The sequence below is a fragment of the Burkholderia sp. BCC1988 genome (assembly GCF_905339895.1).
Classification (GTDB): Bacteria; Pseudomonadota; Gammaproteobacteria; order Burkholderiales; family Burkholderiaceae; genus Burkholderia.
This window is the reverse complement of the sequence record NZ_CAJPHA010000006.1, coordinates 112,346-225,311: the sequence shown is the minus strand read 5'-3', so window position 1 is coordinate 225,311 and position 112,966 is coordinate 112,346. Positions and strand designations below refer to the sequence as shown.

The window sequence follows — 112,966 nt, the reverse complement described above, 5'->3', positions numbered from 1 at the left end:
GGGATCTTGAACGGCTCGACGATGAACGAACGCACGACGAACACGGCCAGGATCACCGGGAAGAAGCTCGCGGTGTACTCGAGCCACCACGGCTGGCGCAGCTTTTCGTCGCGCAGCTTCGAACGCGTCTGCCCCGCGTTTTCGTCCGCGAAACGCTTGTCGATACGCGACTGCTGACGATCGAACTCCTCGATCGCCGCGTCGGCCGCCTTGCGCCGCTGCGGCAGGAACACCAGTTTGTCCAACACCCACGCTACGCCCGTCACGACGACGAGCACAAAAAGAATCAGCGCAAAATTCATAAAAGGATCAGTCCTGTTATTTGTCTTCGACGCGCAAGATCGCGAGGAACGCCTCCTGCGGGATCTCGACCGAACCCACCTGCTTCATGCGTTTCTTACCTTCTTTCTGCTTCTCGAGCAGTTTCTTCTTTCGCGTGATGTCGCCGCCGTAGCACTTCGCGAGCACGTTCTTGCGCAGTGCCTTGATGTTCTCGCGTGCGACGATGTGCGCGCCGATCGCGGCCTGGATCGCCACGTCGTACATCTGGCGCGGAATGATCTCGCGCATCTTCGCGGCGACCTCGCGACCGCGGTATTGCGACTGCGACCGGTGCACGATGATCGACAGCGCGTCGACCTTGTCGCCGTTGATCAGCATGTCGACCTTCACGACGTCCGACGAACGGTATTCCTTGAACTCGTAGTCCATCGACGCGTAGCCGCGCGACACCGACTTCAGGCGATCGAAGAAGTCGAGCACGATCTCGGCCATTGGGATTTCGTATGTGAGTTGCACCTGGCGGCCGTGATACTGCATGTTGATCTGCGAGCCGCGCTTCTGCTCGCACAGCGTGATCACGGAACCGACGTAGTCCTGCGGCATGTACAGGTTCACGGTGACGATCGGCTCGCGCACTTCGGCGATGCGGCCGGGCTCCGGCATCTTCGCCGGGTTCTCGACCATGATCGTCGAGCCGTCGCTCTGCACGACCTCGTAGACGACCGTCGGTGCGGTCGTGATGAGGTCCATGTCGAACTCGCGCTCGAGTCGCTCCTGCACGATTTCCATGTGCAGCAGCCCGAGGAAGCCGCAGCGGAAACCGAAGCCGAGTGCCTGCGACACTTCCGGCTCGTACTGCAGCGATGCATCGTTGAGCTTCAGCTTCTCGAGCGATTCGCGCAGCGCGTCGTACTGGTTCGCCTCGACCGGATACAGCCCCGCGAACACCTGCGGCTTCACTTCCTTGAAGCCCGGCAGCGGCTCGGCGGCCGGCTTGGTCGCGTGCGTGACGGTGTCGCCGACCTTCGCGGCCGTCAGTTCCTTGATGCCGGCGATGATGAAACCCACCTGCCCCGCCGACAGCGAGTCGAGATTGCGCGACTTCGGCGTGAACACGCCGACGTGCTCGACCGGATACTGCGCGCCGGTCGCCATCATCTTGATCTTGTCCTTCGGACGCAGCGTGCCGTTGACGATCCGCACGAGCATCACGACGCCGACGTAGTTGTCGAACCACGAGTCGATGATCAGCGCCTGCAGCGGCGCGGCCGGATCGCCCTTCGGCGGCGGCACCTTCGCGATCAGCGCTTCGAGCACGTCCTCGACGCCGAGACCCGTCTTCGCGCTGCAGCGCGTCGCGTCGGTCGCGTCGATGCCGATCACGTCCTCGATCTCCTCGATCGCGTTCTCGGGGTTCGCGGCCGGCAGGTCGATCTTGTTCAGCACCGGCACGACCTCGACGCCGAGCTCGATCGCCGTGTAGCAGTTCGCAACCGTCTGCGCCTCGACGCCCTGGCTCGCGTCGACCACGAGCAGCGCACCTTCGCACGCGGACAGCGAACGGCTGACTTCGTACGAGAAGTCGACGTGCCCCGGCGTATCGATCAGGTTGAGGTTGTAGACCTTGCCGTCGCGGGCGCGATAGCTCAGTGCAGCCGTCTGCGCCTTGATCGTGATGCCGCGCTCGCGCTCGATATCCATCGAGTCGAGCACCTGCGCTTCCATTTCACGGTCGGCGAGGCCGCCGCATACCTGGATGATGCGATCCGCGAGCGTCGACTTGCCATGGTCGATGTGCGCGATGATCGAGAAATTGCGAATATGATCCATTCAGTGCCGATCAAGCGAAAAAGGCGCGCTCGACGACTGCGGAGCACGCCTTGTAAGTCGGTGAAAAAACGGCTTATTTTAGCCGAAAAGGCCTTTGCCGGGCGGTAATTTGGGGTGGCCGGTCAGGGACGCCCCACCGGAGGCCCTGGCCGGCGCGTCCGCCGCCGGAAGCCCCGCGCAACGCGCGGCCGGCCGGCAGCGGAGCCGGGTTCAGCGCCGGGCCGCGAGCGCGCCGCGCACCCTCGCCTCGTCGAACCGGTGGCGGCACACTTCCGTGCCGTCCAGCAACAGCACCGGCACGTCCTCGTCGTAACGCGCAACGAGTGCCGGATCCGCATCGATGTCGACGTAGTCGACCGCGATGCCGAATTCGGCCGCCACCGGCGCCAGCGCATCGCGCAGGTCGTCGCACAGATGGCACCAGCCGCGGCCGTAGAGCGTAAACATCGGCGCGTTACTTCTGAACCGCGCGCGGGCGCACCGGCACGAACTGCGTGTTGTCGCCGCGCCGCACCAGCACCGCGACCGCCTTCTGCGGATCGAGCTGCGCGGTCACGTCGGCGAACTGCTTCGCGCTCGTGATGTCGGTGTCGCCGACGCGCAGCACGATGTCGCCGCGCTGCAGCCCCGCTCGGGCCGCCGGGCCGTCGACGCCGTCGATCTGCACGCCGTTCTTCAGCTTCAGCGACTTCAGCTGATCCGCGGAAAGGTCGCTGACCGTCAAGCCGAGCGAATTCGCCTGGCGCGGCTTCTGCGGCGCGCTCTTGCGCTGCTCGGCCTTCGCCGTCGTCTCGGCCGGCGTCTCGGCGATCGTGATCGGCAGATCGCGCGCCTGACCCTTGCGCCACACGCTGACGGTCGCCTTGGTGCCCGGCTTCGTGTCGCCGACCATGCGCGGCAGATCCGACGCCGTATCGACCGGCCGGCCGTTGAACTTCAGGATGATGTCGCCCGGCTGGATACCGGCCTTGTCGGCCGGACCGCCCGGTTCGACGCTGCTGACGAGCGCACCTTCCGCCTTCGGCAGCCCGATCGAGTCGGCCACGTCCTTCGTCACCTCGCCGATCGCCACCGCGATGCGGCCGCGCGTGACCTTGCCGGTCGCCTTCAGCTGGTCGGCCACGCGCATCGCCTCGTCGATCGGGATCGCGAACGAAATGCCCATGAAACCGCCGGTGCGGCTGTAGATCTGCGAGTTGATGCCGATCACCTCGCCCTGCATGTTGATCAGCGGGCCGCCCGAGTTGCCGGGGTTCACCGCGACGTCGGTCTGGATGAACGGCAGGTAATCGCCCGTGTTGCGGCTCTTCGAACTCACGATACCGGCCGTCACGGTGTTGTCGAGGCCGAACGGCGAACCGATCGCGACGACCCACTCGCCGACGCGCACCTTGTTCGAATCGCCGATCGCGACGACCGGCAGGTTCGACGCCTGGATCTTGACGACCGCGACGTCCGTGCGGTCGTCGACGCCGATCAGCTTCGCCTTGAATTCGCGCTTGTCGGTCAGCGTCACGTAGATGGTGTCCGCGTCGTCGACGACGTGCGCGTTGGTCATCACGTAGCCGTCAGCCGACACGATGAAGCCCGAACCGACACCGCGGTTCTGCTCGGTGTCGGGCGGGTTGTCCGGCGCCGGCGCGTTCTTCGGATTGCCATTGCCGCCGCCACCACCGTTGCCGGGCGCCTGCGGCAGCGGAATGCCGAAGAAGCGCCGGAAGAATTCCGACATGTCGCCATTATCGAAGCCTGGCGGGAGCACGCCGCGCGGGCCGGGCGTCGGCACGTTCGCGGTGGTCCGGATGTTCACGACAGCCGGCCCGACCTTTTCGACCAGATCGGCGAAATCGGGAAGGCTGGCAGCGGGAGGCGTGACCGCGGCCGCGGTATGCGGGGCGAGCGGCAGGCAGGCACACAGCACCGCCGCCGCGAACACTTTGCGCAGCGTGAGTTTCGTCATGTCGGAAGCCGTAGCGTTACTTGGAAGCCTTGTATTCTATGGCAGACGCGAACTGCTGCAACGTGGCCGGCGGCACTTCGCCGAGCACGGTGATCCAGTAGTCGCCGCGACGCTTCACGAGCACGTGGGTCGCGCCGGTGCTGCCCGCGCCTTCCTTGCGCGTATTCTTTTCGGCCGGCTCGATGAAGACCGAGATCGTCGCGAGGCCGTCCGTGAAGACGGCCTGGTCGACCGGAATCGGCGGATCGCCGGCGTCGCGCGCGGCCATCGGCCGGCGCACCTCGCGAATCTTCCGGAAGCCGGCGATGGTCGGCGCGATCTGCCAGCCCTGCGCCTCCATGTCGACCGCCGCGACCGGCGGGCGGACCACCGTCCAGCCGCTCAGGTTGCGCATGCCGGCCGCGATCGCGGATTTGTCACCGGTCGCGCCGCCCGTCTGCAGCTGCGAAAACGCGACCTGCTCGAGCACGTGATCGCTCGCATCGAGCGTCTGCGAACGCAGCAGCAGCCCGGTGCGGGCGTCGGCCCACAGCTTGTAGGTGAAGCGGTACGCGTCCTTCGGCACGAGCTCGACCACCTGCGCGTCGATCCCGGCCACACGGTCCTTGCCGAGCAGCTTCGCGTCGTAGACGGACATTACGTGCTCGCCGCCGGCACCGAGCAGCGCGGGGAACGAGTCGCGCGTCTGGCGGCGCTCGACCACGCACAGCTTGCGCTCGGGCACGAACGTGTAAAGCTCGTCGTTATGCCGCAGCACCTTGCGCGGCTTGCCGTCGAGCGACTCGATGCGCTCGAACTCGCCGTCGCGGGACGCCACGTGCGCGATGCGCGACGACTGGACATACCCGCCGCGCTGGTAGACGAACGTACCCTCGTAGCTCTGCTGCTGCGCCGCCTGCTGGATGCGGTCGAGCCAGTCCGCCGCACCCTTGCGGGTCGCGACGGGATCGTCCGGTTGCTGGGCGCTGGCAGGCAGGGATTGAACGGACAACAGGGCGGCTGCGCAAAGCAGGAGAGCCGGCAGCCGCTTCCATCCGGAGATGGCGTGATTCAACTGCAATGTCCGCATCGGGTTTATTGGCCTGGCGTGGTGGTCACGGCAGCGCGGATCAGCGGCATCGAGCCCGTGACGACGGGCTGCTGCGCGAATTGCTGATGCGCTTCAAGGTATTGGTCGAGACTTGCGTCGCGGATGATGTTGACGTCCTGCAGGCCCGGCTGCGCGGATGCCTGTGCAACCGTCACGCGCTGCAGGTTGCCGCCTTGCGGCGCGCCTGCCGATGCGACCTGGACGGCGCCCGGCACACCGGCCGTCTGCATCTGCGGGACGACGATCCACGTCAGCGTGGCTGCCGCGGCGGCCACCGCGAACGCGGGCACGACACGCCGGCGCAGCGACAGCAGCTTGCGCGCGACCGGCGCGGCGGCCGGCGCGAGCAGGTGCGGCTCGCTTTCGAGCGCGGCGGACATGCGCGCGGTGAACGCGACGCTCAGCGCGGGCGACAGCGCGAGCTCGTCCGAGCGCAGCGCGTCGCCGATCAGGTGGTAATGGGCCCACGCAGCGCGATCCGCGCGGTCGAGCTCAGCCAGAAACTGCCCGTGATCCGGGCCGTCGAACAGTTCACCGTCGACCAGAGCGGAAAGGCGCTCGCTGCGCGAGCACGCTTGCGACTGCGTATTGACCGACCCCATGATGCTCCCCATCTTGCACACACCCCGTCGTGATTTCACGACTCTATCCGTAATAGACCCCGACCCGCGTCGTTGCGCCCGTCGCGCTTACCAGCGCTTGCCTTCGGGCGTATCGAGCAGCGGACGCAATTTCGCAGCGATTGCCTCGCGCGCCCGGAAGATCCGCGACCGGACCGTCCCGATCGGACAATCCATCATTTCCGCGATCTCTTCGTAGCTCAAGCCCTCGATCTCGCGCAGCGTAATCGCCTGGCGCAGCTCTTCGGGCAGGACGGCCATTGCAGCGTTGACCGTCTCGGCAATCTGCTTGCTCATCAACATCGACTCAGGCGTGTTGATATCCCTTAGTTGGTCTGCGTCGGAGAAAGTTTCCGCTTCCTCGGCATCGGCCTCGGTGGAGGTCGGTGCCCGCCGGCCCTGCGTCGCAAGGTAGTTCTTCGCCGTATTGACGGCAATCCGGTACAACCACGTGTAGAACGCCGACTCGCCGCGAAATTGGGGCAGCGCACGATACGCCTTGATGAACGCGTCCTGGGCCACATCCTCGACCTCGGCGGGATCCCGCACGAGGCGCGAGATCAGCCGAATGATCTTGCGGTGGTATTTGGAGACCAGGAGTTCGAACGCTGCCTTGTCGCCTTTCTGTACGCGCTCGACCAGAGCCTGATCGATTTCTTTTTCACTCACCTGACAAATCCGTTAACTAGGGATGCAACGCGGAGCGTTATTGTAGCGTTCCGGCGCCGGCCGCTGGTTACGGCTGGTAACCGTGCCGCCGTCATGCCCGCCCCGCCGTGCCCGCGGTACGCGCCAGCACGGACAGCGCGCTGAACGACGCGGCGTCGAGCGCATCGGCCGGGATCAGCAACGGCCGCGCGCGCCGGGCGCCCTGCCCGACCGACAGCACGAGCAGCAGGCTGCTCCAGTGTGCATGGCCCGTCACGCGGCCCCGGGCCAGCAAGCGCCCGGTGCGGCCAAACGCCGCAATCTCCCCGAATGCATCGATCCGCAACTCGGCCGGCAGCCGGCGGGCACAGGCCCGCGCGGCGCACACGGCAAGCAGTGCGGCCGTCGCCGCCGACACCCACGCGCCGGCAGCGGCACCGGCCCGCGGCGCCCAGAACAGGTACGCGGAGGCGGCCGCCGCCGCGACGAACGCGGCCAGCACCACATACGACACGGCCGAGGCCCGCAATGCAAAGCATTGCGGACGCCCGGCCGGAGCATCGAATGGACTCGTCAAGCGATTTCAGCGTCAGACGCGCTTGAACACCAGCGTGCCGTTGGTACCGCCGAAGCCGAAGTTGTTCTTCACGGCCACGTCGATCTTCATGTCACGCGCGGTGTTCGCGCAGTAGTCGAGATCGCACTCGGGGTCCTGGTTGAAGATGTTGATGGTCGGCGGCGACACGTTGTTGTGCAGCGCCAGCACCGTGAACACCGACTCGAGGCCGCCCGCGCCACCCAGCAGGTGACCCGTCATCGACTTCGTCGAGTTCACCACGAGCTTGTACGCGTGCTCGCCGAATGCCGCCTTCACCGCATCGGACTCGTTCTTGTCGCCGAGCTGCGTCGACGTGCCGTGCGCGTTCAGGTACTGGACCTCGTCCGCGTTCACGCCGGCGTCGCGCAGTGCCGCGACCATGCAGCGGCGCGGACCGTCCATGTTCGGCGCGGTCATGTGGTACGCATCGCCCGTCATGCCGAAGCCCGAGACTTCCGCATAGATCTTCGCGCCGCGTGCCTTCGCCGCCTCGTATTCCTCGAGCACCATCACGCCTGCACCCTCGCCCAGCACGAAGCCGTCGCGGTCCTTGTCCCACGGACGGGACGCGGTGGCCGGATCGTCGTTGCGGGTCGACAGCGCGCGCGCGGCCGCGAAACCGCCGATGCCCAGCGGCGACACCGTCGATTCGGCGCCGCCCGCGACCATCACGTCGGCGTCGCCGGCCTGGATCAGGCGCGCCGCGAGGCCGATGCTGTGCAGACCGGTCGTGCAGGCCGTCACGGCCGCGAGGTTCGGGCCCTTCAGGCCGAACATGATGCTCAGGTGACCCGAGATCATGTTGATGATCGAACCCGGCACGAAGAACGGCGAAATCCGGCGCGGGCCGCGATCGACGTAGGTCTGGTGCGTGTCTTCGATCATCGGCAGGCCGCCGATACCGGAGCCGACCAGCACGCCGATGCGTTCCGCATTGGCTTCGTTCACTTCGAGGCCGCTGTCCCGGATCGCCTGGACGCCGGCTGCGATGCCGTAATGGATAAACGTATCCATGTTGCGGGCTTCCTTCGCCGGGATGTACTCCTCGGCGCTGAAACCCTTCACTTCGCCCGCGAAATGGCAGGCGAGGTTCGACGCATCGAACTTCGTGACGGTGGCGATACCGGACTTGCCGGCGACGAGATTGGCCCAGCCGTCGGCAACATTATTGCCAACAGGCGAAATCAGCCCCAGGCCTGTAACAACAACACGACGGCGGCTCACGGTAACCTCTTTTCCATTATTGGATGACAAAAACAAAAGCCACAGTGGCCACAGGAACCAGCCCTGCGAGCCCTGTGGCTGTTAGTCCGTCCGGCACGAAGCCGGCAGGATGGCGCGTCAATCGCGAAGATCGCGGCGACGTGGCGGACAAGCGCGAAAGGCGCTTACGCCTTGACGTTTGCGCGAGCGTAGTCGATCGCTTGCTGAACGGTCGTGATCTTCTCTGCTTCTTCGTCCGGGATTTCCATGCCGAACTCGTCTTCCAGAGCCATCACCAGTTCGACCGTGTCGAGCGAATCCGCGCCCAGATCGTTCACGAACGATGCTTCGTTCTTGATCTCGGCTTCCGCGACGCCCAGTTGCTCAGCGACGATCTTCTTGACACGTTGTTCGATGTTATCCATTACCCCTCCGAGGGAAAGTTCAGATTTACAAGTGCGCGCATTTTATCAGGTTTGCTGACGGCAAAACGCGCGTTGGCTTGATGGTCGATCAAGCACCGATCCGCCTGAAAAACGGGATACGGCGCGGATGGTAAACGAAAACCGTTACGACATGTACATGCCGCCGTTCACGTGCAGCGTCGTGCCGGTGATATAACCGGCCTGCGGCGATGCGAGGAACGCGACGGCATGGGCGATGTCTGCCGGGCTGCCGAGGCGGCCGAGCGGAATCTGGGTCTTGAGCGCGGCCTGCTGTTCTTCCGGCAGCGTCTTCGTCATGTCGGTGTCGATGAAGCCCGGCGCGACGCAGTTCACCGTGATGCCACGGCTGCCGATTTCACGTGCCAGCGCACGCGTCATGCCCGCGACGCCGGCCTTCGCGGCCGCGTAGTTGACCTGGCCCGGGTTGCCGGCCGAGCCGACCACCGACGTGATGTTGATGATGCGGCCGCCGCGGGCCTTCATCATCGGGCGCAGCACCGCGCGCGACAGGCGGAACACCGACTTCAGGTTGGTGTCGATCACCGCGTCCCAGTCCTCGTCCTTCATCCGCATCGCGAGCTGGTCCTGCGTGATCCCCGCGTTGTTGACGAGCACGTGGAGCGCGCCGAATTCCTTCACGGTCGCGTCGATCAGCGCTTCGGCCGCCGCCGCGTCGTTGACGTTCAGCACCGCGCCGCGGCCCGTCACGCCCGCTTCCGCGAACCCGGCGGTAATCGCGGCGGCGCCCGATTCGCTCGTCGCCGTGCCGATCACCGTCGCGCCCAGGCGCGCGAGTTCGAGCGCGATCGCCCGGCCGATGCCGCGCGATGCGCCGGTCACGATCGCGACCTGTTTATCGAGAGTCTTTTCCATGAATCGAATATCCGTCTCTTGAGGAAAGGCGCCGCGTCAGGCGGTCGCCAGCTTCAGTGCTTCGTCGAGCGAAGCCGGATCGAACACCGATGCGCCGACCAGGTTGCCGTCGATGCGCTTCGTCAGGCCTGCCAGCACCTTGCCCGGACCGCATTCGATCACGTGCGTGACGCCCGTGCCCGCGATGTGCTGCACGCATTCGACCCAGCGCACCGGGCCTGCGGCCTGGCGCACCAGCGCGTCCTTGATTGCGGCCGGATCGCTGACCACCGCGACGTCGATGTTGTTGACGACCGGAATCTGCGGCGCCTTCACGTCGACGTTTGCCAGATAGTCGCGCAACTGGTCCGATGCCGGCTTGAGCAGCGACGAATGGAACGGCGCCGATACCGGCAGCGGCAGCGCGCGTTTCGCGCCCTTCGCCTTCGCGATCTCGCAGGCCTTCTCCACGGCCGCCTTCGCGCCCGCGATCACGACCTGCGCCGGCGCGTTGAAGTTCACCGCTTCGACGATGCCCGCTTCCGCGGCTTCGGCGCACACCGCGCGCACCGTGTCGTCATCGAGACCCAGGATCGCCGCCATGCCGCCCTGGCCGACCGGCACGGCCGTCTGCATCGCCTGCGCGCGGAAGCGCACGAGCGGCACCGCGTCCTTGAACGCGATCGCGCCCGCGGCGACGAGCGCCGTGTATTCGCCGAGGCTGTGGCCCGCGACGATCGACGGTGCCGGACCGCCGGCCTGCTGCCATGCGCGATAGCACGCGTAGGCGGCCGTCAGCATCACAGGCTGCGTGTTGGTGGTCAGATTCAGCTCTTCGGCCGGACCTTCGGCGATCAGCTTGCCGAGATCCAGATTGAGTGCATCGGATGCTTCCTGGAGCGTCTCGCGCACGACGGCGAGATCGGCGAATGCGTTGAGCATGCCGACCGACTGCGAGCCCTGCCCCGGAAAAACGAATGCGAATTTCATATCGTCCCCAATTGAATCGATTCGGACGGCGCGCACGAACGGCGCGCCGGTTCGGGATCCGCGCGCAGCAATTGCGCGCCGCGGATCAGTAGCGGAAGACGGACGCGCCCCACGTGAAGCCGCCGCCGACGCCTTCGATCAGCACGTGCTGACCGCGCTGGATGCGGCCGTCGCGCACCGCGGCGTCGAGCGCCAGCGGGATCGACGCAGCCGACGTGTTGCCGTGCTGGTCGACCGTCACGACCATGCGCTCCTGCGGCAGGCCGAGCTTGCGGCAGGTGCTGGTCATGATGCGGATGTTGGCCTGGTGCGGAATCAGCCAGTCGACCTGCTCGGGCGCGAGATTCGCCTTGGCGAGCGCCTCGATCGCGACCTTTTCGAGTACGTTGACCGCGAGCTTGAACACGGCCTGCCCATCCATGTACAGGAACGCGCTGCCGTCGATCACACCGCGATTGACGTTGCCCGGCGTGCAGAGGATGTTCGAATAGCTGCCGTCCGCGTGCAGCGCGCTGCCGAGCACGCCCGGCTCTTCCGATGCGGACAGGATCACCGCGCCCGCGCCGTCGCCGAACAGCACGCAGGTCGTGCGGTCCTTGAAATCGAGAATGCGCGAGAACGTCTCCGCGCCGACGATGAGCGCCGTGCGGTGCTGGCCGCTGCGGATGAAGCTGTCGGCCGTCGCCATCGCATAGGCGAAGCCCGAGCACACGGCCTGCACGTCGAATGCCGCGCCGCCGTTCTTGATGCCGAGCTTGTTCTGCAGCAGGCAAGCCGTGCTGGGGAACACGAAATCGGGGGTCGAAGTCGCGACGATGATCAGGTCGATCGACTGCGGATCGATATCGGCCGCCTCGATCGCACGGCGCGCCGCTTCAAGCGCGAGATCGCTCGTCGTGACGTCCGGTGCGGCGAAATGGCGCGCATGGATGCCCGTGCGCGCAACGATCCACTCATCGCTCGTCTCGATGCCTTCCTTCGCGAGACGGTCGGCGAGCTGCTGGTTCGTGACCCGGTCGGGCGGCAGGTAGCTGCCCGTGCCGAGCACGCGGGAATAGAGAGTCGATTGGGCCATTTATGCTTTAGAGGATTGCGCAGCGGAAGGTTCGGCGTGGTGGCCTGCGGCCGGGCTCGTCGGGCCTGCGCCGCCCGCGTCGTGTTCGCCGTCGCCGAGCGACACCGAATTGTCCGCCATCGCACGCGTGAGGCGCTCCAGCACGCCGTTTTTGACGGCATCATAACCCCGTTTGATCGCCCACTCAAACGCGTAGGCGTCGGCCGAACCGTGGCTTTTGATCACGAGGCTCTTCAGCCCCAGCAGCGCCGCGCCGTTGTACTGGCGGTGATCGACGCGCTTCTTGAAGCGCATCAGCACCGGCAGCGCGAGCAGCGCCATCAGCTTTGACATCAGCGAACGGCCGAACTCCTCGCGGATGATGTCGGACAGCATCTGCGCGAGCCCTTCGGACGTCTTCAGCGCGACGTTGCCGACGAAGCCGTCGCAGACGATCACGTCGACCGTGCCTCTGTAGATGTCGTTGCCTTCGACGTTGCCACGGAAATTCAGCGTGCTGGCGCGCAGCAGTTCGCCGGCGCGCTTGATGGTCTCGTTGCCCTTGATGACCTCTTCGCCGATGTTCAGCAGGCCGATCGTCGGACGCTCCTTGCCTTCGAGCGCGGCGACGAGCGCGTGCCCCATCTCCGCGAACTGCAGCAGGTGCTGCGGCTCGCAGTCGACGTTCGCGCCGAGGTCCAGCATCATCGTGTAGCCGGTCGGGTTCGGCAGCGCGAACGCGATCGCGGGCCGCTCGATGCCGGGCAGCGTCTTGAGCACATAACGGGAAACGGCCATCAGCGCGCCGGTGTTGCCGGCGGAAATACAGGCCTGGGCCGCGCCTTCCTTGACGTGGTTGAGCGCGACACGCATCGAAGAATCCTTCTTCTTGCGCAGCGCCACTTCGACAGGGTCGTCCATCGCCACGACTTCGGTGGCGGGCACGATGGTCAGCGCGGGATCGTCGAGGGCTTTCAGCTTTTTCAGCTGCGCGCGGATCGCGCTTTCGATGCCGACGAGCATCAGGTGCGCATCGGGATGCGCGCGGACGAACTTGACTGCCGCGGGAACGGTCACGGACGGGCCGTGGTCGCCTCCCATGCAATCGATTGTGAGCTTTACGGTCATGGAATGCGACGAATTTCAGGCACAAAAAAGCGGCAGTTGAATGCCGCCTTTTTGTTGCGCCAGGAAAGTGTCAAGCGAACCAGTTGTCACGCGAACGGCGATCGTAGCGCGCAACGCGTGACTTGACGCTTAGTCGTTCTTCGTCTTGACGACTTTCTTGCCGCGATAGTAGCCGTTCGGGCTGACGTGGTGACGCAGGTGCACTTCACCCGTGCTCGGCTCGACTGCCAGCGGCGCTGCCGTCAGGAAATCGTGCGAACGATGCATGCCGCGCTTCGACGGCGACTTCTTGTTTTGCTGGACTGCCATGACTAACTCCTAAATAATTTTCCGGATTCTAACACAGCCCGATCCGGCGCTTAACTACCCTGGCCCAAAGCCCTTACGCCTTCCCGCGCCACAACTGCTTAGTGTTTCTTGCTGCCGTCCCCGTCCTTCTTCAGCGCTTCCAGCGCTGCGAACGGATTCGGCCGTTTGCCTTCGTCCTCGTCTTCGGCGGACTCGTCGTCCGCGTCTTCCGAAGGACCGCTCGCACCCGACACGAGGCTTTCGTGAACTGCCGGGCAAACCTCGTGCTTGGGCACGAGCGGCAACGAAAGCAGCAATTCCTCTTCGATCAAGTCGACGAGATCGAACTGGCGTGAGCCCACGATCACATCGGCTTCATCGTCGTCGAGCGGAAATTCTTCAGCTTCTTCTTCGGTCGCAACGACCCGGTACGTCATGTCGACGTCGAACGTCTGGTCGTACGGGGTCATGCAGCGCTGACACGTGAGCCACGCATGGCCGTGCACCGCGAGGCGCAGATACGGCTGCTGCCCATCGGCGCCGTCGTCCTGCAACTCCTTCTGGGTGAACCCTTCGGCCTGCCACGTGAAGACCGTGTCGCGATCGGGCGCGTCCGCCGGCACTTCGTTCAGCATGCGCGGCAGTTGCGACAGGCGCACGGCACCCGCTGCCTGCCGCCCGCTGCGGGCGAATTCGAACAGGTCGACCGCGTGCGGATCAAGCGCTGCCGCAGGCTTGCCAGAAGAAGTGTTCATGTTGCGCTCCTGCCTACAGGCTGACTTGCGGGATCCGGCTTGCTGGCGCTGCTCACCTGGCGCCGCACACGTGCGCGATCTACGCCGCGTACGCCTCGCACGATTACGTACTTTACTTCCGAAGACCCGGCAGGCGCCACCACTGCGGAAAGCCTGCCGACGAAAAGCGGGAAAGCATACCTGTTTTACCTTTTGCGGTCAATCACTTATGCTTGCGCCCTTGCAACACCGCGCCACACCCGACGACTCACCGACCCAACCGACCATGCCGGATACCGTTTGCCGCCCGCCGCGGCTGATTCTCGCCTCCAGTTCTCGCTACCGCCGCGCGCTCCTCGAGCGCCTCGGCCTGCCGTTCGACGTCGTGTCGCCCGACCTCGACGAAACTCCGCTCGCGGGCGAAGCGCCGGCCGCGACCGCGCTGCGCCTCGCCGGTGCGAAGGCGCGCGCGGTCGCCGCGACGATCGACGCACCGGACGGCGTGCTCGTGATCGGGTCGGACCAGGTCGCGACGTTCGACGGCCACCAGATCGGCAAGCCCGGCACGCACGAGCGCGCGCTCGCGCAGCTGCTGTCGATGCAGGGCCGCGACGTCGAATTCCACAGCGCGCTCAGCCTGTACGACAGCCGCACCGGCGAAACGCAGAGCGAGGACGTCGTCACGCACGTGCGCTTTCGCTCGCTGCCCGAGGCCGAACTCGATGCGTACCTGCGCGCGGAAACGCCGTACGACGTCGCCGGCAGCGCGAAGTCCGAAGGGCTCGGCATCGCGCTGCTGGATGCCATCGACTCCGACGACCCGACGGCGCTCGTCGGCCTGCCGCTGATCGCGCTCACGCGGATGCTGCGCGCCGTCGGTTATCCGCTGTTCGCCGCACCCCAAGGAGACCGCGCATGACCGCCGGCACGCTCTATCTCGTCCCGAACACGCTCGGCGAGGGCGACGCATCGATGCTCGCCGCCGTGCTGCCCGCCGCCGTGCAGGCGCGCGCCGGCACACTCGGCTATTACATCGGCGAAAACGCGAAAACGACCCGCGCGTTCCTGAAGAAGATCGGCACGACGCGGCCGATCCAGGAAATCGAGATCAGCGAACTGAACGTCAATACGCCGGCCGGCGCCATCGACCGGCTGCTCGCGCCCATACTGGCCGGCGCGGACGCCGGCCTCGTGTCGGAGGCCGGCTGCCCGGCCGTCGCCGATCCGGGCGCGCTGCTGGTGCGCCGCGCGCACGAGCGCGGCGTGAAGGTCGTGCCGCTCGTCGGGCCGAGTTCGATCCTGCTCGCGTTGATGGCGTCGGGCCTGAACGGCCAGAGTTTCGCGTTCAACGGCTACCTGCCGGTCGATGCGGCCGCGCGTGCGAAGCGCTTGCGCGAACTTGAGCAACTGTCACGCAAGGCGCGCCAGACGCAGATCTTCATCGAGACGCCGTACCGGAACCAGGCGATGCTGGATACGCTGATCGCGACCTGCGCGCCGTCGACGCAGATCTGCGTCGCGGCCGACCTGACCCTCGAGACCGAGACGATCGCCAGCCGCTCCGTGGCGGACTGGAAAAAGACGCCTGCGCCGAATCTGCAGAAGCGCCCCGCCATCTTCCTGCTGCTCGCGAACTGAAGCCGGCGGCCGCGCGACCCGGGGCGCCCTGCCCCGTTCGCCGCGGCGCCGGCTGGCCGCCGCTCAGCGCAGGCTGAACGACGTGCCGCCCGCGGTGAGCGCCTTCATCGCGGCACCGCCGACCGCCGCGCCGAACTTGCGCGCGACGCGGTTCGTCAGGCTTTCCTTCACCGTATAGTCGACGAGATCCGGCGCCTTCAGCACGTCGCGCGCGACCGTGTCGGTCGTGCCGTAGCCGTCGGCGAGCCCGAGCTCGACGCTCTTTTCGCCGGTCCAGAACAAGCCCGAGAACATGTCGGGCGTTTCGTGCAGCCGCTTGCCGCGGCCGTCCTTCACGGCCTTGATGAACTGCGCATGGACCTGGTCGAGCAGCGCCTGCGCGTGGGCATCCATCTTCGGCGTCTCGGGCGAGAACGGGTCGTAGAAGCCCTTGTTTTCGCCCGACGTATGCAGGCGGCGATCGACGCCGAGCTTGCCCATCAGGCCCGTGAAGCCGAACCCGTCCATCAGCACGCCGATCGAGCCGACGATGCTCGCCTTGTCGACGAAGATCTTGTCGGCGGCGGACGCAATGTAATAACCGCCCGATGCGCACATGTCGGTCACGACGACGTACAACGGCTTGTCCGGATACTTCTTGCGCAGCCGGCGGATCTCGTCGTAGACCATCCCGGCCTGCACCGGGCTGCCGCCCGGGCTGTTGATCCGCAGCACGACGCCGGCCGTGCCGCTGTCGTCGAAAGCAGTATCCAGCGCCGTGTTGATGTCGTCGGCGTTCGCGTTGGTGCCCGCCGCGATCTCGCCGTCGATCGTCACGAGCGCCGTGTGGCGCCCGCTCGCCGAGAATTTCGAGTCGCTCGAGAAATCGATCAGCGCGAACGCGAGCAGCACGAACACGCCGAGGAACGCGAAGCGGAAGAAGATCTTCCAGCGCCGCGCGGCGCGCTGTTCCTTGACGGCCGCAAGCGCGATCCGCTCGAGCGCCGCGCGCTCCCAGTTCGGTTCGCGGCTGTCGGGACGGGACGAGGAATCAGGAAGGTTCGGTTGGTCGGCCATGCAGTGGTGTCGTCAGTCGGTCGTGGCGGGAGGGGGTGGAGCGGCGGGACCCAGGTCAGCATCCGGTACCCAGAATACCGCACGCCCGTCCGGCGTGTCGCGCTCGTCGACCTCGACCGGCCGCAGGCGGCCGCCACGGCACGGGCCGCCGACGCACTTGCCGGTATCCGGCGCGTAGATCGCGCCGTGCGTCGCGCACATCAGGTACAGGCCCGACGACTCGAAGAACTGCCCTTCGGCCCAGTCGAGCTCCATCGGCACGTGCGCACAGCGGTTCAGGTAGCCGTATGCACGGCCTTCGTAGCGCACGAAGAACACGACCGCCTGCTCGCCGCGCAGCGTCGCATCGACGCGCACGCCGGCACCGCCGTCGGCCAGCGCGTCCGATGCGCACACGCGCACGGCATCCGGCGCCGCGCTCATGCGTGCTCCCGCAGCCACGCGGCCAGTGCGCCGACGTCCGGCGCGACGAAGCGCGGTGTCAGCGCGGCCAGCGCATCGGCCGTGTGCGCGCCGTACGCGACGCCGATGCCGGCCGCCCCCGCACTCGCGGCCATCTGCAGGTCGTGCGTGGTGTCGCCGATCATCACGGTACGCGCGAGATCCTGCCCCAATTCACGGGTCAGTTCGTGCAGCATTGCCGGATGCGGCTTCGAGAACGTTTCGTCGGCGCAGCGCGTCGCATCGAACAGGCTCGTGAGCTTCGACTGGTCGAGCACGCGGTTCAGCCCGACCCTGCCCTTGCCGGTCGCGACCGCGAGCAGGTAGCCGGTATCGCGCAATTCCGCGAGCAGTTCGCGCACGCCGGCGAACAGCTCAATGCGCTGATCGTCCAGCAGGTAGTGATAGCGGTAGCGTTCGGCCAGCCGCGGATAGTCGGACGGATCGAGGGTCGGAGCAGTAATCTGCAGTGCATCGCGCAGGCCGAGGCCGATGACGTAGCGGGACGCCTCGTCCGACGGCGCGGGCAGGCCGAGATCACGGCAGGCGGCCTGGATGCTGTGCGCGATGTGCGCAGTCGAATCCATCAGCGTGCCGTCCCAGTCGAAGACGATCAGATCAAATTGCTGTCGGGCCATGCGAGTCAGGCGGTATCGCGCAGAGCGCTGAGTTGATCGAGGAAGCGCCGGCATTCGTCCGGCAGCGGCGCATCGAACTGCAACGCCTCGCCGGTCAGCGGATGCGCGAGCTTGAGCCGGTGCGCATGCAGGAACATCCGCTTGAGCGACGGTTGCGCGTTCGCGCGCGCCAGCGCCTTGTTCAGTGCGAAATCGCCATACTTGGCGTCGCCGGCGATCGGCAGGCCGAGATGCGCGAGGTGCACCCGGATCTGATGGGTCCGACCTGTTTTGAGTTCCGCTTCAACCAGCGCGTAGTCCGGCCAGCGCTCGATCAGGTTGAACACCGTGTGCGACGGCAGGCCATCGTCCTGCACGCGCACGCGCCGCTCCCCTTCCGGGGTCGAATACTTGAACAGCGGGGCCTTCACCACGCGACGGCGGCCCCAGTCGGGCTGCCATTCGCCGTGTCCGCACGCGAAGTAGCGCTTGTCCATCCGGTTCTCGCGGATCTGCTCGTGCAGGCCGACGAGCGCCGTGCGCTTCTTCGCGAGCATCAGGATCCCGGAGGTCTCGCGGTCGAGCCGGTGCACGAGTTCGAGGAATTTCGCGCGCGGGCGGGCCTGGCGCATCTGCTCGATCACGCCGAACGCGACGCCGCTGCCGCCGTGCACGGCGACGCCGGCCGGCTTGTTGATGACGAGCAGCGCGTCGTCTTCGTACAGCACCTCGAACTGCGCGGGAGGCACGATCGGCGTGTCGGCACGCGCGAGGTCGGCCGCCGCCACCCGCACGGGCGGCACGCGGACGAGGTCGCCGAACGCGAGACGGTACTGGGCGTCGACCCGACCCTTGTTCACGCGGACTTCGCCGCTGCGCAGGATCCGGTAAATATGGCTTTTGGGCACGCCTTTACAGACGCGCAACAGGAAGTTGTCGATCCGCTGACCGGCCGAGTTTTCGTCGATCTGGATCATCGATACCTGGCCGCTTGCGACTGAATTCTGGGATATTTTGCCTAACTCATTCATACTGAATATAATTTTGCCCAGCCTGACGTTGAGGGTGGCCTGACAGGCCGGTCCCGACGGAATCGGGCAAGGCGCAAGCGCAAACCGTTATTTTACTTGCGCCGGGGGTCTGCTGCTCGCCCCTAATCAAAGAGATGCAGCAAGTTGCACGCACGGCGCCGGCCGTCGGCAAGGATCGCGCCCACAGGCGGATTCGGTCGACCAGGCGCCGCGGTAACGGAAAGTTGGTTGAAAAGAATTTGATCGGCAGCCCGACGGCGCGAGGTGCGTCCGCAGGCTGCCGGTTGCGAAAATTACGGCGTTGCGCCCGATTTGGCCCCGCGAAGCGTGCGGGGCTTGGCGACGTCAAACCAGGGAAGTACACCCCAGGCGGGAAAGTCGGGCTGGATTCGATACTCCCCGCTGCGGCCCAAGCCGCAGCATCTGCCGCCCGTCGGCGCGCGCGACGCATTGCGCGTGCCCCGTGGCAGTGCCCCGGTCTCAGGCTTAGCGCGCTTTCGCAGCGTGCGGTGTGTGGACGCCGTGCTTTGAAGCCGTGTTCGCAGGTGCCCTATGGCCGCCGGCCCCGTCTTTCGGGCCCAAGCGCCTCTTCAGGCAATTCTCCCCGCCATCCTTCCCGCTCCAGCGTGCTTGTGACAACACAACAAGGCGCGGCCTGCCGTCGTTCCCGCCCTCGCGACTGACAACCGCGAGGCGCCGGCAGCAGAGCCGCCTGGAGTCGTTCATGAAACGCATGCTGTTCAATGCGACGCAGCAGGAGGAGCTGCGCGTCGCCATCGTCGATGGGCAAAAGCTCATCGACATCGACATCGAGACAGCCGGGCGCGAACAGCGCAAAGGCAATATCTACAAAGGTGTCATCACGCGCATCGAGCCGTCGCTCGAAGCGTGCTTCGTCAACTACGGCGAAGACCGCCACGGCTTCCTGCCGTTCAAGGAAGTCGCCCGCCAGTACTTCAAGGAAGGCATCGACATGCGCTCCGCGCGCATCCAGGATGCCCTGCGCGAAGGTCAGGAGCTGATCGTCCAGGTCGAGAAGGAAGAGCGCGGCAACAAGGGCGCCGCCCTCACGACCTTCATCTCGCTCGCCGGCCGCTACCTCGTGCTGATGCCGAACAATCCGCGCGGCGGCGGCGTGTCGCGCCGGATCGAAGGCGACGAGCGTCAGGAACTGCGCGAAACCATGGCGCAGCTGCAGATTCCGGACGGCATGAGCATGATCGCCCGCACTGCGGGCATCGGCCGCAGCGCCGAGGAACTGCAGTGGGACCTGAACTACCTGCTGCAGCTGTGGCGCGCGATCGAAGCGGCGTCGCAAAGCGGCAATGCCGGCCAGCCGATGCTGATCTATCTGGAATCGAGCCTCGTGATCCGCGCGATCCGGGACTATTTCCAGCCCGATATCGGCGAAATCCTGATCGACACGACCGAGATCTACGATCAGGCCCGTGCGTTCATGGACATCGTGATGCCGGACAACGTGTCGAAGGTGAAGCGCTACCACGACGACGTGCCGCTCTTCTCCCGCTTCCAGATCGAGCACCAGATCGAGACCGCGTACTCGCGCACGGTGCCGCTGCCGTCGGGAGGCGCGATCGTGATCGACCACACCGAGGCGCTCGTCGCGATCGACGTGAACTCGGCGCGTGCGACCAAGGGCGCGGACATCGAGGAAACGGCGACCCGCACGAACCTCGAAGCGGCCGATGAAGTGGCCCGCCAGCTGCGCCTGCGCGACCTCGGCGGCCTGATCGTGATCGACTTCATCGACATGGAGTCGGCGAAGAGCCAGCGCGAAGTCGAGCAACGCCTGAAGGACGCGCTCAAGCACGACCGTGCGCGCGTGCAGATGGGCAAGATCTCCCGCTTCGGCCTGATGGAACTGTCGCGCCAGCGCCTGCGTCCGGCCCTGTCGGAAGGCAGCCACGTGACGTGCCCGCGCTGTAACGGCACGGGCCACATCCGCGATACCGAATCGTCCGCGCTGCAAGTCCTGCGGATCATTCAGGAAGAAGCGATGAAGGAAAACACCGCGGCGATCCATTGCCAGGTGCCGGTCGAGGTGACCGCCTTCCTGCTCAACGAAAAGCGTCAGGAAATCAACAAGATCGAGTCGCGCTTCAAGGTCGGCATCGTGCTGATCCCGAACAAGCACCTCGATACGCCGCACTACAAGCTCGAGCGCCTGCGCCATGACGACGCGCGCCTCGACGATCCGCGCGCGTCCTGGAAGATGGCCGAGGAAGCCGCCCGCGAACTGGAGTCGGAAACCGGCTACAGCAAGCGCGCGGCCGACGTGAAGCCGAAGCAGGAAGCGGCGGTCAAGGGCATCACGCCCGAGCGTCCGGCGCCGAGCCCGGCACCGCAGCGCCCGGTCGAGCCGGTTGCGGCACCCGCACCGGTCGCCGCGGCGAGCGGCGGCTTCATCGGCTGGCTGAAGGGTCTGTTCGGCATGTCGCCGGCTCCGGCGCCCGCGCCGGTCGCACCGGCACCGGCCAAGGAACAGGCTGCCCGTCCGGCCCGCGAGCGGACCGAGAAGACCGAGCAGCGCGGCGGCGATCGCAACCGCAATCGTCGTGGCGGCGCCCAGCAGGCTCAGGGTGGTCGCGACCAGGCAGCGGCAGGCCGTGGCCAGTCGCAACGCCAGGAGCGCGAAGGCAAGGAAGCGCGCGAGCCGCGTGAACCGCGCGAGGGTCGCGAACCGCGTGAAGGCCGTGAAGGTCGTGAAGGTCGTGAAGGTCGTGAAGGTCGTGAAGGTCGTGAAGGTCGTGAAGGTCGTGAGGGCCGCGAAGGTCGCGAGGGCCGTGGCCCGCGCGAAGGCCGCGAACCGCGCGAGCCGCGTGAAAGCCGTGAGCCGCGCGAACCGCGCGAGAACCGCGAACCGCGCGAGCGCACCGAGCAGCCGGAAGCCGTCGAGGCAGCCGGCCGCGGCGAGCGCCAGGAACGCGGCGAACGTCGCGAGCGCGGTGAGCGCCGCAAGCCGACGCAACACGCGGCTACGCTCGAGACCGTCACCCGTGGCGAGAACCATCCGGAAGCGGAAGCCGACCAGGCCGCAGCCGTCGCCCTGCCGGGCGCCGATGTCGCAGCCGACGCGGAAGCCGGCGCACGTGACGGCGAGGAACGTCGTCGCCGCCGCCGCGGTCGCCGCGGCGGTCGTCGCGAGCGCGAGGACGAAGGCGCAGTCGTCGACCACGCCGAGCAAGGCGCGGACGGCGAAGCCGTGCAAGCTGTGACGACGGAAGCCCCGCGCGCGGTCGAGCCGGCCCATACGGCCGCACCGGTCGCCGTGGCAGCGGTCGCCTCAGCGGGCGCCGTGGTAGCCGAGGCCGCAGTCGAACAGCGCGCCGAAGCGGTCGAGCCGGCCGCGGTCGAGCCGCAACCGGCACCGGTTCGCGTCGAAGCGACGCCGGTCGCGCCGATCGAGCCCGCCCCGGTCGCACCGGTCGCCGAATCGGTACCGGTCGCGCCGGCCGCTGCTCCGGAAGCCGGCCCGGCACCGGTCGCGGTGTCGCCGACCGATGCGTTCGAAGTGCCGGCTGTCGTCGAAGCGCCGCAGTCCGCGCCCGTCGAGCAAGCCGCACCGGCACCGGTCGCCGCGGTTGAAGTCGCTCCGGCACCGGTCGCGCCGGCAGCCGTCGAACCGGCTCAGGTCGAACCGGCCCCGGTCGAAGCCGTTGCCGCGCCCGCGCCGGCGCCGGTTGAACCGGCCGCTGCGCCCGCTTCGGCGAGCCTCGACGTCGTGCTGGAACAAGCCGGCCTCGTGTGGGTGAACACGGATGCCGACAAGTTCCGCGCTGCCCAGGAAGCCGCGTCGCGCCTGCCGCGTCCGGCCCGCGTGCCGCGCGAGCGCAAGGCGCTGCCGCCGGTCGATACGACCCCGATGCAGCAGGTCGAGACGTCGCACCATTAAGCGGCGCATCGCCCGACCAGGAAAAGCCCGCCTCCGGCGGGCTTTTTCATGTCCGCGCTGCGGGTTTCCGCCCACCGGCCCGGCCGGCCGCTTGCGGCTAAAATAGAAGACTGGCTCGCGCTTCTTTCAACATGTCCCGACGCATCATTCCCCTCGCCGACGTCAGCGGGATGCCGGATATCTCCGGCGTCGCGCATACCCCTGACGGCGCCCTGGCCGACACGTTCGCCAGGCCGCTGCGCGACCTGCGCATCTCGGTGACGGATCGCTGCAACTTCCGTTGCGTGTACTGCATGCCGCGGGACGTGTTCGACAAGGACTACCCGTTCCTGCCGCACAGCGCCCTGCTCACGCACGAAGAGATCGAGCGCGTGGCACGGCTGTTCGTCGCACACGGCGTCGAAAAGATCCGGATCACCGGCGGCGAGCCGCTGCTGCGCAAGAACCTCGAATTCCTGATCGAGCGCCTCGCGCGCCTGACGACCCACGACGGCCGCCCGCTCGACCTGACGCTGACCACCAACGGCTCACTGCTCGCGCGCAAGGCGCGCGCGCTGAAGGATGCCGGCCTCACACGCGTGACGGTCAGCCTCGACGCGCTCGACGACACGCTGTTCAAGCGCATGAACGATGCCGACTTCGCGAGCGCCGACGTGCTCGACGGCATCTTCGCCGCGCAGGCCGCGGGCCTCGCGCCGGTCAAAGTCAACATGGTCGTGAAGCGCGGCACCAACGACGGCGAGATCCTGCCGATGGCCGAGCGCTTCCGCGGCACCGGCGTGATCCTGCGCTTCATCGAATACATGGACGTCGGCACGTCGAACGGCTGGAACATGACCGAAGTGTTGCCGTCCGCGGACGTCGTCGCACGGATCGCCGAGCAGTTCCCGCTCGTGCCGCTCGAGCCGCACACGGCGGCGGAAACCGCGCAGCGCTGGGGCTACGCGGACGGCAGCGGCGAAATCGGCGTGATCTCGAGCGTGACGCAGGCATTCTGCGGCGACTGCACGCGCGCGCGGCTGTCGACCGAAGGCAAGCTGTACCTGTGCCTGTTCGCGTCGACCGGCCATGACCTGCGCGCACTGGTGCGCGGCGGCGCGAGCGACGCCGAGATCGCGACCGCGATCGCCCGGATCTGGCAGGCCCGCACCGACCGCTACTCGCAGCTGCGCGGCAGCGCGGCCGCCGAGGCCGCGCCCGACGGCGCCGGCAAGCGCGTCGAAATGTCGTACATCGGCGGCTGACGCGCGCCGCCCGCCCCGCTTTCCCGCGATGTCCGCTTCCGCCTCGCCTTCCATCACCGGCCTGCTGCTCGCGGGCGGGCGCGCGACGCGCATGGACGGCGCAGACAAGGGCCTGCAGCTGCTCGACGGTACGCCGCTCGCGCTGCACGTGCTGCGCCGGCTCGCGCCGCAGGTCGACGAGACGCTGATCAGCGCGAATCGCAACGCCGCGCGCTACGCCGAACTCGGTGCGCCGTTCGATGCGCGCATCGTGCCGGACGAAACCCCCGATTTCCCCGGCCCGCTCGCGGGCCTGCTCGCCGGCATGCGCGCGGCGCGCGCACCGCTCGTCGTGTGCTCGCCGTGCGATACGCCCTATTTGCCGGCCGACCTCGTCGCGCGGCTGCACGCGGCGCTCGACGCGCAGCAGGCCGACATCGCGATGGCGGTGACCGTCGACGCGCACCACGCGCGTTCGCCGCAGCCGACCTTCGCGCTGCTGCGCGCGTCGCTCGCCGACGATCTCGCGGCCAGGCTCATGGCCGGCGAGCGCAAGGTGCGTGCGTGGTACGCACGCCACAAGACGGTCGAAGTCGAGTTTCACGACGAGCGTGCGTTTTACAATGCCAATTCCTGGCAGGAACTTGCCGCGCTTGCACGCCGCTGACGGCACCGGCATCCGTTCCCGCCCGCCGCATGCGCCTTCGCGCTTCGGCGCCCTCCGCGCGCCACCGGCCACGAACCCGATACGCCTTGCGGCGCAGTCCGACTGATGATCACGCAATCCTCGCCCGCCTCCCGAACCGCACCCGATTCCGCGGCCCCGCTGTCGCTCGCCGATGCGCAGGCGCTCGCGTGCCGGTTCGCGGTGCCGGTCGACGCGTGCGAAACGGTGCCGCTGCATGACGCCCTCGACCGCGTGCTCGCGGCCGACGTGAATGCGCCGTTCGACATTCCCGCATACGACAACTCGGCGATGGACGGCTACGCATTCGACGGCAGCGCACTCGCGCTGGCAGCGGCCGCCGACATCGCGCTGACGGTCGCCGGCACGGCGCTCGCCGGCCATCCGTTCGATGGGGCCGTGGTGCCCGGCACGTGCATCCGCATCATGACCGGCGCGGCGATGCCGGCCGGATGCGACACGGTCATTCCGCAGGAACGCGTGCGCGTCGACGGCGACGTCATCCGCTTCGCCGCACACGAGGTCGCGCGCGGCGCAAACTGCCGCCGGGCCGGCGAGGATCTCGCGCGCGGCGCCTGCGCGCTTGCCGCCGGCCGCATCCTGTGCCCGTCCGATCTCGGCCTGCTCGCATCGTTCGGATTGCGCGAAGTCACGGTGCGCCGCCGCGTGCGCGTCGCCGTGTTCTCGACCGGCGACGAACTGCGCGAACCCGGCGAGCCGCTCGGCCGCGGCACGCTGTACGACAGCAATCGCGGGATGCTGGTCGCGATGCTCGAAAGGCTGCACATCGACGCACTCGATCTCGGGATCGTCCGCGACGATCCCGCCGCGCTCGAACGCGCATTGCGCGATGCGGTCGCCGCACAGGCCGACGCGGTGATCACGTCCGGCGGCGTGTCGGTCGGCGAAGCCGATTTCACGCGCGACGTGATGGCGCGGCTCGGCGACGTGACCTTCGCGAGCCTCGCGCTGCGGCCCGGCCGGCCGCTCGCGTGCGGCACGCTCGCGCGCACGGGCGACGGCCATGTGCTGTTCTTCGGGTTGCCCGGCAATCCGGTCGCTTCCGCCGTGACGTTCTACGCAATCGTGCGCCCCGCGCTGCTGACGCTGGCGGGCGCGCACACGCCGCCGCCGGCGATGTACACGGCACGCAGCACGCAGGCGCTGAAAAAGCGTCCGGGCCGTACCGAATACCTGCGTGCGATCGCGACGCGCGCCGCCGACGGCCAGTGGGACGTCGCGCCGGCCGGTTCGCAGAGTTCCGCATCGCTGAGCGGCCTTGCGGCCGCCAACTGTTTCATCGTCCTGGGCCACGATTCCGCGGCAGTCGACGCGGGCGCCCCGGTCGACATCCTGCCGCTCGACGGCCTGATCTGAATTCCAATCGGTATATTTCTACGGGGGCAATCCGCACATGAAGAAACAAATCTCGTCGATCGCCGCGGGGCAGACCGCGAAGGCGCTGATCCTCGTCTACCTGACGTTCAGCGTGCCGATCGTGCTGCTCGGCATCCTGGTCGCGTACATCCGTTACGGGATGGTCGAACTGAGCACGATCCTGAGCGCGCTGCTGCTGAACGCGATCCTCGGTTTCGTGCTGCTGTGGATCGCCTGCCACGCGTACAACTGGGTCGCGTCGCGCTTCGGCGGCATCGAGATCGTGCTGTCCGATCCGCCGGAGGAAGCGTGAGCGGCGCACCGCTGATCCGCGCGGCCGAAACGCGCGACGTCGGCGCGATCCTCGCGCTGATGCGCGAGCTGGCCGAGTTCGAGAAGCTCACGCACCTGTTCGTCGCGAGCGACGCCGACCTGGCCGACGCGCTGTTCGGCGAACGCCCCGCCGCCGAAGCGCTGGTGGCCGAGCGCGACGGCGCGATCGTCGCGTATGCGCTGTTCTTCCATAACTACTCGACGTTCCTCGGCCGTCGCGGCCTGTATCTCGAGGATCTGTACGTGCAGCCGTCACAGCGCGGCACGGGCCTCGGCACCGCGATGCTGCAGCACCTCGCGGCACGCGCCGTCGAGCGCCGCTGCGCTCGCTTTGAATGGTCGGTGCTCGACTGGAACCAGCCGGCGATCGACTTCTACGAGAAGATGGGCGCGACCGTGCTGCCGGAGTGGCGCATCGTACGCGTCACCGGCGACGCACTGGACGCGCTCGCCGCACGCTGAACGCGCGCCGGCTACGCCGGTCGCCGTGTCAAAGGAAAACGGGCGCCGCGGCGCCCGTCTTCGTTCCAGCCGGTTTCGGCTGCGTGCATCATGCGGGATGCGTCATGCGTCGTCCGCATCGGCGCCGTCGGCGGCTTCCGCGCCGAGCAGCCCGGCCGCCGTCTCGCCCGGCAACGCCTCGACCTGTTTCAGCTTGCGGTTCATCACGCGGGTGCGCTGCTCGGCGGCCTCGATCGAACGCGTGACCGTCTCGAGCTGCGCCTTCGTGCGTGCGAGCACGTCGCCGAACTTGCCGAATTCGGTCTTCACCGCACCGAGCACCTGCCACACCTCGCTCGAGCGCTGCTCGATCGCGAGCGTGCGAAAGCCCATCTGCAGGCTGTTCAGCAACGCGGTCAGTGTGGTCGGCCCGGCCACCGTCACGCGATAGTCGCGCTGCAGCAGGTCGGTCAGCCCCGGGCGGCGCAGGATCTCCGCATAAAGCCCCTCGGTCGGCAGGAACAGCAGCGCGAAATCGGTCGTATGCGGGGGCGCGACGTACTTCTCGGCGATCGTGCGCGCCTCCATCCGCACGCGCGCCTCGAGCGCACGGGCCGCCTCCTCGACCGCCACCGAATCGGCGCGCTCCTGCGCATCGATCAGCCGCTCGTAGTCCTCACGCGGAAACTTCGCGTCGATCGGCAGCCACACCGGCGGCGCGTCGCGCGTGCCGGCTTCGCGGCCCGGCAGCCGGATCGCGAATTCGACGCGTTCGCTGCTCTTCGGCACCGTCGCGACGTTCTTCGCATACTGGTCGGGCGTGAGCATCTGTTCGAGCAACGCTTCGAGCTGCACCTCGCCCCAGGTGCCGCGCGTCTTCACGTTGGTCAGCACCTTCTTCAGGTCGCCGACGCCGGCCGCGAGCGTCTGCATCTCGCCGAGCCCGCGGTGCACCTGCTCGAGCCGGTCCGACACGAGCTTGAACGATTCGCCGAGCCGCTGCTCCAGCGTCGCATGCAGCTTCTCGTCGACGGTGCGGCGCATCTCCTCGAGCTTCGCCGCGTTGTTCGTCTCGATTTCCTTCAATCGCTGTTCGAGCGTCGCGCGCACTTCGCCAATCCGGCGATCGTTGGCCTCGGTCAGCTGTGTGAGCTGCCGGTTCAGCGTATCGCCGAACAGCCGCAGCGCGACCGTCTGCTCTTCGCGCGCCTGCTGCGCCTGGCGCTGCACGCTCTCGCGCATCGCGTCGAACTGCTGCGCGTTGCCCGCGACCAGCTTGCCGAGCTGTTGCGCGAAACCGTCGATCTGGTTGTTCTGCACGGTCGCGATGCTCGTCAGCTGCGTCGCGAGCGTCTGCTGAAGCTGCGAGAAACTGCCGGCCAGCTCGGTGCGCGAACCGCGCGCGTTCTCGACGATCTCGCCGCGCAGCTCGCGTTCGAGCCGCTCGACCGCAAGCGCCTGCGCGTGCGCGGCGTCCTCGATCTGGTCGCCGAGCACGGCCGCGTCGTCATGGCGGCCGCCGCCGCGCACGATCGCGACGATCGCCACCGCCAGCGCGACGGCCAGCACGACGACCGCCGCCAGCAACAACATCGTCGTCATGCGCGCGGCTTCCCGATCACGTCAGGGTTGATCGGATTCGGCGGCTGCCCCGCGCGCGGCCCTTCGCCCAGCGCGGCGATCAGGTTGTCGGCCGCGAGGTTCGCCATCGCGCGGCGCGTCTTTTCGGTCGCGCTCGCGATATGCGGCGTCAGCACGACGTTCGGCACCTCGAGCAGCGCCGGGTGCACGCTCGGCTCGCCTTCGAACACGTCGAGGCCGGCCGCGGCGATCGTCCCGTCGCGCAGCGCGACGGCCAGCGCCGCATCATCGACGATGCCGCCGCGCGCGATGTTGGTCAGCGTCGCAGTGGGCTTCATCTTCGCGAGCTCGGCCGCGCCGATCGTGTGATGGTTCTCCTTCGTGTACGGCAGCACCAGCACGACGTGATCGGCGCGCGCCAGCAGCGCATCCTTCGACACGTATTCGGCGTTCAGCTCGGCCTCGATCTCGGGCGCGACCCGCGACCGGTTGTGATAGATCACCTGCATCCCGAAGCCGCGCGCGCGGCGTGCGAGCGCCTGGCCGATGCGCCCCATGCCGATGACGCCCAGCGTCGAGCCGTAAATGTCGCCGCCGAGGAAACCGTCGTACGCCCACTTCTGCCAGTGCCCGGCGCGCAGCCAGTGCTCGGATTCGGCGATCCGGCGCGCGGCGGCCATCATCAGCGCCCAGCCGAAATCCGCGGTCGACTCGTTCAGCACGTCGGGCGTGTTGGTGCCGAGCACGTTCGCCGCGTTGAACGCGGCCATGTCGAAGTTGTTGTAGCCGACCGCCATGTTCGACACGACGCGCAGGCGCGGCGCCGCCGCGAGCGCCGCCGCGCCGACCGGGTCGCCCGCCGTCAGCGCGCCGTCCTTGTCCGCGAGACGCGCGGCGAGCGCATCGGGGGCGAGCGCGTCGCCGTTGTTCCAGTCGACTTCGAAATACTGCTCGAGCCGTTCGATCACGTCCGGAAAGATCGGACGTGCGACCAGGATCTTCTGCATCGCCATCTCCGCATGCCGCGGCCGGAACGCGGCGCATCGTGCGCCGCCGGAACCGTCCGCGCTTGGTTGAAAATCGTCAGCCTACGCCGGGAAGAAGATCCACGACGTCAGCAGGAATACGGGTACCAGGATCACGAGCGCCCAGCCGAGATACGCGAAGAAGCTCGGCATCTTCACGCCGCGCGATTCCGCGATCGCCTTCACCATGAAGTTCGGCGCGTTGCCGATGTAGCTGTTCGCGCCCATGAACACGGCCCCCGCGGAGATCGCGGCGAGCGTCGTCGCGCCCGCCGTCATCAGCGCTTGCGCGTCGCCGCCCGCGAGGTTGAAGAACACGAGGTAGGTCGGCGCGTTGTCGAGGAACGACGACAACAGGCCGGTGGCCCAGAAGTACATCGCATCGATCGGCTTGCCGTCCGACCCCGTCACGAGATGGACGATCTGCGCGAACGCACCGTCCGCCCCCGCGCGCAGGATCACGATCACCGGCGCGATCGTCACGAAGATCCCCGCGAACAGCTTCGCGACCTCCTCGATCGGCGCCCAGTTGAACGCGTTGCCTTCGCGCGCGGAGCGCGGCGTCAGCGCGAGCGACGCGAGTGCCACGACAACCAGCGCGACGTCGCGCACGAGATTCTGCAGCGCGACGTGCGTGCCCCACACGTCGAACGCGATGCCCGGCTTCCAGATGCCGCTCATCAGCACGAGGCCGATCACGGCCGCGAGCAGCACGAAGTTGACCTTGCCGTCGATCGACAGCGCGCCATCGTCGGGTGTCGGGTCGAGCACGACCGGCCGCTCCTCGCCGCCCTTCCGGTAGAAGTACGTATCGAGCACGAAGAACAGCGTCAGCAGCACCGCGCAGATGAACAGCATCGGCAGCGCGAGATGCGTGGTCGTCCAGAAGAAGCTCACGCCGTTCAGGAAGCCGAGGAACAGCGGCGGATCGCCGAGCGGCGACAGCGAGCCGCCCGCGTTCGCGACGAGGAAGATGAAGAAGATCACGACGTGCACGACGTGCTTGCGATTGTCGTTCGCGCGCAGCAGCGGCCGGATCAGCAGCATCGCGGCGCCCGTCGTGCCCATCACGCTCGCGAGCAGCGTACCGAGCGCGAGGATCGCGGTGTTCAGCTTCGGCGTGCCGTGCAGATTGCCGTTGACGCAAATGCCGCCGGCGACCGTATACAGCGCGGTCAGCAGCACGATGAACGGGATGTACTCCTCGAGCAGCGCGTGCACCAGCGTTCCGAACGCCGTGCCCGCGCCGAACGCGACCGCGAACGGGACCAGAAACGCGATCGCCCACGCCGCGGCGATCTTGCCGAAGTGGTGATGCCAGAACACCGGCGCGACGAGCGGGAACACCGCGATGGACAGCAGGACCCCGGCGAACGGAATGCCCCAGAGTGCGGACAGCGTGGCACCGTCGAGCGTGGCGGCCGATGCGAGCGCGGGAACGGCGCCAAGCGCGGCTCCCGACGCCATGCCCGCCCAGGCGGCATGTCGTTTCATGCAGAACTTCCTTGTGCGAGTGAGTCGAGTGAGGATCGATCGGACGCGATCGTCATGCACCGCGCACGACGATCGCGTGAACGCGGTACGGGCCGTGTGCGCCGAGCACGATGGTCTGCTCGATATCGCCGGTGCGCGACGGGCCCGATACGAAATTGACCGCGCGCGGCAATTCGCCGCGCTCCGCGCGAATCAGCGCGAATGCGTCTTCATGGCCCGCGACGATCCGCGACGCCGGCACGATCGCGATGTGGGTTTCCGGCAGCAGCCCGGCCGATGCATAGGTGTCGGGGCCGGACAGCAGCACCAGCGAGCCCGTTTCGGCGGTGGCGCAAAAGCAGCCGGTGAGGCCGACGAGGTCGCCGTCGCGCGGCTTGCGGCATTCGACCGACAGGCCGGCGCCGGCCCAGTCGAGCTCGGCCAGCGTGCGCCACGCGACGGCCTGCATCGGCAAGCCGTGAGCGGAAAGATAGCGGGCAACGGCGGCGGGCGCGTCGGCCAGCGTCGCGACTTCGTCGACCGTCGTCGACAGGCGCGCCGCTTCATCGACGAATGCGGCGACGAGGTCGGCCGGCATCGGCGGGCGCGGCCCCTCGGGATGGCGGGCGAGATAGTCGGCGACGCCGTCGCGCTCCGCTGCATCGGGCTCGGGCGCACGTCCTTGCGCCGCGCGAATGCGTGCGAGGATCTGGCGACGGGCAGCGGAAGTGTCCATGAACGGTCCTCGTGACGTTGGCGTGCGATACCGTCGGATTATACCGGCCGCCCCCGCCGCGACGCACCTGGCCGCATGGCCGACGCTTACTGCGATGCGTCGTCGGCCGGCTGCGCGATGCCGAACACCTGGCGCAGGTACGCGAGATACGCCTTGTCGTCGCACATGCTCTTGCCCGGCGTATCCGACAGCTTCGCGACCGGCTGGCCGTTGCAGCGGACCATCTTGATCACGATCTGCAGCGGCACGTAGCCGAGATCGTTCGTGAGGTTGGTGCCGACGCCGAACGCGAGCTTGCAGCGGCCGCGGAACCGTTCGTACAGCTGCATGACCCTCGGGATGTCGAGCGCGTCCGAGAACACGAGCACCTTGGTACGCGGATCGCAGCGGTTCGCCTCGTAGTGGCGCAGCATGCGCTCGCCCCACTCGAACGGGTCGCCCGAATCGTGGCGCGCACCATCGAACAGCTTGCAGAAGTACATGTCGAAGTCGTTCAGGAACGCATCCATCCCGTAGACGTCCGACAGCGCGATCCCGAGGTCGCCGCGATACTCCTTTGCCCACATCTCGAAACCGTAGGTCTGCGAATCGCGCAGCCGCGGGCCGAGCGCCTGGCAGGCCTGCAGGTATTCGTGCGCCATCGTGCCGAGCGGCGTCAGGCCGTGCTTCATCGCGTAGAACACGTTGCTCGTGCCCGCGAACTGCGGTCCGAGCCCGTCGCGCAGCGTCAGCGCGACCTCTTCGTGCCAGACCTTCGAGAAGCGCCGGCGCGTGCCGTAGTCGGCGATCTTGCAGTCGGCGAACTCGGGCTTCGCGCCGAGCAGCTTGATCTTCTCGCCCAGCCGCTCGCGGCCTTCGCGATAGTCGGGCTCGCGCTGCGTGTTGCGGAAATAGACCTCGTTGACGATCGCGAGCACCGGGATCTCGAACAGGATCGTGTGCAGCCACGGCCCTTCGATCACGATGTCGATCTCGCCGTTGCCCTTCGGCGAAGGCGTGATCGAGATGTACTTCTCGTTCAGGTGGAACAGCGCGAGGAAGTCGACGAAGTCGCTCTTGATGAAGCGCATGCGCCGCAGGTAGTCGAGTTCGTTGTCGGTGAAGCGCAGCGCACACAGGCCGCGCACCTCGTCGCGGATCTCGTCGATGTACGGCACGAGATCGACGCCGGGCGTGCGACACCGGAACCGGTACTCGACGTTTGCGGCAGGAAAGTGATGCAGGACGACCTGCATCATCGTGAACTTGTAGAGATCCGTGTCGAGCAGCGAAGTGATGATCATGTTTGCGGCACCGCCAATATCGTGACAGGCCCGGCGCACCGCGCGCCGCCCGGTCTGTCGGCCATGTTACCCGAATGCGGGCCCGACCATCGTGAAACCGCCCTGCCCGACGCGCCGGGCGCGCGGCCGCACGCGCCGCGCCCGCCGCCAGCCCCATAAACTAATCACGAAACGATATAAGCCGGAAAGCCGACCACGCCATGCGGGTTTTGCGCTTCAGTTACAATGCCGCTTTTGGCGCACACGCCACCCCATATATACCGCCAAGCAGGAGCGTTTTAATGACTCACGTTGTGACCGAAGGCTGCATCAAGTGCAAATACACGGATTGCGTGGATGTGTGCCCGGTGGATTGCTTCCGTGAAGGTCCCAACTTTCTCGCCATCGATCCGGACGAGTGCATCGACTGCGCCGTGTGCGTCGCCGAGTGCCCGACCAATGCGATCTATGCCGAAGAAGACGTTCCGGGCGACCAGCAGCAGTTCACCGCGCTGAACGCCGAGCTGGCGAAGGACTGGCCGTCGATCACGAAGACCAAGCCGGCACCGGCCGACGCGGACGAGTGGAAGGACGTGCAGGACAAGCTGCACCTGCTCGAGCGCTGATCGCGCAGCGGCGCTGCAAAAATTTTTTGGTGCGCCGCCGCTCAAAAGTGTTGACAGGTTAGCGAACACTCCATACAATCTCGTTTCTCTGCTGTTGTTGTTTGTTCCCCGATAGCTCAGTCGGTAGAGCGCCGGACTGTTAATCCGTAGGTCCCTGGTTCGAGCCCAGGTCGGGGAGCCAAAAAAACAAAGGCCCGTTGAAAGTGGACGGGTTTTTTGTTGGTTACCGAACACGCAAGCAGATGTACCGATTTATTCCCCGATAGCTCAGTCGGTAGAGCGCCGGACTGTTAATCCGTAGGTCCCTGGTTCGAGCCCAGGTCGGGGAGCCAGACAGCGAAAGGCCCGTCATTCGACGGGCCTTTTGTTTTTCCGGCGCCCGCCGGTCACCGCCGCGCATGCTAGAGTTTCTATCCCGCATTCGCATCCGGTTCCGTCGATGAAACACCGCCTCCTTTCCGCCGCGTCGCTCGCCCTTCTGCTCTCCGCCTTTGCCACCGCGCCGCTCGCGCACGCGGAGGAAGTCGGCAGCGTCAACACCCATTTCCGCGTGACGGGCTCCGACCGCGTGGTCGTCGAAGCGTACGACGATCCGATCGTGACGGGCGTCACCTGCTACGTGTCGCGGGCGCGCACCGGCGGGATCAAGGGCACGCTCGGCGTCGCCGAGGATCCGAGCGAAGCGTCGATCGCGTGCCGGCAAGTCGGCCCGCTCAGCTTCAAGGAGCCGCTCAAGCAGCAGACCGACGTGTTCAGCGAACGGATGTCGTTCATCTTCAAGACGCTGCACGTCGTGCGCGTGGTGGACAAGAAGCGCAACACGCTCGTCTATCTGACCTACAGCGACCGCATCGTCAGCGGCAGCCCGAAGAACGCCGTGACCGCCGTGCCGATGCCGGCCGGCACGACGATTCCGGTCAAGTAAGCCCGCGCCGGCCGGGCGCGCGAGCGCTACACTGTCGATTCGACCGCCCTCGCCCGACCATGTCCGCCCCCCGCCTTCTTCCGGACTCCGCACGTTACTGGCGCACGCCGCTGCTGCCGGACGCGGATCTGCTCACCGCCACCTATCGCGACCATACATTCGCGCCGCACTGGCACGACGCGTACACGATCCCCGTGATCCTCGAGGGGGCGGAGCGCTACACCTGTCGCGGCAGCGGCCATGTCGCCGAAACGGGCACCGTGCCCGTGATCAATCCCGGCGAAGTGCACACCGGCTCGCGCGCGACCGACGAAGGCTGGTGCTATCGCGTGAGCTACGTGCCGGTCGACTACATTCGCGCGCTCGCGAGCGCGATCGCGGGGCGGCCGCAGGATGCGCCATGGTTCCCGTCCGACGTGATCCGCGACACCGATCTCGCGGCACGGCTCGCGCTGGCCCACCGGATGATGGAGGCCGGCAGCGAACGCATGCCGCCGTTCCACCCCCACGAGCAGCCGGCCGCCAATGATCCGGCCGCCGCGGCACCGCGCGTCTACGATCCGCTCGCCGCCGAAACGGCGATGCTCGATGCGCTGTCGACACTGATCGCGCGCCATGCCGACGCGCGGCTGCAACCGGCGGCGCTCGCGGCCGACGAACCGCGCGTCGACGCGATGCGCGAGCGGCTCGCCGCCGATCTCACGGGCACGGTCACGCTCGACGACGTCGCGCAGGCCGCCGGCCTGTCGCCGTTTCACGCGGCGCGCCTGTTCACGCGCACGACCGGGATGCCGCCGCATGCGTGGCGCAACCAGCTGCGGCTGCAGCGCGCGCTTGCGCCGTTGCGCGCGGGCGTGCCGATCGCCGATGTCGCCGCGGCCAGCGGCTTCGTCGACCAGAGTCACTTCACGCGGCATTTCAAACGAATGTTCGGCGTGCCGCCCGGACGCTGGCAGGCGCGCTGACGCCCTTCCCTGCATTCGACGACGGACCGCAACCCGCACGCACGCAGCGCCATCGGCACCCGCGCGGGCGCAAGAACATACAAGCCGCCGCTGCATCACCCCGCTATCCTCCATTTCATGGAGACGCGCCCCTTGAACCCCACACCCACACCGACGCCCCCGCCTCGCCGCCCGCTCAACGAGTGGCTCGACGGCGCACGCGACACGATCCCGATGATGATCGGCGCGGCACCGTTCGGCGTGATCTTCGGCACGCTCGTCGGCGGCGGCCCGCTCGCCGCATGGCACGGCGCGCTGATGTCGCTCGCGGTGTTCGCGGGCTCCGCGCAATTCATCGCGCTCGGCCTGATCGCGGGCAGCGCGAGCTTCGTCGTCGTGCTCGCGACGACGCTGATCGTGAACCTGCGTCACCTGCTGTACAGCGCGACGCTCGCGCCGTACGTCGCGCACCTGCCGCTGCGCTGGCGCGCGACGCTCGGCGCGCTGATGACCGACGAGGTGTTCGCGGTCGCCTACGCGCACTACCGCCACTTCCCGCCCGGCGCGATCGGCCCGCACTACTTCTTCGGCTCGGGCCTCGCGATGTACCTGAACTGGCAGGTCTGGACGCTCGCGGGCATCGGCTTCGGCGCGGCCTTTCCGGGCCTCCAGTCGCTCGGCCTCGATTTCGCGATGGCGGCCACCTTCATCGCGATCGTCGTCCCGCAGCTCGGCACGCTGCGCTATCTGGCGGCCGCCGCGACAGCCGGCACGCTCGCGTACTTCTGGCAGGGCTGGCCGTACAAGCTCGGGCTGCTGGGCGCGGTCGCCGCCGGCGTCGTGGTCGGCGTCGCGCTCACGCTGCTGCACGAGCGTTCGCGCACCGCTTCACGCACGGAGGCCGCATCGTGAGCTACGCGCTGCTGATCCTCGGGATGGCCGTGATCACCTATGCGATCCGGACGACGCTGTTCCTGTTCGGCGAGCGGCTGACCTTCCCGCCGCTCGTGCGAACCGCGCTCGGCTTCGTGCCCGTCACCGTGCTGACCGCGATCATCGTGCCGATGACCGTCTCGCCGCACGGCGGCACGGCCGAGCTGACCTGGCGCAATCCGCAGCTGGTCGGCGCGCTCGCCGCCGTGCTCGTGTCGGCGACGACACGCCGGCCGCTCGTGACGATCGCGGTCGGGCTCGCGGTGTTCTTCTTCTGGCAAGGGGTCGTGATGCCGCACTGGCTGCCGGCCTGAGCGGACCGCGCCGACCGCGCTCAAGTTTCCGTCCGGCGCGCCGATATAAGAAGTGAAGACCCGCCATCGGCCTCGGCGCGAACCGGTCCGTCGACGCCGCGCCCGCACCGGTGCGCGATGTCGGCCGCCGGCCCGCGCGGGCCGCCATCGAGACGATTCATGGGCCAGATCACCCTTTCCCTCAAGGACGACACGCTTGCGTCCCTGCGCAAGGACTACGACGCGTTCGTGCGCGTGTCGCTGAAACTCGACCCGCAGTTCGCGACGCCGTCGTTCGAGGATTTCCTGCGCGCCAAGCTGCTCGACAACATGGTGCCGCTGACCGAGCACGCCGTGCAGCGGATGCTCGAGGGCGGCCAGTACGCGTGGGCGAAGCGCACGCTCGACAAGGAATTCCCGGACGTCGTCGCGATCCTGATGCGGCAGGCCGGCGAATTCGGCTTCGGCTTCGCGTCGCGCTCCGAATGGACGCCCGACGAGCTAGCGAAGGCGTGCCGCGACTGGGCCAAGGCGATCGTCGCCGAAGCGCAGGGCGATGCGTCGCTGGTCGATCCGCTCGCGGCGCAGATCAAGAGCGCGGTCCACGACATCCAGGCGCTCGAGGAATCGATGCAGACGCCCGCGTGGCGGCTCGCGGAATCGCTGCGCCAGCGCATCTACGAGGCGAAGCTCGCGTGCGAGATGAGCGTCGGCAGCGCCGCGCGCGACAAGCTCGGCGAACTGCGCGGCCTGCTGCGGCTCGGGCTCGCGCACGGCTCGTTCCAGAAACAGGAAGCGCAGCAGATCATGGAATATCTGCGGCTGCTGAAGCCCGAGATCTTCGTCGACGAGCCATACGACGTATTCACGCGGCTCGCCGCGTGGCTGCGCAGCGTATTTACCCCGTCCGCGGCACGACCGGCGCACGGACCGGGGCCGGAGCAGCGCCGGCCGTGACGGCCCGCGTCCACGCATGAAGAACGGCCCGGTTCGCGCGAAGCAAACCGGGCCGCCGGTCGATCGCCGTCACGACGCGCCGTCCGGGGCGAGCGTCGTGCGACGTCGGGGTGCCGCTTACTGCGCGGCGCCCGAGGCCGATGCACCGCCCTGCACGCCGGCCGACGCACTGCCTTCGACCGCTTCGTCGCCCACCTTCGACTTCGCCGAGCCGGCGTGATGCTTGGCCGACTTCGCCGCATGCTTCGCGTGCTTCTTGGTCGAGTGGACCGACGACGCCGCCGTATCCTTCGCGCCGTCGGCTGCCGCGCCAACCGCATCGGTTGCGCCGCCGACCGCGTTGCCCGACGCATTCGCGCCGGCACCACCCTGCATACCCGCGTCTGCGCCTGCCCCCGCTGCCGGCGCCTGCGTCTGCACGCCGGCGCCTGCGGCGCCCTGCGCCGCGACGCCGGTCTGCGCGAATGCGGCCGAAGTGGCGAACGCCGTCAGCGCGGCACCGATCAGCATCGTACGAATCTTGGACATGACAATCCTCCTCAAGAAGTTGTGGGCGCGGAGCGCATCGATACGCTCCGTCGCGTCCCCTGCCGCGACACGCAGCAGGTACGATGAAAGACCCGCGGGCGGCACGGCCGGTTCTCGAATCTCTCAGACTGTTACCCACCGTTTCATTTGCTGACGAATCGCTCACAGTCCTTAACAGCTACGGGGCGCAAACATGCGCGCGCGGCCGCACTCGCGCGCGGGCCCGCGGTGCCGTATGATGCGGGGCGATTCCTCCCGCGCCTCGCGCGCCTCCTTCGTCATGCCCAACCTGGATTTCACGCTGACCGGCGAATACGTCGAGCTGCACAACCTTCTCAAGATCACCGGCCTCGCCGACAGTGGCGGCACCGCGAAGATGTTCGTCGCGTCCGGCGCGGTGAAAGTCGACGGCGTGGTCGAACTGCGCAAGACCTGCAAGATCCGCGCGGGCCAGGTCGTGCTGTTCGGCGATACGCGGATCGCGGTTCACGACGCATAGCGGTTCCCCCTGACCGTGACATGGCCATCGGCGCGCGCGTTCGACACCGTTCGAATAAAGCCGTAAGCTAGCCGTCTCTCAAAATAAATACAGACAGCGCGGGCCCGCACCCGCGCGAGCGCCCATTCCATGTCGCATTCCGGTCTTACGCGGACGGCCGCCGCGCCGCCGTCGCTGTCCAGTCATGCCGCCGAAACCGCGCGCCTCGCCGCGCCGCTCGCGATCGCACAACTCTCGCAAATGGCGATGAGCGTCACCGACACGGTGCTGCTCGGCTCGCTCGGCCCCGATTCGCTCGCGGCCGGCGGCCTCGGCGCGAACTTCTTCTTCGTCATCGTGACCGTGCTGCAGGGTGTGCTGTCGTCGGTCAGCGTGAGCGTCGCGCATGCGCGCGGCGCACAGGCGGAACACCGCGTGCCGCACATCTACTGGACCGGCTTCGTGCTGTCCGTGCTGCTCGCGATTCCGGCGATCGTCGCGCTATCGCTGTCCGAACCGATCCTGCTGATGTTCCACGAGCCGCCCACGCTGGCGCGTCACGTCGGCGAGTACACCGGCATCCTGCGGTTCGCGGCGCTCGGCAGCCTGATCGGCGTCGGGCTGATGCGCGCCTTCCTGCCGGCGATCGGCGCCGCACGGCGGCTGCTGTGGGTGTCGATCGGCGGCGTCGGCGTGAACGGCGTGCTGAACTACGGGCTGATCCACGGCGCCTTCGGCTTGCCGCGGCTCGGCTTCCTCGGCTCGGCGGTCGCGACGACCATCACCATCTGGCTCACCGCGCTCGCGCTGATCTGGCTGCTGCACGGCCGCCAGCGGTTCCGCCATTTCGTGACCGCCGCCCGCCCGAAACTGCCGATGATGGGCGAGCTGATCGGCATCGGCTGGCCGGTGGCGATCACGTACGGGGTCGAATCGACGCTGTTTCTCGCCACGGGCCTGACCATCGGCGTGCTCGGCGCGACGTCGCTTGCCGCGCACCAGATCGCGCTGAACGTCGCGTCGGTGGCGTTCATGGTGCCGCTCGCGATCGGCCAGGCCGCCAACGTGCGGGTCGGCTACTGGGTCGGCGCCGGCCAGCCGGTCGCCGCGCGGCATGCGGGCTTCGTCGCGCTCGGCCTCGGCGTCGCGTTCATGTCGCTGTCGGGGCTCGTGCTGATCGTCGTGCCGCATGCGATCGTCGGCCTGTACCTCCAGCTCGACGATCCGGCCAACGCGGCGACCGTGTCGCTGGCCGCGTCGCTCCTCGGCATTGCCGCGGTGTTCCAGATCGTCGACGGCATGCAGACCGTCGGCTCGGGCGCGCTGCGCGGACTGCGCGATACGCGCATCCCGATGCTCGCGGCGACCCTCGGCTACTGGGGCATCGGCTTCCCGACCGGTTACTGGCTGGCATTCCATGCCGGCCTCGGCGCACGCGGCCTGTGGTGGGGGCTCGCGGCCGGCCTCGCGAGCGTCGCCGCGCTGATGGCCTGGCGCTTCCATCTGAAGAGCGCATCGCTCGTCGCATCGAGCCGCTGAGCGCGACGACACGACGCAAAATCGCGGCCGGCGCTATGCTTGTCGGTTGAAGACCCAACACGTCGCGCCAGCGGCGCGACTGCCTCACGATACGCCAGACGCCGCGCGACGCGCGGCCTTTCCCCTTCCCAAGAGGAGTGCATCATGAACGAAGCAGTTCGGATGGAACGCGACACGTTCGGCGAGATCGCCGTGCCGGCCAACCGGCTCTGGGGCGCGCAGACGGAACGCTCGCTGCAAAATTTCCGGATCTCGACGGAGAAGCAGTCGCCCGAGCTGATCCACGCGCTCGCGATCGTCAAGCGCGCCGCGGCCGCCGTGAACCAGTCGCTCGGCGTGCTGGCCGACGACAAGGCGCGCGCGATCATCGACGCGGCCGACGAGATCATCGCGGGCAAGCATCCGCGCGAATTCCCGCTCGCGGTGTGGCAGACGGGCTCCGGCACGCAGACCAACATGAACCTCAACGAGGTGATCGCGAACCGGGCGAGCGAACTGCTCGGCGGCGAGCGCGGCGAAGCACGCAAGGTCCACCCGAACGACGACGTGAACCGCGGCCAGTCGTCGAACGACGTGTTCCCGACCGCGATGCACGTCGCGGCCGCGTACGCGATCGTCAACCATCTGCTGCCCGCGCTGCGCACGCTGCGCGCGACGCTCGACGCGAAGTCGAAGGCCTTCGCCGATATCGTGAAGATCGGCCGCACGCACCTGCAGGACGCGACGCCGCTCACGCTCGGGCAGGAATTTTCCGGTTACGTCGCGCAGCTCGACCAGGGCATTCGGCACGTCGAATCGGCGCTGCCGCACCTGTACGAACTCGCGCTCGGCGGTACCGCCGTCGGCACCGGGCTGAACGCGCATCCGGAGTTCGCGGTGCGCGTCGCCGACGAGATCGGCCGGCTGACGACGCTGCCGTTCGTGACCGCGCCGAGCAAGTTCGAGGTGATGGCGGCCGCCGACGCGCTGGTGTTCGCGCACGGCGCGCTGAAGACGGTCGCGGCCGGCCTGATGAAGATCGCCAACGACGTCCGCTGGCTCGCGAGCGGGCCGCGCTGCGGGCTCGGCGAACTGTCGATTCCGGAAAACGAGCCGGGCAGCTCGATCATGCCGGGCAAGGTGAACCCGACGCAGTCGGAAGCCGTGACGATGCTGTGCTGCCAGGTGTTCGGCAACGACGTCGCGGTGAACGTCGGCGGCGCGAGCGGCAATTTCGAGCTGAACGTGTTCCGGCCGATGATCGCGCACAACGTGCTGCAATCGGTGCGGCTGCTCGCCGACGGCGCGCAGAGCTTCAACGACCACTGCGCGGCGGGCATCGAGCCGAACCGCGCGCGCATCGATCTGCTGCTGAACGAATCGCTGATGCTCGTGACGGCGCTCAACCCGCATATCGGCTACGACAAGGCCGCGCAGATCGCGAAGAAGGCGCACAAGGAAGGCACGACGCTGAAGGCCGCCGCGCTTGCGCTCGGCTACCTGACCGAGGCGGAATTCGACGCGTGGGTGCGCCCCGAGGAAATGATCGGATCGCGGTAATCGCGGGGGCGACGCGATGATGCGACGGGCGCGGCGCGAACGCCGCGCCCGTTGTCGTCAGACGGTGCCCTTCGCCACTTCCTCGGGCTTCATCTCGACGATCTTGTCGAGCGCGGCGCGCACGTCGGCCGCATACTTCGCGAGCACCTTCTGCTCGTCGGTCTCGGGCACGAACGGCGGCACCGGCACCGGGTTGCCGTTCTCGTCGACCGCGACGAACACGACGAGGCAGTCGGTCGTCTGGCGCAGCACGCCGCCCTTCGGATCGCCGGCGTGCACGGACACATGGATGTGCATGCTGGTGCGGCCCGTCGCGACGACGCGCGCCTTCAGCTCGACCAGGTTGCCGACGAGGATCGGACGCTGGAAGCGGATGTTGCCGACGCTGACCGTCACGCAATAGCGGCTCGACCAGACCGCCGCGCACGCATACGCGACCTCGTCGATCCACTTCATCAGCGCGCCGCCATGCACCTTGCCGCCGAAGTTCACGGACGACGGCTCGGCGAGGAAGCGGAATACGGTTTCGGTGCGGTCGAGGGCGGCCGGTACGGGGGATGGTTGGGACATCGTGGTAGCTCCAGGCGGCGGGGGGTACGGCAATCGGCGCATTATACGTTGCACTGCGGCAACACGTCGCAGCGCCCGCCGCAGGGCCGGCCGCGGCCGTGCGCCGAACCGGCATCGGCACCGGCGATCGACGTCCGTCAGCGGCGCACCGTGATGCCCTGATCGATCGTCCCGTACATCTCGAGGCTGCCGCCCCGCTCGCCGGCGGCGCCCGCACCGCCCTGCGCACAGGCCGCGCAAAGGAACGCGGCGGCCAACAGGCAGAAAATCGTCTTCATCGTTGCATCGTGTCGCATCCGGCGGCCCACTGCCGCCGCGTCCGGCCATTCTACGCGTGCGCGGCCGGCGACCGCGGTTCGCGCACCGCCCCGCCGCATCCGACATTTCACCCGAACCCGAAACATCGAATGTGCGCAGCACCTACACTGCAGTCATTCCGCCTGACGAGACACGACGATGACCGATCAAGACGACCACCACTTTCCGGGCCTGAGCCGAATCGGCGCACTGATCGCCGATCCGGGGCGCGCCGCGATGCTGTGGGTGCTGATGGACGGCAGCGCGCGGCCGGCCGGCGAACTGACGATGATCGCTGGGCTGTCGCCGTCCGCGGCGAGCGCGCACCTCGCGCGCCTGACCGAAGGCGGCCTGCTCGCGCTCGACGTGCGCGGCCGGCACCGCTACTACCGGCTCGCGTCGGCCGACATCGCGGCGTCGCTCGAGGCGCTCGCGAACGTGGCCCGCGCGGCCGCGCCGAACCGTCCGGTGCCGCCGCCGTCGCGCGCGGTGCCGGCCGAACTGCGCTACGCGCGCACCTGCTACGACCACATGGCCGGCGAACTCGCGGTCCGCATCTTCGACGGGCTCACCGCACGCGGCTGGCTGCAGGCGGACGGCGACGCGATCGAAGCCACCGAACTCGGCACCCAGGCGCTCGCGCGCTGGGGCATCGACGTCGCGCAGCAGCGCACGCGCCGCCGCCGCTTCGCATGCGGCTGCCTCGACTGGAGCGAGCGCCGCCCCCATCTCGGCGGCGCGCTCGGCGCGGCACTGCTCGACAGCTTCTGCGCCCACGGCTGGATCGAGCGCACCGCACGGCCGCGCGTGCTGCGCGTCACCGTGCCCGGACAGCAGGTTTTCGACGACTGGCTTACGTCCGCTTGACGCGTACATTGCGACGGGACGACAACGGCGCGCGATGGACAGGTTTTGTTACATCGCGTGCCATCCGACTTACAAAACACCGAGCACTGAAACAGGCCGAGCGGATATCGTGAATTCAACGGCACGAATCGACGCGCCGCGATAACGACGAAGACGCTCACCATGGCTTCCCTGTTCACGCTCAAGCGAACCGCCCGCTGCACGCTGCTCGCGTTCGCCGCGCTGGCGACCGTGCCCACCGCATTCGCGCAAACGACCGAGGCCGCCGCGTATGCGGCCGCCGCCCGGCAACCGGGCGGCGATCCGCCGAGCCGCGTCGCCCGGCTCAACTACAAGTCGGGTGCCGTGACGACGGAGCCCGCCGGCACCGATACGTGGTCGTACGCCGCCGTGAACCGGCCGCTGACCACCGGCGACCAGTTGTGGAACGATGCCGGCGCGCGCTCGGAACTGCACATCGGCTCGACCGCGGTGCGACTCGGCGAATCGACGAGCCTGTCGGTGCTGAACCTCGACGACACCGCGACGCAGCTGAAGGTCGGGCTCGGCACCGTATCGACGCACGTGCGCGATCTGCCGTCCGGCGGGTCGTACGAAATCGACACGCCCAATCTCGCGCTCGGCATCTCGGGCCCGGGCGACTATCGCGTCGACGTCGCACCGAACGGCGCGAGCACGACGGTCACCGTGCGCAGCGGCAGCGCGACCGTCTACGGCAGCAACGGGCAGTATCCGCTGTCGCCCGGACAGCAGGTCGTGTTCACCGGCACCGACCTGCAGGTCGCGCAGCAATCGGCCGCGCCGGCCCCCGATGCGCTCGACCAGTGGGCCGCCGGCCGCGATGCGGCCGAGCAGCGCTCGGTGTCAGCCCGCTACGTATCGCGCGACGTGCCCGGCTATCAGGATCTCGACGCGAACGGCACGTGGCGCGAAACCCCGAATTACGGCGAGGTCTGGGTGCCGAACGACACGCCCGCCGACTGGGCGCCGTATCACGACGGTCACTGGATCTGGCAGGCGCCGTGGGGCTGGACCTGGGTCGACGATGCGCCGTGGGGCTTCGCGCCGTATCACTACGGCCGCTGGGCCTATGTCGACGACAGCTGGGCGTGGGTGCCCGGCCCGATGGTCGTCAGCCAGCCGCCCGTCTACGCGCCGGCGCTCGTCGCTTTCGTGGGCGGCGGCGGCGGTCCCGACTGGAGCGTCGCGCTGACGGTCGGCGGCGTCGCGGCAGCCGGCTGCGCATGGTTCGCACTCGGCCCGGGCGAACCCTGGCATCCCGGCTGGGGCCGCTGGAGCCCGCATTACTACGATCGCGTGAACCGGAACATCGTGGTCAACAACGTGACGGTCAACAAGACCGTGAACGTGACGAACATCACCAACATCACGAACATCAACAAGACGTACGTGAACTTCCGCGCGCCGCATGCGATCACGGCCGTGCCGGCGTCCGCGTTCGTGCACGGCCAGCCCGTCGCGCACTTCTCGCAACGCGTCGATCCGCAGCAGTGGCGCAACGCGCACGTGATGCCGGGCACGCCCGGCATTGCGCCGGTACGCCAGAGCTTGACCGGCGCACTGCGCACGGCCAGCTACCGTCCGCCGGCGGCGCTCGGACAGCACACGTTCGTCGCGACGCGCAATCCGGCCGTGCCGGCCGCCTATCGTGACCAGGCGGCCGCGCATCTCGCACGGCAGGGCCAGCTCGTGCCGGGCGCAGGCGCACCGGTCGCGAGGGCGAGCGTGCCGGCCGACTATCGGGCTCGCCCGGTCCGCGTTGCGGGCAACCCGAACGCCGGTGCGTGGGCGATGCGCAACGTGCAGCTCGTGAATCCGCACGGTCCCGTCGTGCAACCGGCGCACGCACCACGCGACGGCCAGCCGGCACCGGCCCAGGCCGCACGGCCTGGTGCGCCGATGCCGGTCGTGGCGAACGGCGCACGACCCACGAACGGCGAAGCCCCCAATGCGCCGCGCTTCGCCAACGGGGCGATGCCCCAGGCGCCGGGCAATCCGGCTCCGCATCAGGCGTTGAGTCCCGAAAATGGCGTCCCGCATCCGCCGGCGGCCGCCAACGAGCCGGCCGGGCGCGACAACACGCATGCGGCCGCGGCGCCCGCGTGGATGCAGCCGCACACGCCGATGGAGCGTCAGCGCCCGACGCCGCCGACGGCACTCCACGCAGCCGGACAGAACGCGCTGCCGCCCGTGCGCAGCGCGGCGCCCGTCCCGCATCCGGAAGCCACGCCCGGTGCGCAGCCCGCCCGTCGGCAGGAAACGCCGCGCGCGTTGCCGCAGCCGCGACTCGACATGACCGCGCAGATTCCGCAGCAGCGTCCGCGCCCCGAATTCGCGGCACCGGCCCAGCATGCGCAGCCGCGGCCCGAGCGGACCGCTCCGGCACCGCAACCGCGCCCCGAATTCGCGCAACCGGCACCGCGCCGCGAAGTCGCGCCGGCGCACGTGAACGAGTACCGTCCGCCCGCGCCCGCCGTGCATGACATGCCGCGACCGCAGCCGCAGGCCCCGCGCATGGAGCCGCGGCCGTCGATGCCCGCGCCGCACATGCAACCGCGGCCGTCCATGCCCGCGCCGCGCATGGAACCGCGGCCGCAACCGGCGCCGCACGTCGAGGCGCCGCACCCGGGCAATCCGCCGCCCGGCGGCCACGACGAGCGGCGCCACCAATAATCCGACCGTTGATACGGCAAGGCCCGACCGGCGGGTGCCGGTCGGGCCTTCTTCATGCTGCCTGGCGCGGGTCGCGTCACCCGCCGCCGTCGCAGGCCGGGCTCAGACCGCCATCGGCGCGGTCAGCGGCTCATGGTGACGGTAGCCGACGAGCGAGAAATCCGACGGCTCGATCTGCTCGAGCCATTCGGGCGCATAAACGCCGCTCTTCGCGTAGTCCGGCACGCGCTCGGCAATTTCGAGCCGCGGGCTGTCGTACGGCTCGCGCGTGAGCTGCTGCTGCAGCATGTCGAGCTGGTTCTCGTAGATGTGCGCGTCACCGATGAAGTACGTGAACCAGCGCGGCGTGTAGCCCGTCAGCCGGCCGACGAGCGACAGCAGCGCGGCCCCTTCCGTCAGGTTGAACGGCGTGCCGAGCCCGACATCGTTGCTGCGGATGTACAGGCACAGCGAAATCTCGCGCTTCGTGACGTTCGGCAGGAACTGGTACAGCAGATGGCAGGCAGGCAGCGCGATCTGGTCGAGTACGGCCGGATTCCATGCGTGAAACAGGATGCGGCGGTCGGCCGGGTTCTCCATGATCGTGTCGAGACACTGGCGCAGCTGGTCGATTGCCTTGTACAGCAGCACCTTCGGCACCCCGTCCTCGTCGAAACGCGTGACGATCCGGAAACCGCGGCGCGTCGCGTCGGCGATCTGCGCCTCGGCGCCCGCGTCGAGCACCTTGTAGCCGGGCCACTGGCGCCATTGCACGCCGTACACGTCACCCAGGTCGTCTACGCCCTGCCGGTACGGGTTCGCGAGCCACTGCGCGTTGTCGTTCGCGTTCGCGTCCCACACCTTGCAGCCGAGCGCGCGGAAATCGGCCGCGCTGCGCGATGCGCGCAGGAAACCGACCAGTTCGCCGATCGCGGACTTGAACGCGAGCTTCTTGGTCGTGACCGCCGGGAAACCTTGCTGCAGATCGAACCGCAGCATCGCACCGGGCATGCTGATGGTGCGGATGCCCGTGCGGTTCTCCTGCCAGGTGCCGGTGTCGAGGATGGTGCGAACGAGGTCGAGGTACTGTTTCATGCGGGTTCCTTCGGCCGCGAGGGCGACCGTTACCCGCCAATTCTAGCAAGCGTGATGCCGAACCTCCGGCAACGGCGCCGAAAACCCGCCCAGCGGGTCGCCGCGATCGCGCATGCCATGCGCGCACATCAGCCGGTACAGCGTGACGCGCGACACGCCGAGTTCGCGCGCCGCGTCGGCAAACCGGCCGCGGTGACGCAGCAGCGCCTGCTCGATCACCTGCCGTTCGGCCGCTTCGCGCGCCTCGGTGAGCGAGACGGGCGCCAGCACCGCGAATTCGTTGAGTTCGAGATCGGCCGCGGTAATCATCCGGCCCTCCGACATCACGATCGCGCGGCGCACGCGATTGATCAGCTCGCGCACGTTGCCCGGCCACGAATAGCCGTACAGCGCGGCGATCGCGTCCGGCGAGAAGCCGCGCAGGCGGCGATGCGCATCCCCCTTGAAACGCTCGAGCATGTGGCGCGCCAGCAGTTCGATATCCTTGCCGCGCGCGCGCAGCGGCGGCTCCTCGATCTTCAACACGCACAGCCGATGAAACAGGTCCTCGCGGAACCGCCCTTCGCGCAGCGCCGCTTCCATGTCCACGTGCGTCGCACAGATCACGCGCACGTCGACCGGCACCGATACATGCGCGCCGAGCCGTTCGATCTTGCCTTCCTGCAGGAACCGCAGCAGGCTCGCCTGGCTCTCGAGCGGCAGGTCGCCGATCTCGTCGAGAAACAGCGTGCCGCCGTTCGCGGCCTCGACCCTGCCGATCTTGCGCTGGTTCGCGCCCGTAAACGCGCCGCGCTCATAGCCGAACAGTTCGGCCTGGAGCAGCGTCGACGGAATCGCACCGCAATTGATCGCGACGAACGGCGCTTGCGCGCGCGCCGAGCGCTCGTGGATCGCCACGGCCGTCAGTTCCTTGCCGGTACCCGATTCGCCGGAGATGAACACCGGCGCATCGGTCGTCGCCACGCGCCGGATCGTCCTGAACAGCCCGAGTATCGCGTCGCAGGTGCCGACCATCTCGCCTTCGGCGCGTCCGGCACCGACGGGTGCGGCTACCGGCTCGGTCAGCGCGATCATGCCGTGCGCATGCCCGATGGTCTCGACGATGCGCGCCGCCTCGTACGGCATCGTGACGTAGTCGAAGCAATAGTCACGAATGAGATGCCGCAGCGTGGCGTCCTGCAGCTGGCCGCGCCGGGTCGCCGCGATCCAGCCGATGTGCTGGATGCTCAGACACGCTTCGAGTTCGCGCAGATCCGCGGGTCGAAAACCCGGCGAGAAATCGAGCAGGCCGGCCGTTGCCACGCCGTGCTGCACGACACGCCGCACGTCGCGTGCGCTTTCCGCAAGATCGACGCGCCACCCGCATTCGTCGAAATGCCCGCGCAACGCGTCGTTCGGCTCGCGCGAGAAGTAGATCACATGCCGCTGCTCGGCTCCCATATGCTCACCCCGTTCATCAACCGTCTAACGATTGCCGTACACGCCAAGTCGCGTGCAAAAGGATCGAACCGGGTCAGCCGAAGCGGCTCGATTCGCCATGCCGATGCGCGGCGACGACAGGCCTCGCATGATGGCGCTCATCTCGCGTCCAGTTATTTTTTTGATCAAGACAGCTTAGTTATAGGCGCCGAATACGACAAACCGATTGCAGCGCGGATGAGCGAACGGTCGAATCGCTCAGTGGTCGACGTTGATCAATCGTCTGCAAATAGAAACGCGCAGCGACGCGTACCTGCATCGACACACGCGCAAATTTTCATCCTTGAAGCGTATCGATTGAATCCGCAGTATTCCCGAGCCCCCTCGTTTCACGCCTGAAACATTTCCCGGCGTTTTCGATCGCCAGTCACGACGCTTCCCCGCAAATCGCAGACGCGGCAATGCGCCTCGCCCGATGGCATGCATTTCGCTGAACGCGTAACGGATCGGGAGAAGGCGGCCATGCGAACATTTTTTTTGCAGTCTTGTGTGCAGATGACGATTGCATTCGCACTCGCCTGCCACTTCATGCCGGCACGCTCGGAAGAAAGCACGAGGCCCGAACGCGCGATGCCGCTTGCCGGTAACGCGCCGCGCATGCAACAGGACCACCGCTTCCGCATCATGCCCGTCGCCGCGCCGCGAGCGCGTTCGTCAGACAAGTCGTCGGTGACGCTGTGGGACGAGCTCGTCCCGCCGGCCCGGCTGCCGATACCGATTCCTGTGGCGCTCCCCGGCAACGCGCAGCATGCGATGGAAGGAACCGCAGGGAACCGCATGCATCAATAATCCGCACACGACTCCATCATGCCGCTTGATCGATGAGGATTGCAGAATAAAATGAACGGCGCAGGTCGTTTCCTGCAGCGTCGACTTCGCGACGCGAACCGTTTTTTGTGTCCGTCCCCCGGCGGGCACTCTTTTTATTCAGGACATCACGGAGCAAACGCCGCACCTACGCCCGCGCATCCGCCCCGGCGCGGTCGCGTGCCGCCATTCCGGTAGAATCGGCGCCATTCCGGTTCTCCTCTTCCCCCGATCTTCATGACGACGTTGACCCTGATCGTCGCGCGCGCCCGCAACGGCATCATCGGCCGCGACAACCAGTTGCCCTGGAAACTTCCCGAGGACCTCGCGTTCTTCAAGCGCACGACGATGGGCGCGCCGATCGTGATGGGCCGCAAGACCCACGAGTCGATCGGCCGGCCGTTGCCGGGCCGCCGCAATATCGTCGTCACGCGCGACGCAGCGCGCCGCTTCGACGGCTGCGACACGGTCACGTCGCTCGCCGACGCGCTCGCGCTCGCCGCGCGCGACGGCGCGCCCGAAGCATTCCTGATCGGCGGCGCACAACTCTATGCGGAAGGCCTCGCGCTCGCCGACAAGCTGGTCGTCACCGAGATCGATGCCGACTTCGACGGCGACGCGTCGTTCCCGGCGCCCGATCCCGCGCACTGGCGCGAAGTCTCGCGCGACCCGCACCAGGCCGCCACGCCCAATACGTTCGGCTATGCGTTCGTCGTGTACGAGCGCAAGCGCGGCTGACACTCGGCACGCGGCACGCGACAAAAAAGCCCGACCGGCTCATGAACGCCGATCGGGCTTTTCGTTTCCTGGCGGCCGATGCCGCGCCGCTTACTGCCCGGCGATCGTCATCTGCTCGATCAGCACCGAGCCCGTTTCCTTCGTACCGCGCACGATCGAATCCGCGCCGATCGCGACGATATGCCGGAACATCTCCTGCAGCGTGCTCGCGACGGTGATTTCCTCGACCGGATACTGGATCACGCCGTTCTCGACCCAGAAGCCGGCCGCGCCGCGTGAATAGTCGCCGGTCACGTAGTTCACGCCCTGCCCCATCAGCTCGGTCAGCAGCAGGCCCGTGCCGAGCTTCTTCAGCATCGCGTCGAAATCGTCGCCCGGCTGCGTGTTCGAGCTGCGCAGCGCGAGGTTGTGCGAGCCGCCCGCGTTGCCGGTGGTCTGCGTGCCGAGCTTGCGTGCCGAATAGGTCGACAGGAAGTAGCCTTCGACGACACCGTCGTTGACGACGCTGCGCGCACGCGTGCGCACGCCTTCCTCGTCGAACGGCGCGCTGCCCATCGCGCGCGGCACGTGCGGATCCTCGACGACCTGCACGTGCGGTGCGAACACCGGCTTGCCGAGGCTGTCGACGAGGAACGACGTCTTGCGGTACAGCGCGCCGCCGCTGACGGCCTGCACGAACGCGCCGAGCAGGCCGGCCGCGAGCGGTGCCTCGAACAGCACGGGCACCTTGCGGGTGTCGAGACGGCGCGCGCCCATCCGCGCCAGCGCACGCTCGGCCGCATAGCGCCCGACGGCTTCCGGCGCCGCGAGATCGACCGCGCTGCGCTTCGACGAATACCAGTCGTCGCGCTGCATGTGGCGGCCGGTGCCCGCGATCGGCGCGCACGCGATGTAGTGGCGCGAGTACGGGTAGCCGGCGAGGAAACCGCGCGACGTCGCGAGCACGAACTGCGAATGCTGCGCCGACACGCTCGCGCCTTCCGAGTTGCGGATCTGCGGGCTGACCGCGAACGCGGCGTCTTCCGCGCGGCGGGCGAGCTCGACGGCCTCGTCGGCCGTCAGCGCCCACGGGTGATAGAGGTCGAGGTCGCGCGGGTCGGTTTCGAGCAGTTCGGCCTCGGCGAGGCCGGCCGCGTCGTCCTCGGCCGTGAAGCGCGCGATGTTGTACGCGGCGGCGACGGTATCCTTGATCGCGGCCGGCGAGAAATCCGACGTGCTCGCGTTGCCGCGCTTCTTGCCGATGAACACCGTCACGCCGACCATCTTGTCGCGGTTGTGTTCGATCGTCTCGACCTCGCCGCGGCGCACCGACACCGACAGGCCGTCGCCTTCGGAGATTTCGGTCGCGGCGTCCGTCGCGCCGAGCGCCTTCGCATGGCGAAGGATGTCCGAGGCAATTTCTTTGAGCTGGTCCTGCGTGTGCGGGAAATAGCGCGCTTGTACGTCGAGATTGGCTGCCATCGTCGTGTTATCCGGTGGCGGGCGATCCGCCCGCATGGTCAAAATGTTGCGTATCCCGCGATCATAGCAAGGTCCGGGGCCATATACCGACAAGCTTGGGGCGTCCGCGCCGCGATACAATGCCGCCCATGACACGCAAAACCCGAATCCAGCCGATCGAGCACGCCGACGACGACGCCGGCAATGGCTACGATCGCCCCAGCAAATCCCAGTTGAAACGCGAGATGCACGCGCTGCAGGAGCTCGGCCAGGCCCTGGTCGACCTGCCGAAGGACGCGCTCAAGCGCATGCCGATGCCCGAGGACCTCGCGGACGCCGTGCGCGAGGCACGCCGGATCACCGACCACGAAGGCAAGCGCCGCCAGCTCCAGTACGTCGGCCGCGTGATGCGCTCGCTGACCGACGACGAAACGGCCGCGCTGCGCACCGCGCTCGACGCCCAGCGAGGCGTGAACAAGGCCGCGACCGCCCGCCTGCACTGGATCGAGCGCACGCGCGAACAGCTGCTCGCGAACGACGACGCGCTGACCGAGTTCCTCCGCCAGCACCCCGAAGCCGACATCCAGGAAGGCCGCACGCTGATCCGCAACGCGCGCAAGGAAGCGCAGCAAGGCAAGCCGCCGCGCTATTTCCGCGAGCTGTTCCAGTGGATCAAGACCGCGAGCGGTACCGACGAGGCGGAGGCAGACGAAGCGCCGGACGACGCCGGAGACGACCATGACGACGAAGCGTAACCACCCGGACGAACTCGTGGTCGGCCTCGTGTCGATCAGCGACCGCGCCAGCACGGGCATCTACGAGGACAAGGGCATCCCGGCACTGCAGGAATGGCTCGCCGGCGCGCTGCGCTCGCCATGGCGCGCCGAAACCCGGCTGATCCAGGACGACGCGCCGACGATCTCCGCCACGCTGGCCGAACTCGTCGACGTCGCCGGCTGCGATCTGGTGCTGACGACGGGCGGCACCGGCCCGGCGCGGCGCGACGTGACGCCGGAAGCCACGCTGGCCGTGGCGACGAAGGAAATGCCGGGATTCGGCGAACAGATGCGGCAGATCAGCCTGAATTTCGTGCCGACCGCGATCCTGTCGCGGCAGGTCGCGGTGATTCGCGAGACGGCCGACCACGCGGCGCTGATCATCAACCTGCCCGGCCAGCCGAAGTCGATCCGGGAAACGCTCGAAGGGCTGCGCGACGCCGACGGCAAGTCGACCGTGCCCGGCATCTTCGCGGCGGTGCCCTACTGCATCGACCTGATCGGCGGCCCGTACATCGAGACCGACGCCGCGGTGGTCGCGGCGTTCCGGCCGAAGAGCGCGCAGCGCGCGCCACGCTGAGCGCGTGCCGGCCCGCTCAGGCGGCCGGCGCGGACTCGCCTGCCGGCGCCGACGCGGCCGGAATCAGGAAATGCTCGCGGTAGTACTTCAGTTCGTCGATCGACTCGTGGATGTCCGCGAGCGCCGTGTGCATCGCACGCTTCTGGAAGCCCTTGTAGATCGCCGGCTGCCAGCGGCGGCACAGCTCCTTGAGCGTGCTGACGTCCAGGTTGCGGTAGTGGAAGAATCGTTCGAATTCCGGCATCCAGCGCGCCATGAAGCGGCGATCCTGGCAGATCGAGTTGCCGCACATCGGCGACTTGCCGGGCGACACGTACTGCGAGAGGAACGCCTGCAACTGCGCGGCGGCGTCCGCCTCGGTCACTGTCGACGCGCGCACGCGGTCGATCAGCCCCGAACGGCCGTGCGTCGACTTGTTCCAGTCGTCCATCTTCGCGAGCGTTTCGTCGCTCTGGTGGATCGCGAACACGGGGCCTTCCACCGCGATGTCGAGCGTCGAGTTGGTCACGACGACCGCGATTTCGATGATGCGGTCGTTATCCGGGTCGAGGCCGGTCATCTCCATGTCGAGCCAGACGAGGTTCAACTCGTTGCGCACGAGCGCGGGCTGGCTGGCGGAAGCGGCGGTATCGGTCATGAGTCATCCTGGAAAATGGCGGACGGCGCATGGCGCCGCCCGGGCGGCCGGCATCGCGTGAGCGGGCCCGGTCCGCAAGAACATATAATTCTCGCATAGAACCCTTTGGCGCCTTCGATGTCACCCTTTTCGTTCACCCTGCTGTTCGCGATCGCCGTGCTCGCGATGGTCGTCACCAAGCTGTGGCTCGCGTCGCGGCAGATCCGCTTCGTCGCCGCACATCGCAACAGCGTGCCCGCGCAGTTCAGCGCCACCATTCCATTGACCGCCCACCAGCGTGCGGCCGACTACACGGTCGAGCGCACCCGGCTGGCGATGTTCGAGATCGTCGTCAGCGCGGCCGTGCTGGTCGGCCTCACGCTGCTGGGTGGCGTCGGCGCGCTCGACACGCTGCTGACTGGCTGGTTCGGCCGCGGCTACGGGCAGCAGGTCGCGCTCGTCGCCGCCGTGCTCGCGATCACGAGCGTGATCGACGTGCCGTTCGAGTATTACCGCCAGTTCGGGATCGAGCAGCGGTTCGGCTTCAACCGGATGACCCAGCGCCTGTTCTTCACCGACATGCTGAAGAACACGCTGCTCGGCGCCGTGCTCGGCCTGCCGCTGCTGTTCGTCGTGCTGTGGCTGATGAACCAGGCCGGCAGCCTGTGGTGGCTGTGGACCTGGATCGTCTGGGTCGCGTTCCAGATGCTCGTGCTGCTGATCTATCCGACCTTCATCGCGCCGATCTTCAACAAGTTCGAACCGCTGAAGGACGAAGCGCTGCGCGCGCGCATCGAGTCGCTGATGAAACGGTGCGGCTTCGCGGCGAAGGGGCTGTTCGTGATGGACGGCAGCCGCCGTTCCGCGCACGGCAACGCGTACTTCACGGGCTTCGGCGCATCGAAGCGGATCGTATTCTTCGACACGCTGCTCGCGCGGCTGACGGGCCAGGAAATCGAGGCCGTGCTCGCGCACGAGCTCGGCCACTTCAAGCGCCGCCACGTGATGAAGCGGATGCTCGTGTCGTTCGTGCTGAGCCTCGTGCTGCTCGCGCTCCTCGGCTGGCTCGCGCAGCGCACATGGTTCTATACGGGCCTTGGCGTCACGCCGTCGCTCGACACGAGCAACGCGGGCGCCGCGCTCGTGCTGTTCTTCCTCGCGATCCCCGTGTTCCTGTTCTTTGCAACACCGTTCAGCAGCCTGACCTCGCGCAAGCACGAATTCGAGGCCGACGCGTTCGCGGCCAGCCAGACCGACGCGCAGGATCTCGTCAGCGCGCTCGTGAAGCTTTATGAGGACAACGCGTCGACGCTCACGCCGGACCCCGTCTACACGGCCTTCTACTACTCGCATCCGCCCGCGTCGCAGCGGATCGACCGCCTGATGCAGCACGCATGAGCCGGCCGACCTCCCGCAAGCCGGCCCCGCGCGCGTCGGGCGCGCCGCGTGTCGAAGGCCGCGTGATCGCGGCGCACGGCCGCCACTACATCGTCGCGCCCGACGACGGCGGCCCGATGCTGCAGTGCTTCCCGCGCGGCAAGAAAAGCGAGATCGCGGTCGGCGACCGCGTCGTGTACGAGCAGGCGTCGGCCGACCAGGGCGTGATCGTCGAGATCGGCGAGCGGCGCAACCTGCTGTACCGCTCCGACCAGTTCAAGTCGAAGCTGTTCGCGGCCAACCTCGACCAGCTGCTGATCGTGCTCGCGACCGAGCCCTATTTCAGCGAGGACCTGCTCGGTCGCGCACTGATCGCGGCCGAAGCGAACGAACTGAAGCCGCTCGTCGTGCTGAACAAGATCGACGTCGAGGCCGCGCTGCCGGTCGCCCGCGAGCGCCTCGCGCCCTACCGCGCGCTCGGCTACGACGTGCTCGAGCTGTCGGTGAAGGGCGCGCCCGACGATGCGCGTGCGCAGCTGATGCCGCATCTGGCCGGCCATTCGACCATCCTGCTCGGCCAGTCCGGGATGGGCAAGTCGACGCTCGTGAACCTGCTCGTGCCCGATGCCGAGGCCGCGACCCGCGAAATCTCGGCCGCGCTCAACAGCGGCCGCCACACGACGACGTTCACGCGCCTCTACCCGCTCGACGGCGGCGGCGCGCTGATCGATTCGCCGGGTTTCCAGGAATTCGGCCTCTACCACCTGACGGAAGGCCGCCTCGAGCGCGCGTTCCCGGAATTCCGCCCGCTGCTCGCGGACTGCCGTTTCTATAATTGCCATCATCTGCACGAGCCGGGCTGCGCGATTCTCGAGGCCGTCGCCGACGGCCGCATTGCACCGTCGCGGCATGCGCTTTACGCGCAGCTCGTGCACGAGGCAAGCCAGATCGTCCGCTGACCGCGGCGGGCAGAAGGCGGCCGGTGCCCCGCCCGGCCTTCACCGACAGGAGCCGCGATGCGTTTCAAGGCCCCCGATCTCGCCACCGCGCAGCATTGGGCGAACGTGCTGCAGGTGGCCGGCATCGGCTGCGAGTTGCACAACTGCTACGCGACCGGTGCGCTCGGCGGCCTGCCCGCCGACGCGTGCACGCCCGAGCTGTGGCTCGACGACGAGCGCGACGATGCGCTCGCGCGGCGGCTTCTCGATGCCGCGTCGCACGGCCCGTCGGCCGTCGCCGCGCCGTGGCGCTGCCGTCAGTGCGGCGAGGCGCTCGAGGCCCAGTTCACCGCCTGCTGGCAATGTGGCGCCATACGCGATCCGCTCGACGACTGAGCGAATGGGTCACGCACAGCAAAAAGGCCGGCACGAAGCCGGCCTTTTCGTTTCATCGCGCACTGCGCTGCCGCGTCACGATACCCAGACGGCCAGCGTCAGCATCAACAGCAGGATCATCCACAGGATCACGGCGCGCCACACCAGGCCGACTGCCGACTGCAGCGTGCGCGGCGTGCAATCGTCACCGACCGTCAACGGACCGCTGTCGCCGACCGCCAGCGCGTCGAGGCTCGATGGTTCCGCGAGCGGCCCCGCGAGACGCGCGCCGAGCGCGCCACTGCCGGCCGCGAGCAGCACGCCGTCGTTCGGGTCGGGCCACTGGCGCGTGTGATTGCGCCACGCGTAGATCGCGTCCTCGAAGTTGCCGACGATCGCGAAACCGAGCGCGGTCAGCCGCGACGGAATCCAGTCGATCACGAAGAACGCGCGCTGCGCGAACGTCGAGAACGCGGCCGTGCGATCGTCGCCCGGCGTCGACCAGCTGCGCGCGAGATATTCGGAGATGCGGTACAGCACGGCGCCGGCCGGACCGATCGGCAGCACGTACCAGAAGAACACGCCGAACACGTGACGATGCGACGCAACGACCGCATGAATCAGCGTATGACGGACGATTTCGCCGACCGGCATGTCGACCGTGTCGAGGCCCGTCCACTCGTGCAGGATTTCACGCGCGCGCGGCACGTCGTCGTTGTTGAGCGCGAGATGGATATCGGTGAAGTAGTGGCTGAACTGGCGGAAACCGAGCGTGAAATACACGACGGCGACGTTCCAGATGAACGCCAGCACGAAGCTCACCTTGTACAGCAGGAAGTAGATCAGCGCGACGATCAGCACCCACGGCAGCACGACCGCGAGCCATGCGAGCACGCCATGCTTTTGCTTGCCGGCGTCGAGGCCATGCGCGACGGTTTCCGCGTGAAACTGGAACAGCGCGAACACCGGATTGCTCGGCGACAACGCGCGGACCTGTTCGATGATGAGAGCGAGGAGAACCGAAAAGAAAGTCATGCGTGCGCCGTCTTCGGAGTTATGTCATTTTTTGCATAACGATAGCACAGCGTAAGCGACGCATGGCTGACGATGCGATCGCCCGGCGGCCGGCCGCGCGCGCCGCACAGCGCTGGAAGTCAGCCGGCTGCCAAGAAGCGGTAGAGATTGCGCAACATGCCGGCAGTTGCGCCCCAGATGAAGTAATGCCCGGCTGATTCGCCACTGGGATAGGGCATCGCAAAAAAACGACGCTCGCCGCCTTCCCAGCGGAACACGCGCACCTGGTGGTTCGCGGGGCTCATCAGGAACGCGAGCGGCACCTCGAAAATCTCGGCGACTTCGAACGTGTCGGCCTGCACGGTGAACGGCGGATGCACGAGCGCCACGACGGGCGTCACGCAGAAACCGGTCCCCGTCAGGTAGTCGGGCAGCGCACCGAGAATCTCCACCGGCTCGGCGGCCAGTCCGATTTCTTCCTTCGCCTCGCGCAACGCGGTTGCCGTCGCATCGCGATCGAACGGCTCGCGACGGCCGCCGGGGAAGCTGATCTGCCCGGCATGGTCGTTCAGGTGATCGGCGCGCTGGGTCAGCAGCACGGTGAGGCCGCTCTCGCGAACGACGAGCGGGATGAGGACGGCGGCGCTGCGCGGGTCGACGCCCTCCTGCAGCCGCGCCTCGCCGGGCTCGACGCTCCATTCGAGCGTGCGCGCAAAACGCTCGCGCAGCCCGGGCGGCGTCATCAGGCGGGACTCGATGGACGGCAGGCCCGCGCCGGTGCCTTCAACCGGCAGCACTTCGGGATCGATGATGGGGCGGCGATTCAACGGGGCTCTCGTGTTCGTGACATAACGAGCATATTGTCGCGCCAGAATGAAAAAAGCACCCGGGTGGGTGCTTTTTCCTTACAGCTCTTACTCTTGGGAAGCTGCTGCGGCGCGATCCTTCGACACCAGCTTTTCCTTGATACGAGCCGACTTGCCCGAACGCTCGCGCAGGTAGTACAGCTTCGCACGACGCACATCACCGCGACGCTTCACGACGATGCTCGCCAGCAGCGGCGAGTACGTCTGGAACGTACGCTCGACGCCTTCGCCCGACGAGATCTTGCGGACGATGAAGTTCGAGTTCAGGCCGCGGTTGCGAATCGCGATCACGACGCCTTCGTAAGCCTGAACGCGCTTGCGGTTACCTTCAACCACGTTCACGTTCACGATCACCGTGTCGCCCGGGGCGAAATCGGGGATCGTCTTGCCGGCGAGCGCGCGCTCGATCTCTTCCTGCTCAAGTTTTGCGATCAGATTCATTACTGACTCCTTATGCCATCTTGTCGGCGTTTGCACCCGCCCGTTTCCAGGCCTGGCCCCGATAGAGGATGGATTCACATCAGGCACCGCACACACATGCACGGCACCGCCATTTCCCGTCCGCGACGCCGCCTCAGGAGGCGTTCTTCGCTTCGCGTGCGAGGTTCGCAAGCCACGCCTCGTCGGCACGACTCAGCAACTTCTCGCGGCGCGCCCGGACGATCAGGTCCGGCCGCTTCCGCAACGTATTCTTCAATGCTTCCTGCCGCCGCCACTTCTCGATCTCGGCATGATGCCCGCCGAGCAGCACGTCCGGCACACGCATTCCCTCATATTCCTCGGGGCGCGTGTAATGCGGGCAATCGAGCAGCCCGTCGGCGAAGCTGTCCTGCACGGCCGACTGCGCATCGTTCAGCACGCCGGGCAACAGGCGCACGACGGCATCCATCATCGCCATCGCCGGCAGTTCGCCGCCGGACAGAACGAAATCGCCGAGGCTGATTTCCTCGTCGACACAACGGTCGAGCAGACGCTGATCGATCGCCTCGTAGCGACCGCACAGCACGATGACACCGGGCTCCTGCGCCATCCGCACCGCACGTTCGTGCGTGAACGGCGCACCTTGCGGCGACATCATCACCACCCGCGTGCTTGCGACGCCCTGCTCCGCCTGCGCGGCTTTCGCAGCACCGATCGCGGCCTCGAGCGGCCTGGCCAGCATCACCATGCCCGGACCGCCGCCGTACGGACGATCGTCGACCGTGCGGTAGTTGTCCGTCGTGAAATCACGCGGATTCCAGGTGCGCAGCCCGAAGCGCTCCTGCTTCACGGCCCGGCTGGTGATTCCCCAGTCGGTCAGCGCGCGGAACATTTCGGGAAAGAGCGTGACGACGTCGAACTGCACCGCGCTCTCCGTAACCTGGTTCATTAGTAATCGGCTTCCCAGTCGACGACGATGCGACGTGCCACCTGATCCACCGTCTTGACGTAGACGCCGACGAACGGAATCAGCCGCTCGTCGGTGGTCGGCCGACCATCCTTGCCGACTGCCGGATACTCGACGCGCATGATCGAATGCACGCCGTTGTCGATCATCCCGCTCACCGTCCCGAGCGCCACCGATTGCTCGTTGACGACCTCGAGGCCGATCAAGTCGACCCAATAGAATTCGTCCGCGGCCAATGCCGGGAAATCTTCCCGGCGCACGAACACGCGAAAGCCGCGCAAAGCCAGTGCGGCATCGCGGTCGCTGACACCCGCGGTATGCGCGACGACCGTGTCGCCGTGCGTCTTCGACTGCAGGATGCGGGCGGACAACCGCTCCCCACCCCGTTCCAGCCACCAGCGGCGCGCTGTGAGCAGCGCATCGCCGCCGCGACCGGCGTCGGCATGCGTCGCCACCTTGACCCAGCCTTTCAGGCCGTAGGCGTCGACTACTGCACCGACCTCGACAGCATCGTCGGGCCAGGCTTGCACCGCTTCGAGGCTGCCCTGCTCGGCAGCCGTACCGGCGCTCGCGACAGTGTCGCGCTCGACCGGCTTGCGGACGAATGCGCCAAACGACGCTCGCCCGCGCCTTGCGTTACCGGAATCGTGACCGGACATCAATGCTCCTTGCAGCCGGCACGACCGGCACACCGCGCCATGTTAGGCAGCCGGTTGCGCCTTTTGCGCTTCCTTCACGAGACGCTGGACGGTCGGCGACAGTTGCGCGCCAACGCCTTGCCAGTACGTCAGGCGGTCCTGAGCGATACGCAGCGATTCGCCCTTCGTGGCGACCGGGTTGTAGAAGCCGACGCGCTCGATGAAGCGGCCGTCACGACGGTTGCGCGAATCGGTAGCAACGATGTTGTAGAACGGGCGCTTCTTCGAGCCGCCGCGAGCCAGACGGATGATAACCATATGAAATCCTTCGGGAAAACCGGGTTCGAAACTACTGAAACGTGCGATTATAGCCGGAAACCAAAGCCACAACAAACACTTACGCGCAAAAATTCCGCAGACGCCCTGTTCGCCGGGCATACAATCGTCGTGTCCACGACGCTCCCCGCCGCCATGCCGCTATTTCGCGTCACCCCGGCGCGCCGCGCGCAGCACCGCCTCGCAGGCTTGCTGACCGGCCTCGTCACCTGTCTCGCATCCGCCGCGGCTTGCGCCGCACCACCGGTGGACGAACTCGTCGTGCCACCCGGCTTCCATGTCGACGTGCTGACCAACGCCGTGCCGACCGCGCGTGAAATGGCGTGGTCGCCGCGCGGCATCCTGTATGTCGGCTCGCAGGAAGGCCGCGTACATGCCTTCGTGATGCAGGAGGGCCGGATCACTGCCCGCCATGTAATCGCGTCGGGGCTCGACACGCCCGTCGGCGTCGCATATCGCGACGGCGCCCTCTATATCTCCGCCGTGTCGCGCATCCTGCGCCTCGACCACATCGACGACCGGCTCGCCAGGCCGCCCGCGCCGGCGGTCGTGACGGACGCGCTGCCGACCGATCATCATCACGGCTGGAAATTCATCGCGTTCGGCCCCGACGGCAAGCTCTACGTGCCGGTCGGCGCACCGTGCAACGTCTGCCTCGCCGATCGCAGCCGATACGCGATCATCGCACGCATGCACGCCGACGGCAGCAACCGCGAAGTATTTGCCCGCGGCGTGCGCAATACCGTCGGCTTCGCGTGGCACCCCGATTCGGGCGAGCTATGGTTCACCGACAACGGGCGCGACATGATGGGCGACGACGTGCCCGACGACAAGCTGAACCGTGCGCCGCGCGCGGGCCTCGATTTCGGCTTTCCGTACTGCCATGGCGGCGACACGCCCGACCCCGAATTCGGGAGCCCCGACGTGTGCCGGCGCTACGCGCCGCCCGCGCTGAAACTCGGCGCGCACGTCGCGGCGCTCGGCATGCGCTTCTATACGGGGCCGATGTTTCCGGCGTCGTATCGCAACAACATCTTCATTGCCGAGCACGGTTCGTGGAATCGCAGCACGAAGGTCGGCTACCGCGTGATGCGCGCTGTCGTGTCGGCCGACGGCAGTCATACGCGCCAGACGCCGTTCATCACGGGCTGGCTGCGCGCGGACGGCAGCGTGTGGGGACGCCCGGCCGACGTACTGCCGCTACCGGACGGCTCGCTGCTCGTCAGCGACGACTACGCGGGCGCCATCTACCGTGTCACCTATGCGGCACCTTGACGCAGCCGAGGGGTGACCGGGCCCGACCGGGCATCGTAGAATGCGTGCCGGGCCCGAGCGCCCTGCGCCGGCCTGCCGGCCGCCCATGCCACCGATAATCCGCCGCCACCCATGTCCAGCAGCACCGCATCGCCCCGCCGCTTCCGCTCCAAGACGCTCACCGCCGCGCTCGCGTTCCTGTTCGGTTCGCTCGGCGCGCACCGCTTCTACCTGTACGGCTTGCGCGACGTGTACGGCTGGGCGCACCTGCTCGCGACGATCGTCGGGATCCCGGGTTTCCTGCTGCTCGCGGCGACCCAGCGCAGTGCCGGCCTCGGCTGGTGGCTCGCCGTGCCGGGTGCGATCTCGCTGCTGGCCGCGTTCCTCGCCGCGCTCGTCTACGGCCTGCGCCCCGACGAGAAATGGGACGCGCAATTCAATGCCGACACGGGCAAGCACAGCCGGTCAGGCTGGACGGTGATCTTCATCGTGATCTTCTCGCTGCTGATTGGCGCGTTCCTGCTGATGACCGCGCTCGCGCTGTCGTTCCAGACGTATTTCGAGTCGCAAGTCGAAGCGGCGAAGCAAATCTCGCAGTAAGCTGCCGACGCGGGTCGGTCAGAACAGGCTCATCTGCAAGTCGTCGCGCGATTTCGCGCCAGTTGCGCCCTTCACCGTGCGCGGCGCGGCCGCCCCGGCCGCCGGCGCACCGCGAAACTGCGACAGATCCAGAATGCCGTTCCTGCGCTCGTTCAACCCGAGCCGCTTCACGGCCTGACGGAAACGCTGCCGCAACAGGTCGGCCCAGATCCCCTCGCCCTTCATCCGTTTCGAGAAATCCGAGTCGTAGTCCTTCCCGCCGCGCATGTCGCGCACGCGATTCATCACGCGCTCCGCTCGATCGGGGAAATGCGCGGCAAGCCAGTTCTTGAACAGTGGCGCGACCTCCCACGGCAGCCGCAGGATGATGTAGCTCGCGTGCGTCGCGCCGGCTTCCGCACAGGCTTCCAGCACACGCTCCATGTCCGGCTCGGTGACGAACGGGATCATCGGTGCAATGCTCACACCCACCGGCACGCCCGCGTCGCGCAGTGCGCGGATCGTACGCAGCCGGCGCGCCGGTGTCGCCGCACGCGGCTCGAGCGTGCGCGCGAGATCGGCGTCGAGCGTCGTGATCGTGACTGCGGCCATCACCTGCCCGCGCTCGGCCATCGGGGCCAGCAGATCCAGATCGCGCTCGATCAGCGACGATTTCGTGATCGCGGCGAACGGCAGCCCGTGATCGTGCATCACCTGGATCACGCTGCGCGTGATGCGCAGATCACGCTCGACGGGCTGGTATGCATCGGTGTTGACGCCGAGCGCGATCGGCTCCGGCACGTAGCGCTTGCGCGAAATCTCGCGCTCGAGCAATTCGGCCGCGTTGACCTTCGCGTAGATTCGACTCTCGAAATCGAGCCCCGGCGACAGGCCGAGATAGCTATGGGTCGGCCGTGCGAAGCAGTAGATGCAGCCATGCTCGCAGCCGCGATACGGATTGAGCGACACGCTGAACGGAATGTCCGGCGACTGGTTGTGCGTCAGGATGCTCTTCGCGCGCTCCTCGAACACCTGGGTGCGCAGCGGAGCAGGCAGATCGGCGTCGTCCGATTCGTGCGTCCAGCCGTCGTCGACCGCTTCGCGCAGTGCCGTTTCGTACCGCCCCTGGAGATTGTCGACCGCACCGCGCCCCTTGCGGGGCGCCGGCGGCGCTATCGGAAATTCGTTGTCGGACCGACCGTCCATGTGCTCACCCATTCGCCTGCACCCAATACTGTATATTTATACAGTATTGGGTGCAGCATGCCAAGGGCGAGATAGCGGGGCCGGCAGCAGGCCCCCGCCGCGCTCATTCGCCGACCGAAATCGTCAGCGTCTCCTTGATTTCCTCCATCACGACATAGCTCTTCGACTGCACCGCGCCGGGAAGTTGCAGCAGGATGTCGCCGAGCAGCTTGCGATAGTCGGCCATTTCACCGATCCGCGCCTTGATCAGGTAGTCGAAGTCGCCGGACACGAGATGACATTCGAGCACCTCGTCGATCTTCATCACTTCGCGGCGGAACTGCTCGAACATGTTGCCGCCCTTGTGGCCAAGTGTGATCTCGACGAACACCAGCAGCGCGGCATCCAGCTGGTGAGGATCGACACGCGCGTGGTAGCCGGTGATCACGCCGTCGCGCTCCATGCGCCGCACGCGCTCGATGCACGGCGTCACGGTCAGTCCGACCTGTTCCGCGAGGTCCTTCATCGCCATCCGGCCGTCGTCCTGGAGCAGTTTCAGGATGCGCCGGTCGAGCTTGTCGAGCGAGCGTACTGGCTGGCGTTGCGTTCTCATTTGTTTATGCTGAAAACCTGAAAAATACGATAACAAAACCTACACATTCGACAATACCATAGCGCAAAAAACTAGATCAGCTAGAGGTTACACGGAGACGCAGGTGCGCCCGGCCTCGACCTGATCCCTTCCATCTGGAGCAGCTATGCGAGTCGTCATTCTGGGCAGCGGTGTGGTGGGCGTGGCAAGCGCGTATTACCTCGCGCGCGCCGGTCATGAAGTCACGGTGATCGACCGGGAAGCCGGCCCGGCGCTCGAGACGAGCTTCGCAAACGCAGGTCAGATCTCACCCGGCTATGCGGCGCCGTGGGCCGCGCCCGGCGTGCCGCTGAAGGCCGTCAAGTGGATGTTCGAGAAGCACGCGCCGCTCGCGATCCGCCTCGACGGCACGCGCTTCCAGCTCCAGTGGATGTGGCAGATGTTGCGCAACTGCACGGCCGAGCGCTATGCGGTCAACAAGGGCCGCATGGTCCGCCTCGCCGAATACAGCCGCGATTGCCTGCAGGCGCTGCGCGCCGACACGGGCATCGAGTACGAAGGGCGCACGGGCGGCACGCTGCAGCTGTTCCGCACGCAACAGCAACTCGACGGCGCGGCGAAGGACATCGCGGTGCTGCAGGAAGCGAACGTGCCGTTCGAACTGCTGTCACCGGCCGAACTGAAAAATGCCGAACCGGCGCTCGCCGCCGTGTCGCACAAGCTGACCGGCGGCCTGCGCCTGCCCGGCGACGAAACGGGCGACTGCCAGCTGTTCACGACGCGCCTCGCGGCGCTCGCGGAATCCCTCGGCGTGAAGTTCCGCTACAACACGCCGATCGACGCGCTCGCGATCGCGGGCGGCAAGATCGCCGGCGTGCAGTGCGGCAGCGAGACGGTGCGCGCGGATGCGTACGTCGTCGCGCTCGGCTCGTATTCGACCCGCTTCGTCTCGAACCTGATGAAGATTCCGGTCTATCCGCTGAAGGGCTATTCGATCACCGCGCCGATCGTCGACGAGGCGGCCGCCCCCGTGTCGACGGTGCTCGACGAAACCTACAAGATCGCGATCACGCGTTTCGACCAGCGCATCCGTGTCGGCGGCATGGCGGAAATCGTCGGTTTCGACAAGAACCTGCGCGCAGCGCGCCGCGAAACGCTGGAAATGTGCGTGAACGACCTGTTCCCGGGCGGCGGCGACACGTCGAAGGCAACCTTCTGGACGGGCCTGCGCCCGATGACGCCGGACGGCACGCCGATCGTCGGCCGCACGCCGGTCTCGAACCTGTTCCTGAACACCGGCCACGGCACGCTCGGCTGGACGATGTCGTGCGGATCGGGCCAATTGCTCGCCGACCTGATCTCGGGCAAGAAGCCGGCGATCCAGGCCGACGACCTGTCGGTGCATCGCTACCTGAAGGACGTGGCCGGCCAGACGCGCCCGGCATACGCATAAGTCGGGACGGCCCGCGGCGACGCAGGCCGGTCGGTATCAATGGAGAAGGCGCCCGTCAGGGCGCCTTTTTCGTTTCAGCGCATGCGATACCGGCTCGGAAAGGGGGCTTGCGTCAACGCGCACGCGCGTTGCCCCTTCGCTCCGGCGATCGATGCTTCGGTCCCATCTGCTCGCACAAAAACTGTTCCGTACGGCATGGTGCGATGGCGATGCGCTGCATCGAAGACAGATGCGTCCCCGCCCCTTCTGCCATTGCACAAAAAAAGGGGCGCTCATCGCGCCCCTTGTCGTACGACTTGCTGCCGAAGCATCAAGTCACGCAGCGTCAGCCCAGCTCGTTCACGAGCTCCGGCACGAGCGCGAACAGATCGCCGACGAGGCCGTAGTCGGCCACGCTGAAGATCGGCGCCTCCGGATCCTTGTTGATCGCGACGATCACCTTCGAATCCTTCATGCCGGCCAGATGCTGGATCGCACCTGAAATACCGACGGCGATGTACAACTGCGGCGCGACGATCTTGCCGGTCTGGCCGACTTGATAGTCGTTCGGCACGTAGCCGGCATCGACTGCCGCGCGCGATGCGCCGAGTGCGGCGCTCAGCTTGTCTGCCAGCGGCTCCAGCACCTTCGTGTAGTTCTCGCCGCTGCCCAGACCACGGCCGCCCGACACGATGATGCTCGCCGACGTCAGTTCCGGACGGTCCAGCTTCGTCACTTCACGGCTCACGAACTGCGACTTGCCGGCGTCTGCCGCGGCTTCGATCTTCTCGACCGCTGCGCTGCCGCCTTCGGCCGCAACCGGATCGAAACCCGTCGCACGCACCGTGATCACCTTGATCGGGTCGCTCGACTGCACCGTCGCGATCGCGTTGCCTGCATAGATCGGGCGCTCGAACGTGTCGGCCGAGTCGACCGCCGTGATGTCCGAGATCTGCGCGACGTCCAGCTTCGCGGCGATACGCGGCGCGACGTTCTTGCCGTAGGCCGTCGCCGGCGCGAGGATGTGCGAGTAGTCCTTCGCGATGTTCAGCGCGGTCGCTTCGACGTTTTCCGCGAGGCCCGCTTCGAGTTGCGGCGCATCGGCCAGCAACACCTTCGACACACCTGCGATCTTCGCTGCTGCATCGGCCGCACCTTGCGCGTTGTGGCCCGCGACCAGCACGTGGATGTCGCCACCGATTTTCGCTGCCGCCGCCACCGTATTCAGCGTCGCGGCCTTGATCGACGCGTTGTCATGTTCTGCAATCACCAGAATCGTCATTTCTTTCCGCTCCCTCTTACAGCACCTTGGCTTCGGTCTTCAGCTTCTCGACCAGCGTCTTCACGTCCGGCACCTTCACGCCGGCCGCGCGCTTCGGCGGCTCGACCACCTTCAGCGTCTTCAGGCGCGGCGTGACATCCACGCCGAGGTCTTCCGGCTTCACCGTTTCCAGCGGCTTCTTCTTCGCCTTCATGATGTTCGGCAGCGTCACGTAGCGCGGCTCGTTCAGGCGCAGGTCGGTCGTCACGACCGCCGGCAGCGACAGCGACAGCGTTTCCGCGCCGCCGTCGACTTCGCGTGCAACCGTTGCCTTGCCGTCGGCGATCGTCACCTTCGACGCGAACGTCGCTTGCGGCAGGCCGGCCAGCGCGGCCAGCATCTGGCCCGTCTGATTCGAGTCGTCGTCGATCGCCTGCTTGCCCAGGATCACGAGTTGCGGCTGTTCCTTGTCGACCAGCGCCTTCAGGATCTTCGCGACGGCCAGCGGCTCGACGCTGTCGTTCGACTCGACGAGGATCGCGCGATCCGCGCCGATCGCCAGCGCCGTGCGCAGCGTTTCCTGCGCTTGCGTCACGCCGACCGACACCGCGATCACTTCGGTCGCGACACCCGCTTCCTTCAGCCGCACCGCTTCTTCAACCGCGATTTCGTCGAACGGGTTCATCGACATCTTCACGTTCGCGATGTCGACGCCCGTGTTGTCCGACTTCACGCGGACCTTCACGTTGTAATCGACCACTCTTTTCACTGGCACCAGGATTTTCATGCACACGCTCCAAAGTTACGAATACGACCAGAGGCCATTCTATAGCGAGGCCTCATGACTGCGCGGCCAAGCGGACCAATCCATCGCGGCTATCGAGGATAGCGCGCCTCTTCGGCGCGCCGGCAATAGCGAACGGTCGTTCTATTTTAAAAGAGAAAAAACCCGGACGCAAAGCCCGGGTTTTCGATCATCGACTCTAATCGTCACCGGGTGCGCCCCGCATCACGTGTTACCAGGCGGCGATCACCGCGCCGCCGAACTTCTGTTCGATGAACTGCTTCACTTCCGCGGAATGATAAGCCGCGACCAGCTTCGCGACCCACGGCTTGCCCCGGTCGGCCTCGCGAATCGCGAGAATGTTCGCGTACGGGCCGGTCGGGCCCTCGATCGCGATCGCATCCTGTTTCGGTTTCAACCCCGCTTCCATCGCGTAGTTGGTATTGATCGCCGCCGCGTCGACGTCGCCGAGCGAGCGCGGAATCTGCGCCGCATCGAGCTCGACGATCTTCAGCTTGCGCGGGTTATCGACGATGTCGAGCGGCGTCGCCTTCAGCCCGGCGTCCGCGCGCAGCTTCAGCAGCCCCTGCTTCTGCAGCAACAGCAGCGCACGGCCGCCGTTGGTCGGATCGTTCGGCACCGCGATGCGCGCGTCCGGCTTCAACTCGGCCAGCGACTTCACCCGCTTCGAATAGATGCCCATCGGGAACGTGACGGTCTCCGCGACCTTGATCAGCTTGTAGCCGCGATCCTTCACCTGCGCCTGCAGATACGGATCGTGCTGGTAGCTGTTCGCGTCGAGATCGCCGGACGCGAGCGCCGCGTTCGGTTGCACGTAATCCGAGAATTCGACGACGCGGATGTCGAGGCCGCCCTTGGCCGCGACCTTCTTCACCACCTCCATGATCTGCGCGTGCGGGCCGCCCGTCACGCCCACCTTGATGGTTTCGGTCTGCGCGTGCGCGCTCGCGAACAGTGCGGCCGCGCCGAACGCGGCCGCGAACTTCAGCATGAAGCGTCGTTGCATCCTATCCCCCAACGAATGAATGTCGTGTTACTTGTGGCTCAGCCGGCGCACGAGCCAGTCGCCGAACGACTGCACGATCTGCACGAACACGATCAGGATCGCGACGACCGTCCACATCACTTCCGGCAGATAGCGCTGGTAGCCGTAGCGGATCCCGAGATCGCCGAGCCCGCCGCCGCCGATCGCACCGGCCATCGCCGAATAGCCGACGAGCGATACGAACGTGATCGTCAGGCCCGCGACGATGCCCGGCAGCGATTCGGGCAGCAGCACCTTGAACACGATCTGCGAGGTCGTCGCACCCATCGACTGGGCCGCCTCGATCAGCCCGCGGTCGACTTCGCGCAGCGCGGTCTCGACCAGCCGCGCGACGAACGGTGCGGCCGCGAGCGTCAGCGGCACGACCGCCGCGGCCGTGCCGATCGACGACCCCGTGACGAGCCGCGTGAACGGAATGACCGCGACCAGCAGGATGATGAACGGCGTCGAGCGCACCGCGTTCACGATGCCGCCGAGCACGCGATTCACGCCGAGGTTCTGCAGCACGCCCTGGCGGTCGGTCAGGTAGAGCAGCACGCCGAGCGGCAGCCCGACGAGCGCGCCGACCGCCCCCGAGATGCCGACCATGATCAGCGTCTCCCAGAACGACTGCACGAACATATCGAACATCTCACTCAACATACGAAAGCTCCTCTACCACCACACCTTGCTCGCGCAGGAACGCGAGCGCCTGCCCGACCTTGCCCGGTTCGCCGCCCGCGAGCACCGCGAGCGACCCGAACGCCTGCCCCTGGATCTCGTCGATCTGGCCATGCAGGATGTTGAAATCGAGTTCGTACCGGCGGATCGTCTCCGACAGGATCGGCTGGTCGACACCCGAGCCGGTGAACGCGAGCCGCAGCAGATGCCCGCTGCCCGTCTTCAGGCGCTCGGCCACGCGCGCCTTCAGCGCCGGCGGCAGTTCCTGCGCGATCACGTCGCCGATCAGCGCGCGCGTCACTTCGTGATGCGGCTGCAGGAACACGTCGATCACGCGGCCCTCTTCGACCACGCGGCCCGCGTCGAGCACCGCCACGCGATCGCACACCTGCTTGATGACTTCCATCTGGTGCGTGATCAGCACGATCGTCAGGCCGAGTTCGCGGTTGATGCGCTTCAGCAGGTCGAGGATCGCGCGCGTGGTCTCGGGGTCGAGCGCCGACGTCGCTTCGTCCGACAGCAGCACCTTCGGCTTGCTCGCGAGCGCGCGGGCGATGCCGACGCGCTGCTTCTGGCCGCCGCTGATCTGCGCCGGATAGCGATCCTTCTGCGCGGACAGCCCGACGAGGTCGAGCAGCGGCAGCACCGCCGCCTCGATCTCGGCACGGCTCGCGCCGGCCAGCTCGAGCGGCAGCGCGACGTTGTCGAACACCGTGCGCGACGACAGCAGATTGAAGTGCTGGAAGATCATGCCGATTTCGCGGCGCGCTTCGCGCAGCGCGCCGGACGACAGCAGCGTGAGATCGCGTCCCCCGACGACGACATTGCCTTCGGTCGGCCGCGTGAGCAGGTTGATGGTGCGCACGAGCGTGCTCTTGCCGGCGCCGCTTCGGCCGATGATGCCGAACACCTCTCCCTGCGGGATCGTCAGATTGACGTTGTGCAATGCGTCGACCCAGCCGGTCGGCCCGGGAAAACGCTGCGACAGATTGCGTAATTCGATCATGTAAACAAAACGGCGGCCGGCTGGCGAGGCCCGCCAGTCGGCCGCCGAAGCATCTGGAATAGCCGGCGATTTTACCGCAAACCCCTCATTCCACTTAATAATCGATTTCGATCTTTTCATAACCAGACGAAATTAGAGGGGCGCTGCTGGCCCGCCGCGCGGGTACCGCGACTATGATCCGGAACACCGATGCCAACGAGACAGGGGACCCGCCAGATGACCGCCACCACCACGCAGGCCGCCGCACCCGCCGCCACCTCGGCATCGGGCCCGGTATCGCCGCCCGCCCCACGGATGGGCCGGCTGCGTACCGCGGACGGGCTCGAACTGGCGTCGTATTGCTGGCCGGCCGGCGACGGCACGGTGACGCCGCTTGCGACGATCGCGCTCGCCCACGGCCTCGCCGAGCATGTGGGCCGTTACGCGGCGCTCGCGGCCAGATTGAACGCGGCGGGCATCGACGTGCTGGCGATCGATCTGCGCGGGCACGGCCAGTCGCCCGGCAAACGCGCATGGGTCGAGCGTTTCGACGATTACCTGAACGATGCGGATGCGCTGGTTGCCGAAGCCGCCCGCGGCGCCACGCCGCTCTTCCTGATGGGGCACAGCATGGGCGGCGCCGTCGCGGCGCTGTATGCGATCGAACGCGTGCCGGCTCGCGGCCACGCGCTGGCGGGCCTCGTGCTGTCGAGCCCGGCGCTCGCGCCGGGACGCGACGTGCCGCGCTGGATGCTCGCGATGAGCCGCTTCATCAGCCGCGTGTGGCCGAGCTTCCCTGCAATCAGGATCGATGCGGCGCTGCTGTCGCGCGATCCGGCCGTCGTCGCGGCCAATCGCGCCGATCCGCTCGTGCACCACGGCGCGGTGCCGGCGCGCACCGGCGCCGAAATCCTCGATGCGATGGCGCGCATCGAGCGCGGTCGCGGCGCGCTGCGGGTGCCGGTGCTCGTCTATCACGGCACCGAGGACAAGCTGACCGAACCCGATGGAAGCCGCGTGTTCGGCGCCCGCGTCGGCTCGCCCGATCGCACGCTGACGCTATACGAAGGCGGGTTCCACGAAACGATGAACGATCTCGAGCGCGACCGCGTGATCGATGCGCTGATCGCGTGGATTCACGCGCACGTGCCGGCGCGCTGAGCGCGCGCCGATCCGCTGCCGGTCAGATGCCGGCCAGCACGCGCAGGTGCGCGACGACGCTGCGCCCGAGTGCCGACAGGTTGTAGCCGCCCTCGAGACAGCTCACGATGCGACCCTGCGCATGCCGGCGCGCGACGTCGACGACCTGCGCGGTCAGCCATTCGAAATCGGATTCGACGAGACCGAGGTTGCCGATGTCGTCCTCGCGATGCGCGTCGAAACCGGCCGACACGAACAGCATTTGCGGCTTGAACGCGTCGAGACGCGGCAGCCAGAACATGTCGACCGCTTCGCGGATCGCCATCCCGTTGCTGCGCGCAGGCATCGGCAGGTTGACCATGTTCGGCGCCTGGTGATCGGCGCCCGAGAACGGGTACAGCGGATGCTGGAAGAAGCTGCACATCAGCACGCGCTCGTCGTTCGCGAACGCGGCTTCGGTGCCGTTGCCGTGGTGCACGTCGAAATCGATGATTGCGACCCGCTCGAGGCCGTGCACGTCGAGCGCGTGCCGCGCGGCGATCGCGACGTTGTTGAAGAAGCAGAAGCCCATCGCGCGCGCGGGTTCCGCGTGATGGCCGGGCGGCCGAACGCTGCAGAACGCATTCGCGTAGCGGCCTTCGATCACCGCGTCGGTCGCCGCGATCGCGGCGCCGGCCGCACGCAGCGCGGCGCGCCACGTGTCGCGGTTCATCAGCGTGTCGGGATCGATCTCGACGTAGCCGTCGACGGGCATCATGCTGCGGATGTAGTCGATATGGGCCTGCGTATGCACGCGGCCCAGCGCCACCTCGCTCGCGAACGGCGCGGTTTCGTGCACGATCAGGTCGTCGATGCGGCTCGCGATCAGCTGATCCTGGATCGCCGACAGTCGGGCCGGGCATTCCGGATGCCATTCCCCCATCTCGTGCAGCATGCAGTCGGGGTGCGTATAGAAGGCGGTTGCCATAAGCTGTCATCCGCGACGCGGGTTGCGCCGCAGGTCTCCATCAATGATGTCCATCGTCTGCCGCGAATTCGCCGCTAACTTACCACAACGGTGCGCTGCTACGCCCCGGCACGCAAGGTGCGTCGGGTATACTGCGCCGAACCCCATCGCCCTGTCCGCCCGCTTCGACATGAATTCCAGCAAGCCTGCCGCCCTTCTCTCCGCACTGTTCCGCGTTCGCGTTCCGCTCGTTGCCGCTGCCGTCGCCGCTACCCTGGCCGCCGCACCCGCCGCCGCGCAAACACAGCCTGCGAAGTCTCCCGGCACGCTCGTCGCGCAGGCGCAACCGCAGCAGCCGACGCCGCCGGGCCAGACCTTCGAAGAGGAGATCGTTCCGCAGCGTTACGCGAGCAACGCGAAGGTCGATGCGTTCATCGACGAGATGGTGAGCCGCAACGGCTTCGATTCCGCGAGCCTGCACGCGCTGTTCTCGCGCGTCAGCTACTCGGCCACGGCCGTGAAACTCGTGAAGCCGGCGCCGACGCCTTCGGTGAAGAACTGGAGCGTCTATCGTTCGCGCTTCATCGAACCGATCCGCATCAACGCGGGCGTGAAATTCTGGAAGGCGAACCGGGCGACGCTGCAGCGCGCGTCCGAGGAATTCGGCGTGCCGCCCGAGGTGATCGTCGGCATCATCGGCGTCGAAACGATCTACGGCCGCTACATGGGCAACTTCCGCGTGCTCGATGCGCTGACGACGCTCACGTTCGACTACCCGGACACGCCGAATCGCGACAGTCGCCAGGCCACGTTCCGCAAGAACCTCGAGGACTTCCTCGTCTGGACCCGCGACAACCAGCTCGACCCGACCACCGTGCTCGGCTCGTACACGGGCGCGATCGGCATCCCGCAGTTCCTGCCGAGCAGCATCCGCGAGTATGCGGTCGACTACGACGGCGGCGGCCACGTCGATCTGCGCAGCAGTCCTGCCGATGCGATCGGCAGCGTCGCAAACTACCTGAAGCAGCACGGCTGGGAAACCGATCGCCCGGTGGTCTGGCGGATCACGCCCGACACGGGCAGCCTCGGCATCGCCCAGGCGGCCGCGGACGGCCAGCCCGAACCGCACTGGGCACTGTCGCAGCTGCTTCGCGCCGGCATGACGCTCAACGAGCCGACGGTCAATATCACCACCGAAGCCGGCACGCCGGTGACCGTGGTCGATCTGCCGTCGCCGGGGCGCGCAACCGAGTACATGCTCGGCCTCAAGAACTTCTACGTGCTGACGCGCTACAACCGCAGCTTCTTCTACGCGCTCACCGTGTACCAGCTCGGCGAAGCCGTGAAGGCGCAGATGGAAGCGAGCGGCGCGCTGCCGCTGCCCGCAGCGGACACGGAAGCGCCGGCGCAGTAAGCTCGGCCCGCGCAAAGAAAAAGCGCCGCTCGTGCGGCGCTTTTTTATCGCGTGATCCTGCCGATGCCGTTCCGGCTCAGGCAGGAAACACGCCGGTAGACAGGTAGCGGTCGCCGCGATCGCAGACGATGAACACGATCGTCGCGTTCTCGACCTGGCGCGCGATGCGCATCGCGACTTCGCATGCGCCACCCGACGAGATGCCGGCAAAGATGCCTTCGACGGCCGCGAGCCGGCGCGCCATCGTTTCGGACGCGGCCTGGCTCACGCTCTCGACGCGATCGACGCGGCTGCGATCGAAGATCGTCGGCATATAGGCCTCCGGCCACTTGCGAATGCCCGGGATGCGCGACCCTTCTTCCGGCTGCGCGCCAACGATCTCGATCGCCGGATTCTGTTCCTTCAGAAAACGCGACGTGCCCATGATCGTGCCCGTCGTGCCCATCGCCGACACGAAGTGCGTGACGCGCCCCTCGGTGTCGCGCCAGATCTCAGGGCCCGTGCCTTCGTAGTGCGCGATCGGGTTGTCGGGGTTCCCGAACTGATCGAGGATCACGCCCTTGCCTTCGCGCTGCATCTGCTCCGCGAGGTCTCGCGCCAGTTCCATCCCGCCCTTTACCGGCGTCAGGATGATTTCGGCACCGTAAGCGGCCATGCTCTGGCGACGCTCGACCGACAGGTCCTCCGGCATGATCAGCACCATCTTGTAACCGCGGATCGCCGCGGCCATCGCGAGCGCGATGCCCGTATTGCCGCTCGTCGCCTCGATCAGCGTATCGCCCGGCTTGATGCGGCCGCGGGCCTCGGCCTTGTTGATCATCGACAGCGCCGGGCGATCCTTCACGGAACCGGCCGGATTGTTGCCTTCCAGCTTGGCGAGCAACACGTTGTTACGTGCGCGAATCTCGTCGTCCGGCAGGCGGACCAGTTGCACGAGCGGCGTGTTGCCGATCGTGTCTTCGATAGTTTTGTAAGCCATGGAGATACCGTGAGTGCGAGGCTGATCAATCGATTGATTGTAAACCAGCGCCGGGGCTCGCGCCGGCAACCCCCATTGCGACGGTGGAATAGGCGTGCCCGCGATTCACGATCGTGCGCGTGCGGCATGCACGCAAAAAACCCGCGGCATGCCGCGGGAAGCCGTCGCAACGACGGCGACTGAAGGAGCCCTTCGCCTCGCGTGCGTTACTTCTGCGCAGTGCGGGCGGGCGCCGCGGCAGGTTTCACTGCCGCAGGCTTGCCCGCGGCGGGTGCCTGCGCACCCGAGCCTGCTGCGCCGATCGTCAACCCCTCCTGCTGAAGGCGCTCGACCGTATGGCCGCCCATGCCTTTCACGCGCGATGCAAGATCGTCTGCATTCCTGAACGGGCCGCGTGCGCCGCGCTCGTCGAGAATCGCCTTTGCCCGCGCGGGACCGATGCCCTTGATGCCGACGAGTGCATCCTCGTTCGCGGTGTTGACGTCGACGGCCGCCCAGGCCGACGCGATCGCGCCGAACATCGCTGCGGCGGCAAACCATTTCCTGATCATGTGCTGGATCTCCGATGAAAAACGGTCGGCGGCTGCCGACCGTGAGACCCAGTCTAGCGACGCGACGCGCGGACTTAAACCTGGCCGGACAGCCAACGCACGTAGCGGTCGACACCTTCCTGCACCGTCAGGAACGGCGCATCGTAGCCGGCAGCACGCAGCTTCGTCTGGTCGGCCTGCGTGAAGCACTGGTACTTGCCGCGCAGCGCATCCGGGAACGGCACGTATTCGATCAGCCCCTGCTCGACCTGCTGCGCGAGTGTCAACGGCGGCAGGCCGTCGAGCGCGCGCAGCGTGTTCACGACCGTCGACGCGATGTCGTTGAACGGTTGTGCGCGGCCGGTGCCGAGGTTGAAGATGCCCGACTTCTCCGGATGATCGAAGAAGAACAGGTTCACCTTCGCGACATCCTCGATCGACACGAAGTCGCGCGTCTGCTCGCCCGGCGCATAACCGTTGTACTCGCCGAACAGCTTGACCTTGCCTTCCGCGCGGAACTGGTTGAAGTTGTGGAACGCGACCGACGCCATGCGGCCCTTGTGCGTCTCGCGCGGGCCGTACACGTTGAAGTAGCGGAACCCGGCGATCTGGCTCTTCGCGCTCGGCAGCACGCGCCGGATCACCTGGTCGAACAGGAACTTCGAATAGCCGTAGACGTTCAGCGGCGCCTCGACCTCGCGCTCCTCGACGAAGCGCGTCGAGCCGCCGTAGGTCGCCGCCGACGACGCGTACAGGAACTGCGCGCCCTGCGCGAGGCACGCATCGAGCACCGCGCGACTGTAGCGGAAGTTGTTGTCCATCATGTAGCGGCCGTCGGTTTCCATCGTGTCCGAACAGGCGCCTTCGTGGAACACCGCGCGTACCTTGCCGAAATCGCCGCGCGCGAAGCGTTCGACGAATTCCGTCTTGTCGAGATAGTCGTCGATCTCGCAATCGACGAGATTGCGGAACTTTTCCGCGCGCGTCAGATTGTCGACCGCGATGATGCGCGACTCGCCACGCTCGTTGAGCGCCTTGACGATGTTCGCGCCGATAAAACCGGCTGCGCCGGTGACGATGATGGTCATGGTCGTCCTGCCTGAAAAATGGGAGCCGTCCGGCCGGCGCGTGCGCCGCCCGATGCGCTCAGTGAAACAGTTCGTCGTAGCCGACGGTCGCCGTGCCGAGCTTGCCGACCACGATACCCGCGGCACGGTTCGCGAGCACGACGGCGTCGACGAGCGGCACGCCTGCGCCGAGCATCGTCGCGACGGTCGCGATCACGGTATCGCCCGCCCCCGACACGTCGTACACCTCGCGCGCGAGCGCCGGCGCGTGCAGTTCGCCCGCGGCCGAAAAGAGCGTCATCCCCTCTTCCGAACGCGTGAGCAGCAACGCATCGAGATCGAGTTCCGCGCGCAGCTTCGCGACGCGCGCGCGAAGGTCGTCTTCCGAATGCCACTGACCGACGACTTCGCGCAACTCCGCGCGGTTCGGCGTGATCAGCGAGGCGCCGCGATAGCGCGCCCAGTCGCCGCCCTTCGGATCGACGAGCACCGGCTTGCCGGCCGCGCGCGCCTTCTCGATCATCGTCGTCACGTGCGTCAGCCCGCCTTTCGCGTAATCCGACATCAGCACGATGTCGTGCTGCGGCAGCAGCGCGTCGAACCGCGCGAGCCCGGCGAGCAGCACCTCGTGCGTCGGCATCGCCTCGAAATCGACGCGCAGCAGCTGCTGCTGGCGCGCAAGCACGCGCAGCTTGATGGTCGTCGGCAGCGCCGCGTCGCGCTCGAGATGGGGCGTGACGCCACTGCTGCCGAGCAGCTCGACGATCCGCTCACCGGGTTCGTCGCAGCCGACCACGCACAGCAGCCCGGCCTGGGCGCCGAGCGTCACGGCGTTGCGCGCGACGTTGGCCGCGCCGCCGAGCCGCTCTTCCTGGCGCTGCACGTGCACGACGGGCACCGGTGCTTCCGGCGAAATACGGTCGACGTTGCCGAACCAGTAGCGGTCGAGCATCACGTCGCCGACCACGAGCACACGCGAACGCGCGAGCTGCGCGCGCGGGACCGGCACCACTTCGCGAAGGGTCGTCATCGTGCGCTCATCCACGGGAGGAGGACTGCGGATCGACATGCGGACGCCCGATCGCGTGGTAGTCGAAGCCGAGTTCGGCCATCGCGTCCGGTTCGTACAGGTTGCGTCCGTCGAAGATCACCGGCGCCTTCAGTTCGGCCTTCAGGCGCGTGAAATCCGGGCTCCGGAATTCCTTCCACTCGGTGACGATCACGAGCGCATCCGCGGCGCTCACGGCCGCGTCCTGGGTATCGACGAAATGCAGACGCGCAAGCGCGTCGGAAGCCTCGCCGAGATCGAGCGCGAACACGCGGCGCGCCTCGTCGATCGCGACCGGATCGTACGCGCGCACGATCGCGCCGCGCCCGAGCAGCGCGCCGATCAGCCGACGGCTCGGCGCCTCGCGCATGTCGTCCGTATTCGGCTTGAACGCGAGGCCCCAGACCGCGAATTCGCGACCGGTCAGGTCCGCGCCGAAGCGCTGCTCGATCTTGCCGATCAGCACGTCCTTCTGCGCGGAGTTGGCCGCTTCGACGGCCTCCAGGATGCGCAGCGGCTGGCCGTTCTCGCCGGCGGTGCGGATCAGCGCCTGCACGTCCTTCGGGAAGCACGAGCCGCCGTAGCCGACGCCCGCGTACAGGAAGTGATAGCCGATGCGCGGATCGGAACCGATCCCGCGGCGCACGGCTTCGATGTCGGCACCGACCTTGTCGGCGAGATTCGACATCTCGTTCATGAACGAGATGCGGGTCGCGAGCATCGCATTCGCCGCATATTTCGCGAATTCCGCCGAACGCACGTCCATGTAGATCGTGCGCTCGTGATTGCGGTTGAACGGCGCGTACAGCTTCTTCATCCTCTCGCGCGCCACCGTGCCCGTCTCGTCGTCGTCGACGCCGATGACGATCCGGTCCGGGCGCATGAAGTCCTCGACTGCCGCGCCTTCCTTCAGGAATTCCGGATTCGATACGACGGAGAAACGGTGCGCGACGCTGCCCGCGAGCCCGCGGGCGCCGAGCGCCTCGTCGACCACCGCGCGCACGCGCTGCGCGGTGCCGACCGGCACCGTCGACTTGTCGACGATCACCTTGAAACCGGTCATGTAACGACCGATGTTGCGCGCGGCCTCGAGCACGTATTGCAGGTCGGCCGAACCGTCCTCGTCGGGCGGCGTGCCGACGGCGATGAACTGGATCTCGCCGTGCGCGACGCTCGCCTCGATGTCCGTCGAGAAGCGCAGACGCCCTGCCGCGCGATTGCGCGCGATGATGTCCAGCAGGCCCGGTTCGTGAATCGGCATCCCGCCGTTGTTCAGGATCTCGATCTTGCGCGGATCGACATCCAGACAGAAGACGTCGTGGCCGATCTCGGCGAGGCAGGAGCCTGTGACAAGACCGACATAGCCGGTGCCGATGATGGTGATTTTCATAGATGTTCCGGTACGTCCCGGTAATTGACTAACTTGCCCGCCGGGCCGGACCCGGCGGGAACCGCAGTACGTCGGCGCCGCGCGCCGGGATCAACCCGGCATCGCAGGTTCGACGCGGCGCGGCGCATAGGTTTCCCAGCCGCTGCATCCGGGGCACTGCCAGTAGAAGAGCCGTGCCCGGAAACCGCAATTCTGGCACGTATAGCGTGGCAGATTTTTGGTGCGCTGCTTGATCAGCGCGCGCATCATTTCAAGTTCCTTACGGCGCGGCTCGTCGGCGGCCGCGATCTGCGCATCGAGCAGGTGCAGCATGCCCGACAGGTTCGGCGACTTCTCCATCTGCGTGCGCGCGAGCGTATGCGCCGCGTCCTGGCCGCGCAACCCGGCGATGTGCTGATACGCAGTATCGAGCAGGTCGTTCGACGGATAGCGATCGACGTAGCCCATCAGCAGCTCGGCGCCCTCGACCGGCTTGTCGAGCGCGACATAGGCCTTCATCAGCTTGTCGGCGACGAGCGGCAGATAAGCGGGATTTTGCGCCTCGACGCGCTTCCAGTGCTCGATCGCGGCCGCGTGATCGCCCGCCGCCTGCGCGGCATCACCCGACAAGATCGTCGCGCGGACGTTCTGCGGGTTCGCGGCAAGCGCGAGCTTCAACTGCTCGGCCGCGGCCGTGGCGTTCTTGCGTTGCAGCGCGTCCTGCGCGAGTTCGCAGTGGAACTGCGCGATTTCGGTGCCGAGCGGCTTGTCGCTCATCGATTCGATGCGCTTCGCGGTGTCGATCGACTTGTTCCAGTCCTTCTCGATCTCGTAGATCGTCAGCAGCGCCCGCTGCGCGCCCAGCGCGTAGTCGCCGTCGGCGAGCCGGTGGAAGGCCTCCTCGGCACGATCGAGCAGGCCGGCCTTCAGGAAATCCTGGCCGAGTTCGTACAGCGCATGGTCGCGCTCGTTGACGGGCAGGTCCGTGCGGCTCAGCAGATTCTGGTGCACGCGGATCGCACGGTCCGTTTCGCCGCGACGGCGGAACAGGTTGCCGAGCGCGAAGTGCAGCTCGACCGTCTCGGGGTCGAGTTTCGCGACCTCGATGAACGCGTCGATCGCCTTGTCCGGTTGTTCGTTCAACAGAAAGTTCAGGCCGCGGAAATACGATCGCGGCAGGTTGGCGCTCTCCGACAGGAGGTTCTTCAGGTCATAGCGTGACGCCGCCCAGCCGAGCGCGAACGCCACCGGAATCGCGAGCAACCACCAGAAATCCAGATCCATGCGAAATATCGAAGCAGAGACGAAAACCGCGCGGGAGTCGCGCGGCGTCCGTGTTAAATGACGGGCGGCATCGGCGGCTGGTCGACGATGGCCGGGGTTTCGCGCGCCGCACGCAGATCGCGCTTCAGGCGCCCGTTCTCGAGGCGCAAGCGGAACATCGCCGGCAGTGCCGACAGCAGGCCGGCCAGCAGCCCGACGACGAAGAACGCGAGGCCGATCAGGATCAGCGGCGCTTGCCATGCGTAGCCGGCAACGAAATTCAGCGTCGCGGTTTGCGTATTGGCCAGTGCGAGCACCAGCAGCAGCACGAACACCAATACCCGGATCAGCCAGACGATAAACTTCATGTAGCCCTCTCTTTGTTGAGGTTTGCCGCGGCGCGCGACTCCCCTTCGCGGCGCCGAATCGACCCGTATTGTAAAGGAAGCGTTTCCGCGTCACCGCACATCCTGCGGATGCGCATTGCCGCACGGCAGCCGGAAATGAAAAAAGCGCCCGCAAGGGGCGCTTTTTTCTTCAGCCTTCGCCGGACGGATTCCGGGCAAGCCGAACGACGTTCAACGTTCGTCGTCCGGATCATCAGCTTTCAGCGGCTCGCCGGCGCGGCCGTCGACGCGTTCACGCAATTCCTTGCCGGGCTTGAAGTGAGGCACGAACTTCTCGGGCACCTGCACTTTCTCTCCCGACTTCGGGTTGCGTCCGACGCGTGCCGGGCGACGGTTGAGGCCGAAGCTGCCGAAACCCCGAATTTCGATACGGTGCCCTTTCGCCAGGGCGTCGGACATCGCATCGAGCATCGTTTTCACCGCGAAATCCGCATCCTTGAGGACAAGTTGCGGAAATCGCAGTGCCAGCTGCGCGACCAACTCGGATTTGGTCATACTTCAGCAGACCTCGTGAGGCTTACTGGTTCTGGCCGTCGAGCTTCGCCTTCAGCAGCGCGCCGAGGTTGGTCGTACCGGTCGCAGCAGCGCTGGTGTCCGACTGCAGGCCGCGGATCGCTTCCTGTTGTTCAGCCGAATCCTTCGCCTTGATCGACAGGTTGATGCCACGCGACTTGCGATCGATGTTGATCACCATCGCGTTGACCTTGTCGCCTTCCTTCAGCACGTTGCGTGCGTCTTCGACGCGATCCTGCGAGATTTCCGATGCACGCAGGTAGCCTTCGATGTCGCCCGTCAGCGTGATAACAGCGCCCTTCGCGTCGACCGACTTCACCACGCCGTCGACGATCGAACCCTTGTCGTTCATTGCAACGTAGTTGCTGAACGGGTCGCCTTCGAGCTGCTTGATGCCGAGCGAAATACGCTCCTTCTCGACGTCGATACCGAGCACGATCGCTTCGACTTCGTCGCCCTTCTTGTACTTGCGAACGGCTTCTTCGCCGGCTTCGCTCCACGACAGGTCCGACAGGTGGACCAGGCCGTCGATGCCGCCCGGCAGACCGATGAACACGCCGAAGTCGGTGATCGACTTGATTGCGCCCGTGATCTTGTCGCCCTTCTTGAAGTTGCGGCTGAAGTCATCCCACGGATTCGGCTTGCACTGCTTCATGCCGAGGCTGATACGACGACGGTCTTCGTCGATCTCGAGGACCATGACTTCGACTTCGTCGCCCAGCTGGACAACCTTCGACGGTGCAACGTTCTTGTTGGTCCAGTCCATTTCCGACACGTGGACGAGGCCTTCGATGCCCGATTCCACTTCGACGAATGCGCCGTAGTCGGTGATGTTCGTGACCTTGCCGAACAGGCGCGTGCCCGACGGGTAACGGCGCGAGATGCCTTCCCACGGATCGTCGCCCAGTTGCTTGATGCCCAGCGAGACGCGGTTCTTCTCTTGGTCGAACTTGAGGATCTTCGCGGTGACTTCCTGGCCAACCGACAGGACTTCGCTCGGGTGACGCACGCGACGCCATGCGATGTCGGTGATGTGCAGCAGGCCGTCGATGCCGCCGAGGTCGACGAACGCGCCGTAGTCGGTGATGTTCTTGACGACGCCGTTGACGATCGCGCCTTCCTTCAGCGTCTCGAGCAGCTTCGCGCGCTCTTCGCCTTGCGTTGCTTCGATCACTGCACGACGCGACAGCACGACGTTGTTACGCTTGCGATCGAGCTTGATCACGCGGAACTCGAGCGTCTTGCCTTCGTACGGGGTCGTGTCCTTGACCGGACGCGTGTCGACCAGCGAACCCGGCAGGAACGCGCGGATGCCGTTGACCATCACGGTCATGCCGCCCTTCACCTTGCCGGTGATCGTGCCGGTGACGAGTTCGTTGTTGTCGAGGGCCTTTTCCAGCGACAGCCACGATGCCAGGCGCTTCGCCTTGTCGCGCGACAGGATCGTGTCGCCGTAGCCGTTTTCGAGTGCGTCGATCGCGACGGACACGAAATCGCCCGACTGCACCTCAACCTCGCCCTGATCGTTCAGGAATTCCTCGATCGGAATGTAAGCCTCGGACTTCAGGCCTGCATTGACGACCACGAAGTTGTGGTCGACGCGCACGACTTCGGCGGAAATCACTTCGCCGGCGCGCATGTCTTGACGGGTCAGCGACTCTTCGAACAGAGCCGCAAAGGATTCGGTATTCGGGGTGGAGGTTTGCAGGTCGGACATAAAAATCTGATTGTGCATGGCTCGCTGTGCCACGCCGGCCGGAATGGCAGGCTGAAAGGGCCAGATCGAGGTCCATACGGGGTTAAGGGTTCGAAACACGCTCCGCGCTGCTCGCGCGAAGCACCTACTGCCGCTCGCCTTCTCAGGCGGGCTGGCCGAGCGCCCGGTACCACTGCAGCACCTGGTCGACCGCTTCATCGACCGAAAGCGCCGACGTATCGAGCAGCTTGGCATCTGCCGCGGGCTTCAGCGGCGCGGCGGCGCGATTGCTGTCGCGCGCGTCACGTTCACGAAGATCCCGGAGCAAGTCATCTATATTAGCAGAAAAACCTTTTTGCATCAATTGCTTATGCCGTCTGGCCGCGCGCGCCTCGGCGCTGGCCGTCAGAAACACCTTCAGCACGGCGTCCGGGAAGATTACGGTGCCCATGTCGCGCCCGTCGGCGACGAGGCCCGGCGTCTTGCGGAATGCTCGCTGGCGCGCGACCAGCGCGGTACGCACCGGCCCGTGCACGGCAATCGCCGACGCGCGGTTGCCGACCGCTTCGGCGCGGATGTCGTTCGACACGTCGACGCCGTCGAGCTGCGCGCAGCCTTCGCGGAACGTGATGTGAAGATCGTCGATCAGCTTCACGAGCGCGTCGATGTCCTCCGCCGCGATGCCGTAGCGTACGCTCGCGAGCGCGGCGAGACGATACAGCGCGCCGCTGTCGAGCAGGTGGAAGCCGAGATGCGCGGCGACGAGCGCGGCGACGGTCCCCTTGCCGGAAGCTGTCGGACCGTCGATCGTGATGACGGGGGTCGGGTGAAAGGGTCGGGTCGATTTCATCGGTACGGTGGGTCAGGCCTTGGCGAGCGCGGCGAAGCGGTCGAAATAGTCGGGGAACGTCTTGCCGACGCACTTCGGATCGTTGATTCGCACGGGCACGCCGCCCAGACTGACGAGCGAGAAGCACATCGCCATCCGGTGATCGTCGTACGTGTCGATCGCGGCGTTCGGCGTGAGTTGTTGCGGCGGCGTGACGACCAGATAGTCGGGGCCTTCCTCGACGATCGCGCCGACCTTGCGCAACTCGGTCGCCATCGCGGCGATGCGGTCGGTTTCCTTCACGCGCCAGCTCGCGATGTTGCGCAGCGTGCTCGTGCCGCTCGCGAACAGCGCCGCGACCGCGATGGTCATCGCCGCGTCGGGAATCAGGTTGAAGTCCATGTCGATCGGCTCGAGCTTGCCATGGTCGTGGCCGATGCCGCGCACCTCGATCCAGTCGTCGCCCATCGATACGTTCGCGCCCATCTGCATCAGCGCATTCGCAAAGCCGACGTCGCCCTGGATGCTCGCGCGCCCTACGCCCTCGACGCGCAGCGGGCCGCCGCCGAGCGCGCCGGCCGCGAGGAAATACGAGGCCGACGACGCATCGCCCTCGACCATGATGCGCCCCGGCGAACGGTAGCGGACGCCGGCCGGCACGACGAAGCGCTGCCAGCCGTCGCGCTCGATGGTCACGCCGAAGCGCTCCATCAGCCGGATCGTGATGTCGATGTACGGCTTCGAGATCAGTTCGCCGTCGACTTCGACGACGATCCTGCCGTCCTTCGCCTTCACGAGCGGCAGCGTCATCAGCAGCGCGGTGAGGAACTGGCTCGACACGTCGCCGCGAACGCGGATCGGCGCGTCGACCGTGATCGCCGCAGGCTTGATCCGCAGCGGCGGAAAACCGTCGTTCTGCTCGTAGTCGATCTGCGCGCCGATCTGCCGCAGGCCGTCGACGAGATCGCCGATCGGCCGCTCGTGCATGCGCGGCACGCCATGCACGCGATAGTCGCCGCCATTGACCGCGAGCGCCGCCGTCAACGGTCGCACCGCGGTGCCCGCGTTGCCGAGGAACAGGTCGGCGGTCTTCGCGGTGAACGCGCCGCGCGTGCCGGTGACGACACAGGTGTCGCCGTCGCGCGCGAGCTTCACGCCGAGCTTGCCGAGCGCATCGAGCATCACGCGCGTGTCGTCGGAATCCAGCAGGTTGGTGATCGTCGTATCACCTTCGGCAAGCGCCGCAAGCAGCAGCACGCGGTTCGAGATGCTCTTCGAGCCGGGCAGGCGCACGGTGCCCGACGCACTGGAATACGGGCCGAGATCGAGATAGTCCATGGGAATCGTCCTGTTTCCTGTTATTTCTTGGCCGGTTCGGCAGCGGGCTGCGCGCCGCGTTCCTGCCATGCCTTGCGGGCCGCGCGCGAGCGCGTGAACACGGCTTCGAGCGCCGCGCCGTCGCCGGCGTCGATCGCCGCACGCAGCCGGGCGAGCACGCGCGTGTAGCCGTCGAGCTCGTCGAGCAGCGCCGCGCGATTCGCGACACACACGTCGCGCCACATCTCCGGGCTCGACGCCGCGATCCGCGTGAAGTCGCGGAAGCCGCCCGCCGCATACGAGAATTTCAGTTCGGCATCCGTCTCGCCGAGGATCTGCTCGACGAGCGCGAACGACAGCACGTGCGGCAGATGGCTGATCGACGCGAACACGCGATCGTGCTGCGCCGTGCTCATCGTGCGCACGTCGGCGCCGGTCGCCCGCCACATCGCGTCGATCCGCGCGACCGCGTCGGGCGAGTTCTCCGGCAGCGGGCACAGCACGACGTTGCGGCCGACGTACAGATCCGGCAGCGCGGCCTCGACGCCGCTCGACTCGCGCCCGGCGATCGGGTGGCCCGGCACGAATTGCGCGATCCGCGCACCGAGCACGTCGCGCGCCGCCGCGACGACATCGGACTTGGTGCTGCCCGCGTCGGTGACGAGCGTCGCGGCGTCGAGCCACGGCGCGATGCGCGCGAGCAACGGGCCCGTTTGCGCGACGGGCGCGGCCAGCAGCACGAGATCGGCGCCGGCAAGCGCGTCGCGCAGTTGCGCATCGTCGTCGAGCGCCGCCGCGCGATCGATCACGCCGAGCGCGAGCGCGCGCTCGACCGACGCACGGGAGCGGCCGACGCCGACGACTTCGCCCGCGCCGCCCGGCGCGCGCTCGCGCAGCGCGCGCGCCAGCGATCCGCCGATCAGGCCGACGCCGAAGATGACCAGTTTGTTGAATGCAAAGCCTGACACGACAAGAGCCAAGTGACGCGCGCGGAACGACGCCCCGCGCGCGGAAGTCCAGATTCCGGGCAACGGGCCCGCACCCGGCACGACCTGCACCGGATACCGCCCGAGCCCGCCTTGGGCAGCGCCGCCCGGCCTGCCCTGCCCGCTTCGCCGCGCCGCCCGCGCGGTGCAGGCGACGGGCCGCTGCGCGTCAGCGCGCGCGCGGATACGAACCGAGTACCTTCAGGAACGCGGCCTTCTGGCCGAGCTCCGCGAGCGCGGCGGCCACGGCTGGCTCGTCCCGATGCCCTTCGATGTCGATGTAGAAGTAATACTCCCACGTGCCGACGCGCGCCGGGCGCGACTCGAAGCGGGTCATCGACACCCCGTGCCGCGCGAGCGGTTCGAGCAGCTTGAACACCGCGCCCGGCTCGTTCTTCACCGACACGATCAGCGAGGTCTGGTCGTGACCGCTCGGTCCGGCCGGCTGCTTGCCGATGATCACGAAGCGCGTGCGGTTGTGCGGATCGTCCTGGATCAGCGAGAACGCGATCTGCAGCCCGTAGTGCGCGGCCGCGCGGTCGCCCGCGATCGCCGCGACGCTCGGGTCGGCCGCCGCGAGACGCGCGGCCTCCGCGTTGCTCGACACCGCTTGCCGCTCGAGCTGCGGTGCGTTCGCGGCGAGCCACTGCTGGCATTGCGCGAGTGCCTGCGCATGCGCGCAGACGCGCTTCACGCCGTCGAGCGTGCCGTTCTGCGTGAGCAGGTTGTGATGGATCGGCAGCGCGAGTTCGCCGCTGATCAGCAACTGCGTCTGCAGCAGCAGGTCGAGCGTGCGCGACACCGCGCCTTCGGTCGAATTCTCGACCGGCGCGATACCGAATGCGGACGCGCCCGCCTCGACCGAGCGGAACACCTCGTCGATCGACGGACACGGCAGCCCTTCGATCGACTGGCCGAAATACTCGAACATCGCCTGTTCGCTGTACGTGCCGACCGGCCCGAGGAACGCGACGTGGATCGTCTGCTCGAGCGCGCGGCTCGCGGCCATGATCTCGCGCCAGATGGCGCTGATGTGCTCGCTCGCGAGCGGCCCCGCGCTCATGTCCTGCAGGCGCGCGATCACCTGCAGCTCGCGTTCCGGCCGGAACACCGGCGCATTGAAATGCTTCTTGACCTCGCCCACCTCGAGCGCCACCGCGGCGCGCTGGTTGAGGAGCGCGATCAGCTGCGCGTCGATCGCATCGATGCGGTCGCGCAGCGGTTTCAGGCGGGAATTCAGTTCGTCGTCCATGCGTTTTGCCGTGCTGTTTGAACAGCGCCGCCGTCAGGCGCCGCGCCGTTCGAAGTCCTTCATGTACTCGACGAGCGCTTGCACGCCCTCGAGCGGCACCGCGTTGTAGATCGACGCCCGCATGCCGCCGACGGACTTGTGGCCCTTCAGCTGCAGCAACCCGCGCGCCTTTGCGCCGGCAAGGAAGTCTTCATTGCGCGTTTCGTCGGCCAGGAAAAAGGGCACGTTCATCCGCGAACGCACCGCCGGCTCGACCTTGTTCAGATAGAAGCTGCTCGCATCGATCGTGTCGTAGAGCAGCTTCGCCTTCTCGATATTGCGGGCCTCGATCGCCTCGAGGCCGCCCTGCCGCTTCAGCCACTGGAACACGAGGCCCGCGACGTAGATCGCATAGGTGGGCGGCGTGTTGTACAGCGAGTTGTTCTCGGCGACGGTTTTCCATTCGAATGCGGACGGGCAGATCGACAGCGCGCGATCGAGCAGATCCTCGCGCACGATCACGACCGTCACGCCGGCCATCCCGATGTTCTTCTGCGCGCCGCCGAACAGCACGCCGTACTTCGCGACGTCCATCGGGCGCGACAGGATGTGCGACGAGACATCGGCGACGAGCGGCACGTCGCCGAGGTCGGGAATCTCGAACGTCTCGACGCCGTCGATCGTCTCGTTCGTGCACAGATGCACGTAGGCCGGATCGTCCGACAGCTGCCATTCGGCACGGGCAGGCGCGCGCGTGAAACCGTCGGCCGTCTTGCCGGAGGCGGCCAGATGCGGCGTGCCGTATTTCTTCGCTTCGTTGAACGACTTCTGCGACCACGAGCCCGTCACGACGAAGTCGGCGGTCTTGCGCGCGCCGAGCAGGTTCATCGGCACGATCGCGTTCTCGGCGATGCCGCCGCCCTGCAGGAACAGGATCCGGTGGCTGGCCGGCACATCGAGCAGGTCGCGCAGGTCGGTCAGCGCCGCCTCGTGGATCGACATGAATTCCTTGCCGCGATGGCTCATCTCCATCACGCTCATGCCGCTGCCGTGCCAGTCGAGCATTTCGTCGGCGGCCTGCCGCAGCACTTCCTCGGGGAGCGCCGCAGGACCGGCGGAGAAATTAAAGACGCGCATCGTGAAAACCTCGGGAGGGACGCGACCGGCTTGCGACCGGCTTGCCGCCGGCAGAAAGAACCGCGCCTGAAAAGAAATGGCCGCTTGCGCTCGCGCGCAAACGGCCATTATCGCACTGTCATCAGGCTCCCGCCAAACCCGGCCGAACGGCCGGGCGACGTGCCCGGACGGCTTACTTGCCCGGCTTGACTGCCGCGACTTCCTTGTCAGCCTGCGCGCGCGTCGCCTGGATCGCTTGCGGCATGTACTTCTGCATCAGGCCGTTGACCACGTCGCGGCCGACCTGATCCTGAACCTGGATGAACTTGCGGCCCGTCGGGCTCTTGTAGAACGTCGTCAGATCCTTGATCTCCGACGTGCTGTAGTACTTCGCATAGGCGTCGTACTGAGCCGACATCGCGTCGTTCTGGAACTGCTGCGAGCCGAACACCTTGCCCGCGCCGTCAACCAGCTTCGGCACCGCGTTCTTCTGCAGCGTCGGCACGGCAGCCTGCTTCTGCTTGTCGTTCAGCGACTTGTTTTCCGACAGCGCGTCCGACAGGATCGCCGGCACGAGCTGCTTTGCCTGCATCTCGGCGCTGTTGCCGATAGCCGACACGAGCTTCGGCGCGTCGATCGCGTCGAGCAGATCCTTGATCGCTGCCTTCTTGTCGGCGTCGATCGGCGCAGCTGCCGCGGTCGCAGCCGGTGCGGAATTCGACAGCGCTTGCGCCATCGCGAACGTCGGCACCAGTGCAGCCAGCAGAACCAGTTGCTTGAATTGCTTTTGCATCATCACTCCCTTTTGGAAATATGAATGGTTGCTCGCCGACCGCGGCGCTTTTCGCCCGCGGCGGCTCGAGTCTCATCCGTTCTTCAGGCTTCGCCGTCCGACGCCTCGTCGGCCTCGCCATCGCCCTCTTCGGCTTCCGCGATCTGCTGCAGGCCGGAGAGCTTGGTACCCTCATCGAGACTGATGAGTGTAACACCTTGCGTGGCGCGCCCCATTTCGCGAATCTCGGACACACGTGTCCGGATCAACACGCCGGCGGTCGTGATCAGCATGATCTGATCCTCGGCGTCGACGAGCGTCGCGGCGACGACCTTGCCGTTGCGCTCGGACGTCTGGATCGCGATCATCCCCTTCGTGCCGCGGCCGTGACGCGTGTACTCGGTGATCGGCGTGCGCTTGCCGTAGCCGTTTTCAGTCGCGGTGAGCACGGTCTGCTCCTCGCTGCCGGCAACCAGCAGCGCGATGACCTGCTGCCCGTCCTCGAGCTGCATGCCGCGCACGCCGCGCGCTTCCCGGCCCATCGGGCGCACGTCGTTCTCGTCGAAGCGCACGGCCTTGCCGGCGTCGGAGAACAGCATCACGTCGTGCGCGCCGTCGGTGATCGACGCGCCGATCAGGTAATCGCCCTCGTCGAGGCCGACCGCGATGATGCCCTTCTTCATCGGGCGGCTGAATGCTTCGAGCGGCGTCTTCTTCACGGTGCCGAGCGACGTCGCCATGAACACGAACTTGTCGGCCGAGAACTCCTTGACCGGCAGCACGACGTTGATCTTCTCGCCTTCCTGCAGCGGGAACATGTTGACGATCGGACGGCCGCGCGAGTTGCGCGAGCCTTGCGGCACTTCATAGACCTTGACCCAGTACACGCGGCCGCGGTTCGAGAAGCACAGGATGTAGTCGTGCGTGTTCGCGATGAACAGCGTCTCGATCCAGTCGTCTTCCTTCATCTGCGTCGCCTGCTTGCCGCGACCGCCGCGCTTCTGCGCGCGATACTCGGACAGCGGCTGCGACTTCACGTAGCCCGCGTGCGACATCGTGACGACCATGTCCTGCGGCGTGATCAGGTCTTCGGTATTCAGCTCGGTCGCGTTCAGCTCGATCTTCGAGCGGCGCGCGTCGCCGAATTCGGCCTTCACCGACGTCAGCTCTTCGCCGATCATCGTCGTGATCCGCTCCGGGCGCGCGAGGATGTCCAGCAGGTCGGCGATCTGCGCCATCACTTCGCGGTACTCGCCGATGATCTTGTCCTGCTCGAGACCGGTCAGGCGCTGCAGACGCATCTGCAGGATTTCCTGCGCCTGCGTGTCGGACAGACGGTACAGCCCGTCGGTCTGCATCCCGAACGCCGGGTTCAGGCCTTCCGGACGGTACGCGGAGCGGCCGCCCGCGGATGCGTTCTCGGTCTCGGCGCGCGTCAGCATCTCGCGCACGAGCGACGAATCCCACGGCTTCGCCATCAGTTCCTGCTTCGCGATCGGCGGCGTCGGCGCGGCCTTGATGATCGCGATGAACTCGTCGATGTTCGCGAGCGCGACCGCGAGACCTTCGAGCACGTGGCCGCGTTCGCGGGCCTTGCGCAATTCGTAGATCGTGCGGCGCGTCAGCACTTCGCGTCGATGCGACAGGAAGCACTGCAGGATTTCCTTCAGGTTCAGCAGCTTCGGCTGGCCGTCGACCAGCGCGACCATGTTCATGCCGAACGTGTCCTGCAGCTGCGTCGCCTTGTACAGGTTGTTCAGCACCACTTCGGGCACTTCGCCGCGCTTCAGCTCGATCACGACGCGCATGCCGCTCTTGTCGGACTCGTCGCGGATGTCGGAGATGCCCTCGAGCTTCTTCTCGTTGACAAGCTCGGCAATGCGCTCGAGCAGCGAGCGCTTGTTCACCTGGTACGGCAGCTCGTCGACGATGATCGCCATCCGCTGGCCGCGGTCGATCTCCTCGAAGTGCGTGGCCGCGCGCATCACGACGCGGCCGCGCCCGGTGCGGTAGCCGTCGCGCACGCCGGCGACGCCGTAGATGATGCCGGCCGTCGGGAAGTCCGGCGCCGGGATGATCTCGATCAGCTCGTCGATCGTCGCTTCCGGGTTGCCCAGCAGGTGCTGGCACGCGTCGACGACTTCGTTCAGGTTGTGCGGCGGGATGTTGGTCGCCATGCCGACCGCGATGCCCGACGAGCCGTTGATCAGCAGGTTCGGGATGCGCGACGGCAGGACCGACGGCTGCATCTCGTTGCCGTCGTAGTTCGGCTCGAAGTCGACCGTTTCCTTGTCGATGTCGGCGAGCAGCTCGTGACCGATCTTCGCCATGCGAATTTCGGTGTAACGCATCGCCGCGGCGTTGTCGCCGTCGATCGAGCCGAAGTTGCCCTGCCCGTCGATCAGCATGTAGCGCAGCGAGAAGTCCTGCGCCATCCGCACGATCGTGTCGTACACCGCGGTATCGCCGTGAGGGTGATACTTACCGATCACGTCACCGACGATACGCGCCGATTTCTTGTACGCGCGGTTCCAGTCGTTGTTCAGTTCGTGCATCGCGAACAATACGCGCCGGTGCACGGGTTTCAGGCCATCGCGGACATCCGGAAGGGCACGTCCGACGATCACGCTCATCGCGTAATCGAGATACGAACGGCGCATTTCCTCCTCTAGGGAGGTGGGCAGGGTCTCTTTGGCGAATTGATCCATGTATCCGTATCGTTTCGGAGCGAAGACGGCGAACGCCTTTCGCGTGGGCGCTGCATGCGCAACGCAACGCGAGATTCTAACATGAGCCCATCAGCCGCCGATTCGCCACCCCCTCTATATGTAAACAGCAAAAATCGCGACCACGGCAGCAGCACGGCGAACCGGCAGCGATCGCACCCCTTCAGGCGGCTCGGGGGCCGCGCGGATCCGAGTCGCGCACGCGGGTAAACCGCGCACGCGGGTAAACATTTGCGGCCTTTCGCGCAATTTCGCGGACCCACTCTTGACAATCTCTAAAAGTTACGGCAGGCCGGTGTTGCGCATGCACCACAAAGTTGAAGCGATCTTAGGGTGGGGAGGATTTTTTTTCGTAGGAAGGGAACGATATGGCAAAATGCCAACGCACTGAAAGTTAGACGCTGCTCGAAGTCTACACAGAGCGGTGCCGCGTTTTTTGTGCCGCACCAATGTTATACTTCGAGCAATGTATGACTTGTCACCGTCAACAGGCTCGCAGTAAACCTGCGGTAATCTCAATTTCGAGAGGAGAAATATGAATAAACTTTCAAAGCTCGCGTTCATTGCAGCTACCGCAGTTATGGCTGCATCCGCTTCGGCACAGTCGGTGCCGGCGTCGCGTCAAGCCGTCAACGACAACTGGGTGAACGGCACGGGCGAATGGGTGTGGATGAACGGCACGAACGAGCTCTGCTGGCGTGACGCGTTCTGGACGCCGGCCACCGCCAACGCGAAGTGCGATGGCGCACTGGTCGCCCAGGCACCGGCACCGGCACCGGTCGCTCCGGTCGCTCCGGCAATCACGAGCCAGAAGATCACGTATCAAGCCGACGCACTGTTCGACTTCGACAAGGCAACGCTCAAGCCGCTGGGCAAGCAAAAGCTGGACGAACTGGCTTCGAAGATCCAGGGCATGAACACGGAAGTGGTCGTCGCTACGGGCTACACGGACCGCATCGGTTCGGACAAGTACAACGACCGCCTGTCGCTGCGCCGTGCGCAAGCCGTCAAGTCGTACCTGGTCAGCAAGGGTGTCCCGGCCAACAAGATCTACACGGAAGGCAAGGGCAAGCGCAACCCGGTCACGACGGGCTGCAACCAGAAGAACCGCAAGCAACTGATCGCCTGCCTCGCACCGGACCGCCGCGTGGAAGTCGAAGTGGTCGGTACGCAAGAAGTCCAGAAGACGACCGTTCCGGCACAGTAAGCCGCGGTTTTCGACTGCTTCAAAGCCCCGCTCCGGCGGGGCTTTTTCTTTGACGCCCGCCCAGGCGCTCGCTGGCCTCGTTGTGCGCCCCCTTATATACTCGGGGCTGACGTACCGACGCATCGCCCTCCTTCCGTAGCCCGTTTGCCGACATGACCAACGCCGATCCGCACGAACTCCAGAAATTCAGCGACCTCGCCCATCGGTGGTGGGATCCGAATGCCGAATTCAAGCCCCTGCACGACCTGAACCCGGTCCGGCTCGGCTGGATCGATTCGCATGCGCACCTCGCCGGCAAGCGCGCGCTCGATATCGGCTGCGGCGGCGGCATCCTGTCCGAATCGATGGCCGGACTCGGCGCGCAGGTGAAAGGCATCGACCTGTCGACCGAAGCGCTCGGCGTGGCCGACCTGCACAGCCTCGAAAGCGGCATCACGGTCGATTACGAGGCGATCGCCGCCGAAGCGATTGCCGAACGCGAGCCGGGCACCTACGACGTCGTCACGTGCATGGAAATGCTCGAGCACGTCCCGTCGCCGGCCGGCGTCGTCGCCGCGTGCGCGACGCTCGTGAAGCCGGGCGGCTGGGTGTTCTTCTCCACGCTGAACCGCAACCTGAAGTCCTACCTGTTCGCAGTGATCGGTGCGGAGTACATCGCGCAGATGCTGCCGAAGGGCACCCACGACTACGCGCGCTTCATCCGCCCGTCGGAACTGGCGAGTTTCGTGCGCGGGACCGATCTGCATATCGTGGAGATCAAGGGCATCACCTATCACCCGATCGGCAAGCGCTTCGCGCTGTCGAACGATACCGACATCAACTATCTCGTCGCGTGCCGCCGCGGCGCGTGACCTTCCGACCGGCATGACGACTCCCCTTTCGACCGGGCGGCCCGCACTCGACGAGCCGCGCCTGCTGCACTGCGATGCCGTGCTGTTCGACCTCGACGGCACGCTCGCCGACACGGCGCCCGATCTCGCCGCCGCCGTCAACAAGATGCAGCGCGTGCGCGGCCTGCCCGAAACATCGCTCGACGTGCTGCGGCCGCTGGCATCGGCCGGTGCGCGCGGCCTGCTTGGCGGCGCATTCGGCATCGACCCGCAATCGGCCGGCTACGAAGCGATGCGCGACGAGTTCCTGACCAATTACGCGACGGACATCTGCGTGCACACCGTGCTGTTCCCCGGCATCGGCGACGTGCTCGACGAACTCGATGCGCGCGGCGTGCGCTGGGGCATCGTCACGAACAAGGCGATGCGCCTCACCGCGCCGCTCGCCGACCTGCTCGGCCTTGCGCCGCGCGCGGCCTGCATCGTCGGGGGCGACACAACGCCGCACTCGAAACCGCATCCGGCCCCGCTGCTGCACGCGGCCGGACAGATGACGCTCGCGCCCGAGCGCATCGTCTATGTCGGCGATGACCTTCGCGACATCCAGGCCGGCAGCGCGGCAGGGATGGCAACCGTCGCGGCTGCCTATGGCTACTGCGGCGACGGTGCCGCGCCGGCCGACTGGCAGGCGCAGCATCTCGTCGGCTCGACGCAGGAACTGCGCGAACTGCTGCGCGATGTTGGGCTATAATGTTTGATCTTATCCGCGGGGGCGACCTGGTTTCGACAGGGGTTGTGAAGCGGCTAGGGCATGTCGAGGACCCGTCACCTCGTTAATCAATGGGAAAATCGTAACTGCAAACGACGATACGTTCGCACTGGCAGCCTAACGGCCGCCGTCCTCTGCCTAGTTCACTGACGGGCTAGTGTCGCAAGACCGGTAGCAATACCGCCAGAGGTCATTTACGTCAGTTAAGCCCTGTCGGCGTCGCGACGCCAGGGTCGAAAACCTAGCGAATCGCCGTAGTGCAGCGTGTTCGTCCGCGTCGCTGCGGTTAAATCAAAAGACTGAACTAAACATGTAGAACTAGTCGTGGAGCGCTTCTGGACGCGGGTTCGATTCCCGCCGCCTCCACCAAATTCCGCGCTTGACGCACGAACCCCGCACGACGCAAGTCTGCGGGGTTTTTTGTTGCCGGTGCGCCCCACCTCCCGCGCCCTCCGAAAAAGCGCCCGGCCCGGGCCGGCCAGGCGGAATGCCACCGATACGCCGGCGACAGGAGGTGACGGAGGTTCGGCACCGTCCGCGCTGTGCTTAAGCGCAGTGGACGGCACCTGCCCGGCACCGCGACCGGACGCGACGCATCGTCGCACCGGCGGCGCGGCCCCGCCGGGCAATGCGCAGCTTAGCTGCCGCGATACAGCGACTTCATTTCTTCCGCGCTGGCCGGACGCACGCCGATCGCACGCGAGCCCGCTGCCGATGCGCCCTGCCCCTGCGCGCCGTAACCGCTGGCGTCGACGCCTTGCGCCTGGGCCAACGCGCTGCGCTGCTGCTCTGCAACACGCGCGGTTGCGGCCTGGATCGCTTCCGGATAGTGCGGATCTTCGCCGCGGGCGGTGTTGTAACCGGCCTGCTGGAGCTGAACCAGTTCGGCGCGAACCTGTGCGCGGGTGAGTGCCGAGCCGGACTGTGCAAACGAAACGACCGGAGCAACGAGAGCGGCAGCAACGACAACGGCTTGAACGAGCGACTTCATGATGACCTACCTCCAGATTTGTCTGATTTAGCGGTGAACACCCGTTCATCGCTGACAAACCGAAGTTTATGTAGGCGGATGCTTAAGAATAAGGCAGGTTTCAGGAAGACATCCTTCCTGGATTGCGGGTTAACCCTAAAATCCCGACAGGCGCCCGATCCGGCATCGCACGATCGCACTGGACTGCGACCGGCCATAAAGCACGAGCCCCGCAAGGCAGCATGCCCTGCGGGGCTCGAAAAGAACCGCGCGGCATCGGCGCGGCCGGACAGACGCGTCGACGACCCGCGCGCCTGCGTTGGTTTATTGAGTGTCCAGCGGGCACTTCAGGTTGCAGCCGTTCGGATCCCCCATATCGCCCTTGCGGCGCAATGCCGACTTCTTGCCGCTCTGATATTTCTGCGACGGCGCAGACGCCGCGAACGGCATCTGCGGATGCTCGTTCAGGCGGAACTGTTCGCTCAGGATGCCGCCAGGCACGCCCGGGGAATTCTGCGCAAGCGCAAACGGCGAAACAGCGACGAGAAGCCCTGCGGTCAACGCTGCCGCGGCGAAGGGAACGGAAAGTTTCATGGCGGGATGACGCCTGAACGGCGTGCTTGTTGGAACGTTGATCAAGCGGCAAGCGTAGCGCAAATCCCTCGCTGCTGCAGCGCGGCTCGCGTGCATTCCCGTTACCGTGCGTTGCCGTCCGGCGCACCGGCCGCGGCCGTACCGGCGAAGCCCTCCGCGACACCGGCCAGCGTCCCGCACGCCGCCGGATCGTAGCCGTCGAGATGCGCGACGCGCTCGACGAAACGTGCATCGCGCAGCAAGGCGAGCACGCCTGCGAGCGGTCGCGAGTCGAGCTGCGCGCGTTCGCACGCGAAGTAGTAGTCCTCGTCGACGACCGGGATGAAATCGAGCCCGAAATGACGGGCGGCCGGCTCGACGCCGAAGCCGAGATCGGCCATCCCGCTCGCGACGAACGCGGCGATCGCCGAGTGCGTGAGCTCGGCCGACGCATAACCGTCGATACGCTCGGGATCGATACCGATCGCGCGCAACGCGAGATCGAGCAGCATGCGCGTGCCCGACCCCGGCTGCCGATTGACGAAGCGGATGTCGTGGCGGGCGAGATCGGCGAGCCCGCCGACCTGCTTCGGGTTGCCGCGCGGCACGAACAGCCCCTGCTGGCGACGCGTCAGATGAATCAGCACGTGACGCGTGTCGTCGAGCCACGGCCGGTAGATCTGCGCGCACCGTTCGCGGAACGCGCCGCGCGGCAGATGGAAGCCGGCCAGCTCGCATTCGCCGCGCGCGAGCGCCTGCACGGCCTCGACGCTCTCGCGATACTTGATGTCGACGGCGGCCTGCGCATCGACGAGCGCGGAAACGAGCGCCGCAACCGCATAGCCGTGCGACGCATGGATGCGCACGGCGCCGTCGCGCTGTGCGAGCCGCCGGTTCAGGTCGCTCGCCACCTCGGCCGCCAGCGCGCGCAGGTTCCCGTCGAGACGGCTGCGCGCGAGCCGCTGCGCGTCGACGACCGCCTGCCCCAGCTCGGACAATGTCGATCCCTTGCCGCGCGCGGTCTCGATCAACTCGCCGCCGACGCACGCCTCCAGCGCCCGCAGCATGCCCCACGCGTGCCGATACGACAGCCCTTTCGCCTGCGCGGCCTGTGCAATGCTGCCCGTATCGGCCACGAGGTCCAGCAACGGGGCGACATCCGACAGGCTCGCCGTGCGGCCCTGCGTGTCGCGTACGGTCAGATACGCGTCGCATTCGATTCGAATCAATTATGCACTCCGATTTCCTATTGCGACTGCGAAATCTTCCGCTTATCGTTGCTCAAAATCAATCAGGACGAAGTCCCGGTGTGCACTATATGAATCAAGGGCACATATGAGACTTTGGAGGAGCACAACGATGTCCCCGAATTCCCCCGCGCCCGACGCGCTCGTCGAGCGTCATGCGCGCGCCGGCCGCTCGCTCGTCGCGATCCTGCATGCGATCCAGGACGAGGCCGGCTACGTACCGGCAGGCTGCGTCGCGCCGCTCGCGAAGGCGCTGAATCTGTCGCGTGCCGAAGTGCACGGCGTGCTCACCTACTATCACCACTTCCGCACCGCGCCGCCCGCGCGCGTGACGATCCAGATGTGCCGCGCCGAGGCGTGCCGCAGCATGGGCTGCGAAGCGCTGGCCGCACACGCGGAAGCGCGCACGGGTTGCCGGTTCGACGCCGCGCACGGCGATGGCGCCGACGCGCACGCGCCGGGAGACGTCGCGCTCGAGTCGGTCTACTGCCTCGGGCTGTGCGCACAATCGCCGTCGATGACGGTCAACGGCGTGCTGCACGCAAAGGTCACGCCGGAGAAGTTCGACGCCCTGCTCGCCGACGCGGCCGCCCACACCCCGGAGGCCGCATGACGACCCGCATCTACGTTCCGCGCGATTCGTCCGCGCTGGCGCTCGGCGCCGACGCCCTCGCCGCCGCGATCGTCGCGGAAGCCGAGCGGCGCGGCGTCGCGATCGAACTGATCCGCAACGGTTCGCGCGGGCTGCTGTGGCTCGAGCCGCTCGTCGAGGTCGGCACGGCCGCCGGGCGCGTCGGCTACGCGAACCTGTCGGCGGCCGATGTGCCCGCCCTGTTCGACGCAAACTGGCTCGACGGCGGCACGCACCCGAGCGGCGTCGGCCTCGTCGACGCGCTGCCCTATCTCGCGCGCCAGCAGCGCCTCACGTTCGCGCGCATCGGCCTGACCGATCCGCTGTCGATCGACGACTACCTGAAGCATGACGGCCTCGCCGGCCTGAAGAACGCGCTCGCACTCGACGGCGACGCCGCGTGCGAGCAGCTGATCGAATCGGGACTGCGCGGCCGCGGCGGCGCGGCCTTCCCGGCCGGCATCAAGTGGCGCACGGTCCGGCAGGCGCGCGCCGCACAAAAGTACATCGTCTGCAACGCGGACGAAGGCGATTCGGGCACGTTCTCCGATCGCCTGCTCATGGAATGCGATCCGTACTGCCTGATCGAAGGGATGATCATCGCGGGCATCGCGACGGGCGCGACACTCGGCTACATCTACGTGCGCAGCGAATACCCGCATGCGATCGCGGCACTCGAAGCGGCGATCGAGCGCGCTCGCGAAGCCGGCTGGCTCGGCGAACGCGTGCTCGGCTCCGCGCATGCGTTCGACCTGCACGTCGCGAAGGGCGCCGGTTCGTACGTGTGCGGCGAGGAAACGGCGCTGCTCGAATCGCTCGAAGGCAAGCGCGGCGTCGTGCGCGCGAAGCCGCCGCTGCCGGCGCTCGCCGGCCTGTTCGGCCAGCCGACCGTGATCAACAACGTGATCACGCTCGCGACCGCGCCGGTGATCTTCGCGCGCGGCGCCGCGTTCTATCGCGACTACGGGATGGGCCGCTCGCGCGGCACGCTGCCGTTCCAGCTCGCGGGCAACATCCGTCACGGCGGCCTCGTCGAGCTCGCGTTCGGCGTCACGCTGCGCGAGCTGCTGTTCGACTACGGCGGCGGCACGGCCAGCGGCCGGCCCGCGCGCGCCGCCCAGGTCGGCGGCCCGCTCGGCACCTACCTGCCCGAACACCAGTGGGACGTGCCGCTCGACTACGAGGCGTACGCGGCGATCGGCGCGGTGGTCGGCCACGGCGGCATCGTGCTGCACGACGACACGTCGAATCTCGCGGAGCTCGCCGAATACGCGATGAAGTTCTGCGCGATCGAATCGTGCGGCAAGTGCACGCCCTGCCGGATCGGCTCGACGCGCGGCGTCGAGACGATCGCGCGGATTCGCGAAGGCGACACGTCGGAGCGTCAGGTCACGCTGCTGCGCGACCTGTGCGACACGATGCTCGCCGGCTCGCTGTGCGCGATGGGCGGGATGACGCCGTATCCGGTGCTGTCCGCGCTCGACCATTTCCCCGAAGATTTCGGGCTCGCCGCCGGCAAGCAAGCCGCGTCGGGTCCGGTCAAGGCTGCGGCCTGACCCAGAAGGAGCCATGCATGTCCCTCGACACGAACAACGTCCGCCAAGGCGGCTGCGGCTCGGGCCAATGCGCGTGCAAGAGCGCCGCTGAGGCGCGCGTGCGCGATCCGTTCGACGAAACCGACTACGGCACGCCGCAACGGCATGCCGATACCGACGTCACGCTCGAAATCGACGGTCAGCCGGTCACGGTGCCGGCCGGCACGTCGGTAATGCGCGCCGCGATCGAAGCCGGCGTCAACGTGCCCAAGCTCTGCGCGACCGATTCGCTCGAACCGTTCGGCTCGTGCCGTCTGTGCCTGGTCGAAATCGAAGGCCGGCGCGGCTATCCGGCATCGTGCACGACGCCCGCCGAAGCCGGGATGAAGGTGCGTACGCAGTCGGACCGGCTGCAGTCGCTGCGCCGCAACGTGATGGAGCTGTACATCTCCGACCATCCGCTCGACTGCCTCACCTGCCCCGCCAACGGCGACTGCGAACTGCAGGACATGGCGGGCGTGGTGGGCTTGCGCGAAGTGCGCTACGGCAACGACTGCGCCAATCACCTGCGCGACCAGAAGGACGAATCGAATCCGTACTTCACGTACGATCCGTCGAAGTGCATCGTCTGCAACCGCTGCGTGCGGGCATGCGAGGAAACGCAAGGCACGTTCGCGCTGACGATCGCCGCACGCGGTTTCGAATCGCGCGTCGCCGCCGGCGAAAGCGAATCGTTCATGGCATCGGAATGCGTATCGTGCGGCGCGTGCGTCGCCGCGTGCCCGACGGCCACCTTGCAGGAAAAGACCGTCGTCCAGCTCGGCCAGGCCGAGCATTCGGTCGTCACGACCTGCGCGTACTGCGGCGTCGGCTGCTCGTTCAAGGCCGAGATGAAGGGCACGCAGGTCGTGCGCATGACGCCGCACAAGAACGGCCTCGCGAACGAAGGCCACGCGTGCGTGAAGGGCCGCTTCGCGTGGGGCTACGCGACGCACAAGGACCGCATCACGAAGCCGATGATCCGCGAGAAGATCACCGACCCGTGGCGCGAAGTCAGCTGGGAAGAGGCGCTCACCTATGCGGCGACGCAGTTCCGCAAGCTGCAGCAGAAGTACGGCCGCGATTCGATCGGCGGCATCACGTCGTCGCGCTGCACGAACGAGGAAACCTACCTCGTGCAGAAGCTCGTTCGCGCCGCGTTCGGCAACAACAACGTCGACACCTGCGCACGCGTGTGCCACTCGCCGACCGGCTATGGCCTGAAGACGACGCTCGGCGAATCGGCCGGCACGCAGACCTTCGCGTCGGTAAGCCAGGCCGACGTGATCGTCGTGATGGGCGCGAACCCGACCGACGGGCACCCGGTGTTCGGCTCGCGCATGAAGCGGCGCATCCGCGAGGGCGCGAAGCTGATCGTGATCGACCCGCGCCGCATCGACGTGGTCGACGGCCCGCACGTGAAGGCCACGCACCACCTGCAGTTGCGCCCGGGCACCAACGTCGCGATCGTCAACGCGCTCGCGCACGTGATCGTCACCGAAGGGCTCGTCGCCGACGCATTCGTCGCCGAGCGCTGCGACACGCGCGCGTTCGAGCAATGGCGCGACTTCGTATCGCGCGCCGAGAACTCGCCCGAAGCGACCGCCGACGTAACGGGCGTGCCGGCCGCGCTGGTGCGCGAAGCCGCGCGTCTCTATGCGACGGGCGGCAACGCCGCGATCTACTACGGCCTCGGCGTGACCGAACACGCGCAAGGCTCGACGACGGTGATGGGCATCGCGAACCTCGCGATGGCGACCGGCAACATCGGCCGCGAAGGCGTCGGCGTCAATCCGCTGCGCGGCCAGAACAACGTGCAGGGTTCGTGCGACATGGGCTCGTTCCCGCATGAACTGCCCGGCTACCGGCACATCAGCGACGAAGTCGTACGCACGCAGTTCGAACAGGCATGGTCGGCCACGCTGCAGCCGGAACCGGGGCTGCGCATCCCGAACATGTTCGACGCGGCGCTCGACGGCAGCTTCAAGGGCCTCTACTGCCAGGGCGAGGACATCGTCCAGTCGGACCCGAACACGCAGCACGTCGCGGCCGCGCTGTCGTCGATGGAATGCATCGTCGTGCAGGACATCTTCCTGAACGAAACCGCGAAATACGCGCACGTGCTGCTGCCGGGCTCGACGTTCCTCGAGAAGGACGGCACGTTCACGAACGCGGAGCGCCGCATCTCGCGCGTGCGCAAGGTGATGCCGCCGCTCGCGGGCTACGCGGACTGGGAAGTGACGCTGCTGCTGTCGCGGGCGCTCGGCTACGACATGCACTACACGCATCCGTCGGAAATCATGGACGAGATCGCGCGGCTCACGCCGACCTTCTCCGGTGTGTCGTACGAGAAGCTCGATGCGCTCGGCAGCATCCAGTGGCCGTGCAACGAGCAGGCGCCGGACGGCACGCCGACGATGCACATCGACGCATTCGTGCGCGGCAAGGGCCGGTTCGTGATCACGCAGTTCATTCCGACGCCGGAAAAGGTCACGCAGCGCTATCCGCTGATCCTGACCACGGGTCGCATCCTGTCGCAATACAACGTCGGCGCGCAGACGCGCCGGACCGAGAACGTGCAGTGGCACGAAGAGGACCGTCTCGAGATCCATCCGCACGACGCGGAGGATCGCGGAATCCGGACCGGCGACTGGGTCGGTATCGAATCGCGGGCGGGCCAGACCGTGTTGCGCGCGCTCGTGTCCGACCGCATGCAGCCGGGTGTCGTGTACACGACGTTCCACTTCCCCGAATCGGGCGCGAACGTGATCACGACGGACAGCTCCGACTGGGCGACGAACTGCCCGGAATACAAGGTGACGGCCGTGCAGGTGATGCCGGTCGCGCAGCCGTCGGACTGGCAGCGCGCGTATGCGCGCTTCAACTCGGAGCAGCTCGACCTGCTCGAGCGCCGCGCCGCCACGCCGGCCGCCGTGACGACGGGCAAGTGAGGACGCGATGGACAACGGACACCTGGTCGACATGGCCAACCAGATCGGCGCGTTCTTCGAATCGATGCCCGATCGCGAAGAAGCGCTGAGCGGGATCGCCGAGCATATCCGGCGCTTCTGGGAACCGCGGATGCGTCGTGCATTGCTCGCCGCGCTCGACGATCCGTCGAGCGAGGCCGGACAACGCGCGGCGCCGATCGTGCGCGACGCGATCGCCGCGCACCGTGCATCGCTCGTACCGGCCGCGGCCTCCGCCTGAGCGCCCCGCTACGCAGGCACCGACATGCCCGCGAACCAGCTTTCGCAGTGGCGCAGCAGCGCGTTCGCGTCGGTGGCGGTACGGCCGCGCACCGCGATGTAGCCGTCGGGCCGCAGCAGGTAGAACGACGGCCTCGAGCGGCCGTATACCTGCGCAAGCCCATCCGTGCCGTCGCTTTCGGCATCGGCTACGCGCCATGTTCGCACGGCGCCCGGCATGATCCGCTCCAGCCCCTGCACAAGCGCCTGCGCATCCGCGGGCATCGGCGGCACGTCGCCCGTCTCGCCGGCGTCGGCACCTGCCGGTTCCTCGAGCAGCAGCAGCGTAAAGCTCGCCGGGTCGTGCAGGTCGTATAGCCGCGCGGTTCCGGGCGCCCGGCCGAGCGGCCCGTCGACCACGTGCACGAGCGCGTCAGGCGCGCGCTCGCCGGCGCGCGGCCCGCCGTCGAGCACGCGTTCGAGCGTGAGCGGGCTTTTCCGGTATTGCACGCCGAGCTCGCTGACGGTGCGGCGCACCGCGTCGCGCACCGGCCCGAACGACGCCAGCAGCGGCACGACATGATCGCGCAGCAGCTTCATCGCGCCGTGGTCGGCTTCGACGATCTGCGTGACGAGGCCGGTCTGCCGCAATACATCACGCTCGATCGGGTGGCGCTCGGCGTGATACGTGTCGAGCAGGCGCTCCGGCGTGCCCGCGCCGAGCACGCGCGCGAGCTTCCAGCCGAGATTGAACGCTTCCTGGATGCCCGTGTTCATGCCCTGCGCGCCCGCCGGGCTGTGAACGTGCGCGGCGTCGCCCGCGAAGAATACCCGCCCGTGACGCAGTCGCTCGACCATCCGGCTATGCAGGCGGAAATACGTCGACCACGCGAGATCGCTCGGCGCAATCGACGCACCGACGCGCGCGCGCACGATCGCCTCGCATTCGTCGAGCGACGGGGTCGAGGGCGTGAGTCCGTCGGGCGATGCGTCGCTGCCGGGCGGCCGGTCGGCAACGAGCCGGTAGCGGCCGCCGCCCATCGGAAACAGCCCCGCGATGCCGTCGGGCGTCGTGAACAGATGGATCTCCTCGTCCGGCCAGTCGGGTATCGCCGCGAAATCGGCGAGCAGGAAAGTCTGCTCGAACGCATGCCCGGCGAAGCCCAGGCCAAGCAGGTGGCGCACCGTGCTGTGCGCGCCGTCGGCGGCGATCAGGTACGAGGGCGCGAACGCCTGTTCACGACCGTCGGCATCGCGGATCGTCACGTCGAGCGACGGTCCGCCCGCATCGCATGCGGTGAGCGTGACGCCGCGTTCGACGGTCACGCCGAACCCGGCCAGATGCTCGGCGAGCAGCCGCTCGGTGATGCTCTGGTCGAGAAACAGCAGATACGGATAACGCGTTTGCAGCGGATCGAAATCGAGCCGCGCGATCACGCGGCCGTCCGCATGCAGCGCGGCCGCATGGGCGCGATGCCCCAGCGCGAGAAACGGTTCGACCGCGCGATGCTGCTCCAGCAGTTCGAGCGTGCGTGCCTGGATGCCGATCGCGCGCGAATACGGCGCGGGCACGGCCAGCCGGTCGATGATGCGCACCGGCACGCGGGCGCGCGCGAGACTCATCGCTGCGGCAAGGCCGGTGGGGCCTGCGCCGACGATCAGCACGGGCGGGATATCGAGCAGTGTGTCAGCCATGAGAACCTCGATGACACGCGATTGTGCAAGTCTACGCCGCTCCGCGTGACGGGGCCATATGCCGACCGGCCGATCTGGGGTGCCCGCGCGCAGTGTGGGAAAATACGCGCTTTCCGTCAGTTTTCGCGTCATGGAATCCGCATTCGACCGAGCGTATGCCGCGCACCGCGCGGGCCGCCTCGCCGAGGCCGAGCACGGCTATCGCGCCGCACTCGCCACCCATCCCGCCGACGCCGACGCGCTGCATCTGTTCGGCGTGCTGCGGCATCAGCAGGGCCAGCATGCCGAGGCGGCCGATCTCGTCGGGCGTGCGGTCGAGTTGCGCCCGAACGACGCCGCGCTGCAGCTCAATCTCGGCAACGCGCTGAAGGCGCTCGGCCGGCTCGACGAAGCGATCGACCGCTTTCGCAACGCGCTGACGCTCGCGCCCGAATTTCCGCTCGCGCACTACAACCTCGGCAACGCCTATGCGGCACTGCAGCGCCACGAAGATGCCGTCGACGCATTTGCCCGCGCACTTCGGCTCACACCGGACGACGCATCGATCCACAACAACCTCGGCAACGCGCTGAATGCGCTCGGCCGTCACGACGATGCGCTCGCCGCGTTCCATCGAGCGCTCGAGCTGCGGCCCGGGCATGCCGGCGCGCACAACAATCTCGCGATGGCGCTGAACGCGATGGGCCGGGCCGACGACGCGATCGCCCATTTCCAGGCGGCGATCGCCGCACAGCCACGCTTCGTCGCCGCGCATTTCAATCTCGGCAACACGCTCGAGGCGCTCGGCCGTCATGGCGAAGCCGCCGCCGCATTCGAAGCCGCGCTCGCGCTGCACCCGCCGTTTCCGCTCGCCCTCTTCGGGCTCGCGAACGCGCTGTGCGCGCAGGCACGCCAGCGCGAAGCGCTGCCCTACTACGAACGCGCGGTCGGTCTCGATCCGTCGTTCAGTCTCGCGTGGTTGAACCTCGGCAACGCGCATCACGCACTCGGCGCGCACGAGATGGCGCTGCGCGCGTTCGACCAGGCGCTGCGCGTCGCCCCCGACCTGAAACTCGCGCAGCTGCACCGCGCCGTCACGCTGCTGACGCTGGGCGACTTCGCCCGCGGCCTGCCCGCGTACGAAACGCGCCACGACACGCCGGGCGCGACGCCGCTCGGCACGCTGCCGCGCTGGCAAGGCGAGCCGATTGCCGCGCGCACGCTGCTGATCCGCGCGGAACAGGGCTTCGGCGACACGCTGCAGTTCGTCCGCTTCGTGCCGCTCGCCCGCGCGCGCTGCGCGCGCGTCGTGCTCGAAGTGCAGCCGGAACTCGTCGCGCTGCTCGCACCGGCCGCGGCACGCTGGCGCGTGACGCTCGTCGCGCAGGGCGCCGCGAAGCCGCCGGCGGCGGACATCGCATGCACGCTGATGAGCCTGCCGTTCCTGCTCGGCCTGCAGCCGGCCGACATCGTCGCGGGCACACGCTACCTCGACGTGCCGGACAGCACGCAGCGGCGCTTTCGCGGCTCGCTGGGCGGCCAGTCGAAGCGCAAGTTCGGCCTTGCGTGGACGGGACGCCGGCAGGCACAGGAAAACCGCTCGATGCCGTTCGACGCGCTCGCGCCGCTGCTCGCGCTGCCGGACATCGACTGGATCGTGCTGCAGCCGGCGCTCGACGACGACGAACGGGCACGCGTCGACGCGCATCCCCGCATGCATCGCCTCGACGGGCGGCTGAACGACTTCGCCGACACGGCAGCGCTGATCGAACGGCTCGACGGCGTCGTCACGATCGATACGGCGGTCGCGCACCTCGCGGGCGCGCTCGGCAAGCCGCTGTGGATCATGCTGCCGTTCGCACCCGACTGGCGCTGGTTCACCGGCGACGACTGTCCGTGGTATCCGCGAGCGAGGCTCGCCCGCCAGTCCGCACCGGGACAATGGCTCGACGTGGCGGCGGCGGTCGCCGCCGCGCTGCGCGACGCCTGAATACCCGAGCGCAGACAAAAAAGGGAGCGCGGCGCGCTCCCTTTTTTCAGTCGACGTGATGCGATACAGGCGGCGTCAGGCCGACTTGTACTGGTTGCGCGCTTCGCGCGTGCGATACAACACGAGCGTCGCGATCAATCCGCAGAATGCGGCGACGCTCAGCCACAGCCCCGGTGCCGCCTTGTTGCCGGTCTGGTGGATCAGCAACGTCGAGATCGCCGGCGTGAACCCGCCGATCGTCGTCGCGAGGCTGTACGCGAGCGAGAAGCCGGCCGTGCGCACATCGGCCGGCATCACTTCGGTCAGCGCGACGACCATCGCGCCGTTGTACGAGCCGTACAGGAACGACAGCCACAGCTCGACCGCGAGCAGCCGCAGGAACGACGGATCCGCCACGAGCCACAGCACGGCCGGATAGGCCGACAGCAGCGTGAGCACCGTGAACGCGATCAGCACCGGGCGGCGGCCGATGCGATCCGACAGCGCGCCGGACAGCGGCAGCCAGACGAGATTGGACAGGCCGACGCAGACGGTCACGACGAGTGCGTCGAGCGACGACAGGTGCAGCACTTCCTTGCCGAACGTCGGCGTGTATGCGGTGATCATGTAGAACGACACCGTCGTCATGATCACCATCCCCATGCCGGCGATCACGACGCCCCAGTTTTCGAGCATCGAGCGCATGATCTCGCCCATCGTCGGACGGTGACGCTTCGCGAGGAATTCGTCGGTTTCCTTCAGCGAACGGCGGATCAGGAACAGGAACGGAACGATCAGGCAGCCGATCAGGAACGGAATGCGCCAGCCCCACGCGGTCATGTCCTCGGCCGGCAACGCGCGGTTCAGCAGCACGCCGACGAACGCGGCGAACACGACCGCCACCTGCTGGCTGCCCGATTGCCACGACGTATAGAACCCCTTGTGCCCCTTCGTCGCGATCTCCGACAGGTAGACGGACACGCCGCCGAGCTCGATGCCCGCGGAAAAGCCCTGCAGCAGCCGGCCGAGCAGCACGAGCACCGGCGCGAGCACGCCGATCGTCGCGTAACCCGGTATCGAGGCCACCGTGAGCGTGCCGAGCGCCATTAGCCCGAGGGTCAGGATCAGCCCCTTGCGGCGGCCGTGATGGTCGATGTACGCGCCGAGCACGATCGCGCCGACCGGGCGCATCAGAAAGCCCGCGCCGAACACCGACAGCGACAGCATCAGCGACGCGAACGCGTTGCCGCTCGGAAAGTACGTTTTCGCGATGGCCGACGCGTAATACCCGTAGACCATGAAGTCGTACATTTCCAGGAAGTTGCCGCTGACGACCCGGAACACGGTACGGAATTTCGATTCCTGCGCGACGGCGTGTGTGGCTGTGGACATGGAGTTCTCTCGGCTCGGAAGGCGCGACCTGCGCGCCGTGGGGATCCGACGATGCGCGTCGCGCCGGGCCGGCGCACACGGGCATCGCTGGCAGCCGGCGGCGCCGCGCGCAACGATGCGCATGCCGGCATGGTTGGCGAATGATGCCACGCGAAGCCGACAATTGCCTTGTACCGGGCCGGCGTTGCAGACGCCGCGTCCGGCTCGTACGAATCGCCGCGAAAGGCGCATCAAAATCAGATTGATCCGATCGACCGATCGCGATCGCCTGACCACAATGTCACGATTTGCGACGCACTCCGCGCCGCGGCCGGCCACGCGGCCCGCGTCGCACCGCGTACCGCCCTCATGATTCCATCGCCCCTCGTTTCCGTCGAAGGCTCAATCGCCCGCCCTCGCGTCGCGCCGCTCGACGGCGTGCCGCCGTTCGGCCGCGAATGGCGGTTCGGCGCCGCGTCCGGCAGCCGCTCCGACATCCGCTGCGTGGCAACGTTGACGACTTCGTGCATCGACGTCGACGCGCCGCATCGCACCTGCCGCTGGCAACCGCTGGCCGCCGTACAGCCGTCGTCAGCGGGCGTACCGGCCGTTGCGGCCGGCGCCGCCGGTCGGCATCGGCACATCGCACGTGCCGTTGATCGAGCACACGACCGGCGGGCACGGCATGCCGCCTGCTGGAGCATCGGCGCACTCGCGATCATCGGCGGGCTGATCGTCGCGCACGAACCGTTTCCGGATGTCGCGCGTTCGCCGGTCATGCAAATCGCCAGCGCCGTGCCGGAGCACGCGACGGAATTCACGGGTCGAGTGCGGAACGCCGGGGCCGAGCCCGCCACGGCCATCACGCCGGCACGGCACCACTCGGCGCGGGCCGTTGCCAGTACACCTATCACATCGTCGCAGCCCGCACGCGACGCTGCGCTCGCGCCGTCGCCGCGACTCGCCGACGCCAACGCCGCGCCGGACGTACGACGCGCCGCCACCGCGGCGGCACCGTCGCCGAATCGACCGAACGGCACGCACGCCACAGCCGCGCAAGTCCACCCGCCTTCCGCGCCGCGGTTCGCCGGCCGCCCATCGATCGCGCACGTCGCATCGCGCATGCCAACACCTGGTCGCGCCGGTTCACTGCCGGTTCCGGACACCCGGCACGACCAGCACGCTTCGCTCGACGATCCGCTCACGCTGATCGCGATGGCGAACGCGCTGCACGCCGAACGCCCGGCTCGAACAACCGCTGCGCCCGCCGCCGGTTTCGACTGGACGACGCACCTGTCGCACCGCCGCCTGACCGACACACCCACCACGCTCACCCGCTGACGCGCGGGCAATAAAAAACCCGGCAAAGCACGCTGCGCCGGGTTTTCGTTCGTCGACCGGTCCGTCGGGCCGGCCGCTCGTCACTTGTGCGCGGGCAACCCCGTTTCGGCCTGCCGCTCGAGTTGCCGTACCTGCTCCTGCAGTTCGCGCAACTGCAGCTGCGCCGCCCGCTTCTCGACCTGCAGCGCCTGCGCCTGTTCGTGCGCCGACTTCTGCCGCTGCGCGACCTCGGCCTGCTGGCTGCGCGCGACGCTCAGATCGGCCTGCAGTTGCTGCGCACGATTCGCCTGCAGCGCGATCACGCGTTCGAGAAACGCCTTCTGCGCCTGCAGTTCGGTGCGGCGGATTTCGACGTCCGCGAGTTGCGTCGTCTGCTGGACGAAGTTCGCGTACACCATTTCCGCGCGGGTCTTCTCCTGCGACTTGACCACGCGCCACAGATGCTTGTCCTGGAACAGCGCGACGTAATACGTCATCTCGCGCGGATCGAACATCAGGCTCGCGCCGTAGCTGCCGTTGTAGGTGGTGCGCATCTCGACGATTCGCCCGTCGTGCAGCATCTGCGTGAGCTCGGCGACGTTGCCTTGCGCGGTCGCATCCGTCGCGGAGGCGGCGGACGCGTCGGAAGGAGAAGCCGCCTGCGCGGCATCGCCGCGCAGGCTCGTCACCGCGGGGCGCGAGCCCGCGACCGGCGCGGTCGCGTCGACGGACCACGCCGCGCCCGCGTGCACGCAGGCGGCCAGCGCAACGATCCACGTTGCGCACCGTGCAGGGGAAAAATCTCGGAAGGCCAACGTCAGACTCCGGCGAACGAATCGGGAGTCGCGATTATCGTTCAAAACGAAACGGCCGCATCTCGAATTTAACGGGATGCGGCCGGCCTTCCTGCTCGGTACTGCAAACGCCGGCTACAGGCGCGTTTCGCGTGCCGCGCGCAGGAATGCATCGAGCAGCGGCGTGCAGTCGAGCAGTTCGGCGCCGCCCGCGCGATGAAACTCCGGGTGCCATTGCACGCCGACGACGAACGGCGCGCGCCGGTAGCGAATGCCTTCGATGATCCCGTCGCCGGCCGACACGGCCTCGATATTGAGATCGCGGCCGAGATCGCGGATCGCCTGATGGTGGATCGAGTTCACGATCGCTTCGCTGCGCCCGGGAAACATGCTCGCCAGCGTCGACGAGTCCGGGAAGCGGATCGCGTGGCGATGCTGGTCGTAATGCTCGCTCACGTGCGCGTTCGCGGTCGGTACGTCGGTCGCGATGTCCTGGTACAGCGACCCGCCGAACGCGACGTTGATCAGCTGGCAACCGCGGCACACGCCGAGCACCGGCTTGCCGGACTCGACGAACTCGTGAAACAGCTCGAGCTCGTACATGTCGCGCACGCGATCGCCCGGCCATTCGGGGCGCGCGTCCGACGCCGCGTACGTTTGCGGCGACACGTCGGCGCCGCCTTGCAGCAGCAGGCCGTCGAGATGCTTCGCGTAGTCGCGCAGGCGGATGTTGCTCGGATGCAGCATGCCCTGGTGACCGACGGTCGGGATCATGAACACGAGCACGTCGCGCGACATCACCCAGTGCGCGATCGATTCCTCGAGATACTGCAGCGTCTTGCCGCGCAGCCCCTTCGCGCCGGGCTCCGGATGGAAGATCCGCGCCGACACGCCGATGCGCAGCGTGCGCTGCGTGATCCGCTGGCCGGCGCGATCGAACATCCGGCGTGCGCGCGCCGCGATGATCCGGCCGAATACCGACCACGGCGTGTCGCTTTGCTTCAGGTAAGCCGGCGGCACGTTCTGCGCGCTCGCGGGCGGCGGGCGCGGCGTGTCGAAATCGGGCTGCGCGCCGAAACCGGGCGGCGCTGCACCGGGTTTCGGCGGCGCTGCACTGCCTTCGGCGGCGGCCGTCGTGCCCGCGGCGCCCGGCTCGGACGCCGCCGCGACCGGCGCTGCGCCATTCGCCGCGGCGACCTGCGCAGCGGCAGCCTGCGTGGCGGGCGCCTCCGGCGTGGGCGCCGGACCGGAACGGGGGGAATCGGTGGAAGCGGAAGAAGTGCCGGGCAGACCGGCCGGGGAAGGCGTGTTTTCGCTCATGACGATGGTCTGGTACGTCGCTCGCGCGTATTGGATTGACGAGGATTCATTATGCTTCAGTGCACGATCGCGCGGTAAACCTGCAACATCCTGTCGAAATTGTTGCAAGTCGTCGCATCCCCCGCCGGACGTGCCACCGGCCTCCATTCGATGGTATCGACGGTCGTCCGGGCAAACTGGACATCAGTGATATATCACAATAATATTCACGGATCGTCCACGTTGCCCGATCGCCCGCGCCATGACCGCGCGCTGTCCGGCCACCGCGCCCCCGCCTGCATGAACGCCCTGACCGACGCCCTCCACGACCGGCCCGCCGCATCGGCGGTCAGCCTCGCCGACCGCGCGTACGCGCTGATCCAGCGCGACATCATCACGATGCGCCTGAAGCCGGGCGCCGCGCTCAACGAAGCCGACCTCGTGGCCCGCACCGGCATCGGCCGCACGCCCGTCCATCAGGCCGTCCACCGGCTGGTGCTCGAAGGGCTGCTGTCCGTGATGCCGCGCAAGGGGCTGATGGTGCAACCGCTGTCGCTCGACGACATCGCCGCGGTGATCGACGTGCGCCGCATCAACGAAGCGCATTGCGTCGAACTCGCCGCCCGCCATGCAACGCCCGACGATCTCGCGCGCATGGCCGCGCTGCTCGACGACGGCCAGGCCTGCGTCGACTCGCACGACGTCGAGGGCATGATGGCGCTCGACCGCGCGTTTCATCAGACGATCGCCGCGGCGGCACGCAACACGGTGCTCGCGGAAATCCTGCGCGCGCTGCACGAACGCTCGCTGCGCTTCTGGTTCGTCACACTGTCCGAGCCGCATCACCTGTCCGACGTCCAGCACGAACACCGCGAACTGTTCGAGCGGCTGTCCGCGCGCGACGCCGCCGGCGCACGCACGGCCGTCGAACGCCACATCGATTCGTTTCGCGCCACCCTTGTCCAACACCTTCGCCCCTGAGCCGCCCATGACCACCTTCATGCCCTTCCCTCCGCTCGCCCAGCTCGCCGCCGACCTCGCCGCCGGCCGGACCACGAGCCGCGCGCTCGTCGACGTCGCGCTCGACCGGATCGCCGATCCGGCCGGCCAGGGTGCCGCCGTCTTCACCGAAGTCGACGCCGACAACGCGCGCGCGGCCGCCGACGCGCACGACCGCCTGCGTGCCGCGGGCACCGTGCTGTCGCCGCTCGCGGGCATCCCCGTATCGGTGAAGGATCTGTTCGACGTCGCGGGCCAGGTGACGCGCGCCGGTTCGCGCGTGCTCGACGGGGCGCCGCCCGCCAAGGCCGACGCGGTCGCCGTCGCGCGGCTCAAGCGCGCGGGCGCGGTGCTGGTCGGCCGCACCAACATGAGCGAGTTCGCGTTCTCGGGGCTCGGGCTGAATCCGCACTTCGGCAATCCGCGCTCGCCGTACCACCGCGACGTGCCGGGCGATGCACGGATTTCCGGCGGCTCGTCGTCGGGCGCGGCCGCGTCCGTCGCCGACGGGATGGCCGCCGTCGCGCTCGGCACCGACACCGGCGGCTCGATCCGCATCCCGGCCGCCCTGTGCGGGCTGACCGGCTTCAAGCCGACCGCGAGCCGGATCCCGACGCAAGGCGGCGTGCCGCTGTCGACCACGCTCGACTCGTTCGGCCCGATCGGCCTGACGGTTGCCTGCTGCGCACTCGTCGACCGGATGCTCGCGGGCCTCGAACCGCACGTGCCGGCCGCGCGGCCGCTCGAAGGCGTGCGGCTCGGCGTGCTGACCAATTACGTGACCGACGGCGTCGACGCCGACGTCGCCGCCGCGCTCGACGCATCGCTGAAGCACCTCGAAGCCGCGGGCGCGATCGTCACTGAAGTGCGCTTTTCCGCGCTCGACCGGCTGCCGGACATCAACCGCTTCGGCTTCTCGCCGATCGAGGCGTACGCGTGGCATCGCCCGCTGCTCGCGCAGCACCGCGACCAATACGACCCGCGCGTGCTGTCGCGCATCCTGAAGGGCGAGCCGGCGAGCGCGGCCGACTATCTCGACCTGCTCGCCGCCCGCCACGCGATGCTGGAAGAAGCGGCACACACCGTCTGGTCGCGCTTCGACGCACTCGTCGCGCCGACGGTGCCGGTCGTGCCGCCGCGCATCGCCGAACTCGAAGCGGACGACGCCGCGTTCACGCGCACCAATGCGCTGATCCTGCGCAATCCGAGCGCCTTCAA

At 67.3% G+C, this 112,966-nt stretch carries 112 protein-coding genes, 2 tRNA genes and 1 other RNA gene (2 of these 115 cut by a window edge); 46 read left to right on the top strand and 69 right to left on the bottom strand.

All coding sequences use genetic code 11. The features are described from left to right. From lepB to U4012_RS11000, 16 genes are all read right to left on the bottom strand, one after another. Positions 1-302: the start of a signal peptidase I gene (lepB, locus tag U4012_RS11075; RefSeq protein ID WP_124487453.1), read on the bottom strand. The gene continues 592 nt to the left of window position 1, outside the view; 302 of the gene's 894 nt are visible here — the first part of the coding sequence; the start codon lies at positions 300-302; the stop codon falls past the left edge of the window. Between the two features lie 16 nt (positions 303-318). After that, a complete protein-coding gene (gene lepA / locus U4012_RS11070) occupies positions 319-2,112 on the bottom strand; it encodes a translation elongation factor 4 (protein ID WP_321798419.1) in 1,794 nt (597 codons plus the stop codon). Positions 2,113-2,322: 210 nt separating this feature from the next. Then, positions 2,323-2,559: a glutaredoxin family protein gene (locus tag U4012_RS11065; RefSeq protein WP_044844767.1), complete on the bottom strand. Its 237-nt coding sequence runs from the start codon at positions 2,557-2,559 to the stop codon at positions 2,323-2,325. A 7-nt stretch (positions 2,560-2,566) separates the two neighbouring features. Then, on the bottom strand, positions 2,567-4,072 hold the full coding sequence (locus tag U4012_RS11060) for a DegQ family serine endoprotease (RefSeq protein ID WP_044844768.1): 1,506 nt from the start codon (positions 4,070-4,072) through the stop codon (positions 2,567-2,569). Between the two features lie 16 nt (positions 4,073-4,088). Then, complete coding sequence (locus tag U4012_RS11055; RefSeq protein ID WP_044844769.1) at positions 4,089-5,141, bottom strand: MucB/RseB C-terminal domain-containing protein; 1,053 nt, start codon at positions 5,139-5,141, stop codon at positions 4,089-4,091. A gap of 5 nt (positions 5,142-5,146) precedes the next feature. Continuing rightward, positions 5,147-5,764 carry a sigma-E factor negative regulatory protein gene (locus U4012_RS11050; protein ID WP_321798558.1) on the bottom strand — a complete coding sequence of 206 codons (618 nt, stop codon included), beginning with the start codon at positions 5,762-5,764 and terminating at the stop codon, positions 5,147-5,149. Positions 5,765-5,851: 87 nt separating this feature from the next. Further along, the gene (rpoE, locus tag U4012_RS11045; RefSeq protein WP_006752490.1) at positions 5,852-6,451 is read right to left on the bottom strand and encodes an RNA polymerase sigma factor RpoE; all 600 of its coding nucleotides are present in this window, start codon (positions 6,449-6,451) and stop codon (positions 5,852-5,854) included. A 91-nt stretch (positions 6,452-6,542) separates the two neighbouring features. Further along, complete coding sequence (locus U4012_RS11040; RefSeq protein WP_321798415.1) at positions 6,543-7,007, bottom strand: hypothetical protein; 465 nt, start codon at positions 7,005-7,007, stop codon at positions 6,543-6,545. Positions 7,008-7,019: 12 nt separating this feature from the next. Then, positions 7,020-8,252 (bottom strand): beta-ketoacyl-ACP synthase II, encoded by a 1,233-nt coding sequence (fabF, locus tag U4012_RS11035; RefSeq protein ID WP_044844772.1) that lies wholly within the window; start codon positions 8,250-8,252, stop codon positions 7,020-7,022. A 164-nt stretch (positions 8,253-8,416) separates the two neighbouring features. Next, positions 8,417-8,656, bottom strand: a complete 240-nt coding sequence (gene acpP / locus U4012_RS11030) for an acyl carrier protein (RefSeq protein WP_004197638.1) — start codon at positions 8,654-8,656, stop codon at positions 8,417-8,419. Positions 8,657-8,800: 144 nt separating this feature from the next. After that, positions 8,801-9,550, bottom strand: a complete 750-nt coding sequence (gene fabG / locus U4012_RS11025; RefSeq protein WP_044844773.1) for a 3-oxoacyl-ACP reductase FabG — start codon at positions 9,548-9,550, stop codon at positions 8,801-8,803. A 36-nt stretch (positions 9,551-9,586) separates the two neighbouring features. Next, entirely contained in the window at positions 9,587-10,519 is a 933-nt protein-coding gene (gene fabD / locus U4012_RS11020; RefSeq protein ID WP_321798413.1) for an ACP S-malonyltransferase, read from the bottom strand. A gap of 85 nt (positions 10,520-10,604) precedes the next feature. Beyond that, the gene (locus U4012_RS11015; RefSeq protein ID WP_044844775.1) at positions 10,605-11,594 is read right to left on the bottom strand and encodes a beta-ketoacyl-ACP synthase III; all 990 of its coding nucleotides are present in this window, start codon (positions 11,592-11,594) and stop codon (positions 10,605-10,607) included. Then, positions 11,595-12,701, bottom strand: a complete 1,107-nt coding sequence (gene plsX / locus U4012_RS11010; RefSeq protein ID WP_321798411.1) for a phosphate acyltransferase PlsX — start codon at positions 12,699-12,701, stop codon at positions 11,595-11,597. A gap of 129 nt (positions 12,702-12,830) precedes the next feature. Next, positions 12,831-13,010: a 50S ribosomal protein L32 gene (gene rpmF, locus U4012_RS11005; protein WP_006051932.1), complete on the bottom strand. Its 180-nt coding sequence runs from the start codon at positions 13,008-13,010 to the stop codon at positions 12,831-12,833. 98 nt (positions 13,011-13,108) lie between these two features. Continuing rightward, positions 13,109-13,744 (bottom strand): YceD family protein, encoded by a 636-nt coding sequence (locus U4012_RS11000; RefSeq protein ID WP_044844777.1) that lies wholly within the window; start codon positions 13,742-13,744, stop codon positions 13,109-13,111. Positions 13,745-14,009: 265 nt separating this feature from the next. Here U4012_RS11000 and U4012_RS10995 point away from each other — a divergent pair, with 265 nt between their 5' ends. After that, the gene (locus U4012_RS10995) at positions 14,010-14,642 is read left to right on the top strand and encodes a Maf-like protein (RefSeq protein ID WP_124487459.1); all 633 of its coding nucleotides are present in this window, start codon (positions 14,010-14,012) and stop codon (positions 14,640-14,642) included. After that, entirely contained in the window at positions 14,639-15,361 is a 723-nt protein-coding gene (locus tag U4012_RS10990; RefSeq protein ID WP_257767826.1) for an SAM-dependent methyltransferase, read from the top strand. Before U4012_RS10995 ends, U4012_RS10990 begins: the two co-directional genes overlap by 4 nt. A 63-nt stretch (positions 15,362-15,424) precedes the next feature. Here the strand turns inward: U4012_RS10990 and U4012_RS10985 are convergent, their stop codons facing one another. Genes U4012_RS10985 through U4012_RS10970 form a run of 4 tightly spaced genes read right to left on the bottom strand, consistent with a single transcriptional unit; the run spans position 15,425 to position 18,506 of the window. Then, positions 15,425-16,417: a S49 family peptidase gene (locus U4012_RS10985; protein WP_044844780.1), complete on the bottom strand. Its 993-nt coding sequence runs from the start codon at positions 16,415-16,417 to the stop codon at positions 15,425-15,427. Positions 16,418-16,429: 12 nt separating this feature from the next. Continuing rightward, positions 16,430-16,840 carry a Rieske (2Fe-2S) protein gene (locus U4012_RS10980; RefSeq protein ID WP_321798405.1) on the bottom strand — a complete coding sequence of 137 codons (411 nt, stop codon included), beginning with the start codon at positions 16,838-16,840 and terminating at the stop codon, positions 16,430-16,432. After that, positions 16,837-17,496, bottom strand: a complete 660-nt coding sequence (locus U4012_RS10975; protein WP_321798403.1) for an HAD-IA family hydrolase — start codon at positions 17,494-17,496, stop codon at positions 16,837-16,839. The genes U4012_RS10980 and U4012_RS10975 overlap by 4 nt, the downstream gene beginning before the upstream one ends. A gap of 5 nt (positions 17,497-17,501) precedes the next feature. Continuing rightward, the gene (locus U4012_RS10970) at positions 17,502-18,506 is read right to left on the bottom strand and encodes an RluA family pseudouridine synthase (RefSeq protein ID WP_321798401.1); all 1,005 of its coding nucleotides are present in this window, start codon (positions 18,504-18,506) and stop codon (positions 17,502-17,504) included. A gap of 724 nt (positions 18,507-19,230) precedes the next feature. Between U4012_RS10970 and U4012_RS10965 the strand changes: the two genes are divergently transcribed. From U4012_RS10965 to U4012_RS10940, 6 genes are all read left to right on the top strand, one after another. Then, positions 19,231-22,419 (top strand): Rne/Rng family ribonuclease, encoded by a 3,189-nt coding sequence (locus U4012_RS10965; protein WP_321798399.1) that lies wholly within the window; start codon positions 19,231-19,233, stop codon positions 22,417-22,419. A gap of 131 nt (positions 22,420-22,550) precedes the next feature. Continuing rightward, positions 22,551-23,663, top strand: coding sequence for a GTP 3',8-cyclase MoaA (gene moaA / locus U4012_RS10960; protein ID WP_321798396.1), 1,113 nt, complete (start codon positions 22,551-22,553; stop codon positions 23,661-23,663). Positions 23,664-23,691: 28 nt separating this feature from the next. After that, a complete protein-coding gene (gene mobA, locus U4012_RS10955; RefSeq protein ID WP_321798394.1) occupies positions 23,692-24,309 on the top strand; it encodes a molybdenum cofactor guanylyltransferase MobA in 618 nt (205 codons plus the stop codon). Between the two features lie 105 nt (positions 24,310-24,414). After that, on the top strand, positions 24,415-25,704 hold the full coding sequence (gene glp, locus U4012_RS10950) for a gephyrin-like molybdotransferase Glp (protein ID WP_321798392.1): 1,290 nt from the start codon (positions 24,415-24,417) through the stop codon (positions 25,702-25,704). 37 nt (positions 25,705-25,741) lie between these two features. Next, positions 25,742-26,017 (top strand): hypothetical protein, encoded by a 276-nt coding sequence (locus U4012_RS10945; RefSeq protein WP_006476519.1) that lies wholly within the window; start codon positions 25,742-25,744, stop codon positions 26,015-26,017. After that, the gene (locus U4012_RS10940; RefSeq protein ID WP_321798390.1) at positions 26,014-26,499 is read left to right on the top strand and encodes a GNAT family N-acetyltransferase; all 486 of its coding nucleotides are present in this window, start codon (positions 26,014-26,016) and stop codon (positions 26,497-26,499) included. The genes U4012_RS10945 and U4012_RS10940 overlap by 4 nt, the downstream gene beginning before the upstream one ends. Positions 26,500-26,601: 102 nt before the next feature. On the opposite strand, the gene U4012_RS10935 is transcribed toward U4012_RS10940, so the two are convergent. From U4012_RS10935 to pncB, 5 genes are all read right to left on the bottom strand, one after another. Further along, positions 26,602-28,080 (bottom strand): DNA recombination protein RmuC, encoded by a 1,479-nt coding sequence (locus tag U4012_RS10935; protein WP_044844789.1) that lies wholly within the window; start codon positions 28,078-28,080, stop codon positions 26,602-26,604. Beyond that, the gene (locus U4012_RS10930) at positions 28,077-29,066 is read right to left on the bottom strand and encodes a 2-hydroxyacid dehydrogenase (RefSeq protein ID WP_044844856.1); all 990 of its coding nucleotides are present in this window, start codon (positions 29,064-29,066) and stop codon (positions 28,077-28,079) included. The genes U4012_RS10935 and U4012_RS10930 overlap by 4 nt, the downstream gene beginning before the upstream one ends. An 81-nt stretch (positions 29,067-29,147) precedes the next feature. Next, positions 29,148-30,578 (bottom strand): sodium:proton antiporter, encoded by a 1,431-nt coding sequence (locus U4012_RS10925; RefSeq protein ID WP_044844790.1) that lies wholly within the window; start codon positions 30,576-30,578, stop codon positions 29,148-29,150. 52 nt (positions 30,579-30,630) lie between these two features. Next, positions 30,631-31,293 (bottom strand): lactate utilization protein C, encoded by a 663-nt coding sequence (locus U4012_RS10920; RefSeq protein ID WP_321798386.1) that lies wholly within the window; start codon positions 31,291-31,293, stop codon positions 30,631-30,633. A gap of 86 nt (positions 31,294-31,379) precedes the next feature. Then, entirely contained in the window at positions 31,380-32,576 is a 1,197-nt protein-coding gene (pncB, locus tag U4012_RS10915) for a nicotinate phosphoribosyltransferase (RefSeq protein WP_321798384.1), read from the bottom strand. A 281-nt stretch (positions 32,577-32,857) separates the two neighbouring features. Between pncB and fdxA the strand changes: the two genes are divergently transcribed. The 8 genes from fdxA to U4012_RS10875 all read left to right on the top strand — a co-directional run bounded on the left by fdxA (position 32,858) and on the right by U4012_RS10875 (position 37,233). Continuing rightward, a complete protein-coding gene (gene fdxA, locus U4012_RS10910) occupies positions 32,858-33,181 on the top strand; it encodes a ferredoxin FdxA (protein ID WP_011351384.1) in 324 nt (107 codons plus the stop codon). Between the two features lie 105 nt (positions 33,182-33,286). Beyond that, positions 33,287-33,362 (top strand) — tRNA-Asn (locus U4012_RS10905). Between the two features lie 75 nt (positions 33,363-33,437). Beyond that, positions 33,438-33,513, top strand: a tRNA-Asn gene (locus U4012_RS10900). A gap of 107 nt (positions 33,514-33,620) precedes the next feature. After that, positions 33,621-34,106, top strand: a complete 486-nt coding sequence (locus tag U4012_RS10895; protein WP_321798381.1) for a CreA family protein — start codon at positions 33,621-33,623, stop codon at positions 34,104-34,106. A gap of 59 nt (positions 34,107-34,165) precedes the next feature. After that, entirely contained in the window at positions 34,166-35,071 is a 906-nt protein-coding gene (locus U4012_RS10890) for an AraC family transcriptional regulator (protein ID WP_124571084.1), read from the top strand. A gap of 117 nt (positions 35,072-35,188) precedes the next feature. After that, entirely contained in the window at positions 35,189-35,962 is a 774-nt protein-coding gene (locus tag U4012_RS10885) for an AzlC family ABC transporter permease (RefSeq protein WP_044844795.1), read from the top strand. Beyond that, entirely contained in the window at positions 35,959-36,297 is a 339-nt protein-coding gene (locus U4012_RS10880; protein WP_044844796.1) for an AzlD domain-containing protein, read from the top strand. The genes U4012_RS10885 and U4012_RS10880 overlap by 4 nt, the downstream gene beginning before the upstream one ends. 159 nt (positions 36,298-36,456) lie before the next feature. After that, a complete protein-coding gene (locus U4012_RS10875; protein WP_044844797.1) occupies positions 36,457-37,233 on the top strand; it encodes a DUF4088 family protein in 777 nt (258 codons plus the stop codon). 117 nt (positions 37,234-37,350) lie between these two features. On the opposite strand, the gene U4012_RS10870 is transcribed toward U4012_RS10875, so the two are convergent. Then, positions 37,351-37,761, bottom strand: coding sequence for a hypothetical protein (locus U4012_RS10870; protein WP_321798377.1), 411 nt, complete (start codon positions 37,759-37,761; stop codon positions 37,351-37,353). 280 nt (positions 37,762-38,041) lie between these two features. Between U4012_RS10870 and U4012_RS10865 the strand changes: the two genes are divergently transcribed. The 3 genes from U4012_RS10865 (at position 38,042) to fumC (ending at position 41,317) form a co-directional block, all read left to right on the top strand. Beyond that, the gene (locus tag U4012_RS10865) at positions 38,042-38,260 is read left to right on the top strand and encodes an RNA-binding S4 domain-containing protein (protein WP_006753074.1); all 219 of its coding nucleotides are present in this window, start codon (positions 38,042-38,044) and stop codon (positions 38,258-38,260) included. A gap of 129 nt (positions 38,261-38,389) precedes the next feature. After that, complete coding sequence (norM, locus tag U4012_RS10860) at positions 38,390-39,778, top strand: multidrug efflux MATE transporter NorM (RefSeq protein ID WP_321798376.1); 1,389 nt, start codon at positions 38,390-38,392, stop codon at positions 39,776-39,778. A gap of 144 nt (positions 39,779-39,922) precedes the next feature. After that, the gene (gene fumC / locus U4012_RS10855) at positions 39,923-41,317 is read left to right on the top strand and encodes a class II fumarate hydratase (RefSeq protein ID WP_044844800.1); all 1,395 of its coding nucleotides are present in this window, start codon (positions 39,923-39,925) and stop codon (positions 41,315-41,317) included. 57 nt (positions 41,318-41,374) lie between these two features. Here the strand turns inward: fumC and U4012_RS10850 are convergent, their stop codons facing one another. Together U4012_RS10850 and U4012_RS10845 are read right to left on the bottom strand one after the other, a co-directional pair. After that, complete coding sequence (locus tag U4012_RS10850; protein WP_014897688.1) at positions 41,375-41,887, bottom strand: acyl-CoA thioesterase; 513 nt, start codon at positions 41,885-41,887, stop codon at positions 41,375-41,377. 137 nt (positions 41,888-42,024) lie between these two features. Beyond that, on the bottom strand, positions 42,025-42,165 hold the full coding sequence (locus U4012_RS10845; protein WP_185500387.1) for a hypothetical protein: 141 nt from the start codon (positions 42,163-42,165) through the stop codon (positions 42,025-42,027). A 178-nt stretch (positions 42,166-42,343) separates the two neighbouring features. Between U4012_RS10845 and U4012_RS10840 the strand changes: the two genes are divergently transcribed. Next, positions 42,344-43,051: an ArsR/SmtB family transcription factor gene (locus tag U4012_RS10840; protein WP_124892576.1), complete on the top strand. Its 708-nt coding sequence runs from the start codon at positions 42,344-42,346 to the stop codon at positions 43,049-43,051. 162 nt (positions 43,052-43,213) lie between these two features. Next, positions 43,214-45,745 carry a DUF6600 domain-containing protein gene (locus U4012_RS10835; protein ID WP_321798372.1) on the top strand — a complete coding sequence of 844 codons (2,532 nt, stop codon included), beginning with the start codon at positions 43,214-43,216 and terminating at the stop codon, positions 45,743-45,745. 102 nt (positions 45,746-45,847) lie between these two features. Here U4012_RS10835 and U4012_RS10830 read toward each other — a convergent pair whose 3' ends face one another. Together U4012_RS10830 and U4012_RS10825 are read right to left on the bottom strand one after the other, a co-directional pair. Further along, entirely contained in the window at positions 45,848-46,819 is a 972-nt protein-coding gene (locus tag U4012_RS10830) for a thymidylate synthase (RefSeq protein WP_321798370.1), read from the bottom strand. 42 nt (positions 46,820-46,861) lie between these two features. Then, positions 46,862-48,259: a sigma-54 dependent transcriptional regulator gene (locus tag U4012_RS10825; RefSeq protein ID WP_044844805.1), complete on the bottom strand. Its 1,398-nt coding sequence runs from the start codon at positions 48,257-48,259 to the stop codon at positions 46,862-46,864. Here U4012_RS10825 and U4012_RS10820 point away from each other — a divergent pair. The 3 genes from U4012_RS10820 (at position 48,239) to U4012_RS10810 (ending at position 49,843) form a co-directional block, all read left to right on the top strand. After that, on the top strand, positions 48,239-48,637 hold the full coding sequence (locus tag U4012_RS10820; RefSeq protein ID WP_193759874.1) for a hypothetical protein: 399 nt from the start codon (positions 48,239-48,241) through the stop codon (positions 48,635-48,637). The two genes, U4012_RS10825 and U4012_RS10820, sit on opposite strands and share 21 nt — an antisense overlap. Before the next feature lie 123 nt (positions 48,638-48,760). Beyond that, positions 48,761-49,087 (top strand): hypothetical protein, encoded by a 327-nt coding sequence (locus U4012_RS10815; RefSeq protein ID WP_321798367.1) that lies wholly within the window; start codon positions 48,761-48,763, stop codon positions 49,085-49,087. A 255-nt stretch (positions 49,088-49,342) separates the two neighbouring features. Further along, on the top strand, positions 49,343-49,843 hold the full coding sequence (locus tag U4012_RS10810; protein ID WP_044844807.1) for a dihydrofolate reductase: 501 nt from the start codon (positions 49,343-49,345) through the stop codon (positions 49,841-49,843). Positions 49,844-49,933: 90 nt separating this feature from the next. Here the strand turns inward: U4012_RS10810 and pmbA are convergent, their stop codons facing one another. Then, positions 49,934-51,304 (bottom strand): metalloprotease PmbA, encoded by a 1,371-nt coding sequence (gene pmbA, locus U4012_RS10805; protein ID WP_044844808.1) that lies wholly within the window; start codon positions 51,302-51,304, stop codon positions 49,934-49,936. 128 nt (positions 51,305-51,432) lie between these two features. On the opposite strand from pmbA, the gene yjgA reads away from it, so the two are divergent. Together yjgA and mog are read left to right on the top strand one after the other, a co-directional pair. Next, positions 51,433-52,038: a ribosome biogenesis factor YjgA gene (yjgA, locus tag U4012_RS10800; protein WP_311766332.1), complete on the top strand. Its 606-nt coding sequence runs from the start codon at positions 51,433-51,435 to the stop codon at positions 52,036-52,038. Continuing rightward, a complete protein-coding gene (gene mog / locus U4012_RS10795) occupies positions 52,022-52,639 on the top strand; it encodes a molybdopterin adenylyltransferase (protein ID WP_124487483.1) in 618 nt (205 codons plus the stop codon). The genes yjgA and mog overlap by 17 nt, the downstream gene beginning before the upstream one ends. A gap of 16 nt (positions 52,640-52,655) precedes the next feature. Here mog and orn read toward each other — a convergent pair whose 3' ends face one another. Continuing rightward, entirely contained in the window at positions 52,656-53,276 is a 621-nt protein-coding gene (gene orn, locus U4012_RS10790; protein ID WP_044844810.1) for an oligoribonuclease, read from the bottom strand. A gap of 117 nt (positions 53,277-53,393) precedes the next feature. Here orn and U4012_RS10785 point away from each other — a divergent pair, with 117 nt between their 5' ends. Genes U4012_RS10785 through U4012_RS10775 form a run of 3 tightly spaced genes read left to right on the top strand, consistent with a single transcriptional unit; the run spans position 53,394 to position 55,966 of the window. Further along, complete coding sequence (locus tag U4012_RS10785; protein ID WP_044844811.1) at positions 53,394-54,653, top strand: M48 family metallopeptidase; 1,260 nt, start codon at positions 53,394-53,396, stop codon at positions 54,651-54,653. After that, entirely contained in the window at positions 54,650-55,591 is a 942-nt protein-coding gene (gene rsgA / locus U4012_RS10780) for a ribosome small subunit-dependent GTPase A (RefSeq protein ID WP_040143718.1), read from the top strand. The genes U4012_RS10785 and rsgA overlap by 4 nt, the downstream gene beginning before the upstream one ends. A 57-nt stretch (positions 55,592-55,648) precedes the next feature. Then, positions 55,649-55,966: a putative signal transducing protein gene (locus tag U4012_RS10775; protein WP_321798360.1), complete on the top strand. Its 318-nt coding sequence runs from the start codon at positions 55,649-55,651 to the stop codon at positions 55,964-55,966. Positions 55,967-56,041: 75 nt separating this feature from the next. Here U4012_RS10775 and U4012_RS10770 read toward each other — a convergent pair whose 3' ends face one another. The 6 genes from U4012_RS10770 to rpsP all read right to left on the bottom strand — a co-directional run bounded on the left by U4012_RS10770 (position 56,042) and on the right by rpsP (position 60,168). Continuing rightward, positions 56,042-56,980, bottom strand: coding sequence for a CobD/CbiB family protein (locus U4012_RS10770; RefSeq protein ID WP_044844813.1), 939 nt, complete (start codon positions 56,978-56,980; stop codon positions 56,042-56,044). 119 nt (positions 56,981-57,099) lie between these two features. Continuing rightward, positions 57,100-57,786 (bottom strand): CoA pyrophosphatase, encoded by a 687-nt coding sequence (locus tag U4012_RS10765; protein WP_044844814.1) that lies wholly within the window; start codon positions 57,784-57,786, stop codon positions 57,100-57,102. An 87-nt stretch (positions 57,787-57,873) separates the two neighbouring features. After that, positions 57,874-58,266 carry a 50S ribosomal protein L19 gene (gene rplS, locus U4012_RS10760; RefSeq protein ID WP_006486838.1) on the bottom strand — a complete coding sequence of 131 codons (393 nt, stop codon included), beginning with the start codon at positions 58,264-58,266 and terminating at the stop codon, positions 57,874-57,876. Positions 58,267-58,399: 133 nt separating this feature from the next. Further along, complete coding sequence (gene trmD / locus U4012_RS10755) at positions 58,400-59,194, bottom strand: tRNA (guanosine(37)-N1)-methyltransferase TrmD (RefSeq protein ID WP_124487488.1); 795 nt, start codon at positions 59,192-59,194, stop codon at positions 58,400-58,402. Beyond that, positions 59,194-59,871: a ribosome maturation factor RimM gene (gene rimM, locus U4012_RS10750; protein WP_321798356.1), complete on the bottom strand. Its 678-nt coding sequence runs from the start codon at positions 59,869-59,871 to the stop codon at positions 59,194-59,196. Before rimM ends, trmD begins: the two co-directional genes overlap by 1 nt. 42 nt (positions 59,872-59,913) lie before the next feature. Next, positions 59,914-60,168, bottom strand: a complete 255-nt coding sequence (gene rpsP / locus U4012_RS10745; RefSeq protein ID WP_006476550.1) for a 30S ribosomal protein S16 — start codon at positions 60,166-60,168, stop codon at positions 59,914-59,916. Positions 60,169-60,321: 153 nt separating this feature from the next. Between rpsP and U4012_RS10740 the strand changes: the two genes are divergently transcribed. Then, complete coding sequence (locus tag U4012_RS10740; RefSeq protein WP_321798556.1) at positions 60,322-61,461, top strand: PQQ-dependent sugar dehydrogenase; 1,140 nt, start codon at positions 60,322-60,324, stop codon at positions 61,459-61,461. Between the two features lie 111 nt (positions 61,462-61,572). Then, positions 61,573-62,040, top strand: coding sequence for an NINE protein (locus U4012_RS10735; RefSeq protein ID WP_044844818.1), 468 nt, complete (start codon positions 61,573-61,575; stop codon positions 62,038-62,040). Positions 62,041-62,058: 18 nt separating this feature from the next. Here U4012_RS10735 and U4012_RS10730 read toward each other — a convergent pair whose 3' ends face one another. After that, positions 62,059-63,237, bottom strand: a complete 1,179-nt coding sequence (locus U4012_RS10730) for a PA0069 family radical SAM protein (RefSeq protein ID WP_321798353.1) — start codon at positions 63,235-63,237, stop codon at positions 62,059-62,061. 91 nt (positions 63,238-63,328) lie between these two features. Further along, positions 63,329-63,817 carry an Lrp/AsnC ligand binding domain-containing protein gene (locus U4012_RS10725; RefSeq protein ID WP_044844820.1) on the bottom strand — a complete coding sequence of 163 codons (489 nt, stop codon included), beginning with the start codon at positions 63,815-63,817 and terminating at the stop codon, positions 63,329-63,331. A 145-nt stretch (positions 63,818-63,962) separates the two neighbouring features. Between U4012_RS10725 and U4012_RS10720 the strand changes: the two genes are divergently transcribed. Then, positions 63,963-65,249 carry a D-amino acid dehydrogenase gene (locus tag U4012_RS10720; protein WP_124521932.1) on the top strand — a complete coding sequence of 429 codons (1,287 nt, stop codon included), beginning with the start codon at positions 63,963-63,965 and terminating at the stop codon, positions 65,247-65,249. Positions 65,250-65,574: 325 nt separating this feature from the next. Here the strand turns inward: U4012_RS10720 and U4012_RS10715 are convergent, their stop codons facing one another. From U4012_RS10715 to U4012_RS10695, 5 genes are all read right to left on the bottom strand, one after another. Further along, on the bottom strand, positions 65,575-66,510 hold the full coding sequence (locus U4012_RS10715; protein ID WP_223963218.1) for an electron transfer flavoprotein subunit alpha/FixB family protein: 936 nt from the start codon (positions 66,508-66,510) through the stop codon (positions 65,575-65,577). Between the two features lie 16 nt (positions 66,511-66,526). After that, positions 66,527-67,276 carry an electron transfer flavoprotein subunit beta/FixA family protein gene (locus tag U4012_RS10710; RefSeq protein ID WP_321798349.1) on the bottom strand — a complete coding sequence of 250 codons (750 nt, stop codon included), beginning with the start codon at positions 67,274-67,276 and terminating at the stop codon, positions 66,527-66,529. Between the two features lie 229 nt (positions 67,277-67,505). Then, positions 67,506-68,300, bottom strand: a complete 795-nt coding sequence (locus U4012_RS10705) for a MetQ/NlpA family ABC transporter substrate-binding protein (protein WP_321798347.1) — start codon at positions 68,298-68,300, stop codon at positions 67,506-67,508. 27 nt (positions 68,301-68,327) lie between these two features. Then, positions 68,328-68,981, bottom strand: a complete 654-nt coding sequence (locus U4012_RS10700) for a methionine ABC transporter permease (protein WP_044844825.1) — start codon at positions 68,979-68,981, stop codon at positions 68,328-68,330. Beyond that, positions 68,971-70,005, bottom strand: coding sequence for a methionine ABC transporter ATP-binding protein (locus U4012_RS10695; RefSeq protein ID WP_044844826.1), 1,035 nt, complete (start codon positions 70,003-70,005; stop codon positions 68,971-68,973). The genes U4012_RS10700 and U4012_RS10695 overlap by 11 nt, the downstream gene beginning before the upstream one ends. A gap of 216 nt (positions 70,006-70,221) precedes the next feature. Here U4012_RS10695 and U4012_RS10690 point away from each other — a divergent pair, with 216 nt between their 5' ends. Next, on the top strand, positions 70,222-71,145 hold the full coding sequence (locus U4012_RS10690; RefSeq protein WP_321798344.1) for an alpha/beta hydrolase: 924 nt from the start codon (positions 70,222-70,224) through the stop codon (positions 71,143-71,145). 22 nt (positions 71,146-71,167) lie between these two features. Here U4012_RS10690 and U4012_RS10685 read toward each other — a convergent pair whose 3' ends face one another. Continuing rightward, positions 71,168-72,091: a histone deacetylase family protein gene (locus tag U4012_RS10685; protein WP_044844828.1), complete on the bottom strand. Its 924-nt coding sequence runs from the start codon at positions 72,089-72,091 to the stop codon at positions 71,168-71,170. A gap of 43 nt (positions 72,092-72,134) precedes the next feature. Here U4012_RS10685 and mltB point away from each other — a divergent pair, with 43 nt between their 5' ends. Next, positions 72,135-73,484: a lytic murein transglycosylase B gene (gene mltB / locus U4012_RS10680; protein ID WP_082088495.1), complete on the top strand. Its 1,350-nt coding sequence runs from the start codon at positions 72,135-72,137 to the stop codon at positions 73,482-73,484. Positions 73,485-73,560: 76 nt separating this feature from the next. On the opposite strand, the gene cysM is transcribed toward mltB, so the two are convergent. From cysM to gyrA, 16 genes are all read right to left on the bottom strand, one after another. After that, positions 73,561-74,463 (bottom strand): cysteine synthase CysM, encoded by a 903-nt coding sequence (gene cysM / locus U4012_RS10675; RefSeq protein WP_321798341.1) that lies wholly within the window; start codon positions 74,461-74,463, stop codon positions 73,561-73,563. Between the two features lie 206 nt (positions 74,464-74,669). Then, positions 74,670-75,014, bottom strand: coding sequence for a ComEA family DNA-binding protein (locus U4012_RS10670; RefSeq protein WP_044844831.1), 345 nt, complete (start codon positions 75,012-75,014; stop codon positions 74,670-74,672). A 74-nt stretch (positions 75,015-75,088) separates the two neighbouring features. Then, complete coding sequence (gene rfaD, locus U4012_RS10665) at positions 75,089-76,081, bottom strand: ADP-glyceromanno-heptose 6-epimerase (protein WP_044844832.1); 993 nt, start codon at positions 76,079-76,081, stop codon at positions 75,089-75,091. 58 nt (positions 76,082-76,139) lie between these two features. After that, positions 76,140-77,090, bottom strand: coding sequence for a D-glycero-beta-D-manno-heptose-7-phosphate kinase (gene rfaE1, locus U4012_RS10660; RefSeq protein WP_124487829.1), 951 nt, complete (start codon positions 77,088-77,090; stop codon positions 76,140-76,142). A gap of 7 nt (positions 77,091-77,097) precedes the next feature. Then, positions 77,098-78,498 carry a UDP-glucose/GDP-mannose dehydrogenase family protein gene (locus U4012_RS10655; RefSeq protein WP_321798336.1) on the bottom strand — a complete coding sequence of 467 codons (1,401 nt, stop codon included), beginning with the start codon at positions 78,496-78,498 and terminating at the stop codon, positions 77,098-77,100. Between the two features lie 90 nt (positions 78,499-78,588). Continuing rightward, positions 78,589-79,761 carry a lipopolysaccharide assembly protein LapB gene (lapB, locus tag U4012_RS10650; protein ID WP_124571003.1) on the bottom strand — a complete coding sequence of 391 codons (1,173 nt, stop codon included), beginning with the start codon at positions 79,759-79,761 and terminating at the stop codon, positions 78,589-78,591. Between the two features lie 53 nt (positions 79,762-79,814). Further along, positions 79,815-80,108 carry a lipopolysaccharide assembly protein LapA domain-containing protein gene (locus U4012_RS10645; RefSeq protein WP_044844835.1) on the bottom strand — a complete coding sequence of 98 codons (294 nt, stop codon included), beginning with the start codon at positions 80,106-80,108 and terminating at the stop codon, positions 79,815-79,817. A 210-nt stretch (positions 80,109-80,318) separates the two neighbouring features. Next, positions 80,319-80,642 (bottom strand): integration host factor subunit beta, encoded by a 324-nt coding sequence (locus U4012_RS10640; RefSeq protein WP_034187427.1) that lies wholly within the window; start codon positions 80,640-80,642, stop codon positions 80,319-80,321. 22 nt (positions 80,643-80,664) lie between these two features. After that, on the bottom strand, positions 80,665-82,377 hold the full coding sequence (gene rpsA, locus U4012_RS10635; protein ID WP_044844859.1) for a 30S ribosomal protein S1: 1,713 nt from the start codon (positions 82,375-82,377) through the stop codon (positions 80,665-80,667). A gap of 142 nt (positions 82,378-82,519) precedes the next feature. After that, a complete protein-coding gene (gene cmk, locus U4012_RS10630; protein WP_044844836.1) occupies positions 82,520-83,206 on the bottom strand; it encodes a (d)CMP kinase in 687 nt (228 codons plus the stop codon). A 12-nt stretch (positions 83,207-83,218) separates the two neighbouring features. Continuing rightward, complete coding sequence (aroA, locus tag U4012_RS10625; protein WP_044844837.1) at positions 83,219-84,523, bottom strand: 3-phosphoshikimate 1-carboxyvinyltransferase; 1,305 nt, start codon at positions 84,521-84,523, stop codon at positions 83,219-83,221. A 20-nt stretch (positions 84,524-84,543) separates the two neighbouring features. Beyond that, positions 84,544-85,470 carry a prephenate dehydrogenase/arogenate dehydrogenase family protein gene (locus U4012_RS10620; protein WP_321798327.1) on the bottom strand — a complete coding sequence of 309 codons (927 nt, stop codon included), beginning with the start codon at positions 85,468-85,470 and terminating at the stop codon, positions 84,544-84,546. A gap of 187 nt (positions 85,471-85,657) precedes the next feature. Next, on the bottom strand, positions 85,658-86,740 hold the full coding sequence (gene pheA / locus U4012_RS10615; protein WP_321798325.1) for a prephenate dehydratase: 1,083 nt from the start codon (positions 86,738-86,740) through the stop codon (positions 85,658-85,660). Positions 86,741-86,773: 33 nt separating this feature from the next. Further along, positions 86,774-87,856 (bottom strand): 3-phosphoserine/phosphohydroxythreonine transaminase, encoded by a 1,083-nt coding sequence (gene serC / locus U4012_RS10610; protein WP_321798323.1) that lies wholly within the window; start codon positions 87,854-87,856, stop codon positions 86,774-86,776. 172 nt (positions 87,857-88,028) lie between these two features. After that, entirely contained in the window at positions 88,029-88,628 is a 600-nt protein-coding gene (locus U4012_RS10605; protein WP_044844860.1) for a DUF2059 domain-containing protein, read from the bottom strand. 83 nt (positions 88,629-88,711) lie between these two features. Further along, the gene (gyrA, locus tag U4012_RS10600; protein ID WP_044844841.1) at positions 88,712-91,315 is read right to left on the bottom strand and encodes a DNA gyrase subunit A; all 2,604 of its coding nucleotides are present in this window, start codon (positions 91,313-91,315) and stop codon (positions 88,712-88,714) included. Between the two features lie 553 nt (positions 91,316-91,868). On the opposite strand from gyrA, the gene ompA reads away from it, so the two are divergent. From ompA to ssrA, 4 genes are all read left to right on the top strand, one after another. Then, on the top strand, positions 91,869-92,540 hold the full coding sequence (ompA, locus tag U4012_RS10595; protein WP_044844842.1) for an outer membrane protein OmpA: 672 nt from the start codon (positions 91,869-91,871) through the stop codon (positions 92,538-92,540). 152 nt (positions 92,541-92,692) lie between these two features. Then, positions 92,693-93,391 carry a bifunctional 2-polyprenyl-6-hydroxyphenol methylase/3-demethylubiquinol 3-O-methyltransferase UbiG gene (gene ubiG / locus U4012_RS10590; protein WP_044844843.1) on the top strand — a complete coding sequence of 233 codons (699 nt, stop codon included), beginning with the start codon at positions 92,693-92,695 and terminating at the stop codon, positions 93,389-93,391. A 13-nt stretch (positions 93,392-93,404) separates the two neighbouring features. After that, entirely contained in the window at positions 93,405-94,121 is a 717-nt protein-coding gene (gene gph / locus U4012_RS10585; RefSeq protein ID WP_044844844.1) for a phosphoglycolate phosphatase, read from the top strand. A 17-nt stretch (positions 94,122-94,138) separates the two neighbouring features. Continuing rightward, positions 94,139-94,508: a transfer-messenger RNA gene (gene ssrA, locus U4012_RS10580) on the top strand. 268 nt (positions 94,509-94,776) lie between these two features. Here the strand turns inward: ssrA and U4012_RS10575 are convergent. The 3 genes from U4012_RS10575 to U4012_RS10565 form a co-directional block, all read right to left on the bottom strand. After that, complete coding sequence (locus U4012_RS10575; protein ID WP_321798318.1) at positions 94,777-95,130, bottom strand: DUF4148 domain-containing protein; 354 nt, start codon at positions 95,128-95,130, stop codon at positions 94,777-94,779. A gap of 303 nt (positions 95,131-95,433) precedes the next feature. Next, complete coding sequence (locus tag U4012_RS10570; RefSeq protein ID WP_044844846.1) at positions 95,434-95,703, bottom strand: hypothetical protein; 270 nt, start codon at positions 95,701-95,703, stop codon at positions 95,434-95,436. Between the two features lie 101 nt (positions 95,704-95,804). Beyond that, the gene (locus U4012_RS10565) at positions 95,805-96,911 is read right to left on the bottom strand and encodes a substrate-binding domain-containing protein (RefSeq protein WP_321798315.1); all 1,107 of its coding nucleotides are present in this window, start codon (positions 96,909-96,911) and stop codon (positions 95,805-95,807) included. 130 nt (positions 96,912-97,041) lie between these two features. Between U4012_RS10565 and U4012_RS10560 the strand changes: the two genes are divergently transcribed. From U4012_RS10560 to U4012_RS10545, 4 genes are read left to right on the top strand one after another with little or no spacing between them, the layout of a single operon-like run. Further along, entirely contained in the window at positions 97,042-97,542 is a 501-nt protein-coding gene (locus tag U4012_RS10560) for an NAD(P)H-dependent oxidoreductase subunit E (RefSeq protein ID WP_044844848.1), read from the top strand. After that, entirely contained in the window at positions 97,539-99,116 is a 1,578-nt protein-coding gene (locus U4012_RS10555) for a formate dehydrogenase beta subunit (protein WP_321798313.1), read from the top strand. The genes U4012_RS10560 and U4012_RS10555 overlap by 4 nt, the downstream gene beginning before the upstream one ends. A gap of 17 nt (positions 99,117-99,133) precedes the next feature. Further along, on the top strand, positions 99,134-102,085 hold the full coding sequence (fdhF, locus tag U4012_RS10550; protein WP_321798311.1) for a formate dehydrogenase subunit alpha: 2,952 nt from the start codon (positions 99,134-99,136) through the stop codon (positions 102,083-102,085). A 7-nt stretch (positions 102,086-102,092) separates the two neighbouring features. Further along, positions 102,093-102,344 (top strand): formate dehydrogenase subunit delta, encoded by a 252-nt coding sequence (locus U4012_RS10545; protein ID WP_124487818.1) that lies wholly within the window; start codon positions 102,093-102,095, stop codon positions 102,342-102,344. 8 nt (positions 102,345-102,352) lie between these two features. Here the strand turns inward: U4012_RS10545 and U4012_RS10540 are convergent, their stop codons facing one another. Then, positions 102,353-104,017 (bottom strand): FAD-dependent monooxygenase, encoded by a 1,665-nt coding sequence (locus tag U4012_RS10540; RefSeq protein WP_044844852.1) that lies wholly within the window; start codon positions 104,015-104,017, stop codon positions 102,353-102,355. A gap of 130 nt (positions 104,018-104,147) precedes the next feature. Here U4012_RS10540 and U4012_RS10535 point away from each other — a divergent pair, with 130 nt between their 5' ends. Continuing rightward, on the top strand, positions 104,148-105,986 hold the full coding sequence (locus tag U4012_RS10535) for a tetratricopeptide repeat protein (protein WP_415750370.1): 1,839 nt from the start codon (positions 104,148-104,150) through the stop codon (positions 105,984-105,986). Between the two features lie 75 nt (positions 105,987-106,061). Here the strand turns inward: U4012_RS10535 and U4012_RS10530 are convergent, their stop codons facing one another. Further along, positions 106,062-107,357, bottom strand: coding sequence for an MFS transporter (locus U4012_RS10530; RefSeq protein ID WP_321798305.1), 1,296 nt, complete (start codon positions 107,355-107,357; stop codon positions 106,062-106,064). A 168-nt stretch (positions 107,358-107,525) separates the two neighbouring features. Here U4012_RS10530 and U4012_RS10525 point away from each other — a divergent pair, with 168 nt between their 5' ends. Further along, complete coding sequence (locus U4012_RS10525; protein ID WP_321798303.1) at positions 107,526-108,677, top strand: hypothetical protein; 1,152 nt, start codon at positions 107,526-107,528, stop codon at positions 108,675-108,677. A gap of 80 nt (positions 108,678-108,757) precedes the next feature. On the opposite strand, the gene U4012_RS10520 is transcribed toward U4012_RS10525, so the two are convergent. Together U4012_RS10520 and U4012_RS10515 are read right to left on the bottom strand one after the other, a co-directional pair. Continuing rightward, the gene (locus U4012_RS10520) at positions 108,758-109,471 is read right to left on the bottom strand and encodes a DUF2968 domain-containing protein (RefSeq protein ID WP_321798301.1); all 714 of its coding nucleotides are present in this window, start codon (positions 109,469-109,471) and stop codon (positions 108,758-108,760) included. Positions 109,472-109,585: 114 nt separating this feature from the next. Continuing rightward, entirely contained in the window at positions 109,586-110,770 is a 1,185-nt protein-coding gene (locus tag U4012_RS10515) for a gamma-glutamyl-gamma-aminobutyrate hydrolase family protein (RefSeq protein WP_044849226.1), read from the bottom strand. Positions 110,771-111,049: 279 nt separating this feature from the next. Here U4012_RS10515 and U4012_RS10510 point away from each other — a divergent pair, with 279 nt between their 5' ends. Continuing rightward, the gene (locus tag U4012_RS10510) at positions 111,050-111,730 is read left to right on the top strand and encodes a GntR family transcriptional regulator (RefSeq protein WP_321798553.1); all 681 of its coding nucleotides are present in this window, start codon (positions 111,050-111,052) and stop codon (positions 111,728-111,730) included. 7 nt (positions 111,731-111,737) lie between these two features. Beyond that, positions 111,738-112,966, top strand: the 5' portion of a protein-coding gene (locus U4012_RS10505) for an amidase (protein ID WP_321798298.1). The gene runs 148 nt beyond the window's last position; 1,229 of the gene's 1,377 nt are visible here — the first part of the coding sequence; the start codon lies at positions 111,738-111,740; the stop codon falls past the right edge of the window.

Coding starts and splice junctions, on each gene's coding strand:
- U4012_RS10555 (WP_321798313.1), top strand. CDS start 97,539: ATGACGACCCGCATCTACGTTCCGCGCGATTCGTCCGCGCTGGCGCTC.
- U4012_RS10885 (WP_044844795.1), top strand. CDS start 35,189: ATGGAGACGCGCCCCTTGAACCCCACACCCACACCGACGCCCCCGCCT.
- U4012_RS10945 (WP_006476519.1), top strand. CDS start 25,742: ATGAAGAAACAAATCTCGTCGATCGCCGCGGGGCAGACCGCGAAGGCG.
- U4012_RS10715 (WP_223963218.1), bottom strand. CDS start 66,510: ATGACGATTCTGGTGATTGCAGAACATGACAACGCGTCGATCAAGGCC.
- U4012_RS10810 (WP_044844807.1), top strand. CDS start 49,343: ATGACGACGTTGACCCTGATCGTCGCGCGCGCCCGCAACGGCATCATC.
- plsX (WP_321798411.1), bottom strand. CDS start 12,701: ATGACCGTAAAGCTCACAATCGATTGCATGGGAGGCGACCACGGCCCG.
- U4012_RS10535 (WP_415750370.1), top strand. CDS start 104,148: ATGGAATCCGCATTCGACCGAGCGTATGCCGCGCACCGCGCGGGCCGC.
- mog (WP_124487483.1), top strand. CDS start 52,022: ATGACGACGAAGCGTAACCACCCGGACGAACTCGTGGTCGGCCTCGTG.
- U4012_RS10870 (WP_321798377.1), bottom strand. CDS start 37,761: ATGTCCAAGATTCGTACGATGCTGATCGGTGCCGCGCTGACGGCGTTC.
- U4012_RS10980 (WP_321798405.1), bottom strand. CDS start 16,840: ATGAGCGCGGCGCCGGATGCCGTGCGCGTGTGCGCATCGGACGCGCTG.
- pheA (WP_321798325.1), bottom strand. CDS start 86,740: ATGGACGACGAACTGAATTCCCGCCTGAAACCGCTGCGCGACCGCATC.
- acpP (WP_004197638.1), bottom strand. CDS start 8,656: ATGGATAACATCGAACAACGTGTCAAGAAGATCGTCGCTGAGCAACTG.
- fdxA (WP_011351384.1), top strand. CDS start 32,858: ATGACTCACGTTGTGACCGAAGGCTGCATCAAGTGCAAATACACGGAT.
- fabG (WP_044844773.1), bottom strand. CDS start 9,550: ATGGAAAAGACTCTCGATAAACAGGTCGCGATCGTGACCGGCGCATCG.
- U4012_RS10815 (WP_321798367.1), top strand. CDS start 48,761: ATGCGAACATTTTTTTTGCAGTCTTGTGTGCAGATGACGATTGCATTC.
- rpsP (WP_006476550.1), bottom strand. CDS start 60,168: ATGGTTATCATCCGTCTGGCTCGCGGCGGCTCGAAGAAGCGCCCGTTC.
- U4012_RS11050 (WP_321798558.1), bottom strand. CDS start 5,764: ATGGGGTCGGTCAATACGCAGTCGCAAGCGTGCTCGCGCAGCGAGCGC.
- pmbA (WP_044844808.1), bottom strand. CDS start 51,304: ATGGCAGCCAATCTCGACGTACAAGCGCGCTATTTCCCGCACACGCAG.
- U4012_RS10640 (WP_034187427.1), bottom strand. CDS start 80,642: ATGACCAAATCCGAGTTGGTCGCGCAGCTGGCACTGCGATTTCCGCAA.
- U4012_RS10965 (WP_321798399.1), top strand. CDS start 19,231: ATGAAACGCATGCTGTTCAATGCGACGCAGCAGGAGGAGCTGCGCGTC.
- U4012_RS10820 (WP_193759874.1), top strand. CDS start 48,239: ATGCCGCTGCTCGGCTCCCATATGCTCACCCCGTTCATCAACCGTCTA.
- U4012_RS10510 (WP_321798553.1), top strand. CDS start 111,050: ATGAACGCCCTGACCGACGCCCTCCACGACCGGCCCGCCGCATCGGCG.
- U4012_RS10895 (WP_321798381.1), top strand. CDS start 33,621: ATGAAACACCGCCTCCTTTCCGCCGCGTCGCTCGCCCTTCTGCTCTCC.
- rpmF (WP_006051932.1), bottom strand. CDS start 13,010: ATGGCAGTCCAGCAAAACAAGAAGTCGCCGTCGAAGCGCGGCATGCAT.
- U4012_RS11015 (WP_044844775.1), bottom strand. CDS start 11,594: ATGGCCCAATCGACTCTCTATTCCCGCGTGCTCGGCACGGGCAGCTAC.
- ompA (WP_044844842.1), top strand. CDS start 91,869: ATGAATAAACTTTCAAAGCTCGCGTTCATTGCAGCTACCGCAGTTATG.
- U4012_RS10720 (WP_124521932.1), top strand. CDS start 63,963: ATGCGAGTCGTCATTCTGGGCAGCGGTGTGGTGGGCGTGGCAAGCGCG.
- U4012_RS10970 (WP_321798401.1), bottom strand. CDS start 18,506: ATGAATGAGTTAGGCAAAATATCCCAGAATTCAGTCGCAAGCGGCCAG.
- U4012_RS10515 (WP_044849226.1), bottom strand. CDS start 110,770: ATGAGCGAAAACACGCCTTCCCCGGCCGGTCTGCCCGGCACTTCTTCC.
- lapB (WP_124571003.1), bottom strand. CDS start 79,761: ATGGATCTGGATTTCTGGTGGTTGCTCGCGATTCCGGTGGCGTTCGCG.
- U4012_RS10925 (WP_044844790.1), bottom strand. CDS start 30,578: ATGAAACGACATGCCGCCTGGGCGGGCATGGCGTCGGGAGCCGCGCTT.
- U4012_RS10545 (WP_124487818.1), top strand. CDS start 102,093: ATGGACAACGGACACCTGGTCGACATGGCCAACCAGATCGGCGCGTTC.
- U4012_RS10850 (WP_014897688.1), bottom strand. CDS start 41,887: ATGTCCCAACCATCCCCCGTACCGGCCGCCCTCGACCGCACCGAAACC.
- U4012_RS10690 (WP_321798344.1), top strand. CDS start 70,222: ATGACCGCCACCACCACGCAGGCCGCCGCACCCGCCGCCACCTCGGCA.
- rsgA (WP_040143718.1), top strand. CDS start 54,650: ATGAGCCGGCCGACCTCCCGCAAGCCGGCCCCGCGCGCGTCGGGCGCG.
- U4012_RS11060 (WP_044844768.1), bottom strand. CDS start 4,072: ATGACGAAACTCACGCTGCGCAAAGTGTTCGCGGCGGCGGTGCTGTGT.
- U4012_RS10670 (WP_044844831.1), bottom strand. CDS start 75,014: ATGATCAGGAAATGGTTTGCCGCCGCAGCGATGTTCGGCGCGATCGCG.
- fabD (WP_321798413.1), bottom strand. CDS start 10,519: ATGAAATTCGCATTCGTTTTTCCGGGGCAGGGCTCGCAGTCGGTCGGC.
- glp (WP_321798392.1), top strand. CDS start 24,415: ATGATCACGCAATCCTCGCCCGCCTCCCGAACCGCACCCGATTCCGCG.
- rfaD (WP_044844832.1), bottom strand. CDS start 76,081: ATGACCATCATCGTCACCGGCGCAGCCGGTTTTATCGGCGCGAACATC.
- U4012_RS10740 (WP_321798556.1), top strand. CDS start 60,322: ATGCCGCTATTTCGCGTCACCCCGGCGCGCCGCGCGCAGCACCGCCTC.
- U4012_RS10835 (WP_321798372.1), top strand. CDS start 43,214: ATGGCTTCCCTGTTCACGCTCAAGCGAACCGCCCGCTGCACGCTGCTC.
- U4012_RS10645 (WP_044844835.1), bottom strand. CDS start 80,108: ATGAAGTTTATCGTCTGGCTGATCCGGGTATTGGTGTTCGTGCTGCTG.
- U4012_RS10725 (WP_044844820.1), bottom strand. CDS start 63,817: ATGAGAACGCAACGCCAGCCAGTACGCTCGCTCGACAAGCTCGACCGG.
- U4012_RS10730 (WP_321798353.1), bottom strand. CDS start 63,237: ATGGGTGAGCACATGGACGGTCGGTCCGACAACGAATTTCCGATAGCG.
- U4012_RS11000 (WP_044844777.1), bottom strand. CDS start 13,744: ATGAACACTTCTTCTGGCAAGCCTGCGGCAGCGCTTGATCCGCACGCG.
- lepA (WP_321798419.1), bottom strand. CDS start 2,112: ATGGATCATATTCGCAATTTCTCGATCATCGCGCACATCGACCATGGC.
- U4012_RS10770 (WP_044844813.1), bottom strand. CDS start 56,980: ATGACTTTCTTTTCGGTTCTCCTCGCTCTCATCATCGAACAGGTCCGC.
- U4012_RS10655 (WP_321798336.1), bottom strand. CDS start 78,498: ATGAAAATCACCATCATCGGCACCGGCTATGTCGGTCTTGTCACAGGC.
- U4012_RS10920 (WP_321798386.1), bottom strand. CDS start 31,293: ATGGACACTTCCGCTGCCCGTCGCCAGATCCTCGCACGCATTCGCGCG.
- U4012_RS10985 (WP_044844780.1), bottom strand. CDS start 16,417: ATGGCCGACCAACCGAACCTTCCTGATTCCTCGTCCCGTCCCGACAGC.
- U4012_RS10935 (WP_044844789.1), bottom strand. CDS start 28,080: ATGACGACGATGTTGTTGCTGGCGGCGGTCGTCGTGCTGGCCGTCGCG.
- U4012_RS10840 (WP_124892576.1), top strand. CDS start 42,344: ATGACCGATCAAGACGACCACCACTTTCCGGGCCTGAGCCGAATCGGC.
- cmk (WP_044844836.1), bottom strand. CDS start 83,206: ATGAAATCGACCCGACCCTTTCACCCGACCCCCGTCATCACGATCGAC.
- cysM (WP_321798341.1), bottom strand. CDS start 74,463: ATGGCTTACAAAACTATCGAAGACACGATCGGCAACACGCCGCTCGTG.
- U4012_RS10710 (WP_321798349.1), bottom strand. CDS start 67,276: ATGAAAATCCTGGTGCCAGTGAAAAGAGTGGTCGATTACAACGTGAAG.
- U4012_RS10975 (WP_321798403.1), bottom strand. CDS start 17,496: ATGGCCCGACAGCAATTTGATCTGATCGTCTTCGACTGGGACGGCACG.
- gph (WP_044844844.1), top strand. CDS start 93,405: ATGACGACTCCCCTTTCGACCGGGCGGCCCGCACTCGACGAGCCGCGC.
- U4012_RS10825 (WP_044844805.1), bottom strand. CDS start 48,259: ATGGGAGCCGAGCAGCGGCATGTGATCTACTTCTCGCGCGAGCCGAAC.
- aroA (WP_044844837.1), bottom strand. CDS start 84,523: ATGGACTATCTCGATCTCGGCCCGTATTCCAGTGCGTCGGGCACCGTG.
- fumC (WP_044844800.1), top strand. CDS start 39,923: ATGAACGAAGCAGTTCGGATGGAACGCGACACGTTCGGCGAGATCGCC.
- U4012_RS10990 (WP_257767826.1), top strand. CDS start 14,639: ATGACCGCCGGCACGCTCTATCTCGTCCCGAACACGCTCGGCGAGGGC.
- yjgA (WP_311766332.1), top strand. CDS start 51,433: ATGACACGCAAAACCCGAATCCAGCCGATCGAGCACGCCGACGACGAC.
- U4012_RS10785 (WP_044844811.1), top strand. CDS start 53,394: ATGTCACCCTTTTCGTTCACCCTGCTGTTCGCGATCGCCGTGCTCGCG.
- U4012_RS10995 (WP_124487459.1), top strand. CDS start 14,010: ATGCCGGATACCGTTTGCCGCCCGCCGCGGCTGATTCTCGCCTCCAGT.
- norM (WP_321798376.1), top strand. CDS start 38,390: ATGTCGCATTCCGGTCTTACGCGGACGGCCGCCGCGCCGCCGTCGCTG.
- U4012_RS10695 (WP_044844826.1), bottom strand. CDS start 70,005: ATGATCGAATTACGCAATCTGTCGCAGCGTTTTCCCGGGCCGACCGGC.
- fdhF (WP_321798311.1), top strand. CDS start 99,134: ATGTCCCTCGACACGAACAACGTCCGCCAAGGCGGCTGCGGCTCGGGC.
- U4012_RS10865 (WP_006753074.1), top strand. CDS start 38,042: ATGCCCAACCTGGATTTCACGCTGACCGGCGAATACGTCGAGCTGCAC.
- U4012_RS10890 (WP_124571084.1), top strand. CDS start 34,166: ATGTCCGCCCCCCGCCTTCTTCCGGACTCCGCACGTTACTGGCGCACG.
- U4012_RS10570 (WP_044844846.1), bottom strand. CDS start 95,703: ATGAAACTTTCCGTTCCCTTCGCCGCGGCAGCGTTGACCGCAGGGCTT.
- mobA (WP_321798394.1), top strand. CDS start 23,692: ATGTCCGCTTCCGCCTCGCCTTCCATCACCGGCCTGCTGCTCGCGGGC.
- orn (WP_044844810.1), bottom strand. CDS start 53,276: ATGACCGATACCGCCGCTTCCGCCAGCCAGCCCGCGCTCGTGCGCAAC.
- U4012_RS11055 (WP_044844769.1), bottom strand. CDS start 5,141: ATGCGGACATTGCAGTTGAATCACGCCATCTCCGGATGGAAGCGGCTG.
- serC (WP_321798323.1), bottom strand. CDS start 87,856: ATGCGCGTCTTTAATTTCTCCGCCGGTCCTGCGGCGCTCCCCGAGGAA.
- U4012_RS10685 (WP_044844828.1), bottom strand. CDS start 72,091: ATGGCAACCGCCTTCTATACGCACCCCGACTGCATGCTGCACGAGATG.
- U4012_RS10605 (WP_044844860.1), bottom strand. CDS start 88,628: ATGCAAAAGCAATTCAAGCAACTGGTTCTGCTGGCTGCACTGGTGCCG.
- U4012_RS11065 (WP_044844767.1), bottom strand. CDS start 2,559: ATGTTTACGCTCTACGGCCGCGGCTGGTGCCATCTGTGCGACGACCTG.
- U4012_RS10575 (WP_321798318.1), bottom strand. CDS start 95,130: ATGAAGTCGCTCGTTCAAGCCGTTGTCGTTGCTGCCGCTCTCGTTGCT.
- U4012_RS10930 (WP_044844856.1), bottom strand. CDS start 29,066: ATGCAGAAGATCCTGGTCGCACGTCCGATCTTTCCGGACGTGATCGAA.
- pncB (WP_321798384.1), bottom strand. CDS start 32,576: ATGATCATCACTTCGCTGCTCGACACGGATCTCTACAAGTTCACGATG.
- U4012_RS10560 (WP_044844848.1), top strand. CDS start 97,042: ATGTCCCCGAATTCCCCCGCGCCCGACGCGCTCGTCGAGCGTCATGCG.
- U4012_RS10775 (WP_321798360.1), top strand. CDS start 55,649: ATGCGTTTCAAGGCCCCCGATCTCGCCACCGCGCAGCATTGGGCGAAC.
- U4012_RS10845 (WP_185500387.1), bottom strand. CDS start 42,165: ATGAAGACGATTTTCTGCCTGTTGGCCGCCGCGTTCCTTTGCGCGGCC.
- U4012_RS10830 (WP_321798370.1), bottom strand. CDS start 46,819: ATGAAACAGTACCTCGACCTCGTTCGCACCATCCTCGACACCGGCACC.
- gyrA (WP_044844841.1), bottom strand. CDS start 91,315: ATGGATCAATTCGCCAAAGAGACCCTGCCCACCTCCCTAGAGGAGGAA.
- U4012_RS10875 (WP_044844797.1), top strand. CDS start 36,457: ATGGGCCAGATCACCCTTTCCCTCAAGGACGACACGCTTGCGTCCCTG.
- U4012_RS10705 (WP_321798347.1), bottom strand. CDS start 68,300: ATGCAACGACGCTTCATGCTGAAGTTCGCGGCCGCGTTCGGCGCGGCC.
- U4012_RS10700 (WP_044844825.1), bottom strand. CDS start 68,981: ATGTTGAGTGAGATGTTCGATATGTTCGTGCAGTCGTTCTGGGAGACG.
- ubiG (WP_044844843.1), top strand. CDS start 92,693: ATGACCAACGCCGATCCGCACGAACTCCAGAAATTCAGCGACCTCGCC.
- trmD (WP_124487488.1), bottom strand. CDS start 59,194: ATGAACCAGGTTACGGAGAGCGCGGTGCAGTTCGACGTCGTCACGCTC.
- rfaE1 (WP_124487829.1), bottom strand. CDS start 77,090: ATGACGACCCTTCGCGAAGTGGTGCCGGTCCCGCGCGCGCAGCTCGCG.
- U4012_RS10540 (WP_044844852.1), bottom strand. CDS start 104,017: ATGGCTGACACACTGCTCGATATCCCGCCCGTGCTGATCGTCGGCGCA.
- rpsA (WP_044844859.1), bottom strand. CDS start 82,377: ATGTCCGACCTGCAAACCTCCACCCCGAATACCGAATCCTTTGCGGCT.
- rimM (WP_321798356.1), bottom strand. CDS start 59,871: ATGTCCGGTCACGATTCCGGTAACGCAAGGCGCGGGCGAGCGTCGTTT.
- rplS (WP_006486838.1), bottom strand. CDS start 58,266: ATGAATCTGATCGCAAAACTTGAGCAGGAAGAGATCGAGCGCGCGCTC.
- U4012_RS10735 (WP_044844818.1), top strand. CDS start 61,573: ATGTCCAGCAGCACCGCATCGCCCCGCCGCTTCCGCTCCAAGACGCTC.
- mltB (WP_082088495.1), top strand. CDS start 72,135: ATGATGTCCATCGTCTGCCGCGAATTCGCCGCTAACTTACCACAACGG.
- U4012_RS10530 (WP_321798305.1), bottom strand. CDS start 107,357: ATGTCCACAGCCACACACGCCGTCGCGCAGGAATCGAAATTCCGTACC.
- moaA (WP_321798396.1), top strand. CDS start 22,551: ATGTCCCGACGCATCATTCCCCTCGCCGACGTCAGCGGGATGCCGGAT.